The sequence below is a fragment of the Xenorhabdus aichiensis genome, from assembly GCF_028598775.1.
GTDB classification, from domain to species: Bacteria; Pseudomonadota; Gammaproteobacteria; order Enterobacterales; family Enterobacteriaceae; genus Xenorhabdus; species Xenorhabdus bovienii.
The window spans coordinates 1-93067 of the sequence record NZ_JAQRFO010000016.1 but is presented as its reverse complement, the minus strand read 5'-3'; the positions used below and the strand labels follow the sequence as shown (position 1 = coordinate 93067).

The 93067-nt window shown below is 43.6% G+C and carries 49 protein-coding genes and 4 pseudogenes; 37 read left to right on the top strand and 16 right to left on the bottom strand.

The window, feature by feature from the left end; genetic code table 11:
* Window positions 1-152: SDR family oxidoreductase (locus PSI22_RS09430; RefSeq protein ID WP_273579521.1), on the top strand; the 152-nt coding region annotated here is incomplete at its 5' end.
* Window positions 153-250: 98 nt separating this feature from the next.
* Here PSI22_RS09430 and PSI22_RS09425 read toward each other — a convergent pair.
* Window positions 251-595: a SymE family type I addiction module toxin gene (locus tag PSI22_RS09425; RefSeq protein WP_273579516.1), complete on the bottom strand. Its 345-nt coding sequence runs from the start codon at window positions 593-595 to the stop codon at window positions 251-253.
* Window positions 596-1474: 879 nt separating this feature from the next.
* On the opposite strand from PSI22_RS09425, the gene tnaA reads away from it, so the two are divergent.
* Together tnaA and PSI22_RS09415 are read left to right on the top strand one after the other, a co-directional pair.
* The gene (gene tnaA, locus PSI22_RS09420) at window positions 1475-2884 is read left to right on the top strand and encodes a tryptophanase (protein ID WP_273579515.1); all 1410 of its coding nucleotides are present in this window, start codon (window positions 1475-1477) and stop codon (window positions 2882-2884) included.
* Between the two features lie 723 nt (window positions 2885-3607).
* Window positions 3608-4240 (top strand): tyrosine-type DNA invertase, encoded by a 633-nt coding sequence (locus PSI22_RS09415; RefSeq protein ID WP_273579520.1) that lies wholly within the window; start codon window positions 3608-3610, stop codon window positions 4238-4240.
* A gap of 96 nt (window positions 4241-4336) precedes the next feature.
* On the opposite strand, the gene PSI22_RS09410 is transcribed toward PSI22_RS09415, so the two are convergent.
* The 6 genes from PSI22_RS09410 to PSI22_RS09385 form a co-directional block, all read right to left on the bottom strand.
* Window positions 4337-4912: a TerD family protein gene (locus PSI22_RS09410; protein ID WP_038186255.1), complete on the bottom strand. Its 576-nt coding sequence runs from the start codon at window positions 4910-4912 to the stop codon at window positions 4337-4339.
* A 77-nt stretch (window positions 4913-4989) separates the two neighbouring features.
* Window positions 4990-5568 (bottom strand): TerD family protein, encoded by a 579-nt coding sequence (locus PSI22_RS09405; protein ID WP_273579514.1) that lies wholly within the window; start codon window positions 5566-5568, stop codon window positions 4990-4992.
* Between the two features lie 118 nt (window positions 5569-5686).
* The gene (locus PSI22_RS09400; RefSeq protein ID WP_273579513.1) at window positions 5687-6718 is read right to left on the bottom strand and encodes a TerC/Alx family metal homeostasis membrane protein; all 1032 of its coding nucleotides are present in this window, start codon (window positions 6716-6718) and stop codon (window positions 5687-5689) included.
* 28 nt (window positions 6719-6746) lie between these two features.
* Complete coding sequence (locus PSI22_RS09395) at window positions 6747-7202, bottom strand: tellurite resistance TerB family protein (protein ID WP_273579512.1); 456 nt, start codon at window positions 7200-7202, stop codon at window positions 6747-6749.
* Window positions 7203-7233: 31 nt separating this feature from the next.
* Window positions 7234-8394: a TerD family protein gene (locus tag PSI22_RS09390; protein ID WP_273579511.1), complete on the bottom strand. Its 1161-nt coding sequence runs from the start codon at window positions 8392-8394 to the stop codon at window positions 7234-7236.
* Window positions 8394-8981 (bottom strand): TerD family protein, encoded by a 588-nt coding sequence (locus PSI22_RS09385; protein WP_273579510.1) that lies wholly within the window; start codon window positions 8979-8981, stop codon window positions 8394-8396. Before PSI22_RS09385 ends, PSI22_RS09390 begins: the two co-directional genes overlap by 1 nt.
* A 437-nt stretch (window positions 8982-9418) precedes the next feature.
* Here PSI22_RS09385 and PSI22_RS09380 point away from each other — a divergent pair, with 437 nt between their 5' ends.
* The 6 genes and pseudogenes from PSI22_RS09380 to PSI22_RS09360 all read left to right on the top strand — a co-directional run bounded on the left by PSI22_RS09380 (window position 9419) and on the right by PSI22_RS09360 (window position 13942).
* Complete coding sequence (locus PSI22_RS09380) at window positions 9419-10555, top strand: phosphoribosyltransferase domain-containing protein (RefSeq protein WP_370689017.1); 1137 nt, start codon at window positions 9419-9421, stop codon at window positions 10553-10555.
* Window positions 10548-11342 (top strand): HAD family hydrolase, encoded by a 795-nt coding sequence (locus PSI22_RS09375; RefSeq protein ID WP_273579508.1) that lies wholly within the window; start codon window positions 10548-10550, stop codon window positions 11340-11342. Before PSI22_RS09380 ends, PSI22_RS09375 begins: the two co-directional genes overlap by 8 nt.
* Window positions 11335-12118, top strand: a pseudogene (locus PSI22_RS09370) (cysteine protease StiP domain-containing protein); the annotation flags it as partial. The gene PSI22_RS09375 and the pseudogene PSI22_RS09370, both read left to right, overlap by 8 nt.
* Window positions 12119-12162: 44 nt before the next feature.
* Window positions 12163-12414 (top strand): annotated as a pseudogene (locus tag PSI22_RS21475) (RNA-binding protein); the annotation flags it as partial.
* Window positions 12414-13367, top strand: a complete 954-nt coding sequence (locus PSI22_RS09365; RefSeq protein WP_273579506.1) for an HpcH/HpaI aldolase/citrate lyase family protein — start codon at window positions 12414-12416, stop codon at window positions 13365-13367. The pseudogene PSI22_RS21475 and the gene PSI22_RS09365, both read left to right, overlap by 1 nt.
* Window positions 13368-13465: 98 nt before the next feature.
* A complete protein-coding gene (locus tag PSI22_RS09360) occupies window positions 13466-13942 on the top strand; it encodes a tellurium resistance protein TerW (RefSeq protein WP_273579505.1) in 477 nt (158 codons plus the stop codon).
* 74 nt (window positions 13943-14016) lie between these two features.
* On the opposite strand, the gene PSI22_RS09355 is transcribed toward PSI22_RS09360, so the two are convergent.
* Complete coding sequence (locus tag PSI22_RS09355) at window positions 14017-14511, bottom strand: TIGR00645 family protein (protein ID WP_012988267.1); 495 nt, start codon at window positions 14509-14511, stop codon at window positions 14017-14019.
* Window positions 14512-14765: 254 nt separating this feature from the next.
* A pseudogene (locus PSI22_RS09350) lies at window positions 14766-15134 on the bottom strand (transposase); the annotation flags it as partial.
* A 471-nt stretch (window positions 15135-15605) separates the two neighbouring features.
* Here PSI22_RS09350 and PSI22_RS21470 point away from each other — a divergent pair.
* The 19 genes from PSI22_RS21470 (at window position 15606) to tccB (ending at window position 68544) form a co-directional block, all read left to right on the top strand.
* A complete protein-coding gene (locus PSI22_RS21470) occupies window positions 15606-15800 on the top strand; it encodes a transposase (RefSeq protein WP_370689016.1) in 195 nt (64 codons plus the stop codon).
* Window positions 15801-15957: 157 nt separating this feature from the next.
* Window positions 15958-16806, top strand: coding sequence for a 3-hydroxyacyl-CoA dehydrogenase family protein (locus PSI22_RS09340; protein WP_273579503.1), 849 nt, complete (start codon window positions 15958-15960; stop codon window positions 16804-16806).
* Between the two features lie 15 nt (window positions 16807-16821).
* Window positions 16822-17880 carry an HAD-IIIC family phosphatase gene (locus tag PSI22_RS09335; RefSeq protein WP_273579502.1) on the top strand — a complete coding sequence of 353 codons (1059 nt, stop codon included), beginning with the start codon at window positions 16822-16824 and terminating at the stop codon, window positions 17878-17880.
* Between the two features lie 12 nt (window positions 17881-17892).
* On the top strand, window positions 17893-18150 hold the full coding sequence (locus PSI22_RS09330; RefSeq protein WP_038186223.1) for an acyl carrier protein: 258 nt from the start codon (window positions 17893-17895) through the stop codon (window positions 18148-18150).
* A 10-nt stretch (window positions 18151-18160) separates the two neighbouring features.
* Window positions 18161-19309: an acyl-CoA dehydrogenase family protein gene (locus tag PSI22_RS09325; protein WP_038197609.1), complete on the top strand. Its 1149-nt coding sequence runs from the start codon at window positions 18161-18163 to the stop codon at window positions 19307-19309.
* 183 nt (window positions 19310-19492) lie between these two features.
* On the top strand, window positions 19493-29752 hold the full coding sequence (locus PSI22_RS09320) for a type I polyketide synthase (RefSeq protein WP_273579501.1): 10260 nt from the start codon (window positions 19493-19495) through the stop codon (window positions 29750-29752).
* 162 nt (window positions 29753-29914) lie between these two features.
* On the top strand, window positions 29915-31300 hold the full coding sequence (locus PSI22_RS09315; protein ID WP_273579500.1) for an MATE family efflux transporter: 1386 nt from the start codon (window positions 29915-29917) through the stop codon (window positions 31298-31300).
* A 37-nt stretch (window positions 31301-31337) separates the two neighbouring features.
* Complete coding sequence (locus PSI22_RS09310) at window positions 31338-32831, top strand: serine hydrolase domain-containing protein (RefSeq protein WP_273579499.1); 1494 nt, start codon at window positions 31338-31340, stop codon at window positions 32829-32831.
* A 127-nt stretch (window positions 32832-32958) separates the two neighbouring features.
* On the top strand, window positions 32959-37425 hold the full coding sequence (locus tag PSI22_RS09305; RefSeq protein WP_273579498.1) for a non-ribosomal peptide synthetase: 4467 nt from the start codon (window positions 32959-32961) through the stop codon (window positions 37423-37425).
* Between the two features lie 17 nt (window positions 37426-37442).
* On the top strand, window positions 37443-43217 hold the full coding sequence (locus tag PSI22_RS09300) for a type I polyketide synthase (protein ID WP_273579497.1): 5775 nt from the start codon (window positions 37443-37445) through the stop codon (window positions 43215-43217).
* A 128-nt stretch (window positions 43218-43345) separates the two neighbouring features.
* Entirely contained in the window at window positions 43346-44089 is a 744-nt protein-coding gene (locus tag PSI22_RS09295; protein WP_273579496.1) for a thioesterase II family protein, read from the top strand.
* Window positions 44086-44409 carry a darcynin family protein gene (locus tag PSI22_RS09290; protein ID WP_038197619.1) on the top strand — a complete coding sequence of 108 codons (324 nt, stop codon included), beginning with the start codon at window positions 44086-44088 and terminating at the stop codon, window positions 44407-44409. The genes PSI22_RS09295 and PSI22_RS09290 overlap by 4 nt, the downstream gene beginning before the upstream one ends.
* Window positions 44410-44443: 34 nt before the next feature.
* The gene (locus tag PSI22_RS09285; RefSeq protein ID WP_273579495.1) at window positions 44444-47593 is read left to right on the top strand and encodes a non-ribosomal peptide synthetase; all 3150 of its coding nucleotides are present in this window, start codon (window positions 44444-44446) and stop codon (window positions 47591-47593) included.
* Between the two features lie 100 nt (window positions 47594-47693).
* Complete coding sequence (locus tag PSI22_RS09280) at window positions 47694-48152, top strand: GNAT family N-acetyltransferase (RefSeq protein WP_046335894.1); 459 nt, start codon at window positions 47694-47696, stop codon at window positions 48150-48152.
* A 247-nt stretch (window positions 48153-48399) separates the two neighbouring features.
* Window positions 48400-50976, top strand: a complete 2577-nt coding sequence (locus tag PSI22_RS09275) for a non-ribosomal peptide synthetase (RefSeq protein WP_273579494.1) — start codon at window positions 48400-48402, stop codon at window positions 50974-50976.
* Between the two features lie 240 nt (window positions 50977-51216).
* Window positions 51217-55680, top strand: coding sequence for a beta-ketoacyl synthase N-terminal-like domain-containing protein (locus PSI22_RS09270; RefSeq protein WP_273579493.1), 4464 nt, complete (start codon window positions 51217-51219; stop codon window positions 55678-55680).
* Window positions 55681-56439: 759 nt separating this feature from the next.
* Window positions 56440-59562 (top strand): autotransporter outer membrane beta-barrel domain-containing protein, encoded by a 3123-nt coding sequence (locus PSI22_RS09265; protein WP_273579492.1) that lies wholly within the window; start codon window positions 56440-56442, stop codon window positions 59560-59562.
* A gap of 803 nt (window positions 59563-60365) precedes the next feature.
* The gene (locus PSI22_RS09260; protein WP_273579491.1) at window positions 60366-63740 is read left to right on the top strand and encodes a Tc toxin subunit A; all 3375 of its coding nucleotides are present in this window, start codon (window positions 60366-60368) and stop codon (window positions 63738-63740) included.
* A 94-nt stretch (window positions 63741-63834) separates the two neighbouring features.
* Window positions 63835-68544 carry an insecticidal toxin complex protein TccB gene (gene tccB / locus PSI22_RS09255; protein ID WP_273579490.1) on the top strand — a complete coding sequence of 1570 codons (4710 nt, stop codon included), beginning with the start codon at window positions 63835-63837 and terminating at the stop codon, window positions 68542-68544.
* Window positions 68545-68595: 51 nt separating this feature from the next.
* Here the strand turns inward: tccB and PSI22_RS09250 are convergent, their stop codons facing one another.
* The 6 genes from PSI22_RS09250 to PSI22_RS09225 all read right to left on the bottom strand — a co-directional run bounded on the left by PSI22_RS09250 (window position 68596) and on the right by PSI22_RS09225 (window position 86613).
* Window positions 68596-71676, bottom strand: coding sequence for an RHS repeat-associated core domain-containing protein (locus PSI22_RS09250; RefSeq protein WP_273579489.1), 3081 nt, complete (start codon window positions 71674-71676; stop codon window positions 68596-68598).
* A 77-nt stretch (window positions 71677-71753) separates the two neighbouring features.
* On the bottom strand, window positions 71754-76184 hold the full coding sequence (locus PSI22_RS09245) for a SpvB/TcaC N-terminal domain-containing protein (RefSeq protein ID WP_273579488.1): 4431 nt from the start codon (window positions 76182-76184) through the stop codon (window positions 71754-71756).
* Window positions 76185-76235: 51 nt separating this feature from the next.
* Entirely contained in the window at window positions 76236-83771 is a 7536-nt protein-coding gene (locus PSI22_RS09240) for a Tc toxin subunit A-related protein (RefSeq protein WP_273579487.1), read from the bottom strand.
* 505 nt (window positions 83772-84276) lie between these two features.
* Window positions 84277-85113 carry an NADPH-dependent 7-cyano-7-deazaguanine reductase QueF gene (queF, locus tag PSI22_RS09235; protein ID WP_273579486.1) on the bottom strand — a complete coding sequence of 279 codons (837 nt, stop codon included), beginning with the start codon at window positions 85111-85113 and terminating at the stop codon, window positions 84277-84279.
* 13 nt (window positions 85114-85126) lie between these two features.
* On the bottom strand, window positions 85127-85984 hold the full coding sequence (locus tag PSI22_RS09230) for a queuosine precursor transporter (RefSeq protein ID WP_273579485.1): 858 nt from the start codon (window positions 85982-85984) through the stop codon (window positions 85127-85129).
* 17 nt (window positions 85985-86001) lie between these two features.
* Entirely contained in the window at window positions 86002-86613 is a 612-nt protein-coding gene (locus tag PSI22_RS09225) for a helix-turn-helix domain-containing protein (protein WP_273579484.1), read from the bottom strand.
* 587 nt (window positions 86614-87200) lie between these two features.
* Between PSI22_RS09225 and PSI22_RS09220 the strand changes: the two genes are divergently transcribed.
* From PSI22_RS09220 to ssb, 9 genes and pseudogenes are all read left to right on the top strand, one after another.
* Entirely contained in the window at window positions 87201-88148 is a 948-nt protein-coding gene (locus PSI22_RS09220) for a hypothetical protein (RefSeq protein ID WP_273579519.1), read from the top strand.
* A gap of 447 nt (window positions 88149-88595) precedes the next feature.
* Window positions 88596-88787 carry a hypothetical protein gene (locus PSI22_RS09215; RefSeq protein ID WP_273579483.1) on the top strand — a complete coding sequence of 64 codons (192 nt, stop codon included), beginning with the start codon at window positions 88596-88598 and terminating at the stop codon, window positions 88785-88787.
* 9 nt (window positions 88788-88796) lie between these two features.
* Entirely contained in the window at window positions 88797-89357 is a 561-nt protein-coding gene (locus PSI22_RS09210; protein ID WP_273579482.1) for a GNAT family N-acetyltransferase, read from the top strand.
* Window positions 89358-89455: 98 nt separating this feature from the next.
* On the top strand, window positions 89456-89683 hold the full coding sequence (locus PSI22_RS09205) for a hypothetical protein (protein ID WP_273579481.1): 228 nt from the start codon (window positions 89456-89458) through the stop codon (window positions 89681-89683).
* A gap of 24 nt (window positions 89684-89707) precedes the next feature.
* A pseudogene (locus tag PSI22_RS09200) lies at window positions 89708-90007 on the top strand (hypothetical protein); the annotation flags it as partial.
* Between the two features lie 54 nt (window positions 90008-90061).
* The gene (locus PSI22_RS09195) at window positions 90062-90826 is read left to right on the top strand and encodes an aminoglycoside adenylyltransferase family protein (RefSeq protein ID WP_273579480.1); all 765 of its coding nucleotides are present in this window, start codon (window positions 90062-90064) and stop codon (window positions 90824-90826) included.
* A gap of 238 nt (window positions 90827-91064) precedes the next feature.
* Window positions 91065-91541: a hypothetical protein gene (locus PSI22_RS09190; RefSeq protein WP_273579479.1), complete on the top strand. Its 477-nt coding sequence runs from the start codon at window positions 91065-91067 to the stop codon at window positions 91539-91541.
* 82 nt (window positions 91542-91623) lie between these two features.
* Complete coding sequence (locus PSI22_RS09185) at window positions 91624-91845, top strand: hypothetical protein (protein ID WP_273579478.1); 222 nt, start codon at window positions 91624-91626, stop codon at window positions 91843-91845.
* Window positions 91830-92270 carry a single-stranded DNA-binding protein gene (gene ssb, locus PSI22_RS09180; protein WP_370689015.1) on the top strand — a complete coding sequence of 147 codons (441 nt, stop codon included), beginning with the start codon at window positions 91830-91832 and terminating at the stop codon, window positions 92268-92270. The genes PSI22_RS09185 and ssb overlap by 16 nt, the downstream gene beginning before the upstream one ends.
* A gap of 49 nt (window positions 92271-92319) precedes the next feature.
* Here ssb and PSI22_RS09175 read toward each other — a convergent pair whose 3' ends face one another.
* A complete protein-coding gene (locus PSI22_RS09175; protein ID WP_273579518.1) occupies window positions 92320-93000 on the bottom strand; it encodes a DUF4276 family protein in 681 nt (226 codons plus the stop codon).
* Window positions 93001-93067: the final 67 nt, after the last annotated feature.

Sequence of the window (93067 nt, the reverse complement as noted above, 5' to 3'; positions counted from 1 at the left end):
GGGAGCCTGATCGGATTGAGCGCATCAAAGATTCTTTGCCCATGAAACGGGGCGGACAACCGGAAGAAGTCGCGCAAGCTATTGCATGGCTGCTGTCTGATGAGGCATCGTACGTGACGGGAAATTTCATCGATCTGGCGGGTGGAAAGTAGATTGCCTGAATGATTTTGAATGGTGCTGAAGCGCTGTGAGTATGAATAGCCGGAAAGAATATTAAGGATATTTCCGGCTTATTAATGGGGATGGGTTCTTAATCTAACAATTCCGTCAATTTGGGTTTAAGAATAATCTTGCCAGGTGTCACTTCAATATTGATGGGCTGCTCCACTAACTGACTGCTCGTCAGCCAATCACCAGCAATATAAAGCTCACCGTTTTCACGAATGTTGTCGATACCTTGATCTGCATGATCTTCGACTTCATGGATCAAACTGACCAGATCAACATCAGGATCAACGAGAGAGATAATTATCCCATTGGAAAATTGTGAGATATGAAATAACGCATCCGCACTAAATCCAGCATCGCTGAGTGTGCTGCCATTAAGCATTAATTCGGGAATATCAGTATGGCGAAATGAAACATGGAGGCTCATTTGTACGTTCCTTGTGTTATTTAGGCATATTGCGATACTTTATCAGTACTTCGCCGATACTGCACTGCGAATTCATACGTGTTTTCAAATTCATGCGTGTTTTGATTTGTACCGCATTTGTTGATTAATTCTCAATATCTACACACTAGCGCTTAGATGAACACTATGCTATCGATAATGTTGGTCTTTGCGAAGCAACTCGCAAAAAATTACTGGATATTTATCCATGCTGACATACTTGGCTGAGTTAAAAAATAAAAATAGAAGATAAGGCTATTAAAGGCCCAGTAGGGTGAAATTATCTAGACAATGTCTCGATAGAAATAAAAATAAATAATATAAATTTTATCATTATTTCAATTTTTTATTCTTTGGATTGTGAATTAGTCTTTTTTAAATTTTCTGACAAAATTTATTTTTTCATTTTGATTGAATGTCATGATGGCGTTTTTATTTATTACTTTTTATAAAAGGTATAATTATTATTAATACTATATTTTAAAAATAGGTTTATTTTTACCCAAAAACATTCTGATATGTCATTATTTTTAAGCGCATTATAGACAGGGGAATATCATTGTTGTATAAGTACATATTGTGTAAGTACATGTTGTATAGGTTAATTAGTTTGAGGTTAATATATGAGTTGTCAGTTGGTGTTATTTAGAGGGTCTTTTTAAGCTTATTCTAATATCCATTATCATATTTTAAATCCTTTTCCTATCTAATCAATTCTCTCTTTTTTTATAGAGATTTTCTTTAAACATTGCATTTTGATGTAACAAGGTTTCTGTCATATTTCTCCGGAAACTGTCAGGACATTGTTCACATTATGCAATATGGCCAATTATTGTCTTATTTTCGAGTAGGAAAATTAAAATGAAAAGAATTCCTGAGCCCTTCCGCATTAAAATGGTAGAAAATATCCGTATGACAACCGCCGCCGAACGTGAAGCGGCATTGGAGGAGGCTGGGTATAATCCATTCCTGCTGCCTTCAGATATGGTTTACATTGATCTGCTGACTGATTCTGGTACGGGTTCGATGAGTGATCGCCAGTGGGCAGGTATGATGATGGGGGATGAAGCTTATGCGGGTTCCCGCAACTATTATCATCTGGAGAGTAAAGTCAAAGAGTTGATTGGCTACGAATATACGATCCCCACTCATCAGGGACGCGGGGCAGAGCAGATTTTATTTCCCGCTCTGATCGCTAACAAGAAAGCCAAAGGCGGCGCTGAAAAGCCGGTATTTATTTCTAATTTCCATTTTGATACGACAGCAGCACATGTGGAATTGAATGGTGCATGTGCTGTCAATATTGTCACCCCGAAAGCGTTTGATACAACAACCTATTATGACTGGAAAGGTAATTTTGATCTTGATGCGCTCAAGAATACCATCAAGGAACATGGGGCGGATAATATTGTCGCTATCATTACTACTGTCACTTGTAATAGCACAGGAGGACAGCCGGTTTCTCTCGCTAACATGAAGGCTGTATATGATATTGCGAAACAGCATGATATCCCTGTCGTGATTGATTCAGCACGTTTTTGTGAGAACGCCTGGTTTATTAAACAGAGGGAAAAAGGTTACGAAAATAAATCCATCAAAGAGATCGTCAAGGAAATGTATCAATATGGCGATATGCTCACTATGTCAGCGAAAAAAGATCCGATGGTAAATATTGGGGGTCTTTGTTGTTTCCGTGATGATGAAGCGTTGTTTAACGAAGTACGTATTCGCTGTGTTCCTATGGAAGGGTTTGTAACCTATGGCGGGCTTGCCGGCCGTGATATGGCGGCGCTGGCGATTGGGCTTGAGGAAGGAATGGATGAAGATTTCCTATCTTACCGTATTAATCAAGTGAAGTATTTGGGTGAAAAATTACGGGAAGCCGGTATTCCTGTACAGTACCCTATTGGTGGTCATGCCGTCTTTGTTGATGCCAAATTGCTCCTGCCTCATATTCCCAGCGATCAATTCCCCGCTCATGCACTGAATAATGAATTATATCTGGAAGCAGGGATCAGAAGCGTGGAAATTGGTTCTCTATTATTGGGTCGAGATCCACAAACCGGGCAACAAAAACCCTCACCGATGGAACTCATGAGACTGGCTATTCCCCGTCGTGTTTATACCAATGATCATATGGATTATATTGTGGAAGCTTTTATCGCCTTAAAACAGCGTGCCGCAAAAATCAAGGGATTAACGTTTACTTATGAGCCGCCTGTATTGCGTCATTTCGTATCGAGATTAAAACCGATTGATAACGATAAATAATCAGAAAACGATAGCTTTATTTGCAGTATTTTATGAATTAACAGCTAAAGTATACAATAATTAAGGCAATTAACTGCCATAAAAAATCAGCCATATGTCGTGTGCACATATGGCTGTTTGGTTTCTCTTTATTTTATGTCTTGAAAATACAACTCAGAATGTTGGCTAAATGTAGTCTGCTTTTATTATGTTTTCTGCTGTAATAATATTGTCATATATATGAAATGAATTTGTAATATAAATGTAATTAAATATAGTTTCTTTAATATCATTGACCCTTCTGCTATCAACCAAAATTAAGATATTGTCGAGGGAGAAAGATGCGAAAAGAGTGATTTTATAGTCACTGAATATCACTGAATAATTTAAATTCATTGATCGTATATTTTATTTATCGCATTATTCAAGTCTGAGGAATATATCTTAGTGGTATTTTTCCTTGGAGTCTGACCATAAAAATTAAGTTAATTGTATGAGATTTAATTTTGTTATCAGTTTTTCATATGTTCTATTATGGGAATATTATTATGATTTTTAGTTTATATAAAAATAATTACTTAGCTGATTATATGTTATTGGTGGTTATATTAATAATTATATTTCATAAAGAAATTTAACAAAGAAAGTTATTATTTTAAATGATGCTATTAACTGAAAGGCGTTGTTTTATGAATACTTTAAATGATAAGAAAAATAATTAATTACCACAGAGAGTAATACATGATGCTAAAACGTAAATATTTAACCCACTCTGAAATTGAACAGCTATTAGCTGAATTGGAAAAAGGGCCAAATGCAGAGCGTAATATCTGCATGCTTTTTATGGGCTTCATCCACGGCTTTCGAGCTTCTGAGCTTTTGAGGCTTCGAATGTCTGATGTGGATCTACGTGACCGTAGTTTGAGTGTTAATCGTTTGAAAAATGGCTTTTCTACGATCCACCCCATGATTGCCAGAGAAATTCAACTAATACGTAAATGGATGACAATTCGAAAGAAATTTGAAAAATTTGGCAAGAGTGAATGGCTTTTTATTTCCCGTACCGGGGAGCCGTTATCGCGCCAGCAATTCTATAAAATTATTAGGAATACAAGTATCAAGGCAGAAATTGCGATTTGCGCGAATCCGCACATGTTGCGTCATTCGTGTGGTTATGCGTTAGCGGATAATGGCGTCGATACACGATTGATTCAAGATTATTTAGGTCATCGCAATATTCGCCATACAGTCAGATATACCGCGAGTAACGCAGGTCGCTTTGATGGAATTTGGAGAGCAAGAGGGAAGAGAAAAGGGGTTACATTTAGTACCAAACTGTTAGCTGCCGATGAATTTTCTGGCTCAGAGCTGTCCTGAAAATTGTCTTTGAATAATCATGTTTATCAGCCATAACTTGATAAAAAGCCCTGCCGATATTACCAAGCAGGGTTTTTTAATCATGGTGTAACTATATTAAATGGTTATACCGTGCTGGATAGCAAGGGCAGACAAGCCGCCGGCAAAACCCTGACCTACGGCTTTGAATTTCCATTCCGTATTGTGGCGATACAGTTCACCGAAAATCATGGCTGTTTCTGTTGAAGCATCTTCAGACAGGTCGAAACGGGCAATTTCCTGATCGTTGTCGTTGTTGACTACGCGGATAAAGCTGTTGCTTACCATCCCGAAATTCTGTTTGTTGTTGTCTGCGTCATAAATAGTGACTGCAAACACCACTTTTTTCACGTCAGCAGGCACTTTCGCCAGATCGATTTTAATCTGCTCGTCATCGCCGGCGCCTTCACCCGTACGGTTATCCCCTTGATGGCTGACTGAGCCACAAGGGCTGACTTTATTGTTGAAGAAGACAAAGTGGCCGTCTGACAGAACTTTGCCATCTTCCCCAACCATGAAAACTGAGGCATCAAGATCGAATGCCGCCCCGTCAGTGGCACGCATATCCCAGCCAAGACCCACCAGCGCAATATTCATCGCAGGGGCTTCTTTTGTCAGTGATACATTGCCGCCTTTAACCAGAGATACACCCATTTTTATTCTCCAAATAGTATTTTAAGGTATCGGGCAGGCGCGCCTGCCCGATCATGAATTAAGTGATGGTTGAATGATCAGGAAGCGTTAATGCCATACTGAGCACAAACAGATGCCAGACCACCTGCATAGCCTTGACCAACAGCACGGAATTTCCACTCTGTATTGTGGCGATACAGCTCGCCAAACAGCATGGCAGTTTCCGTTGAAGCATCTTCAGTCAGGTCGTAGCGGGCAACTTCAACCTGAGTATCATCGTTAACCAATCGGATGAAGGCACCGGAAACTTGTCCGAAGCTCTGATGACGGGTTTGTGCGTCATGGATAGTCACAACAAACACCACTTTTTCCACATCGGTCGGAACCTGATCCAGTTTGATCTTCAGTGATTCATCATCGCCATCTCCCTCACCGGTACGGTTGTCGCCAGTGTGCATGATGGAACCATCAGCAGATTTTAGGTTGTTGTAGAAAATGAAATCGGCATCACCACGTACTTTGCCGTTTGCTGATAGCAGGAATGCAGAAGCATCAAGGTCAAAATCTTGTCCATCGGTGGCACGAGCATCCCAGCCAAGACCGATCAGAACATTTTTCATCGTTGGCGCTTCTTTGCTCAGAGAAACGTTACCGCCTTTAGAAAGAGATACACCCATTATTATTTCCTCACTGATTAAGTCGCATACCCTTCGTCTTTCAATTTGCTGTTTTGTTAGCGACAACTTGAAATCTACTGGGTATATTGATTAATTGTATTAATTTTACTTACCGGATTTAGCTTTCATTTTCTTCTCTTTGGGGGAACAGCAGGCTGGCAATAATGCCGGCAGTCAGTACCCCAATCACCACGAACAAGCTGGCTGTCGCCGAAATTGAATAACCGTGGTGGAACATATGTTCAGATGCGTTCAAGCCGAGTTTGATGGCAATAAAGAACAGCAGAACGATGACCGCTTTTTCCAAGTGAACCAGATATTTTTTCAGTGCTTCAAGCACGAAGTAAAGCGTACGCAGACCCAAGATAGCAAACATCATGGCACTGTAAACGATTAAAGGCTCCCGGCTGACAGCAATAACCGCAGGTACAGAGTCAAAGGCAAACATCACATCGGACAGCTCAACCACCGCCAGACACAACATCAGTGGTGTAGCATAAAGTGCTGCTTTACCCGTACGACCCACTTTCACATCTGCGTTTTCCGGTTTGGCGAGTTCGGCATTCACTTCCTTTTGGTTCAACATGAAAGCGTGGCCGCGCAGTTTTGGCCAAATAGGGAAAAAGCGTTTCACCAGACGGTAGGCAAGGTGCTGTGAATAATCCTCGATTCCATCGCTATCATCACCGCTTTTCAGCATCATGACCGCAGTCCAGCCGACGATGATGGCAAAAACCATTTCGACCCAAGGGCCAAGCATCAGCAGGCTTGTCCCGATGGCGACAAAGATGCCACGGAAGACAATTGCACCGATAATGCCCCAGTAAAGGACACGATGGCGGTAGCGATCAGGAACGGCGAACCAAGAGAAAATCGCCATGATGACAAACAGGTTATCGACAGACAGCACTTTTTCCAGTGCATAACCGGTAACAAACAGGCTCGCGGTTTCAGCGCCGTGATGGACAAACAGGAATCCGGCGAAAACAAAGGCAATAGCGATCCAGAAGACGGACCAGAGAGCGGCGCTGCGCAGCGAAATCGGCTTATCATGACGATGCATAAAGAGGTCGATAAAGAGCGCACCAACCGACAGAATAATGAATACAGCAACGGTTTCCATCGGAAAACCTATGTGCGTGGATACCATGAAGTGAGCCTCTTAAAGTTATCTGCGATTACAGTTCGAAATCTGCGGGTGTAAAGCCCAGAGTTGTGCAAATTTCACGGGCAGCCGTTTTTTCGTTGTTATCAAAATCGCCATCACTTTTGGCGACGGCAATACCTACGCGTAAGGAAAGCTGCGCTGCTTCCGGCTGCGGTTTCAACGCCATGATGAATTTCATGGCTTCACCTTTGCCAATGTCAGCATCAAATTCATAGCTGCTGACCAGCTTGTTGAAGAATTCGATAATTTCAGTGGTATCGAAGACTTTCAGTTCAGGGGAGTTTTTGATGAACCCCACCATTTTCTGTTTTTCTTCTGAACTGGCGCCGTTGCTTGCCATAGAAATGTGTGCACACACGGCTACGGTGCCTTCCATGAACTTGCGGTTCTTGAAGCGACCCACTTGATTGGTCAGTTCTTCACGGCCTGCGCTGAAAGCCGTCTTGATTTTGTTTAAAAAGGACATAGTTCTCTCCGATTGTCTAAAATGTGAAGGATTATTTACCGCCTGCGACCCAGCGAAAGCCCCAACCGAATGCTTGGTCCATCTCCTTATGCCCGCTGAAGTACTGATTGATACGTTCTACTTTGATCGCACCGTTTTCATTAACAAGGCGGCCGATCGCGCACATACGTTTGTGGTTATTGCCTTCCGTCATGCGGGTTTCGATAGGAGCCTGGCCGCTGATATGGATTGTGACCACGCCGTCTGTATTGTCCCAACTGGGAACGCCTTCGTAGATCAAGGCATAAACCAACACTTCACTGATGTTTTTCCATTCGAGGCCATTAACGTGGAGCCATTCACCATCACTGACGGCGCCGGTTCGATCATCACCCTGCAATTTTACGTAGGGTTCCCGATGATAATCCCCAAAGCTTTTGCCTATTGCCTGAACGACATAACGTTCTCCGTCACGCAGCCGAATAAATGCGCCGAGATCCAGATCCACGCCTTTGTTTGAGCCGAATATACCCTGCAATACCCCTTTTTTTGCCGGGGAAGTAGTCTGATTCCAGTTCAAGTTGACGCGAATTTCACCGAAATTGTCACGTTTGCTCAGGCTAATCGCCGGTTTTTCTTTGGTGAGAGAAACCTTGCTCAAATTAACGCTATTTGATGCAGGAGCAGGCGGCGGCGCAGGCGTTTTGGCTGGCGCATCATCAACGATATTCACACCAAAATGCTCCGCCAGTGGTTTAAGGCCACCATTAAAACCCTGGGCAATAAAGCGGAATTTCCATTCACTGTTGCGGCGATACAACTCACCGAGGATCAGAGCGGATTCTGTCCGACCCTGAACGTCAACACTGCCTTGTAGAACCGTGCTTCCGTTTAGTTCTACCTGAATAGAAAGAGTCCGCAGGCTGGAAATGGTCTGGTTGCCGTCGCAGGTCGCCGTAAACGCCACTTTTTGGACATCTTGACGCAGGGCAGGCAAGTTAACAAAGAACGAAGTATTAACGTTGCCCCCTGCTAGACGGATGGTGTTGTCATCATTGACCGGCTGGCCGTAAAACACCATGTCGGGATCGCCCTGAACTTTGCCATCGGCATACAGGCAGAAGGCGGATACATCTACTGCCGTGCCTGAAAGGACTCTCACTGTGAGAGTCTGGTTGGATACGGGGGCATTTCCCCCCGGTGTCAGGTTCATCAGCGCACCACCGTCTCAACGATTTGGGGATACATATCGTCAATAGTACGCCCACGGCAAGCGGCACCATGTGCTGTGAAATCCCATTGACCCCCATTGCGGCGCAGGGAAGAGATGATAACGCCGGTATGGGCACCCTGCTCGTTTAGTTGGTAGCGAGCCAGCTCTTTGCCGCTTTGGTCAACGACACGGCAGAAGGCATTTTCAACATCATTGAAGGTTTGACCGCGGAAACTGTTCACGGTAAAGACGAGATATTCGATATTGGCAGGAAGATTGACCAGATCGACGCTGATGACTTCATCATCCCCGTCACCTTCACCCGTCCTGTTATCGCCACTGTGTGCCACGGAACCACATAGTGAGTCCAGTTGGCCGAACCACACCGTGTCGATAGTCTTGCCAGCGTTATCGAGCAGTATGCAGCTTGCATCCAGATCAATTTCGTCACTGCCACCGCCGAACATACGAGTCAGAAAGCCTTTGTTCTTGGATACGGGGTCCCACCCTAGGCCAAAATCAACTTTAGCCAGTGAGGAGCTCTGCTTGGTGAGCGAAACTGACTGATTTTTGCTTAACGAAACCATTAATAACACCTCTTTTTTTGTCGGTGAATCGTAGTAATTCTATTTATGAAAAAATCATAATATGACAGAAATGTGGCGAAATCCTGTCATATTATGATTCCCATAAACAGCATGTCTTGTGGTTAAGTCCATGATAGAAAACAATCTGATTTCTTTTTTTATGATTTCTTTTCCAAGACCAAAAGTCAAACAAATTTTGTGCTAAAAAATCATATTATGATTGACACGTACTTGCCCCCGGTTCTAGACTGCGGCGCATATTTCACCTGAGTTGGAAAGGATGTTGGACGTTACCATTTTGACTCGCGGCAATTTAGCAATGGTTTCCGCGTGAATGATGAAATTTGGTTTATGAACGGATTGTTATCGTCTTCCATCAGTCATCCCAGACTGGTTGAAATTTTTTAAAAGGCATCCCTATGACAGCATTTAATGATATTCAGAATGATCAAGGCCAGGTTTACAAACGGAAGTTGAACAGCGGGACGTTGACTGTGACGGTAGCCCGTGGCACAGCGTCTCTGGAAACCCTGTTTGATATTGCTGAACGCCGTAACCCCAAAAGGGCATTTTTATTTGTCAGCAAGGTATTGGGACGTCACATTCCGGTCAGTCCATCGATCATGCGCTCGGTTTATCGGCAGTTATCTGAACGGTTTCCGGCCCATCTTCCCGGCCCTGTGCTGTATATCGGTATGGCTGAAACGGCAGTTGGGCTGGCGGCAGGGGTTTTTCAACAAACCCGGGAAAAGGTTGAAGCTCCGATATTTCTGACGTCGACACGCCATCCCGTTGAGGGTGACTTGCTGTGTGAATTTAAGGAAAATCACAGTCATGCCACGGATCACCTGATTTACTGGCCGGCAGAAAACAGATTGCGTCAACGAGTGGTTGATGCTCGTACCCTTGTTCTGATCGATGATGAAGCGACCACGGGAAACACTTTCCTCAATCTACTTAATGCACTGCGTCATGCTGGCCTTAATCAGATTGAACATATCGTCACTGTGACGTTAACGGATTGGAGTGGTAAATCCGTTATAGAACGTTGTCCGCTGCCAGTTTCTACGGTTTCTCTGATCGAGGGAAACTGGCATTGGGATGCGGATATTTCCGCCCCGATCCCTGTCATGCCGCAAGTCAATGTCACGGCGCGGGGAGATGTCAGCATGATCGGTAAGCAGAGTTGGGGACGGCTCGGGTTGGATGACATTCAGTGTGATATCGGCACTGAAATTCATGCTATAGCGGGTGAAAAAGTGCTGGTGCTGGGGTCCAGTGAGTTTGTCTGGCAGCCATTCTTGCTGGCTGAACGGCTGGAGCAGGAAGGCGCACAGGTGAAGTTTGGTTCCACAACCCGCTCTCCCATTTCCTGCGGCCATGCCATTCAGTCAGTGATGTCTTTTACGGATAATTACGGCCTGGGAATACCGAATTTTCTCTACAATGTGGCGCACCAGCAATTTGATCGCATACTGCTCTGTCTTGAAACGCCTAAAACCGCCGTCGATCCGGCATTGATGGCGCAACTTGCCTGTGTTTCCCCGATTGTCGAGATCGTCTCCTATGATTAAGCCCGTTTTTTTGACTGATCTTGATGACACGCTATTTCAAACGCGTCGGAAGATAAAGCAAGCATTGGGTATTGAGTCTTGTCGTGTGGGAGCGTTGGATCGAGAACATTCTCCTTGCAGCTACATGACCAAAGAGCAGGCAATGATGATTGACTGGTTGCTGGCCTTTGCGGAGGTTATCCCCGTGACGGCCAGAAATACAGAGCAACTTAGCCGGGTACAAATCCCTTTCAATTCATGGCGGATTGTGACACATGGCGCGGTGATCTTGACGCCAGAAAGCGCGGTGGATCAGGAATGGCAGGCACATATTCTGGCAGAACTGATGCCTTATCGTGATCAATTTCGGGAACTGGAGCGCTTGAGTCATTGCGTGATCGCTTCTCATGGCATGGAAGCATGGGCGCGTATTGATTATGAATATGGCGATGTTCCCGTTTATCTGGTTATTAAGCACAGAGACTGTAATCGGCTGGAAGATCTTGATGTGCTTGCTGAAAATATAACTCAAGAAATGGCTGATAAGTTCGATTCTGGTGATTTTTATCTTCATCAAAATAGTAACAACCTGACTTTGCTGCCAAAGTGCATCGACAAGGGATTGGCAACCCGTCACCTTTTGACAAGGCTTCGTACTGAGAGAGGTGTTTTTCCTATTATTGGTCTGGGGGATAGCCTGAGTGACCACCGTTTCCTGAAACTGTGCGATTGGTTCGGTATGCCCCAGCATAGCCAGTTTGCTAACACCTTGATGACCTCTTTATTCGGAACTGTAACTAATGAATAGCTTTCCCTTTTTTTCTGGTTCATATGCGCCTGATGATGTCCAGTTTCTGCTAAAACCCGTTCAGATTGAGATGACCCCCGTTGATATCAAAGAACAGCTTATTCAGTCTGGCGCTCGTCATTATTCAGACATGCTGAGTCAGGAAACAGAGCCAACACCTTATCATCTTGATTTGTTTGGCAGGGCGCTTGAACAGGGCGCGGTTCGTTTGGCAACCGAAGTGGTGATACTCGCCAATACGTTGATATCACGCTTTGGTGATACGCCGATAGTGTTGGTGAGTCTGGTCAGGGCAGGGGTTCCTCTGGGGGTGATGTTGCACCAGACACTCAGAGAAATGGGCAAGCAATCTTATCATTATGGCATCAGTATCATACGGGATCGCGGGATCGACAGTACGGCGCTGTCGTATATTGAGCAGCGACATGGTACGGATGGGTTGGTGTTTGTGGATGGCTGGACAGGTAAAGGCGCAATTACGGCTGAGTTATCCCGTTCTCTGGCGAGTCGGCCTGGCTATGCGGGCATTCCCCGTCTGGTGGTGCTGGCCGATCCTTGTGGATGTTCATGGTTGGCGGCCAGTGACGATGATTGGCTCATTCCCTTTGGCATCATGGGAGCACCGGTATCGGGTCTGATATCACGTTCAATCTGGCGTGAAGAAGGGCTGCACGGCTGTGTGCAATGTGATCACCTGAGTGAGTTTGAATGCAGTCGTCTGCTGGTGGATACCGTTGCTGATTGTCGTGATCGCTTGGATCTGGATGCGATACCGGTGGTGGATTGGCAGCCGCAGGAAAAAATATCCTTGCTGGAATTGAGTAAAACTGTGATCTCAACTCTTGCCGAAATGTACCAGATCGACAGTATTAATCGCATTAAGCCGGGTATTGCAGAAGCAACCCGTGCGGTATTGCGGCGCGTTCCAGAACATGTACTGGTTCGATCTCAAGATGATCCTGATGTTGCCCTGCTGGTTCATTTGGCACGTCAGAAAAACGTCGTTATTACTGAAGTCGGCGACCTGATAGGACAATATCGCGCCGTGACGATCATTAAGAAGGTAGCTTGATGAAACAGATCCCTTCCCCGCATCAACTTGGTGCAACGCTGTATATCCCGGCCACTCGTCAAGGTATTGCAGAAATTGTGCTGCACAATAAAATTCCCGGTCTGCGTTCTCTGGTGATCTGCCTGGAGGATGCCGTCAGTGATCAGGATATTCCCGCCGCTATTGAAAATCTTGGCGGTGTACTGCAATCACTGGCGGAAGCTGATATATCTTCTTCCTATACAGAACGTCATCACCCTCTGATCTTTATCCGCCCCCGTAATGAAGAGATGGGACGTTATCTGGTAGACAACGTTAACCTCAGCGCCGTTGATGGGCTGGTTCTGCCGAAATTTACCCGCGCTTCATTAGCTGACTGGTGGGATATTGTGGGTTCGACCCATCTCAGCATGATGCCAACACTGGAGACCGAAGAGGTCTTTGATGCCCAGCAGATGAATCAGCTTGCGGACAGTCTCAAAGCCCATCCTTGTTATAAGCGGATTATCGCCCTGCGCATTGGCGGTAATGATCTGATGAATGTGATATCCCTGCGGCGTTCGCGTGACTTCACCTTATATGAGGGGCCGATGGGATATGTGATAAAAATGCTGGTGACTGTGTTTGCTGCGCGGGGTTTTTCCCTGACTGCCCCTGTTTGCGAGCATATCGATGATTTGCGGCTGCTTGAGAAAGAACTGGTATTGGATATTGCTCATGGTCTTGTGGGGAAAACGGCCATCCACCCGGGGCAGATTGAATATATTCAGCGGGCGTTGATGGTCAATGGGCATGATTATGCGGATGCTCTGCGTATCCTCAATTCCAGTCAGGCCGTATTCAAGTCTCAGGGGACGATGTGTGAGCCTGCTACCCATCGACGTTGGGCTGTGAATATCCTCGACCGGGCGAAATACTATGGCATTGCGCCTGAATTCAATGAAGAAACCTGTAAAACTTTTAATTTGTTTTGATATTGATTTACCTGTGGTAGGAGCTATGCTGGACGCTATGCCCATGATTAATATTAGGGATTTTTTGTTTAGTTATCCCTGACTTGGTAATTTAAACGATGTTACTTAGCCCCAAGCAATTTAGAAATTTCAGGTTGATCTTATTACTCTCGCATGAGAAACCCGTTAGCAAAGTGAGAATGATTCGAGAGCTGAATTGTTCAGAACCGACACTGACCCGCGCATTGAGGGAACTACGCGATCTCTATTGTGCTGATATCCGGTTCAGCAAAATAGGGAATACCTATCAATTGGTCGATAAAGGCACACTGACTAAAAAGGATGTACGCAGAATTGAAGAGTTGCTCATCCAAAATAATAGTCTCAAGGCTGAAGAAGCTATCAGCCATGTTTTCCTTGATAAGGAGAAGAAGAAGCCTGTTTCTCTCTCCTTGAGGATGTCCGTCATTCGAAAAATTGACGGGCTGGCCAATCGACTTGAGACAACCCGAAGTGATGTGGTCGAAATGGTGGTGGACAGGTTTATGGAGACGCTACAGAAAGAGGCCATGGACGTGAGTTCGCAGAAGAGATGAATCATCTTTATGCCAGTTGACTGTGATCAACTGGCATCAGAGGAATGAAATGAGGTATCTGATTGAAGGGGCGTTTAGTGCTTGTGGCGGGTAAGCTTATCAAGATAGCCCATCACAAATGCGGACATCACAAAAGTCAGATGGATAATGACATACCACATCAGTTTATTGTCTGGAATATTTTTGGCATCCATAAAGATACGCAGCAAGTGAATGGATGAGATAGCAACAATTGAGGCCGCTACTTTATTTTTGAGAGAAGTGGCATCCATTTTCCCCAGCCAGCTCAATTTCTCCTTGTGTTCGTAGATATCCAGAGTTGAAACAAAGTTTTCATAACCAGAAAACATGACCATCACCAGCAGCCCACCAACCAACGCCATATCAATCAGAGAAAGTAGTGTCAGGATCAGGTCGGATTCAGCAATGGAAAAGATATGCGGCAGGATATGAATAATTTCCTGAAAGAACTTAACGGCAAGGGCAAGCAGTGCCAGTGACAAACCAAAATAAACGGGGGCAAGTAGCCAGCGAGAGGCATACATTATGTTTTCGAGAAAGCGTTCCATGGTGTTTTTGTTTGTTAAAAAAGGGACGATAGTATAGATCAAGAATATGACAGCTACGAAATACATATCGCGGTTATCTGGATTCCACCTGCTGTACAGGTGGTTTTTTTATTATTTAAAGAGCTATGAAGAGAGTGCTTTACCGCGAAGAAGGGAAAGATGGCATTAGTAACCCGTAGTTACGTTACGGTTATGACCATATCCCAGGCAGTAGGGCGCTGGAAACGGTTTAGACTTTATCTGGCAATTTTCTATTTTTTCGACCTCGCAGGGAGCGTTTTGGGGAGGTAGTTATCCAGACCCAGTTTTGTCAAATCAATATCACCGATTTTTTCACGGGTAAGCAGTCCGTTTTGCCAGAAGCGCTCAAATACTCCCGTCGCCAGCCATTCCTGAAAACGACGATGAGCACTACTCGAAGAACAGATACCTGTCGCATTCAGAGCATTCCACGGACATTCCGTTCGTAACACATAAAAGATGGCATTCATGGCTGCCCAGTTATCCACTCGATGGCGATGACACCCTAAGGGATGGTGAGTTTTAGGCACGGGTAGTAAGGGTTCCATTTTTTGCCACAGTTCATCAGAAATGAGCCATTGTGTTGTTGTCTTCTTGTTCATTAATTCATCGCCATTATAAAAACATAGACCTTAATATTTATTAATAATACCTATCGGGATGGGTTTAAATGTCAACACATCTTTAGTAATCGGTGACCATTTTTTTACCTAATACGCAAATCATAAAACATATTGATATTAAAGTTGTTTTTGTAAAATTAGCGTGATAAAAATCGCATTATTATTAACGTGATGTAGCTTATAGTCGCGATAATTATTAACTTGTTTATGATTTTACATGCATTTTTATAGGCCGTTAGAACTAACAAAAGCAAGTACAGCATGGAGCTAGATCAGGTATTAAGGCCCTTACTTAAGGGCGGTAGCGTTTTTAGAGGAAAAGTTTGGAGATTGAACAGACATCCAGAAAAAGGATTGAGTGTGGGTTCGAACGTCAACAATCTCGTTCTCTAATGTAAAGCGACAGAACAAAATCTGTTCATTGATCTAGCGATTACGACTGTTTTGATAGTGAAGAAAGTACTCCACTTTCTTTTACACGCATTAAGAGGCTTCATCCATTCCATCCTTCATCTGATGTACATTCTGCTTCGTTGCCCTAATGACTCCGGTATTAACAAGCGAACTAAAACCGTTAATATAGCGATTAAAATACTTACTTTTTCCCCAATCAAAAAACTTAGCCATTGGTGCTCCTCCCCGTAGTCGCGTGACGTGATGGGAAAAGAGGTATTTTCGTCATTTATCTATGGCTTGACTGAAGTTGTCAGACTCGAATGAGTATTGGAAGAAGCAGTTAGGATACTTAATAATTTAATTTTTTCTAAATCCTGATTTAAATAATTTTAAAAGGAGATATAAATTGAAAATATCAATTATTGGTGCAGGCGTGATGGGATTAGATACTGCGATGGTATGCGCAGCCTATGATCATGATGTATTACTGATAGATAAAGATCCTCATGTATTAGAAAACATTGCATCGCGCATTTCCAGTGAATTCCGTTTATACCGTATGCTCGAACCCACATTAAAATCTGTTGACATCTCAAAGCTAAAGGAACGAATTCGTATTACTCAGTGCTATGAAGAGATAGAAGGCAGTGATTGGGTCATCGAGAATGTTAAAGAGGACTGGTCTGCTAAGCAGAGCGTTTATGAAAAATTAACCCCTTATTTAAACGCAAAAACTTATGTGGCAGCGAACACTAGCTGTATATCAATTACTAAAATCGCTGCAAGTCTTCCATTTCCTCAACAAGTTATTGGTTTGCATTTCATGAACCCAGTGCTGATAAAGAAATGTGTAGAAGTCATCAAAGGCTTCCACACATCTGAACAGACACTCGATTCTGCAAAACAGTTTTTAGCTAGCCTCAAAAAGAATGCTGTGGTGGTTGAGGATTTCCCTGGGTTTGTCTCCAACCGGCTATCTCATTTATTCATGAATGAAGCGGCTTTTCTCGTGCAGGATGGTGTAGCGACTCCCCAAGACATTGATCGAATTTTTAAAGATGGCTATGGTCATTCAATGGGGCCACTGGAAACCGCAGATTTGATCGGGCTAGACACCGTCGTTAATTCATTACATGTACTTTATGAAAGCTACCAAGATCCAAAATATCGCTGCTGCCCTCTTTTAAAGAAAATGGTTGAAGCCGGCAATCTCGGCAGAAAAAACGGTAAAGGTTTCTTCAATTACAAAAATTAGAACTGCGAGTTATTTATGGACGATTTAATAGAAAAAATAGAACTCAATAAAAAGCCAGTCAAATGTGTCATCTGGGATTTAGATAATACAATATGGACGGGTATCCTATCAGAACAAGATGATCTGAAGTTAAAAAATGGGATAGAACAGTTAATCGACCAATTAGATAAAATGGGAATTTTACAATCTATTGCGAGTAGGAATGATGCCAGCGACGCACTAGATATGTTGAAAAAATTCAATTTAGAACAGTATTTCGTTTACCCTCAAATTAACTGGGGCCCTAAATCTTCATCAATTGAAAAAATTCAGAAGAATCTGAATATTTCCGCCGATACATTTATTTTCGTTGATGATCAGATTTTAGAAAGAGATGAGGTTAATTCAAAGTTCCCTGAAGTTACCTGCATTGACGCTTTAGAATACGAATCAATATTAAGTTTACCGCGTATTGCTAATATGGAGGTATCAGACGATGCCAAATTAAGAAGGCAACGTTATCAAGACGATATACTCCGTAAAGAAGAAGAAGAGACATTTGTCGGTGCTTCTGAAGAATTTCTCAGCCAACTTGATATGAAATTCTATATTTCCAAAGCCGAGCCCGAAGATCTGCTCAGAGCAGAGGAACTCACTCAGCGTACGAATCAACTTAATTCTACCGGTATAACCTATAGCCGCGAGCAATTGAGTCAACTCATGAACTCGGAAGAATATGCGCTTTTCGTGTTTGAATTGGTCGATAAATATGGTTCTTATGGGAAAATAGGTTTGGCTTTAGTCCACTATAAAGATAATACCGACTATATCAAACTCCTGTTGATGTCTTGTAGAACACTTTCGCGAGGGGTGGGTAGTATCGCGTTAACTTTTATTATGCAACAGGCGAAAGAACGCGGCCGTAAATTGCATGCTGAGTTTAAACGGACTCCGCGCAACCGCCAGATGTTTGTCACTTACCAATTTTCAGGATTTAAAGAAATAGAGAAGCATCCTGACGATACTATTATATTTTATAATGATCTGGAGCAAGTTCCTGATTTACCACACTATGTTGATGTCATTATAAAGTAATTGGAGATAACAATGAAAGATTCAGACGTAATATCTAAAGAAATTCGTGAATTTATTGAAAATAATATGACAGTGTTTGATGATGACATTGAATTGTTAGATGACACGAATATATTTGAAAATGGTTTGGTAAACTCGCTTTTTTCCATGCGTTTACTTTGTTTTATTGAAGATAAATTTTCCATCTCAATTCCAGATGAATATATAGAACGGGAAAATTTTGTTTCTATAAATAAAATGCTGGAATTAGTTAATAAAGTAAGAGGATGAGATTTACGATATGGAATATGATATTCACCCTTTAGTCGGAATAGCCAAGAAATTTTCAGATGAAGTACTGCGACCATCAGCAGGTTTATTTGACGAGCAAGGCGAAGTACCGCGGGAAATCATGCGTGAGATGGCCGATCTGGGTTTGCTCGGTTCTATCCTCCCTAAAGAATACGGTGGACAAGGAATAGATCCTCTCTCTTATGGTTATTTAACAGAAGAGATAGGGAAAGGATGTAACTCGACTCGTGCTCTATTGACTGTTCACACCAGTCTGGTCGGCGAAACGCTGGTAAAACTGGGGACACAAGAGCAAAAAGAGAAATACTTACCCGCAATGGCAAAAGGTGAAAAAATCGCTTGTTTTGCTTTATCGGAGCCAGAAGCGGGCACAGATGCCAATGCAATTAGCACCATGTACGAACCAACTGAAAATGGGTTTGTCATTAATGGCCATAAAAAATGGATCACCTATTCAGGCGTTGCTGATTTATTCCTGGTATTTGCGAAGCACGATGAAAAAGTCAGTGCTTTTATCGTTGAGATGGGAACTCAAGGACTAACGCGTAAGCCAATGCGTGGTTTGATGGCAAGCCGGGGAGCTCATTTGTCCGAGCTGCATTTTGATAACGTAGAAGTGCCAAAGGACAGTTTGATTGGCCGTGAGGGCACGGGATTTAGCTTCGTAGCGAACGCTGCACTGTTTTATGGCCGCTATAGCATTGCCTGGGCTGGTGTGGCTATCGCGCATGCGGCGCTGGAAGAAATGGTTACTTATGCCCGAAAAAGAGAGCAATTTGGCAAAAAAATTGGCCAGCATCAATTAATTCAAGGACTGATCGCGGACTCAACAACGGCATTTTATGCAGCCAAATCGGCTTGCGAAAAAATTGGTTATCTGAGGAATCAAGGTGATCATAATTCGCTTATGGAAATTAACATAGCGAAATATTATAGCTCATCGGTTGCGATGTTGGTTGCAAATAACGCGGTTCAGGTTCTTGGCGGAAATGGAATATCTAATCGCTTCCCGGTTGAAAGATTATATCGCGAAGCAAAAGTATTAGAAATTATCGAAGGAACCAACCAAATTCAACAAATACTCATATCACAACATGCTTTGAGAAAATTTTTCCGCAAAGACTCTATCGTTGCATAGAAATAAGAGAACAGCGCGGATACTGAGAGATTCATGTACCGTTCTGTAAGAGGCTATGGGGAAGGTTCCCATGGCCTACTCACCATAAACTTCACTGTAAAATACAAGGCACTTGGTAATTACGCTATAGGGATTATTAATTTTAATATTTCGCTACTTACTGACTATAATTAAAGGTTAAATATGGGAAATAATTTTACTGGGCTTGAGGTTGCCATCATTGGAATGGCAGGTCAGTTTCCTGGTGCTGACAATATTCGTGACTATTGGGAAATGCTCCGAGATGGAAAAGAGGGTGTTAGCAGATTCACTAATGAAATACTAAAAAACAATGGCGTATCAGAAGAATATTATTTAAATAAAAATTACATTCCAGCTAAGGGCGTCATTAATAAGCCATTTCATTTTGCCGCAGATTATTTCGGTATAAATCATTCTGACGCCAAGAAAACAGATCCACAAATCCGTTTAATGATAGAGAGCTGTTGGCAAGCGCTAAAGCACGCAAATATTGATACTGAGACTTACCCCGGGCAAATTGGCGTGTATGCTGGAGCAAGTAGTCAGTGGTCATGGTTTAAAGCATTAAACACGGAATTTAATTCCTCAGCAGAGCAGTTTCACGTTGCAACGCTAAATGATCTTTCTTTTTGTACTCGGATTTCCTATCTGCTTAATTTACGTGGACCGTCTATAACGATCCAAACGGCGTGTTCTACCTCTTTAGTTGCGGTACATACAGCATGCCAGGCACTTCAAGCGGGTGAATGTGATGTTGCATTAGCTGGTGGTGTCAGCATAACCCATCCCCATAAAAGTGGTTATTTGTACCAAGAGGGCATGATTAATAGCCCGGATGGTAAAACAAGAGTATTCGATGCCAATGCATGCGGCACCGTCTTCAGCAATGGTGTGGGTGTTGTCGTGCTTAAAAGGCTGAGTGATGCCATTGAAGATAACGACAAAATTTACGCCGTTATTAAAGGCAGTGCTGTCAACAACGATGGTAGTGATAAAATAAGCTTTACTGCACCGAGCGTTTTAGGGCAACAAAATGTTATTCGATCCGCACTCGATTTTGCTGAGATTACGCCTGATCAAATAAGTTATATCGAAGCACACGGCACGGGAACTTTACTTGGCGATCCCATTGAAATTTCCGCACTTAACGCGGTCTTTAAAGATATCCAATCTTGTGCTATCGGCTCTGTAAAATCGAATGTGGGTCACTGTGATGCGGCGGCAGGGATTTTATCACTGATAAAATCAGCGCTTTGCGTTTACTTTAAAACCTTGGTGCCTTCGATTCATTTTGAAAAGGCGAATCCAAAATTAGAACTGGAAAACACGCCATTTTATGTCAACACAGAGACTAAACCTTGGCACAGCAGTGATAACGAGCTGATATGCGCCGGTGTCAGTGCATTTGGCGTCGGAGGAACCAATGCGCACGTTGTTTTGCAAGAGTTTCCAATGCGCACTGAAACGGTTTCGGTCGAGGATTTAGCATACGAAGAACTCCCCAATAGAATTGAGTTTAAACCTGCAATAGCCGCTGAAACCACAGACGTTTTACATTCAGAAGTAGAAAGTGACAGTGTGTTGGTTGAAAATGAAATTGATATTGAAGATTTACCGCAGAATTTATTAAATATTTTTCAGGAATATTTCTCCAATCAAAATATCTCACAAACTGATAACTTTTTCGATATTGGCGCAAGTTCATTAGATATTATCCAATTACACGAAAAAATTAATAACACTTATTCGGTAGATTTATCTATCAGCGATTTTTATCGTTACACCAATTGCCAGAAGATGACTGAAAAATTACTCGGTATGATCGGTAATAAGTCGGAAAGGCAGCTAAAAAAATCGAAAGTGACTAAAAAGCGCAAGGTACTGAATAACAAAAACAGGACTTATCAAGATTATCCAGAGCATGCCATCGCGGTAGTCGGTATGAGTGGGCGCTTTCCGGGAAGTAAAAATATACAAGAATATTGGAATAACCTGCTACAGGGTAAAGAAGGTATTTCCTTTTTTACTGACGATGAATTGATTGATGCCGGAATCTCTGCTCACACGTTAAAGGCGAAAAACTATATTAAGGCAAAGGGAATTGTTGCAGATTCACTGAGTTTTGATCCGACAGCGTTCGGCTATACTGCCCGTGAGTCACAATATATGGATCCTCAGTTTCGCTTGCTCCATGAAGTGACATGGCAAGTGCTGGATGATGCCGGATACGGAAACCCAAAATATCGCCCGGTTACCGGCCTGTTTGCCTCTTCAGGTTCAAATCATGCATGGTTAGATTTACTAAAAGAAGAGATACAGGACACCACCGAGCAATTTGGCGTTGCACTATTAAATGATCGCGAATTCCTCACCACGAGAATCGCCTATAAGTTAAATCTCACGGGGCCGGCTGTCACGGTTCAAAGTGCTTGTTCGAGTTCGGCACTTGCCATCACTCTTGCCTGTCAAAGTTTACAGATAAATCAATGTGATTTAGCCTTGGCTGGCGGTGTTTCTGTCGTGACACCGATAAAAAGTGGTTATACCTATGCTAAGGGCATGGTGAATAGTGCAGACGGCCATTGCCGACCCTTCACCCAAGATGCCAGTGGAACCGTTTTCAGCGATGGTATCGGCATGGTCGCGTTAAAAAGGCTGGATGATGCAATTAGAGATAATGATCATATCTATGGCGTCATTGCGGGTTATGGCGTCAATAATGATGGCCATGAAAAAGCTGGATTCACAGCACCTAACGCAGACGGCCAGGCGGCCTGTGTTAAACAATCACTAAAAATGGCAGCAATTCAGGCGAGTGACGTTGAATACCTGGAGGCACACGGTACAGCAACACGGGTTGGCGATGAAGTTGAGCTGGAAGGCATCAAAGACGCCTTAGGTGTCACGGAAATCAATGCCAGAGATTGTTTTATCGGCAGCGTGAAATCCAATATTGGTCATACGAATACGGCATCGGGTGTCGCGAGTTTTATTAAAACACTGCTCGCGTTGAAACATCAAAAGATACCGCCATTGTGTCATAGCACCGAAAACAAACATGCGTCTCTCGAAAACACGCGCTTTCGCTTAATCGATGTTGCCAGCGATTGGGTAAGCAATGGCCGTGTCAGAACAGCGGGCGTTAGCTCGTTTGGTATCGGTGGAACAAATGTTCACATCACGGTGCAGTCAATTGAAGAGCAACCCGCCAGCAGTCAGTGTCAAGCTGAACTGATTACATTGTCGAGTAAGAGCCGCGAAGGTTTGGTTAAGACCATGGCGAGACTAGGCGACTTCTTAGACGAAGAGCAGCACTCGTATTCTCTGAGTGATATTGCCTACACACTTCAGGTTGGCAGAGGTGACTATGACTACCGAACTTCACTTGTCGTAGAGGATGTCGAAGCCCTAAAAGATGCGCTGCATAGCCTCAAAGATTCGAACACATTCCCGGAAGCGCTGCCAGATCAAACATCGGGTATCGTATTCATGTTCCCCGGTCAAGGTTCTCAATATGTCAATATGGCAAAAGATTTATACCAAGAGCTAGAGATCTTTAAGACCCTCCTTGATGAATGTCACGAACGACTGAGCAGTCAATTTAGTATCGATCTCATTGGGTTACTTTATGCTGGGGACAGTGAAGAGGATTCTGAAAAACTCCAGAATACGCAGATTACCCAACCCGTTATTTTCGCCATTTCCTATTCATTAGCCAAGACTCTTGAATTATTGGGGATCGAAGCTAAGGCAATGATTGGCCACAGCATCGGTGAATATGTGGCGGCGACAATGGCCGGCGTCATGACATTAGATGAGGCGCTTAAGCTTGTTGCTACCCGCGGCATTATCATGCAGGAATGTGAGCCTGGCGTGATGCTAAGTGTTGCTGCGGGTAGAGATGATATTGAACCGTTTTTGACGGATAAAGTGGCGTTAGCGACCGTGAATTCACCGAGTTCCTGTGTCATAGCAGGTTCACAAGCTGATATTGAGAAGGTGCAACAGCGTTTAGTTGACAAAAACTTCCGTACTCGACTTTTGAAGACGTCCCATGCATTCCATACCCCAATGATGAAGCCTGGGGTGAAAAAATTCAAAGCCGCTTTGGCTGAGGTCAATTGGCAGAAACCGACTAAAGCCTATATCTCTAACGTAACGGGCCAGTGGATTACGCCAAGCCAGGCAAACTCAGTGGATTATTGGGTTGAACACTTGTGTCAGGTCGTCGAGTTTCACGCAGGCATCATGACCTGTCTGGAAAAGCCGGGGCTCAATGTATTTTTAGAAGTCGGCCCGGGAAGAACGTTATCAACGTTTGTCAAACAGATTGCGGCAAGCGATGCCAATATCTCGACATTCAATGTGATGCGACATCCTTTGGAAGCGGAAAATGATAGAAATTATTTGCTGAAATTGGTTGGGCAACTTTGGATGAGAGGCAGTTCCGTTAATTGGCCATTACTCTATCAAAACACCCATCCGAAACGGATCAGCTTACCCGGATATCAATTCGTTGGTGAAAGCATGGCGATGGGTGCCTCCGTTTTAGCTGCAAAGGGTAGTGAAAAAGCGTCAGAAACGAAAATCCAAAAGAATCAAATCTCGGAGTGGCTATATACGGAAGCATGGGAAGATATTTCCTTGCCGGATGAAGCGACCCGGTCGGATATCAGAGTCGCATTGTGTTTTGTTCCCGATAAAACGTGGTGTCAACCGCTGTGCAAGAGTCTGAAACTAGACGAAAAATCAATAAAATTTGTGCTACCCGCCGATGCTTATACATCTGCTGAGAATGTCATCACGCTTGTTCCGGGAGATAAGAGACATTTCGGCAAACTGATTGATGAATTGAAGCAAAACGCACTTTTGCCTGATTCAATTATATTTGCCTGGCCTCTGTCTGGACAGAGTGATCTAGAAACATCGTGGTTTTCTGTTATCACACTCATACAATCTTGGACAACGTCAGGAAGTATGACGGATTTCCGCTTATTGCTGGCAAACACGAGACAACCTGAACATACTATGCTCAATGGGCTTGTTAAGGTCATCACGCAAGAAGTCAGCAAATGCCACCCTCGGCTAGTCCAAATCTCTCCTTTAGAATCCATTGAAAAACAATGTGAAATACTCACTGAAGAGCTGTTAGCGACTGATGAGCGTTTTATTGTCAATAGAACGCAAACGGGTCGCTCGACGCTGGCATATCACAAACTGAAAGCCGGTTTATTAAAAGAGAACACGCTGCTCAAAAATGAAGGCGTGTATCTGATCACCGGTGGACTGGGTGATTTAGGTTTACTGTTTGCGGAATATCTGATTAAGGAATACGGTGCGAAGGTTATATTATCTGGTCGACGGGCACTTCCGGGTAAACATGAATGGAAGCACTTAGTCTCTATCGATCATCCAGAAGCGGAAATTCTGCAACGCCTTGATGAACTCTCAGAGCTAGGTAAAGGGGAGGTGGCCTACTATTCTTCAAATGTGAGTGATAAGCATGAAATGCAGGTTTTATTAGAGGCGATTGAAGAACAGTATGGTTGTTTGCACGGCATTATCTGTGCAGCCGGGGTGACCCGTGGCAACTCTTTCCAAGGGATCAACAAACTAACGCTAGAAGATTGCACCCCTCAGATTGAGACTAAAGTTGAGGCTTATAAGATTTTAGCTGAACTGACAGAAAACAAACCCTTAGATTTTTGTCTACTCTGCTCCTCAATTGCCTCAGTACTCGGAGGATTGAGCTTCTCAGCCTATAGCTCGGTCAGTTCGTTTGCCGACACTTTTGCAAAGCAACAAAATAGTCAGGGCAAGCCTTGGATCAGCGTCAACTGGGACGGGTGGGTGTTCGAACGCAATGACTCAGGAGATCCAATCGGTTCATCTCTTGACCAGCTTTTAATCGAGCCTGATGAAGGTCTGAAAATCCTGGAGTGTGCTTTACAGTCTCCTCTGAGAGGCCAGCTTATTATTTCTACAGGGGATTTAGATAAACGATTTGAGCAATGGGTTGGCGGGCATTTAAAACCGTTCAAACTCAATGAATTTAATCATTCTCAAAGAGCCGTCGTCTCAAAAGAGCAAATAGTCGGTACCATCGTCTCTGTTTGGCAGGACTTTTTAAAGGTCACAAATATTAGCCGTGACGATAACTTCTTTGAGCTGGGTGCAAACTCCCTGGATATGGTTCAGGTCAACAAGCGACTGACAGATGCTCTGGATATGGATTTTTCAGTTGTCGATATGTTTAGCTATCCGACCTCTGAATTGCTTGCTGACTTTATCGTGAACCAGTATGGGATCACCCATGATACTGGCGAGCAGGCAGAACATTCAGACACCTTAAATCAGCACCGAGACGAGTCAGCACAACTTGACCAGTCCAGTACCCCGATTGACAGACAAATTGCTATCGTAGGTTTAGCCGGCACTTTTCCGGGTGCAGAGAACATTCATGAGTTTTGGGAGAATCTGACGTTTGGCAAGGAGTCAGTCACCACTTTCAGTAAGGAAGAATTAAGTGAGGAAGGGATTGATTCAGGCTTGCTGGAAAATCCTAACTATATCCGTGCTAAAGGTGTCTTCCCAAATGCAGGTGAATTTGATGCTGAATTCTTTGGCTATACCCCTTATGAAGCCCGCCAGATGGACCCACAAGTCAGAGCTTTACATACTTGTTGCTGGCAAGCATTGCAGGATGCCAGGATAGCAACGAAAGACAACCGCGCAAAAATTGGACTGTATGCCTCAGCATCAGGAAATTTGCAATGGTTGGCACAAGCGATGGCTACAGCGGAAGGGAGTGCGGGTCAATACAGCGCGATGACCGTCGCGGACAAAGATTATATGTCAACCATCGTGTCATATAAACTGAATCTCACTGGGCCCAGCATGGTGCTTTCAACGGCATGCTCATCCTCGCTGGTGGCGGTCAATGAAGCGGTTAAGTCATTGCGCGCAGGTGAATGCGATATTGCGTTAGCTGGCGGTGTTTCTATCACTTTGCCAATCAAGGCAGGGTATGTCTTTGAAGAGGGCATGATTCATTCAAAAGATGGAAAATGTCGCGCCTTTGATATTCAGGCCAGTGGCACGGTATTTGGTGATGGCGTCGGTATCGTAGTCCTGAAACCTTTAAAACAGGCGTTAGCCGACAACGACAACATTTACGCCACGATAATCGGAACGGCGATTAATAACGATGGCGGAATGAAAGTGGGTTATACCGCACCGAGCACCAAGGGGCAGGTCGAAGTCATTCAATCCGCACTACGTGACGCGAATGTTATGGCAGAAAGCATTAATTTTGTCGAAGCACATGGTACGGGAACAACGTTAGGTGATCCCATCGAGTTTAACGCCCTGAAACAGGCTTTTTCGACAGACAAAAAGAACTATTGCAGAATCGGCAGTGTGAAGTCGAACATTGGGCACCTCAATTCCGCGGCGGGGATCGCAGGCCTGATTAAAGCCACATTGGCCGTCAAAAACAGAATTTTACCCCCTACGCTACATTATGCCCGGCCTAATAAAGAAATTGATGTCGCAAACAGCCCGTTTATCGTCAACAATCAATATACTGAACTCAACGCCACGAGAAACCCGATCCGGGCAGGTGTTAGCTCCTTTGGGATTGGCGGCACGAATGTTCACGTTGTGCTTGAAGAAGCCCAAATCAACAAAGATAAGTCATTCAATAAAAAGGTCGATAACCGACTGCCCATCGTGCTATCGGCTCCCGATGACAAATCCTTGCAATGTTACAAGCAACAACTAAAAACTTTTGTCGAGAACAACCAACAGCAAATGAGTGTGAGTGATATCGCTTACAGTCTGATGCAAAGAGAGCCTATGGCATCTCAGTTTGTGGCTTCTGTATGTGACTATGACGCATTGATCAAGGCGTTATCTTCAAGCGAGAAAGATAACGTTAAGGTGAAACTCGGTACGACGAAAAGAAAAGTCGTATTTTTGTTCCCGGGACAAGGGGCACAATACGTCACGATGGGGCATGAGCTATACCACAGCAATGGGTTGTTCAAGGAATGGTGCGATAAAGGATTTACCCTTGCTGATAAATACTGCTCAATCGATTTGAAATCTCTGTTTCATAGCCGGGATGAAGATCGCAACCTGTACAATACCGAGTTTGCTCAACCATTACTCTTTATTATCGAGTATGCGCTGGCACAGGTACTCAAATCCTACGGTGTTACACCGGACGCAATGATAGGCCATAGCCTGGGTGAATACGTTGCAGCCGCTCTGGCAGAAGTGTTCTCTTTCGAAGACGCCATCAAAATGATCTGTGCGCGTGGCAAACTCATGCAATCCACAGACGATGCGGTCATGCTTTCTGTCATGTCTTCTTCAGAGAGTGTTAAAGAAATACTGACAGGCAGCCTTGAAATTGCTCTGGATAACAGCAGTGATCTCTGTGTCGTCGCGGGTTCTGATAGTGATATATCGAGTTTTGAAAGCGATTGTGAAGCGAAGTCGATCAAGACAAAACGCCTGAGAGTCAATAAAGCCTTCCATACCCGCTATATGGAACCTGTCTTAGGCGATTATGCCGGCATTATCAGAGAAATAGCCTTTAACAAACCGCAAATTGCTTTCATTTCAAACGTGACGGGCAAATGGGCAGAGGCAGACAACGTGGTCGAATATGACTATTGGGTGAACCATATTCGCCAGCCTGTCCGCTTCAGGGAATCGATTACTGAAGTGCTAAAAGAAGGCAATTGTTTGTTTATCGAGGTTGGCCCTGGGCATGGACTTTCTACCTTGGCTGAAAACCACTCAGACTATCATGCTAATCATATCTGCATTTCCTGTTTCGATCGCAAAAATGAAGAAATCAACAAACACAGTGAACTGGTACAAAAATTAGGGAAAATGGCTCTGCTTAAAATTGATGTAAACTGGCATGCCGAAATGGCAGATTTGCAACCCAGTTTAGTTCATCTCCCGCCAACCCCCCTACGGGGCACAAAATATCCGACGGATATTAAAAGGTTACAGGCGCTATTCTCAGGTAATAAAAATCTTGGATATCAAGCCGATAAGCCCGAAGAGCAGGTTAGCCAGTCTAAAGCAGGCGGCAACCAACATCCAAAGGCAAAGCGTAGCGTGATTGATGAGTTAAGTGCGATTTGGAAACTTATCCTTGGGGTAGACACCATTAAAGAGGATGATGATTTTATTTCTATCGGCGGCTCGTCACTTTCAGCGGTACAAGTGATTGCTAAGGCAAAATCTGTCAACCTGCCGATCAACATGAGCATGTTGCTATCGGGGCAAACGCTGGCTCAGATCAGTGCATCGTTACAGAGTGACGATGAAACGACGCATAAGGGCTGGCAGTTCAATGAACATTTTTCGCCTGAAATGTACCCTGGCTCTGCCAGTTGCCTCTATTCGGCTGTCCGGGAAAAGCTGAAACATGAACATGGCCTGACCTCTGATGATGCCATCATGCAGGTTGTAGACGGAAGCCCGCTGCTCGGTATCGCGATACAACAGTTCGAAAATGAAACTAAAATCGTTAGCAAGCCTGTCAACTACGGCACCCTGTTAGGTTGGCCTTCGCTGCAAGGATGCTATTCCTTCTCTTACGATAAACAGTTTTTCGACGATTTTGAGGCGTATCGCCACTATTGCGAAAGTGAGCTAGCGCTGGGTCGTTTAGTGATTGTAACTGGTAGCGATTATTACTTACCCTTTTCACCGTCATATGGCTTACCGGAATCAGAATACATCAAGAGACCTTTGTTCGAGAATATTGAATTGGGTGACGATGACATTATCCCGCATGCTTTCGTGCTCGTTGGAAAGACACCGTCTGGATATCAGATATACGATGGCAGTTTTCAATATTTTGGTGAAATCACGGAGCAGGAATTTGAAAAAACCGTCATAGGGTTTAAAGGGCTCGACTTCATGCAGTCACATGAAGTTTATAACAAGTCTCGATCCTTCATGGTCATTACAGTGACCTGTGATGGAAAATTCCATAAAGATAATGATCTGGAAGAACAGACTTTAAATCGACTGGTAACTGATTTCCAAACAGAGCAGGTAATAGAAGGTGATGAAAGTCACTTATCTTACTACGTAGGATTAACGGCGTTAGATAAGCTCATTGAAAACCCCGGGCTGATAGCAAGTAGCTCGAATTTTGACTTAGAAGAGATTTTTTCTCGTTGGTATCAGCAGATGCTTTTATTGAGAAAATTTTTAAAAATTTCTAAGCCAGAAGTTTCAACTGAATGTGATCATGCATTTTCTATAATCAGCGAAAAATTGGAAAAATTGGTTGCCTGTTGCAAAAACAGCAGTGACGATAAAACGATAATAGACAGTCTATTATTAGTTAAATCTAATCTCAGCGACGTTATCAAAAACCTATCTTAATTAAATCACCCCATGCTAAGAACGGTCATATACCTGACCGTTCTTAGCATCTTTCAATTCGAGTTAAAACTCCACAAATATTATTTATGAATAATTTGTATACCAATACCAAAATTTAAACTGGGCTTGATTGATAACCAAGAGTGTAAAAAGGAATTGTCATTGAAAAATAACAACGAAATGGTAAATAAATCCATCTTTACCGTTTACATGAAATTATCCTTCCCGATCATATTCGGTATGTCAATTCAAGGGCTTTATGGTCTTTTTGATGCGATTTTTATTACGCGTTATATCGGCACATATGCAATGGCAGGATTCTCGATATTCTTTCCCGTCTTACTCATTATCAGCGCAATAGGCGTGATGTTTGGTACAGGTACAGCCGTCCTTGTTTCACGCCATTTAGGTGCCAATAATAATGGCGATGCTAATCAAGTCGCGATAATCAGCCTGATATCAGGGTTAGTAATATCTCTATTGTTAACTTTAGTCGGGCTGATAAATCTAGACAGTATTCTTTATGCATTAGGTGCAACCGAAGATGTTATCAGCTATGCATATGATTATGCTTATCCTCTGATACTCTGTATGCCAATTTTAATTATTACCATTATAGCGGGCGATCTACTCAGAGCCGAAGGAAAAACCAAACAAATGTTTGCGATAATGCTAACCGCATCAGTGGCAAACATTGTATTTGACGCATTATTTATCGTTGTATTTAAAATGGGAATAGGAGGCGCGGCAATAGCAACTATCGTTGCAAACCTCATCGCCTTAATATGGGCATGCCTACTATTTAGATCTCACCACACGGTGATCAACCTTTCATTGATTAGCTTTAATTTTAAAATAAATATAGTCATTTCAGTATTGATCTTGGGTATACCTACATTAATCAGCAATCTCTCTTATGGCGCAATCATATTTTTAGTGAATTTTCTTATTAAAGAAAGTGGCTTAGGTAATGCGGAAAGCTTACTCAGTGCATATGGTATTATATTTAGAATACTCAGCTTTTTAATACTACCATTAATTGCAATGATGGCAGCATTACAGACTTTATCAAGTTATAATTTTGGTGCCGGAAAGTACTTGAGATCTTTAAGTGCTTTGAAAGTTGCTTGCCTAATATCCTGTATATATTCGATTATTTTAACTCTCTCAATGTTTTTATCTTTCGACCTTGTGTTTAAAATTTTTACAGATGATCCTTCCTTGATCAAAGAAACAACAGACATTGCATCATCTATTTTCATTGGACTGGCATTTTTGGGGCTTACCCTAATCTTTATCGGCTTCTTTCAAAGCATCGGTGAAGTGAAATATGCCACATTTATCGTTCTCTCTAAGCTTTTTGTTCAGCTGGCCCTGCTTTGGTTTATATATAAAATGTTTGGTGTTGAAAATATGGCGTTATCTTTCGTTATAACAGATATTTCAGTATTTGTTCTATCCCTTATCTATCTAAGAAATAAAATAAATAAATGGCGGAGAAATACTGATATTTTTCTCGAAAATGAAAACAGAAACGTCGCATTATAATCGTATTGTCAATCTCGCTGAGAAGAGTATATATAAAATGAAATTTAAGTATCTATTTATATTTTTCAGTTTTATATTCATAAATATTTCCTATGCAGCAACTGAATCGACTGGGAATAGTGCCTTAGAAAAGCAGCTCGTTGAGTATATGAACGTTGGCAAGATCCCTGGTTTGTCAATAGTTATTTTAGACAGCAAAAAAGACGCAAAATTTATTTTCCTGGGCAAAGAAAGGATGAATGCTGATAAAAATATTGATGGAACAACTATGTTTGAATTAGCGTCAACCAGTAAGGCGTTTACTGGATTTATAGCAGCAAGGTTAATTGAGGAGGGAAAAATAAACGGTGAGACTAAGGTTTCATCAATTTTACCTGCTCTGTCATTCTACTATGATAGTAAACCGGTCGAAGTCACATTTTTGCAGTTATTACATCATACATCCGGTATTCCATTTTCAAGTATCGATTTTGTCTACGGCGGTCAAGATAATACGTCTCTGGCAGATATGCTCAATAAGATCGACAAGATTGAACTTCAGAATGTGCCTGGACATAGTCACTCCTACTCAACCATTAATTACGGCATCGCAGCCAGAATGATGGAAATCGTGACGCAAATGTCTTACCAACAGCTATTACAGACCTATGTTTTAGCGCCGTTCAACATGAACCAGACCTCTGTAGAGGCTTTTGTTGAAAACAAATCTACAGGCCATCAAATAAGTTACCTTGCACCCAGACCGTATAATGCGCCTTTTGTTGTAGCCAATGTTCCTGCCGGATATATTCAAACTAATGCGATAGATATGGAAAAGTGGCTGCGTTTTCTGAGTGGTGATGATTATCCAGCATTAGAGCGCGCTAAAAAACGGATGTTTACGCCAGATAAAGTGGTGGCGACAAACGAAGGGAATAACAGTCACTATGCCATGGGATGGTATGTTGATGGAGAGAAGATATTCCATACTGGCATGAACCCAAGCTTTTCTAGTTTTGTTGGTGTTCATGTGGGTTCCGGCGCCGCAGTTGCTGTCATGGCCAATGTAAATAGCAATGTGACTTTTGCTATTGGCGAGCAGATATTAGATCAAATTTCTTCAAATCAACAAATATTAAAATTAACTTCTCCCGATGACGTTAAGTTATTTGATTCATTTGATCGTGCTTTTTTAATCATAAGCCTGATTATTTTACCCTTTATTCTATTGATTGGTTTTAGCATTTATCGAAATATTTTTGTGAAAAAAAGAGAAAATTTTTCCAAGAAAAATCGTTTTACCCTATTTGCATTCATTATCTTTTGTATGCTTTGTACGCTACTGAGTCTCGTTTTCCCGATGGCAATATTAAATATTTCCTGGACAACGTTTGTTATTTGGATGCCAGGTAGCTTTTTATTGATGCATGTATTTTTAATTATCAGCTTACTGGCAAGTATATTTAATTGTTCAGTTGTACTCGTTCGCCGCATTCAGTTTGCTAAGGAACAATCCAGAAATAATAATTTAAAACGTTCAGACACAATCTAAAAAATCAATATGATCATATGATAAAAGCCAGGTGATATCTAAAATTTAAAAATCGGTCATTTTAAAAATAATACTTCATAAATTACATATGAAATTTTAAATTTAAACAAACAAATAGGTTATAAAAATGTCTTGCGGTAATAAATTATATAGTATGACAAGGGTTCAGCGAGGTATATGGGCTACAGAAGAAAAATACCAAGGAACGGGGATGTTCAATATTGGTGGCACCTGTAGCGTCGAAAAGAATCTGGATTTAGTTAAGTTACGCGATGCAATCATACAAGTTATTAGAGAAAACCAGTGCTTACATTTTGTTCTGAATAATGAAGTTCCCCCAAAGCTTGTGACTTCAGAACGAACCGAATTTATGATAGGAAAATTCGATTTTAGCGCGAATGACAAGCCTGATGATGCATTTGATCAGTGGCGTCATCAAGTATTGTCTGCCCAAATGAAAACGGATTCATCACTATATGACTTCTCCGTCTACAAGGTCACTGAAAGAAAATATGGGTTTTTGATTAAGTTGCATCATATTATTGCTGATGCGACAACCATGCAAAATATGATCACCCGAATTTGTGAATGCTATGAAAATAGCGTTAATAACAAAGAAGATGTAAAAATGGTCGAAGACGACCAACAGTATTTTCTGGACAGAGAAGAAAAGTACCTTTCAAGCCACTCTCATTCTAAAGATAGCGAATACTGGAAATCAGCACTTTCTAATCTGGAGGGTGGTACTCACTTTATTCTGGGAAATAAAAGTTTAGCCACCGCGGCCAAGAGGAAAGTCTATGATATTCCCAATCGAGTATCCGATCATGTGAAGGCGCTTGCCTCCCTATGCGGTTGTTCGGAAAGTTCAATATATCTTGCTACATTGTACCTGTTACTGGGAAGGTTTTCGGGGCAGGAAACGTTGACCGTTGGCATGCCTTTACATGGTAGAAAAAAGACTGACTCTCATCGAAACTCAATGACGGTATCTACAATAGCCATGCAATGTGAGGTCGATGAGGAGCAATCATTTGAGGATTTGTTACACCAAGTAAGTAAAAACACCCGAGAAGCTTACCGGCATCAGCGATTCGATTATTCAGATCTGCTTAAAACTGTCAGTAATAATAATGAAAGAAGCGAAGAGATTTTTGACGTAAGTTATAACTACTCAAATACAAAATATGAAATAACGCTGGAAAACTTACCTTTGATTGTTGAGGATATATTTCCCGGTGAACAGCAATATTCTATACAGTTTCTCGTTAAAGAGCTGTTTAATGAAAAGATCACAAAAATATATTGTGACTTCAAAACAAACGAATATTCTGAACAGCAAGTCGATTCTATCATCGACCAATTCATAGTAACCTGTGAACAGGTCTGCCAATTCCCGTCGCGTAAGCTGGTCGAATTTGATTTAGTGAATCAGGGTCAATTAAAAGAAATTGAATCGGCTAAATATAATGCTGCACGTACTCACCTGACTGTCATCGAGCTATTTAATCAAACGGCATGTATTAATCCAGAACGTGTCGCGGTAATAGAGGGTGACACTGAAGTTACTTATGCAGACTTGCAGTGTAAAGTGAATGCAATCAGTAATAAGCTTAAAGAATACGGCATTTCGACAGACTCTCGTGTCGCCGTATTATTACCCAAAAGTTCGCTTCAAATTGCAGCACTACTGGCCATTATGCATATTGGCGCGACTTATGTTCCGCTGGAACGGGATTTACCGGACGAAAGAATCGCGTACATACTCAATGATAGTCTGTGTAGTTTAGTTTTATGTCCGACAGAATGGGCATCATCTTTACCTGAGCATTTTCCTCATTATGACCTGACCTCACTACAGACGAGCTACGGGATTCACCCGGAAACGGTGCCCTGTGAATGCCAGAGTGAAACAGCGGCTTATTTGATATATACATCAGGTTCAACGGGCTTGCCGAAGGGCACCGTTATTCGTCAGGCTGAATTAGTTAATTATTGTCAGTGGGCGGCTAAGGCTTACTACCCTGAAACATCAGACGTCGCCGCTTATTACACCCCGCTGACGTTCGATCTGACGGTCACCTCTATCTTCCCACCATTGCTGGCCGGTGCAGCAATTAAAATCTATCGGGAAAGTACTAACTTTGTACTGAGTGATATTATTCATGATAACAAAGCGACAGTCATCAAATGTACGCCTTCGCATTTGCAGGCCATCAAGCATGAAAATATAGAGCAGTATTGTTCTGTGCGTCGGTTTGTTGTCGGCGGAGAAAGCTTAAAAGTGGAAGTGGCGAGCCACACTGATACGCAGTTTCATGGAAAAGTCGAAATATTAAATGAATATGGGCCTACCGAGACAGTGGTTGGTTGTATGATCCATAAATATAACCCCTGCCATGACAAGGCCATCTCTGTTCCAATTGGTATTCCGATAGACAATACTCAAATTTATATTTTAGACAAGCATGGCAGACATTGTGCGCCGTATATTAAGGGTGAGATTGTTATCGCGGGGAATGGCATATCGGCTGGATACTGGAATAAAGAAGAACTTACCAGAGAGAAATTCGTAACAGATAAGTTTCATCCTAGTCAACGGTCTTATTTATCAGGCGATCTAGCCTACCGAGATGCGACAGGAAACATCATCTATATCGGAAGAATAGATAAGCAGATAAAGATTAGAGGACATCGCATTGAGTTGGATGAAATAGAGAGTCGGTTGTTAAAGCACGAACTCGTCAAAGATGCTGTGGTTCTGGTCGATGAAATCGAAAGTGGCTCTGCGATATTGAAGGCTTTTATCGTAGCGGCTGATAAGAAAACGGCCAGCAAGCCTCTGCTTTCTGACTATTTATCATCCTACCTTCCTGCTTATATGGTTCCTCAATATTTCAAATTTATCGATGAAATACCCTTAACGTTTAATGGTAAAGTGAATACCGATATTTTATCTCAGATTAAATTTGAGGTTGAGGAAATTGATGATGAGATAGAGAACAGTGACATTGAAAACAGTGTACTCGATGAATTTAAGCATATTCTGCGTTGCGAAGAGCTAACCGTAAACAGTAATTTCTATCAATACGGCGGTGATTCGATTAAGGCTATTCAATTAGTCACGCTTTTACAAAGAAAAGGCTTAGTGGTAAAAGTGAAAGATATTTTTCAGTCACCGACACCAAGAGCATTATGCCGACTCATTAATGATAGAACCCCTGTATCTTGTGAAGAAGAAGACATTGAAGTTAATGAATTTGCTTTAACACCCATTATGAAATGGTTTGCTGGTTTAGGTTTAGATAGAAAAGATATCTACCATCAAATGTTAACTCTGAAAATATCCAGTCAACTGGATGATTCAGATCTTGAAAAAATCTTCAATAGACTCATCTTTTCTCATCCGATATTGAATACGTATTTTGATGAAAGTAGTCGTCAGTTATTGGTTAAAGACAACGGCAGCTTGGTAAAAATTAATGTGCTGGATGTGACTGGTTTCGAAGAGAAAGAGAGTATTGTACGAAATAGATTGAATGAAACAGAATGGCCTCAAACACCTTTATTTCAAGCGGTTCTGTTACGGAAAGAGGGCGAACAGGAGCTGATGGTTTTTGCCCATCATTTGGTTGTAGATGGTGTGTCATGGAGGATTTTACTTGATGATCTCAACCTATTAGCCAGCCAATGGGTTCAGGGAAAAACGCTCTCTCTGCCAAAACCAAACAACCGCTTTGCCAAGTGGGTTAATCTGGTTGAAGATCATTATCGTGATCTTGATGCTGATGAACAGTCTTACTGGCAAGCACAAAGCCGTTCGACAGCGCTTGCAGATATTGCTAAATACCCTTTAGAAAAGCCGGAAATAAAGTATTTTAATACCAATCTGACAACTAGGGATCAGGGGCAATTTTTGCAGTTATGTTCCTCAATGAAAATCAAGCCGAATGAATTATTCTTTGCAATTTTTACCTATGCGCTATTTAAACAGTTCGACAAAAATAATTTTGCGGTTGAATTAGAAGGTATTGGTCGAAGTTTACATTCCAGCGATCTCGATCTAAATAGAACGGTAGGCTGGTTTACCTCAATTTATCCTCTGGTTATTGATTGCAACAAAGATATTATCAGCCATATCAAGCAAGCTAAGGAAAGATTACGCGCAGTGAAGGATAATGGCATGGGATATCAATCTATTCGCTACAGCCCTACAGGAAGTCAATACGAATATGAACATAAGTTACCCAGATTTAATTATCTCGGGGACTTTGATCAAAGCGAGACAACCGATCTGATCCAAATAAAATCGATTCATCCCAATATCATCTCACATGAAGATAATCTATATACAGACCTGTTGGACTGTAATATCTACTGGGAAGGTTCTTGCAAAGTCAGCATGAGCTACCTGAATACGCATGTGAATGAAAGTGATATCACCAATATCACCAATACCCTGCGAGATGTGCTTGAATCTCTACTTAATCTGGAAGACCAATTATATCAGCGCGTATATACATTGACTGACTTCCCGACTATTTCATTATCATCCACAGAGCTTGAAGACTTAGTCTCTCAATTATCTATATAAAATTTGGTTATTAATTTATGACAGATTCATTTGATATTGCCATTGTTGGCATGGCTTGTAATTTTCCTGATGCAAAAACCCCCGAAGAGTTTTGGCAAAATCTGATTTCAGGCAAGGAAAGTATTAAAAAATTCACTCATGAAGAGTTAATAAAAAGCGGTTATAAAGAGGAGGAGATAAACGATCCCAACTTTGTAGGCGCTAAAGCGGTACTCGATGATTATAAGTCTTTCGATAACAATGTGTTTGGCTATCTTAAAGATGAAGTGGATAAGATGGATCCCCAGTGCCGGTTGCTGCACGAGTGCTGTTGGCACGCATTAGAGGATGCGGCCTATGCTCCGAGTCATAGCCGTGAAAGGATAGGGCTGTTTGCCGGTGCGGCATCTAACATTCCCTGGATTTCAAACTTACTTAAACAAAAGCTTACGCCTGCCGAAACGTTTGATATCGTAAACTGGAACCTGCCTGAATCAATCATTACCAGAACGGCCTACCGATTAGGCCTGAATGGCCCCGTAATGGCGATTCATACGGCATGTTCAACGTCGCTAGTTGCCATTCATACGGCATGTCAGTCTATTCTAAGTGGTGATTGTGATTTAGCGTTGGCAGGGGGGGTATCAATTACCCTGCCTCAAGAGTCTGGCTATCTGTATCAGCAGGGAATGGTTCGTTCTGCCGACGGTCATTGTCGTCCTTTTGACATCGATTCGAATGGTACGGTGGGGGGGAGCGGAGCCGGTATTCTCCTGCTAAAACCGTTAGACAGGGCTTTGGAAGACAATGATCACATACACGCGATCATAAAGGGTTCGGCAATCAATAATGATGGTCAACGCAAAGTCGGCTTCACCGCACCTAGTGTAGAAGGGCAAGCAGAAGTTATTTCGAGTGCTCAAATGCTGGCGGGAGTAGAAGCTGAAGACGTGAGCTACATTGAATGCCACGGAACAGCAACCGAAATTGGCGATCCGATTGAAGTTTCTGCCTTGTCTCGAGTGTTCCGAAATTCTGGCAATGTCTGCTGGTTGGGGGCAGTGAAAAGTAATATTGGCCATTTAGATGAGGCGGCGGGTGTTGCTGGCGTGATTAAGACGGTCATGTCATTGAAGCATAAGCAGCTAGCACCGACTCTTCACTATCACCAGCCAAACGATAAGCTTCACATAGAAGAAACGCCGTTTAAAGTCGTAGATAAACTCATGGACTGGTCTGTGCCGACTCACGAAAAGCGCATTGCCGGTGTGAGTTCTTTCGGGATTGGAGGGACTAACGCCCATATCGTGCTCGCTGAGGCTGATAAGCAAGAAGCGCTTCATGAAGATGAATACCCTAACGTCTTCTTGATATCCGCTGAGACACCTGCCGCGCTTAATCATAATCAACAAAATATCCTTACTGCGCTTCGATCCTCACAAAAACACAGATTGTGTGATATTGCCTATGTGCTACAAGAGGGGAGAACCCATCACCGTTACCGTAAGGCTTTTGTGGGTTCAAATATTCAAGAGATAGGTGAAGCACTGGAAAAGGTTACCGCGAACCCAACGAAAGCAAAAGATTCGGAACGTCATATTGTATTTATGTTGCCAGGACAAGGCGCACAATATACAAATATGGCGTTGTCATTGTATGAAAAACATGCGGCATTCCGCTCGCAAGTTGATCGCTGCTTGACGATAGCTTCAAGGTATCTTGGTGAGTCATTGAAAGAAAAATGGTTTCACAATGATAAGGTCAATTATCTCAGTGAAACGCAATATGCACAGCCGGCAATTTTCATTGTTGAATATGCACTGGCTAATTGCTTAATTGAAGCGGGTATCAAGCCCTCGGCCTTATTAGGTTATAGCTTTGGGGAGCTGGTTGCAGCCACAATTGCAGAAGTATTCACATTAGAAGATGCGCTAAAATTTGTCGTTAAACGGGGGCAGCTGATGCAGAGCCTGCCTACCGGTGCCATGCTGAGTATTCCGCTTCCGGCGTCAGAGGTATTAGCACTTTGCCCTGGCGGTATCGTTGTCGCTGTAGATAATAAAGATTCCTGCATTGTTTCATCCGATGAAAAATCAATTGAGGAATTTTCCCAGGTATTAAAGAAAAAACGTATCTTAACAACCCCGATCAAGTCTAAGCACGCAGCTCATTCTCCGGCTATGGCGGCGATAAATAAACAACTGTTGCGGGTACTTTCGGGTTTCACATTAGGTGAACCTAAAACCCCTATTATTTCATCAGTTACCGGTGAGGAACTGACTGCCGCCGAGTCAACATCAATCCAATATTGGGCTGACCAAGCAGAAAAAACAGTCTGTTTTATTCGCGGTCTGGAAAATATTCTCAATAATAAATCTTGTGTGTTTATTGAAGTCGGAGTGGGAAGAGATCTCGTTAATCTCGTCCGCCGATATGTCCCTCAAGACGCTTCACAGTCGATCATACAATTGCTGCCTGAGGATAATAAAGCGCAAACTCAGCCGTATTTATTCTGGTCTGGGTTAGGCAAAATATGGCAACAGGGAATTCAGATACAATGGCGAAAAGTTAGCGTAGCACAAGATTGCAGGCGTATATCATTACCGGGTTATGCTTTTGAAAAAAGTGTTTTCTGGCCCAAAAATGCCAATTTCTTGAGCTTATTTTCTGGCACTCAACACGTAGAGACAGATCAACTTTGTATTAAAAAGAATGACAATATGTCAGATTGGCTTTATCAAGCCGCTTGGCAGCAACATATTTTGCAACCTACAAAGCCGGTGGAATGCACAAAATCGGCGCTAATCTTCAAGCTTGGCTCTTCTAATGATCAAAGTACAACCTTTGAAAAAGCATTATTAAATCATTATCAAAAAGCGGTTCGAGTTAAGGTTGGCTCCGAATGTGAGCTAGCAATTGAATCATTAAGTACCCTTCGCTGTCTGAACTATGACGACTACAAAAATCTCTTTGAGCTGCTCAATAATAACGAAATCTCGATAGAAGAAATGGTCATCGATTGTATCAATGTTGACTTGTCTCTCAATGAGCAATTGGCTGCTGTACTCTATTTATTAAAATCACACCGCGCATTTTCCAATCACCCTGATTTAATGAATGTCACATTGCTGACTCAGAATGGCGTTGTGGTATGTAATGAACCGGACATTAATCCATTTGCTGCTGCGATGATGTCTATCAGCACGGTTATTCGACAAGAATTCCATGAGTTGTGCTGTAAGGTTATCGATGTCGGTGCGTTGAATGATTGCTCTGCTGACAAGTTGATCCGCGAAATAGCCGAGCGTGACAATAAAAATGTTGTTTACCGCAATAACCGAAGATGGGCTGAGGTGTTTTTACCTTACTCGCCGATCATGAATGATGAGACTTCTCGATTGAAAAAAGAGGGTGTGTATCTCCTGATTGGCGGACGAGGCTTTATCGGACACACTTTCGCGCAATATCTTGCCACTGAATATAATGCAAACCTCATCATTACCTCACGATCCCGGCAAAATATCGATGACAAATGGCAACAAGTGTCCAATGATGCCGCTAACTTAGAATTCGCTCAAGTCGATGCGAGTGATCGGGTCGCGATGGACGCATTTATTCAGGATACCACTGCCAAATATGGTCGCATTGATGGTGTATTTTACTTAGCGGGTTTGACCGGTGAGGCCTCTCTGAGATCAATCAATGAAACTGAGAGTGATTATATTGATAGTCATCTTACCTCTAAGCAAAAAGGAATAGAGGTTTTAGAGCAGGTATTGGAGCCCGTTAATTACGATTTTTGTTTAATCCTTTCTTCCCTGGCACCTATTTTAGGCGGCTTAGGCTTTTTTGCCTATGCAGCAGCCAGTTCTTATCTAGACGCTTTTGTATTACGGCACAATCGGCAAAATGACAAAAAATGGACATTGATTAATTGGGATGGCTGGGAGCTGGCTGAAAAAACAGAACTTAACGCGAAAATCGGTAGCAGCCTGTCACACCTTCTGGTGACTAAAGAAGAGGGGATCTCATTATTAGAAGAGGTGCTTAAGTACCAGGAAAAAGATGCGGTTGTTATTTCAACCGCAGATATCAATGCCCGAATTGCACAATGGTCAAATCCTTCTTTAAGTAAAAATGAGCAGGGGTCTGATGATAGCGGTTATTCAGCTAGACCTGATTTGGATTCTGAGTACGTCGCACCGAACAGTGAGATTGAGAAAAAACTCGTTTCAATTTGGCAAGAATTTTTAAGAATTGAATCGATAGGCATGAAGGACGATTTCTTTGATCTGGGTGGAAACTCTCTGAAGGCGATAACGCTATTATCAAGAATCCATAAAAGCTGTCAGATCGACGTGTCGTTAACGCATTTCTTTAAAAACCCGACGATTAAAGACATTGTTGCTTTAACCGATTCTCAATTTGGCAAATCGGAGTATCAGGCGATACTGCCGGCAGAAGAGCAAGAGAACTACCCCCTCTCACCAGGCCAGAGAAGACTCTATTTGCAACAAATATTGGATAAAAACTCGGTGGCCTATAATGAGACAGCCGCTTTTAGCATCTCAGGTAAATTAGACAAAGACAAATTCAACAAAACGTTACAGTCACTCGTTAAACGGCACGACTCATTGAGAACCTCATTTGTACTCATTAACGGAGAGCCAAGGCAGAAATGTCATCAAGATCTTGAGATCAATTTAGAACATATAAAGTTGAACTCATCAGGTTTGAGCAATGAGGAAATAAAAAGCAAGGTTCAAAGTCTCATTAAACCCTTTAACTTAAATGAACTTCCGTTAATGAGGCCGATCTTAATTGAGGTGAAAGAAGATCAATACATTTTCTTCTTAGATTTGCACCACATTATTTCTGATGGCCTTTCTCAGGATATTTTTGTAAGAGATTTTTTAGAGATATACCAAGATAAGCGCCTGAAACCTTTAGATGTTCAATATAAGGACTACACGGTTTGGCAACATAATATGGCGAATAGTTGTCGGATACAGAAACAGCAAGAATTCTGGATTTCAAATTTAAAGCAGGTATCAGAACTGCAATTACCGACTGATTATCCCAGAACTGACAGCCATAGCCATAAAGGTCAACGTATCTATTTCACCATTAACAAAAAATTGAGCGATAGACTGGATGAATTTGCCAATAGAGAAAATATAACGAGATTTATGCTGTTTATCTCATCATATGCTCTATTCCTTAAAGATATTTCAGGCCAAGATGCGTTTGCGGTTGGTACGCCTATATTGGGTCGTCCGCAAAGCGAGTTACAAGATATAATAGGTATGTTTGTAAACCTATTACCTATCACATTTAAACTTGACGACGATTTATCTTTTAAATGTTTTGTTAATAATGTGGCTGAAAATACCATTGCAGCATTTGAAAATTCAGATTTTCAATTTGAAGATATGGTCAAAGCGCTCAATATTAAGCCAAGGTTAAATAGAACCCCTATCTTTGATACCGTGTTTTCATATATGAATATTGGGATGGCGGACTTTACATTACCGGATGTTAAATTCAGTCGCTATGATATAAGCCAGGAAAGCTCACGATTTGACTTGGCGTTCTTTGTCAAAGAAACAGAAACAGGGTATGAGTTTAGTTTCGAATACAAAAGCGAGCTATTTAGAGATGAAAGTATTGAACGCTTCAAAGATAAATATATTGCACTGTTAGAAGGCATTGTCTCTAAACCCGATGACAGTATCAGGCTGTTATTAGGCAAAGGTGAACGGGATGAAAATAACAATTTGCAAACAGAAGAGTTGTTGGACTTTAATTTTTAATCTTATTTAGTTATCAATAAATATCGAACAGTGGCAGGTATAACTTGTCACTGATATCCTTCTAGACTGAATAATCGCTGAGCATCAATAAACAGTCAGATTTAACATCACTGTAATACAGAGTTTTTATGCCAAATCTAATTAAATTAAATAACCCTAAAAATGCAAAATTGAAATTATACCTTTTGCATCATGCTGGTGGCTCACACATGTTATATAGAGCATGGCAACGAGAATTACCAGACTGGATTGAATTTAACGCTTTAGAACTTCCTGGCAGAGGAATGAGTTTCGGGGAGCGTAGCTTGGAATCAATCGAAGACATGATTGAACTATTCCTTCCCAAGATCGAAACTGATAGGCCATTTGCATTTTTTGGCCATAGTATGGGCGCCTTGCTGGCTTATGAATTAACGCTCAGATTACAAGTGCAGTCTTTATACCCTATATGGCTTGGTCTTTCTGCTTATAAACCTCCGCATTTGAGAAATACGGAAACTGCCCGGCGCGGCACAATGACAGACCCTGAGCTTTTAGAATATTTAAAAACATTAGGGGATGTCAGTGAGTTAATCGCAAATGAGCAAGTACTGAAAATCATGCTTAATATCATTAGGAATGATTTCAAGGCCATTGAAAATTGGAAAATGAGTGAAGCTATCATCCACCCTGAAATATTAGTCAGCCTATATTCCGGCCAAGAGGACACCGCAGTCACACCTGAAATTATGAAAGATTGGGGTAGGTATATTTCAGGTCAAAGTCAGATAAACGCGTTTCAAGGAGGTCACTTTTATCTGCAAAAATACACATTGGATGTCATCAACAGCTTATCTCGTGATATCGCCAACATTATAGAGGTGCAACAATGAAATACGTCATTATCTGGACTTTAGTTTTTAACGAAAAATGGAATGCACTTAATCGTTCAGAACGTCAACAACTCCAGAACGAATCTCTGCCGGAAATACTCAGTAAATACAAAAATTCGATTAATATGCGAACCATAGACACCGAAGGATTCACGGCTGACTTTCAAGATTTTGCCATTATCGAAACGGAAAAACTGGATGACTATTACTGTATGTTACAGGACATGAGAAATACCAGAGTACTATCAGAGGGGTATTTGAAAATATCCAAAGTATTTATGGGCATAGAAAATGCTCATGAAATTTATGAATCCAATTAACTAAATTTAACGACATGATCGATTAGGTATGCCTGTGAATTACAACATTGTTGCCTTAAGCCCTTTGCAAGAAGGGATGCTATATCACTCTATTAAAGAAGAAAGCAAAAGTATTTACGTCACCAATTTCACCTTAGTCCTTAATGGCGATATTAATGATAAGCGATTAGAGAAAGCCTGGAATAAAGTGGTATCTGAGCATGATTCTCTACGTACGATATTAAGGTGGCGTGGTTTAAGCCAACCCGTACAAATTATATTTAAACATAAGTATAATCCATTATCAGTTATACATGTAAACCCAGATCTTGTTCATGATATCAATAGTTACAATGATAGAATTAAGTTTTGTGAGACTGAAATTGATTTAGAAACCAACCCAGTAAAGTTAACACTGCATAAACTAAGTGCGCATAAATCACTACTCCATCTACAGTATCATCATATATCTTTAGATGGCTGGAGCCTTGGGATCCTGATCAATCAACTTTGGAGTTATTATGATAACGAACACCTAAGTGATGAAGACTGTCACCTTAATTATGAACATTATATTCAACATTTGAATAAGGTGCGCGATTGTAAGGGTACCAAAGACTTCTGGGTTAACAAAATAGACGTTGACGCAGCAATAAGTCTGCCTTCAATCAATGACTCTGAAACGTATAGCATCAAGTGCCTGACTCACTCCCTGGATAAAATCCTTTTACAATCGGTTGATAAATTCTGCAAAAGTAATGAAGTTACGATAGCAACCGTATTTTATACGGCCTGGAGCCTGATCTTATCCAAATATAATGACTCTAACTCTGTTTGTTTTGGAACCACCGTGTCAGGAAGAGATAACTTGTTGGCCGGTATTGAAGATAGTATTGGGCTTTATATTCAAACGCCTCCACTCGTTATAGATAATCTGAATGGCTCTCTCAGTTTAAAAAATCTGGTAAAAAAACTGCATAATCAAATTCTCGAAAGAGATGGCTATACTGAGTATCCGATATCAGAAATACAACATGTTAACCAAGTCCGGCAAAATCTCTTCGATAGTATTGTCGTTATTGAAAATTATCCACTCGCCAAGCGATTAAGTGCGTTATCAACTCACGTGAGTGTCGAGTCATATGATATTTTTGAAACAACAAATTTTGACCTTACTTTGGAAATTAATTTACTTGATGATGCTCTATTAAAATTTAGCTTTAACAGTGCCAAATTTGATAAAGAGATAATGGATAAAGTTTTGATCCATTTCAGCAAGATCATTGGGGATATTGCTACACAACCCCATTTGACCTTAAGTGAATTGAATTTACTGGATGATAAAGAGTACAAGAATATTGTCTTTGATTTTAATGATAATGATATCGTTTTAGATAAACCTCTTCACTTGATAGATGCTTGGAATAAATCTGTAGAAAACTATAGTAATGAAGTCGCTATTCGTTCAGCTAATGACGTATTTACCTACAATGAACTCGATAGTGTAGTTAATAAAATTGCGCAAGGCTTAATTTCAAAAGGGATTAAGTCTAAAGATTTAGTCGCTGTTAAATGTAAGCCGAGTGCTCATACTATTGCTTTATTTATTGCCATTAATAAAATAGGTGCGGTATATGTTCCTTTGGACATATCAACCCCAGAAGAACGTGTCAGCAATATTATTACTCAAGGTGTTAAATGGTTAATTGAGGATACAGAACTCAGAAGTTTTGTTGCATTACCGACGGTAGAAGCAAAAATTCCGGAGCATGATCATCAAGAAAATGATTTGATGTACACCATATTTACTTCGGGTTCAACGGGTGAACCCAAGGGAGTCATGGTCGAGCATCAAACAGTGATGAACTATGTATACTGGGCGATAGAGAAATATCATTACGACAGTAAAAAAACAGTCTATCCTTTATTTACGAGTCTGGCATTTGATTTAACCGTGACCTCTATATGGTGTCCACTGATATCCGGCGGCACCATTGAAATTGTAGGGAAAAATTCACTGGAATCAATACAAGAGGTCAGTAAGCTGGCGGCTACGACGCATATTAAACTCACTCCCTCTCAACTCAATCTACTGAGTCAAACAACCGATTTCCGCCATAGCAATTTATCAACCTTCATAGTCGGTGGTGAGCAACTTGAAACCTCATTGTGCCGTCAGGTAGAAAATTCGTTAGTTAACCCATCTGGTATTTTTAACGAGTATGGCCCGACAGAGGCAACGGTTGGGTGCATGTATTATCAATATGATCCGCAGGCAGACAAGAAAAAGTTGTCAGTACCGATCGGCCGCCCGATTAGTAACGCGCGTATCTATGTGTTAGATCGGTTCTTACAGCCACAACCTGAGGGAGTACCCGGCGAACTTTATATCGGGGGGAAAATACTGGCACGTGGATATCTCAATAAGGATGAGCTAACCTCAGAGCGCTTTATTTCAAACCCGTTTATCCCTCATGAAAGAATGTATAAAACGGGAGATTTAGCGGTTATCAGAGCCGGAGGGATTATCGAGTATATTGGTCGCAATGATAATCAAGTTAAAGTAAGAGGCTATAGAATAGAACTAGATGAAATAGCCTCTGTCATTAGGTCGTATAAAGATTGTCATAATGCGGCAGTACTGGTGAAAGATATTCATGGCGAGAGTCAGATTGTGGCATATTATGTTGCTGACGTTAATATTCCTGAAAGCGACTTAAGAGCCTATATTAACGCCAGATTACCCGATTACATGACGCCAAACATTTTTATTAAACTGGATCGTATAGTATTAACTAGCAATGGTAAGATTGACCAACGCACCTTACCCGAAGTGACCCCAGAAAGACAGAGTAAATTTGTCTTTAATGACAAATCAGAACACAAACAAAAAGTTATTGAAGTTTTCGAGAATGTTTTAGCTGTATCTGATATAGATCAAAACCAGAGTTTCTTCGAGCTAGGGGCAAACTCAATTAAAATCCTTCGTATAGCCAATATATTAAATGAATTTTTGCCACGAAAAATTAAAATTGTAGATTTTTTTACTTATACCAATATAAATAAGCTAGTATCATATATTGAGCATAATACATCGGATGATAGTGTAATAAATATTAAGTCCGCGAATGAAACAGTTTCTAGACGCGCAAAATTAGCTAACCGTAGAAAGACTCTTATAGAGAAAGCGAGTTTAGAGCACTGACATGTTAATATTTAAAAAATGATATAGATTCTACTACATGAAAAATGTGTTAAAGTACACGATAATTTATTGTCAAAGTCATATTTAACAGGAGAAGAAAATGAGTAATAAATATTCTGGTGATATAAAATTGAGACCGATTGAGATTGACAGTGATGTACAAGCAGTAGTCGATGTTTGGTTCAATACTTCGATTGAGTGCCATGAATTTGTCTCAAAAGACTTTTGGTATTCATGTAAAAAAGATATGAAAGAAATTTATATTCCAAATTCCGAGACGGTTGTCGCGACGATAAACAAGGAAATCGTCGGTTTTATTAGTCTTCTGGATAATATTCTGGCCTCAATTTTTGTACTTCCTGAGTATCAAAACCGAGGGATCGGGTTGCAATTATTAAATCATGCATTTGAAGTCCGTAATTCTTTAACGCTTAATGTCTATGAAAAGAATACCAAAGCCAGGCAGTTTTATGAAAGTCAGGGCTTCGAAGAAAAAGAGCAGGGTATCGATGAACATACCGGTGAGCCTGAAATCACGATGGTATGGAGCCGCTCATAGGTTCCCGCTGAATTTTTCAGATGATAAAATAATTAACACTGAAATAATTTAAACATTAAAATTTAATTAATTTGGTATATGTTTCGGAAAATTATTTCCACATATACCATTACAAATTTAATCTTATTTAACAGCCAATCAAGCGCAAAATAAATAGAAATAGTCGTTCTAATACGATATTAAATACTATTTTTCTATAAACGTGTTTGCTAAAAATTAAATAGAAATAATATAGCAGAGTGTCATTATGATTAATGAAGTAGAAGAGCTAAACAAAATTCAAAAAAAGGAACATTTCTGGAGGGGGTTTATCAATAACTGTAAACACCCGGAGTTTTCTAACTACTTTACTAAAAGTAACGATAATTCAGGTGTAGATAAGATTTACCTTTCAAGTGAAATATCTAAAAACTTGTTATCGATAGCCAACGGTTCTGATAAAAGATTAAGTGCATTACTCATATCTTTAATCGGATTTATCCAATCGACAATGCTTCGTACTAATGAATCGGTCATTTTAACCACGAGCTATCATTGCGAGGACGAAAGCGCTGGCATGTTGTGTGTTCCAGTAAAGCTTATCTACGAGCAAACATTGATAGATTTAATAAAATCGACATCAAAAAGCATACAGGATGTTTTACCGTACGGGGTTAACTCTTTTACCTCTATTTTTGAAGGAGCTGTTCAGTTCACGTCAGCAGTGATACTCAAAAACTGTCAGGGTGTTAATAAAGAAATAGAGGACTTTTCCTGTTCACAGCTTATTTTTGAGCATGATGGAGAAAATATTTTTTGTGAGATTCATTCACCCTATGATGCCAACTATTATCACGAAATTATAAAGATGGTTGAGTTGTTGATTCGGCAGATACGATCTGAAAACCCGCTTTCTTCACTCAAACTATCAGAACCCTCTCACATAGACGTTGATAAAACAGCACCTGAAATAGAAAGCGGTTCTACGATCCCCGCTTTGTTTATGAAAAGAGTCAAGATGCATCCCACACGGATTGCTGTAACGGATGCGCACGCTTCTTTCAGCTATGCAGAGTTAGATGAACTGAGTAATCTTTTTGCATTTGAAATGTTAAAACAAGGCGTTGCAAAAAATGATACCGTCGGTATACATATGAAACGCTCATGTTCGGCCATTATCGTCATGCTGGCTGTTTTGAAAATTGGCGCCAAGTATTGCCCATTTGATGTAAATTGGCCGATCAAACGGAAGATCTATGTTAAAGATACGGCCGCCATTAAATATCTGGTTGTCTCTCATGACACGGCTTGCGAGCTCAGTGATTGCAGTAGCATTATTTACGGATCGGCTGACAGCACCACCAATACAAACCTAGACGCTAAATTTAACGACGCAGAGGCCGGTGATTCTGCTTACGTGATCTTCACTTCTGGCTCAACAGGCAATCCTAAGGGAGTGGAAGTTTCCCACGGAGCCGTCATCAACCTGGTGCAAGGGCTATACGAACGCGTCTATAAAAATTATCCAGGCTCTCTGAATGTATCGATGATCTCGGCATTGAGCTTTGACGCATCAGTACAACAGCTTTATCCATCGCTGTTACTGGGACATACCCTGCATATCGTGCCTGATGACATGAGGAGAGATGGGCGTAAGGTCGTTGAGTTCTGGAATAAAAATAATATTCACATTGCTGATTGTACGCCAACCCATCTCAGAATGATCCATACACAATTTAACGAGCAGGCCATTTGCTGTTCTGTGAATCACCTTATGATAGGTGGTGAATTACTGGAAAAACATAACTGGTATAACTTTGCAAAATGCTGGCAATCTGTTCCTAACGCATCTAATGCGTATGGCCCTACCGAGTGTTGTGTACAATCCACTTCGTTTGAATTTAATGACAGCCGTCAAATTCATACAACCACCATTCCCATTGGCTTTCCGATGCCAGGTGAAAAAGTCGTTTTGATTGATGATTTCTTGAGAATATTACCTGAGGGCGCTATTGGGGAAATTGCTATTGCAGGACAGGGTCTCGCTAAAGGTTATATAAATAACCCAGAATTAACCGCTCAGAAGTTTGTCTTGATTGACGGAGAAAGGTATTACAGAACAGGTGACCTGGCTCAATATGTTGGAGACGTGGGTTTAGTCTATCTCGGTCGTTTAGACAACCAAGTAAAAATTAACGGTTATCGTATTGAATTAGGTGAAATAGAAATAGCTATTCAACAAGTGATGACTGAACTCAGTAGCACAAATCAATTTGATGCAAAGCCAATCTGCGATGTCTTTGTAACCGTTAACTCTCAAGACTCAGACAATAAATTCTTAGTGGCTTACCTATATAGCAATATTGAATTTAGTAGTGATGATATTAAATCAGCCCTTGCTGAACGGCTGCCAGATTATATGGTTCCGGCCTATTTTATTCAGCTTGACGAGTTCCCGCAAAATAGCAGCGGTAAAATTGATATCGCCAGATTACCCGACCCCAGTAACTTTATCGTCAACAAGAGAGTAATTCCTTGCAGTAATGAAACAGAAGAGAAAATACTAGGGTTGTGGTCTGAAATATTAAATACAAAAAAAGAAAATATAAGCTCATGTGACAATTTCTTTGACTTGGGCGGTTCTTCGTTTAAGTTAGTTCAACTTAGTCTAAGTTTAGGTGAACGCTTTAATAAAGAAATTGAAGTTGTTGATTTATTCCAATGCACAACCATAAAACAGCAGGCAGAATTAATCGATAACAACGGAGAAAATGACAATATTGTCATTTCGGAAGATCACTCCGTTGAACAATTTGATGAAGCTTTAAAAATGTTTGGTAATTAACTTCTTTAAACATTTATTAAAAATAGAAATTTAACAACTTCGTCAACCGTTTATCAGCTTAGTATGGTTTAGGCATATAAACGGTTGTTATAGACCCAATGGATTTCAAGGTGTATCGCGGCGGCAAGGGAACGAATCCCCGGGAACATAGATAACTATGTGACTGGGGTGAGTGAGCGTAGCCAACAGAGAGACAACTTGAAAGACGAAGGGTATAGCATTAATAGAGATTAACAAATCATGAGTCAACGAGAAAATCTGAATAATAAGTCACATCAGGATCTGACAGGCCTTGAAATAGCCATTGTTGGTGTTTCATGCCGGTTTCCAAATAGCCCAACGATTGAAAGCTTTTGGAAAAACTGTCTCGAGGGCAATGATTGTACCACCCGGTTTTCCGACGAGATTCTTGCAAAAAATGGGGTTCCCAAGCAGGATTATTCCAGCAATAACTATGTCAATGCCAAGGGCGTGATCGACAAACCTATGGCATTCGACGCGGATTTTTTTAATTACAACAAACGAGAAGCCGAGTTTCTTGAGCCTCAGATACGTAAATTGCACGAATGTGGCTTTGAAGCATTAGGTTCTGCCGGCTTGGTTCCTGCGGTTTACGCCGGTAAAGTGGGTTGTTATTTAACGGCGAGTGCACAGTTGCAATGGCAGATGGCCGCTTATGAGGAATGCGAACAAGATGGTGCAAGTCTGTTTTCGGCATTTAATTTAGTTGAGAAAGATTTTGCGGCAACGCGTTTAGCCTACAAGTTAGGCTTAACCGGGCCAGCGGTTTCATTACAAACTGCGTGTTCTTCTTCATTAACCGCCATACATATGGCGGCCCGCGCCTTGTTACTCGGTGAATGTCAAATGGCTTTGGTTGCGGCTGCGGCACTGGTAACACCAAATCAACAGGGGTATTTATATCAGGATGGTATGATCACGTCGCCAGAAGGCGTTTGCCGGCCATTTGATGAAAAGGCCAACGGCACCGTGGGCGGGGAGGGGATTGGTGCGGTTGTTCTGCAACCGTTGAAACAGGCTCTTGCAGATAAGCGTCCCATACTGGCTTTGATTAAGGGTACTGCGATAAACAATGATGGCGCGAGAAAAGTCGGTTATACCGCCCCGAGTATTGAAGGGCAGGCCGATGTCATTAGCAGTGCAATTAAAATGTCTAAAATTGATCCTGAGTCGATTTCATATATTGAGGCGCATGGCACGGCAACTAAGTTAGGTGATCCGATTGAAATTTCAGCGTTAAAGAAGGCATTTCCTGGCTGTCCAGCGAAAAGCATTGCGATAGGTTCAGTAAAATCTATTGTCGGGCATTTAGATAGCGCAGCGGGTATGGCAGGTTTAATAAAAACAGCTTTAATGTTGAAAAATAAAATGTTGTGTGCAAATCAGTATTTTACCAACCCTAATCCTCAGATAAAGCTTGAGTCATCCCCCTTTTATATCAATCAAAATAGCCAGAAATGGGTGAGTCAATCAATTAGAAGAGCGGGCGTGAGTTCTTTTGGTATTGGGGGGACTAATGCCCATATCGTGCTGGAAGAATCATTATTTCAGCCTTCAGGATCGGAATCAACGGAACGTCTGACGCTCTTACCTCTATCGGCAAAAAATGAATCAAGCTTGGCGATGATGGAAAAAGCGCTGCTTGATAGGCTGGCAGATAAAAAAGACACATTGTCTGATATCGCTTATACCCTGCAAAATGGGAGAGAGTACTTTAGCCACAGGTCAGTATTAATTTGTTCAGAAAGTCAGGGATCCTACTGTGAATCTGACTTTATCCGCGGAAAAGTGGAATACACCGGCAAGAAAATCATTTTCTTATATCCGGGGCAGGGTACACAATATCAGGGTATGGCTTATGGTCTGTATCAGCATGAAAAAACATTTAAAGATAGCATCCATCAGTGCCTGCATTTGTTACCAGAAGACCAACAAAAAGAGTTAACTGACTTTTTTATCGGCGCTTCGGAACAAAATGACGCCTCTTCCGAAATCACTCAGCTCGCGATATTTGTTGTTGAGTATGCAACAACAAGGCTGCTTGAGAGTAAAGGTTTTAAACCTTATGCCTTACTCGGACATAGTTTGGGTGAGTATGTCGCAGCAACCGTATCTGGCGTATTTTCATTAGATGATGCTCTGCATTTGGTCAGCCAGAGAGCAAGGTTAATGCAAAGAATGTCACCGGGAACGATGCTCAGCGTGCCATTGGGAATAGAAAAACTGCAAGATTACTTAGATGACACACTTGAAGTCGCAGCAATCAATGGAAGAGAATCTGTCGTGGTATCAGGTGCACCCGCGGATATTGAAAGATTGGAGTCACTGCTGCAAAACGTGGGGATTATTTGCCGAAGATTAAAGACATCGCATGCTTTCCATTCCAGAACGATTGATGAGATCCAAACGGAATACGCTGAGACATTAAGTACAATCAACTTCAGTAAACCCTACATCCCCGTCCTTTCGAACTTAACCGGGACTTGGCATAGTGAAGAAGAGATTATGCAGCCTGATTACTGGCTGTCGCATCAACGGCAGAAGGTGGATTTCTTAGGATGCTTAGAAACACTGTCTGAGTCTAATGATCTCATTTTTATTGAGGTCGGCCCTGGAAACACCTTATCCAGTTTCACCCAAAAATACTTTCAAACTAAAAACGAAAATAAACCTCTTGTTGTTAACGCACTTAGGCACCCTAAGTTGCCAGAGGATGACCAAGAATATTTTTACGGTCAACTGGCAAAAATAGGCTGCGCCAGCAATGAAATATATTGGCAAAATATCAATCAGCAAAAAGGCAATCTTATTCATTTGCCTGTATATCAATTCTCACAGACAGAATACAGTAAGATAAGAGACAGGCTTATTTCAGGCCCGAATAAAAAACGTCATTCTGTCGATCCTGACCAAAGTTCTACCTATCTGCCGAGCTGGCAACGTGAAGTTAATTTTCAAACGGAAGAGGTTAAGCAAAGCCAACGCGTTTTCTTACTTTGTCCTCGAACGGCCGAACCTAATCGTTGTACATTAGCTAAAGTATTATGGCCTGATAGCGAAGTGTTTTTTATTGATGAATTAGATAAATTAGCCTCACTCAAGATGACGACTGAATGCACTTTCGTGCTTATTCCAGAGCAAAGAGAATTCAGCACCGATCCTATTGAACATTATTTGCAATGGGTGGATAGCCTTAGAACTCTATTATCTTCGATACCTTTGCAATCCATGCGATTTATTCTCTTTACACCCGAAATTGAAAATGTATTGGGATATGAACAAGCTCTACCCGCCATTTCATTATTAAAAGGCTTGGTATGGTCTATTCCTCTTGAATACCAAAAACATCAAGCGATGCAGATAGATTTCGCTATGCAGGATTTGGCTGACAATAACAAATTGAAGGCACTAATACGGACAATTGCAAGTTCGGATAAATACCGTCAGGCTGCAATACGGCACGGTCAGTTGTGGATACCGGAATTTAAACCATTACCAGTCCATCAATTAGTTCATGTTAATAAATGCCATGAATTAAATGTGGGTGGCTTAGTATTCATTAGCGGCGGGTTAGGTGGAATAGGTTTAAAGATGGCAGAATCTTTGGCCGACCAATATAAAGCACGTCTGGTTTTAGCCTCTCGCTCTGAATTTCCTGGCAGATCTGAGTGGGAAGTCATTAAAAATGACCCAACCAAAGTGGAAATGGCTGGCAAGATCGCGAGCATTGAGAGGGTAGAACAACTTGGGGGTGAAGTTCACATCCATCAAGTTGATGTTTCCTGTAAAACAGCCCTTCATGCGCTGCTCACCGCTATTGAGAGCGAATTAGGGACGTTTAGCATGGTGATTCATTCCGCAGGTTCTGATGCCGGAGCATTAATCATGCAACCCGATCTCGCTCTTCACCGCGAGATAATGGCTGCGAAAGTCACAGGTGCAGACAATCTCATCTCTTATTTTAGAGATAAGGATCTCCGTTCTATGCTGTTTTGCTCTTCTTTACTGTCATATCACGGAGCGTCAGGACAATCGGCTTATGTGGCGGCGAATGCCTATCTAGATGCGCTTACAGATAATCAGGAATCTCCTTTTAGAATCCATTCAATCGCTTGGGATCGATGGTTAGAAGTTGGGATGGCCGCTAAGAATATTCAAGATAGCAACGAAACTGTGGGTTTGACCAATCAAGAGGGTCAGGCGCTATTTCTTCAGGCAATAGCTTATTACCCTGAAAGAATGGCGGTGTCCGTGTTGCCTATAAACAAGCGATTGCAGGAAAGCGAACGTTCAAAAGTACGGATTAAAAGCGGCCCCGCAGAGAAGGTAATTTCAGAGGCTAAGACATCAGTAAAACAAACAATCTTAGAGGTATTGAAACATCAATTGGGTTTATCCGAAATTGATGAGCGTGCCAGATTCTTCGATTTAGGGGCGACATCACTCGATATAGTTCAAATCAATGAAAGACTAAAGCAAAAATTAAATGCCGATATTCCGATTGCTATGATGTTTACCTACAGCTCGGTGATTAAACTTGAAGGGGCATTGCGGCCTGTACTCAACAAAGAGGACTATTTATCGGAAGATAAAATAGACGACCTGCAATCTGGGGGAAGAAATCTGGCTAAAAATCGGATGAATAAACGACTTAAAAGACAGGTTCCATTGAAGAACGAATAAATTCAGTTGCTGTTCCTAATTGTTCGTTGCCTTGAAGTAGGCATCCTCGCCCTTTAACCGTAGTGATAAGCCCGTCAGAATGGCGGGCACGCTTCCACGTTGTAAGCCGCACACAGGCCATACTTGCGATTAAAAGCCGGCGTAACACTGCACTGGTATTGCGTTGCAACTATGGCTCCACATCATGACCCGCCCCTCTTCTCTGCTGTTTGGTCAGTTGAATCAAATGGGGGAGATACTCTCTCGCATCACCCTAATCACCCAGAACAACTTTCCTACAGAAAAGGTGACATAAGACTACTATTTGTTAATGGTAAGTTAAAATATATGTATAAAAATGGATAACAGATTGTGGCATGTTATTAAGCATCATCGGCAGTGCCGATGAAATGTATTCAAGGCAGTCAATGTCGCGGTTTTTGATCTTTATTCAGGTATTCAAATTATTTATACGGAATCTGTGAAAAGGATAGAGTCGTTGATTAAACCCATTTTATTTGGGCAATAGCGTCAATAACCCATATTCCTTTTTACCGTTTTAGCCTGCTCCTGCTTTCAGGAAACGATCCCCGCGATGGCGTTAACCCGTCAACGTTAACACAGGTTACGACCTGTACTTAGCCAGAAAATATTAGATAAAACTCCGCGGTATTGTCCGTGGTCAACCGTTTTTCCTGTGAAAAAACCGGTCGCTGGCGGCTGCCTTGTACATGGCTCATCAATGATATTTTTGCAAACTAACAATGGATGGTAACTGAGATGAATAAGCGATACAGAATATTCCAGCAGACTCCGGTTGCTGGGTGTTTGCCGGTCAAAACCCAGCCACGTGTCCTTTGCCGCGCCGTGGCCTGCTGTCTGGCTGCCGTCAGCGCCAGTGCATTTGCGGGGAGTTATAATGATCCTGGTCAGTTAAATAATCCTGCCAGCTGGCGCACCAGTGAATTCCGTGCTGACTGGGGGCTTGGCGCTATTCATGCTGAGGAGGCTTATGCCCGCGGCTACACCGGTAAGGGGATCAAACTAGGAATATTCGATCAGCCGGTTTATGCCAAGCACCCTGAATTTATGAGCCCGGATAAGGTGATCACCCTTGTCACCTCGGGGATCCGTGAATATACCGATCCCTATATTAAAGTGAAAAAAGGGGATAAATTTGATTACGATGGCACACCGACCATAGGTTCATCCGGTAAGCTGGGGGCGCACGGCACTCACGTTGGCGGTACCGCGGCCGGTATCCGGGATGGCGAGAAGATGCATGGTGTGGCCTATAATGCACAAATCATCAGTGCCGACAATGGCGATCCTGGCCCTGAAGACGGTATCGTTTTAGGTAACGATGGCGGCGTGTATCAGGCCGGCTGGAATGCGTTGATCGGGAGTGGCGCCCGTATTATTAACAACAGTTGGGCGATTGGTATTGCCAAAGAGTTTACAGTGGGAGGGTATGACCCAGCCTATCCGCACTTTACTGTAGCAGACGCCCAGAAGCAGTTTGATGAAATTAAATTGATTCTGGGGACAAAACCGGGTGGTGCGTATCAGGGCGCAATTGATGCCGCACGTGGAGGGATTGTGACGATTTTTGCTGCCGGTAACGATAGCAATCTGAATAACCCGGATGCCATGTCTGGTCTGGCTTGGTTTGTCCCGGAGATCGCACCGAACTGGCTGACGGTTGCCAGCTTGCAGCAGGATCTTAAGAGCACTAACAGCGTACCTTATTCCATCAGTTATTTTTCCTCTCGATGCGGCTATACCGCCAGTTTATGTGTCAGCGCGCCCGGCAGTCAGATTTACAGCGCAATTATCAGTGGAACTGGCATGGATAATCTGACGACAGGCTACGCTAACTACAACGGGACTTCTATGGCCGCTCCTCATGCTGCCGGTAGTATTGCCGTGTTGATGGAACGTTTCCCGTACATGACGGGTACTCAGATCGCATCCGTGCTTCGTACCACCGCCACCGACATGGGTGAACCGGGTATCGATGCGCTTTACGGCTGGGGAATGATTAATCTCGGCAAAGCGATACACGGCCCCGGTATGTTCTATACCGCAGAAGACATTCCACAGGCTTTCCGTATCCCTGATCCTGACGGTGTGGCCTATGGCAGTAGCCAGTTTATTGCGGATATTTCCGGTATTGGGACTGTACTCGATAAAGGCAAACCGACCGAGCGTATCTGCGATAGCCAGCAGTGTGCGCAGGATACGTGGAGCAATGATATCAGTGGTCACGGTGGGCTCACCAAGCAGGGGAGCGGAGCGCTTATTCTTACCGGTCAGAACACCTATTCAGGGCCAACGTTGGTCAGACAGGGGCTATTAGGTATCAGCGGTGAACTGACTTCCTCAGTCTCAGTACTGGAGAGCGGCGTTCTCGGTGGTAATGGCACTATCGGCGCACTCAGTGTGCAACGCGGTGGTACGGTTGCACCGGGTAACTCTATCGGCACTCTCAACGTGTCCCGCGACGTTGCTTTTGAACCCGGTTCTCATTACGCCGTTGAAATCGCTGCTGACGGACGCAGTGATCATATTCAGGCGGCTGGCAGTGCACAGCTTCGCGGCGGTGACGTTTCCGTTTCCCTCGAAAACAGCGCTAATCTTCTTTCCCGCGATGAGGTACGCAGTTTAATTGGTCAACAGTACCGTATCCTCAGCGCAAAACAGGGCATCAACGGCCGTTTTGATCAGGTCGCACCGAACTACTCCTTTCTTGATACCAGCCTGTCGTATCAGCCTGCTGAGGTCACGCTCCATGTCGGGCGTAATAATACCGCTTTTGCGGATGTGGCTAAAACGCCAAACGAGCGCGCTGTGGCCGCTGCGGCGGATACGCTCAGTGTTGGTAATCCGGTTTACGAGAGTATCCTGAGCTTTACTTCTGCGGATCAAGCTCGTCAGGCCTTCAGCCGGCTTGATGGGCAGGTCCATGCTGATATTGCCTCCTCGCTGGTCAATGACAGCCGTTATCTGCGTGATACTCTGAATACTCGTCTAAGCCAGACCGAAGGCCGTGCTTCATCGTCCGATATCCGCGAAGATGATAACGGTGCATGGGCGCGTCTGCTCGGTGCATGGAATCACGCCTCGGGTACGAATAACAGTACGGGTTATCAGGCTTCCACTTACGGCGTACTGCTCGGATTTGATGCGCCTACTGATGCTTACAGCCGCCTGGGTATCGCGACCGGCTACACCCGTACCTCCCTTGATGGTGGCTACGACTCCAATGCTGACAGCAATAACTATCACCTCGCCCTCTATGGTGACCGTCAGTTCGGTGATCTGGCACTGCGTGCCGGCGGTGGATACACTTGGCACCGCATTGACACCCATCGTTCCGTCAGCTACGGCAGCCAGTTTGATAGCCAGAATGCTAAATACAGTGGCCGCACGGCACAGTTGTTCGCAGAAGCTGCGTACAATCTGCCCACCGGATCGGTTAACTTTGAGCCATTCGTGAATCTCGCCTATGTCGGCTTCCGTAATGATGGCATTAACGAGAATGGTGCGGCAGCGGCGCTCCACGGTGATAAACAGCACTCCGAGGCCAAGCTCTCCACGCTGGGGCTGCGTGCGAACCACAGTTGGCAGGCAATGGGAGGAACTTCGGTTGCTCTACAGGGTGAATTAGGCTGGCAGCATCAGTATGGTGATCGTGAACGGGCTACCAGCCTGGCGTTTCGCGGCAGTGACACCAGTTTTGTGACCCGCAGTGTTCCGGTCTCTCGCGATGGCATGGTGCTGAAGGCTAACGCGGAGATGACAGCCAGTGATAACGTGTCATTGACTCTGGGTTACAGCGGATTGCTATCCAGTAGCCATCAGGATAACAGCGTTCACGCAGGCTTTAACTGGCGGTTCTGATGATGAGTGGGACAAGTTATGGGAAGACTGTGTCGATATTGATATTGTGGCCGCATCAATAGCCTGTCTGCAACTGCTCCTACTGGGATGGAACAGTCAATTAGGTTCAGTAATTTTATCTAAAGCGTTTCATATGAAACGCTTTTTTATTTGTTATTCCCGTAGGGCTTATTGTGAATGACTCAACGGTTATGGGATACGTGCCAGTTAGGGTGATGTTGGTGCCTGTTACATTCTGTAAATAATGTATTATTCTGGATGTTAAGAGAAAACTTTCTGAGTCATCTGTTTTTTGATATGAGTATAAAAAGTGTTCTTTGATTAGACTCTAATAAAATGTTAGAAGATATACAGATATTGGATTTTGATGAATCAAGTAGCTTAAATGTGCTATTTATTCAGGTTATAATAGATTTTTTAACTGCTTTTTCTCACCACTGATGTTTTATGTTGTAGATATTGCCGACATGTTGGGGATTACCCTCAGTCAGGATGAAGATATTAAAGAAATAACATTTATCAAAATATTCATTTAATGTATTAAAAATAAATTTTTTTATTTTTATTTTTATTTTGTGGGTAATTTTTTATTAATTTCATTAAATAAAGATCTTATTTATTACATAATTTTTTTATTATGCTTTAGCGTCGTGCATTAAGTGGTTTTGACAAATTCAATATCGGGTGCACCGATAAGTGTATGCAATTCAGAACACTTTTGGGCACACAACAGCAATGACTGATTTGCACTATAGGCATGACGAAACCTGTTATTCATAATAAATCTCAATTCAGGAGTTCGTATGAATCAACCCACCAGCCCCCTGATTTCCCGCACCGAAGCGATCTACAACCTGCCCGGTAAATTAACTAGCCTTGGTTATACTTCAGTATTTGATGTGGTACGCATACCGCGTGAGCGTTTTATTCGTCAACATCGTGCCGCTCTAGGGCGCAGCGCTGAAAAAATGTATGACTTGGCGGTGGGCTATGCTCATCAGGTGCGACACCACTTTCGCTACAATCCTCTTAGCCGGGCTGTTCAGGTTAGCTTGAGAAGTCCGTTCTCTGTGTCAGGTCCGGATTACTCCAATCAGTTTCTTGATGCAAACACTGGTTGGAAAGATAAAGCACCTAGTGGGTCACCAGAAGCCAACGATGCGCCGGTAGCTTATCTGACTCATATTTATCAATTGGCCCTTGAACAGGAAAAGAGTGGTGCTAGCGCCATTATGAATACGCTGGCGGAGCGCCGACCTGATATCGGGACTTTGTTGATTAATGATAAAGCAATCAATGAGGTGATACCGCAATTACAATTGGTCAATGAAATTCTGTCCAAAGCCATTCAGAAGAAACTGAGTTTGACTGATCTGGAAGCGGTAAACGCCAAACTTTCCACTACCCGTTACCCGAATAATTTGCCATATCATTATGGTCATCAGCAGATTCAGACAGCTCAGTCGGTATTGGGTACCACGTTGCAAGATATCACTTTGCCACAGACGCTGGATCTGCCGCAAAACTTCTGGGCAACAGCAGCAGGAAAATTGAGTAATGCGACTGCCGGTGCTTTGACTCGACTGCAAATCATGGCGAGTCAGCTTTCGCCAGAGCAGCAGAAAATCATTACGGAAACTGTCGGTAAGGATTTCTATCAACTAAATTATGGTGACAGTTCGCTTACCGTGAACAGTTTCAGTGACATGACCGTATTGACTGGCCGAACGAATCTGATTGTTCCTCAGGTAGAACAGATGTTGTGTTCAACCGTCGGAGATTCTACGGTTATCAAGTCTGGTAATGTGAGTGCTGGTGACATGATAGCGATACCATTTGCCTACGGCGCCCGCTTTATTCATGCTGGCAAGCCGGAGACTATTACCCTGAGTCGCAGTGGAGAAGAGGCTTATTTTGCCTTGACGGTCAACAATCTGACAAATGACAAATTGGACCGTATCAATCGTATGGTGCGTCTGCAAAAATGGTTGAATCTGCCCTATGAGGATATTGACCTGTTGGTGACTTCTGCTATGGATGCAGAAACAGTAAATACTGAGCTGTTGATGAATGACAATACGCTGCGTATGTTAGGGGTGTTCAAACATTATCAGGCGAAGTACGGTGTTACCGCCAAACAATTTGCTGGCTGGCTGCGCGTGGTGGCCCCGTTTGCCATTACACCAGCACCACCATTCTTAGATCAGGTGTTTAACTCCGTCGGCACCTTTGATACACCGTTTGTGATAGATAATCAGGATTTTGTCTATACATTGACCACCGGGGGCGATGGGGCGTGTGTTAAGCATATCAGCACGGCACTGGGCCTTAATCATCGTCAGTTCCTGTTATTGGCGGATAATATTACCCGTCAGCAGGGGAATGTCACGCTAAGTACTCTCAACTGTAATCTGTTTGTGGTATCGGCGTTTTACCGCTTGGCTAATCTGGCGCGCACATTGGGGATAAATCCAGAGGCTTTCTGTGCGTTGGCTGACCGATTAGATGCAGGCACAGGCATCGTCTGGCAGCAACTGGCAGGAAAACCGACAATCACAGCACCGAAAAAAGATTCTCCGCTGGCGGCGGATATCCTTAGCCTGTTACAAGCGTTGAGTATGCTGGCACAGTGGGGGGGGCAGCATGATTTGCCATTTAGTACTCAGCAATTGTTATTGTCAGATGAAAGGTCAGTGGCACTGCCTGAAGCGGGTAGTTATGGCACGATTTCTGATCCAGGTCAGATGGAACGTGTTTCCATTGGCTGGAAAGATCTGACCTATGACGCTAAGTCCGGTGAGTTGACTCTGACGCAGCAAATTGCATTTCGCGGAGGGAGTAAAAAGAGTGGGATTTCAGAGTTCCATTATCCTCTGTCATCAGGCTTAAGCTTAAATGGTAAAATGAGTTGGACGGGGGATGCACCAAAGGGTGTTACGCTCAATGATAATCATTATGGTACCTCTTCAGATACTCCTTTCAGTTGGCCGGATACTTGGCTATATCTCAGCACGACTAACACCTACATTCTGAATATTCCGCTTAAAGGGACTTTTAAAGATCTATCGGTGCTGAATACTTTGATCTCAAAAATCAAAATTCATACTTATGATCATACTACGATCCTTACTTTCTCCCAAGGTGCTATCCTGGTTAATAACTTTGTCTCTATCGCTCAAGGCACTGACGATCAATTGAATTTTATCCGTCAGGTGTGGCAGAACTTGGGCAGTACATTTGTGGATGCAACATTGTTATCCCGTAGTGGTGCACCATTAGTTGATACCAACGGTCATGCCATTGACTGGTTTGCTCTGCTCTCGGCAGGTAATAGCCCGCTTATCGATAAGGTTGGCCTGGTGACTGATGCTAGCACACAAAGTGCCATAGCAACGGTGGTCAATATACAAAGCTTATCTGATGAAGATAAGAGGCAGGCAGTCACTACTCTGACGAATACGTTAAATCAAGCGCAGAAAACTCAGCAAGGCGTGGCTGTCAGTCTGTTGGCGCAAACTCTGAACGTGAGTCAGTCACTGCCTGCGTTGTTGTTGCGTTGGTGTGGAAAAAATATCTATCAGTGGTTGAGTGCGACTTGGGCATTGAAGGAGACCGTTGAGACCGCAGCTGATATTCCCGCTGACTATTTGGGCCTATTGCGTGAAGTGGTACGCCGTTCCTTGTTAACCCAACAATTCACGTTGAGTCCAGCGATGGTGCAAACCTTGCTGGACTATCCCTTCTGGTTTGGCGCTTCCGCAGAAACAGTGACCGATATCAATTTGTGGATGCTCTATACCTTAAGCCGTTACAGCGATCTACTGTTCCAAGTGGGTAAAGCCGGTGGTGGGTTGGAAGATGATGTGTTGGCCTACTTACGCACAGCTAATGCTGCTGCATCGTTGAGTCAGGCTGATGCTGCACAAACGTTAGCAACTCTGTTGGGTTGGGAGGCTAATGAGTTGCAAGCCGCTTGGTCAGTATTAGGTGGAATTGCTAAAACCACTCCGCAACTGGATACGCTTCTGCGTCTGCAACAGGTACAGAACCAGACGGGCCTTGGTGTTACACAGCAACAGCAAGGCTATCTCCTGAGTCGTGGCAGTGATTATACCCTTTGGCAAAGCATCGGTCAGGCGCTGGTAGCTGGTGTATCCCATGTCAAGGGTAGTAACTGAGCATGGCAGAAGCTCACTACCTGAGTGGGTTTGATTTTTCCGGATGGCCCAATCGGGCTGTTTCTAAACCGCCACTTAAGTAAGGCAGATAATGATGTTATCGACAATGGAAAAACAACTGAATGAATCCCAGCGTGATGCGCTGGTGACCGGCTATATGAATTTTGTGGCACCTACCCTGAAAGGTGTCAATGGCCAGCCAGTGACGGTGGAAGACTTGTACGAATACTTGCTGATTGACCCGGAAGTGGCTGATGAGGTTGAGACGAGTCGGGTAGCACAAGCGATTGCCAGTATACAACAATATATGACCCGTCTGGTCAATGGCTCTGAACCGGGGCGTCAGGCGATAGAGCCTTCTACCGCTAACGAATGGCGTGACAATGATAACCAATATGCTATTTGGGCAGCCGGTGCAGAAGTACAAAATTACGCTGAAAACTACATTTCCCCCATCACCCGGCAGGAAAAAAGCCATTATTTCTCAGAGCTGGAGACGACGTTAAATCAGAACCAACTCGATCCTGACCGGGTGCAGGATGCTGCCTTGGCATACCTCAATGAGTTTGAAGCGGTGAGTAATCTGTATGTACTGAGTGGTTATATTAATCAGGATAAATTTGACCAGGCCATCTATTACTTTATCGGTCGCACTACCACTAAACCGTATCGGTACTACTGGCGTCAGATGGACTTGAGTAAAAACCGTCAGGACCATGCGGGAAACCCGGTAACGCCGAATTGTTGGAATGACTGGCAGGAAATCACCTTGCCCCTGTCGGGTGATACGGTACTGGAGCATACAGTACGTCCGGTGTTTTATAACGATCGGTTGTATGTGGCTTGGGTTGAGCGTGATCCGGCGGTACAGAAGGACACTGCCGGCAAAAATATCGGTAATACGCATGCCTACAGTATAAAGTTTGGTTATAAACGTTACGATGATACCTGGACGGCACCCAATACCACCACGTTGATGACGCAGCAAGCAGGGGAAAGCTCAGAAACTCTGCGTTCTAGTCTGCTGGTTGATGAATCGAGTATTACACTGCAGCAGGTCAACCTGCTAGCAACCACCGATTTTAGTATTGACCCGACGGACAAAACGGATAGCAATCCGTATGGTCGCCTGATGTTAGGGGTATTCGTGCGCAATTTTACGGGAAACCCATACCAGAATCGCCCTACTGTGTACGGTTACTTGTATTGTGACTCAGCCTTCAATAGCCATACTCTCAAGTCGTTAAGTAAGAACTTTTTATTTGGTACTTATCGTGATGAAGCAAATGATCAGAACTGTTTGCAATTTGCGGTGTACGATAAAAAGTATGTGATTACTAAGGTTGAACCGGGCAAGCCAACAGAAGATTCTGAAGGTACCGTTTGGGCAAATAAAATTGATGACTTGAAGCAGGGTACCACAGGCGCTTATGTATATATCGATGATGACGGCCTAACACTCCATATCCAAACCACGACCAATGGGGATTTTGTTAATCGCCATACGTTTGGGTATGCTGACAGAGAAAGCGATTCTAAGTCTGGTTATGGTTTTTCTTGGTCAGGGGATGAAGGTTTTTATCTGGATTACCATGATGGAAATTATTACACCTTTCATAATGCAATGATCGCCTATTTTCCTGCCGGATATGGTGGTGGATCTGTTCCTAATGGAACATGGGCGTTAGAGCAAAGGTGTGATGAGGGATGGGCTATTACCCCCCTGCTCCAGCCTGAGACTCTCCATACTGTTACTGTGAAGGGCGGTTATATCGCTTGGGAAGGGACAACACCTACCAGTGTTAATCTGTATATTCCAGACGGTACCGTGTTGCTAGATTGGTGTGATAAAATAAATTTTGCTATTGGTCTTAATAAGCTTGAATCTGTATTTACATCCCCAGATTGGCCAACACTAACCACTATCAAAAATTTCAGTAAAATCGCAGATAACCGCAAATTCTATCAGGAAATCAATGCTAAGAAGGCGGATGGGGCCGATCTGTCTGGCGACATTGACGAAAGTAAGAAAACTTTCCAACTTGCCAGCGGTGCGGCTTATTCTAAGACTTATACCCTGTCCGAGGCGGATTTCTCCATTGATCCGAATAAAAACTATCTACAGGTTTGTTTGAGTGTTATGTGGGATCATTATGATCGTCCGTCAGGAAAACAAAGGGGCTCTTCCAAGGTCAGTAAGTGGTTCAATGTCTATGTTGCGTTGCAGGATAGTAAGGCACCGGAAACTAGTCCGCAGTTAAAATCTCGCTACGATAGTAAACGCGGTCTGGTGCAATATCTGGATTTCAATAACAACAATCTGCCAGCTAAAACTCGCCTTAATACTACCTTTGTGCGTACCTTGATTGAGAAGGCTAATCTGGGGCTGGATATCTTGCTGGATTACACCTTGCAGGCGAATTCTTCTCTGGAGGCAGATCTGGTCACTGACGGTAAGGGTGAGCCAATGGACTTTAACGGTTCAAATGGTCTCTACTTCTGGGAGCTGTTTTTCCACCTGCCGTTCTTGGTCGCTTCACGTTTTGCCAGCGAACAGCAGCTCTCACTGGCACAGAAGTGGTTGCATTATATCTTTGATCCGGCGATGAAAAACAAACCGAACAACGCCCCGGCTTACTGGAATGTACGTCCACTGGTTGAAGGACACAGCGATCTGTCACGGCATTTGGGCGACCCTATTGATCCAGACACGCAGGCTTACGCTCATCCCGTGATATATCAGAAAGCGGTGTTTATCGCCTATGTCAGCAACCTGATTGCTCAGGGAGATATGTGGTATCGCCAGTTGACTCGTGATGGTCTGACTCAGGCTCGGGTCTATTATAATCTGGCGGCTGAATTGCTGGGGTCTCGTCCGGATGTGTCGTTGAGTAGTACCTGGACGCCTCAAACCCTTGATACCCTGGCCACCGGGCGGAAAACTGCCTTACGTGACTTCGAACATCAACTGGGTAACAGTAATACTGCCTTGCCCGCATTGCCGGGCCGCAATGTCAGTTACTTGAAACTGGCAGATAATGGTTACTTTAATGAACCGCTCAATGTTCTGATGTTGTCCCACTGGGATACGTTGGATGCACGGCTATACAATCTGCGTCATAACCTGACCGTTGATGGTAAGCCACTTTCCCTGCCGTTGTATGCTGCGCCTGCTGATCCGGTAGCGCTGCTGGCTCAGCGTGCTCAGTCCGGCACCTTGGCTAGTGGTGTCAGCGGCGCAATGCTGACGGTGCCACCGTACCGTTTCAGTGCTGTGTTGCCGCGTGCTTACAGCGCAGTGGGTACGTTGACCAGTTTTGGTCAGAACCTGCTTAGCCTGTTGGAGCGTAGCGAACGGGCCGGTCAAGAAGAGTTGGCGCAACAGCAACTGTTAGATATGTCCAGCTATGCCATCACGTTGCAACAACAGGCGCTGGATGGATTGGCGGCGGACCGTCTGGCTCTGTTGGCTAGTCAGGCTACGGCGCAACAGCGTCATGACCATTATTACACTCTGTATCAAAACAACATCTCCAGTGCGGAACAACTGGTGATGGATACCCAAACGTCAGCACAATCTCTGATTGCTTCTTCCACCGGTGTACAGACTGCCAGTGGGGCACTGAAAGTGCTCCCGAATATCTTTGGCTTAGCTGATGGCGGCATGCGTTATGAAGGGGTAACTGAAGCGGTTGCCATCGGGCTGATGACCGCCGGGCAGGCCACCAGCGTGGTAGCCGAGCGTCTGGCCACTACGGAGAACTACCGCCGCCGCCGTGAAGAGTGGCAAATCCAGTACCAGCAGGCGCAATCTGAGGTGGAGGCATTAACTAAACAACTGGATGCACTGGTGGTGCGTGAGAAGGCAGCCCAAACTTCACTGCAACAGGCGAAAGCGCAGCAGGCACAAATTCGAACCATGCTGACTTACCTGACGACTCGTTTTACCCAGGCAACGTTGTATCAGTGGCTGAGTGGTCAACTGGCCGCGCTGTACTACCAGGCGTACGACGCGGTGGTCTCCTTGTGCTTATCCGCCCAAGCTTGCTGGCAGTATGAATTGGGTGACTACGCCGCCACTTTTATCCAGACCGGTACTTGGAATGATCACTATCGCGGATTGCAAGTGGGTGAGACGCTACAACTTAACCTGCACCAGATGGAAGCGGCGTATTTAGCGCGTCATGAGCGCCGTCTTAATGTGATCCGTACTGTGTCACTCAAGACTTTGTTGGGTGACAGTGCTTTCGGTAAGCTGAAAACTGAGGGCAAAGTCGATTTTACGTTAAGTGAAAAGCTGTTTGACAACGATTATCCGGGACATTACTTGCGCCAGATTAAAACCGTGTCAGTGACACTGCCGACGTTGATCGGGCCGTATCAAAACGTGAAAGCAACGCTCACTCAGACCAGCAGCAGTACACTGTTATCAGCCGATATCAATGGGGTTAAATACCTCAATGATCCGACAGATAAAGCGGGGGATACCAGCCATATTGTCACCAATCTGCGTGCCAGCCAGCAGGTGGCGCTCTCTTCCGGCATGAATGATACCGGTAGCTTTGAGTTGCGTTTGGACGATGAGCGTTATTTGTCGTTTGAAGGCACGGGCGCGGTTTCTAAGTGGACACTTAGCTTTCCGCGTGCTGTGGATAAAAAAGTGGAAGCGAAGACTTTGGCCGCAGATCCCATGCAGGCATTGCTGTTGGCTAACCTTAACGATGTGTTGGTACAGGTACACTACACCGCTTGCGACGGTGGTGCCAGCTTTGCCAATGCTGTCGAAGCGACTTTAGCTGGTTGAGCCAATGATAGGAGCTGATCATCTGATCAGCTCTGTTTTTGTGAAACCTAATCAGGCAAATGATTCCGATTGCGTTGTATTACGAACAGGCGTTTGCGTTGTTGATCCCCAGAAATAATTTCGGAAGGCTCGGGTAAAACCACCCCATGAGATGCGGTTTGCAGCGTTCGTGACGTCCTCTCCCACAGCATGGTGTGCGGCTGCCAGAGTGCCACCCACCGCTGCACCATACCATTCGCCCGGTCCGTGTGAAGATGGTAGCAGGAATGTGGTAACGTGTCTGGCGATGTGAGATCCTAAAAAGCTTCCCACACGGCTTTCTGCAACCCTATGGATGGCTTTCTGAATAAAGAATCTGCCAGCGATCCGCCAGGGTGCGGTAAGCCCCTCGAATACAGTGTCAAACATCCGGCCCCACCTCGCTCCGTGCATGGAGCCAATAGCTGCTCTCTCACCTGTTTCTGTACTGCCTGTACGGTGGCCGCGCAGTAGGCCTCCTATTATTGAGCCCACCCAAGCCCCGAAGATTTCTGGTCCTGTTTCCGCCCCTGCTCTGAGTGTATGTAATGTTCCCTGGCCAGCAGGAACAGAAAGGCTGATGGCCATACCGGTATTATGCTCTCCAGCGATCGCCATTAGACTACCCAGAACCAGAGTTGTACCCACTGAAATAGCTCTGCCAGATGATGACGTATTAAAAAGTGAGGAGGTTATCACTGTAACCGCAACAAAGGCGCCGACTTGCGCAGCAGCAGAGCGCTTTTCAGTGAGCCAGCTCAAAATACCAGCAATCCCTTCGGTTATTTTGTTAGCAAAAAAGCCCATGGTTGCACCGATAATAAAGCCAGCTGCCGCAGAACTGGCTATAGCAACCCAGTTACCGCCAGCATAAGCTGTTACTTTTGCCAGTGCTCCGGCCAGACCAACTCCCAACACAAGAGATCGCAACCCTCGGTTCAGGCGAAGAAATGTTTCAAATGATGCACCATGGTTCAGTAAATGTTCTGTTGTTCTGCCCACCGCATATTTATACCCCTTGCGAATCAGAGAACTTGCTTGAGATAGCATGAACCCAAAAACAGGGATGCGCCCATCAGGATCAGTAAAAGCAACCGGATTATTTCTGACCATCCTATATAGATTAAGTCCGTCCACTGTCCCCGCTGGATCAGCGCTTAACCATCTCCCGGCCCATGGCTGGTAATAACGAAATCCGTAGTAATACAGCCCTGTTGTATCCCGCTCTTTACCCGAATATCGAACCGTTTTGTAATTCGCCTCAGTCTGACTTTTGGCCGCCCATACTGAGGTTCCACCGTAGGGGTAGTATTCTTCCTGGCTGATAAGATTTCCTTCACCATCAACTTCCAGACCACTGCTGCCCGTCAGGCTATCGTAGCTGTAGCGCAGTTGGTCGTTGCTGATATCGTCAGGTTTACCTCTATCCCAGTGAAGTCCCCGGACCTGTGCGCTGCCAGCTTCCCCGACGGTGATAATCTGTAGGCTTTCTTTTTCCGTATCGCCGTTTTGTATAGTACGCAGTTCCAATTCTGACAGGTAAATGACTCTTCGTGTCATCGTACTGTTGCCCGTCTGTTGTATACCTACCTTGCAGGTTCGCTCTCCATCGCTGTCGTAGCAATAGTGTTCGTCATCTGAAATAGTGTCTTCCCGCACTACTGAACTCACCTGTAGCAGTTCTCCTCGGGCATTCCAAGCCAGCTGCTGTCCTGGCAGCATCTGTAATTGATGCCCTCCGGCGTCGAAACAGTTATCCACCTGCGCAGGAATTCCCGTCAGGAGGCTCAGTACAGCCCGGTTACTACGATCAGAAACCGTTATATCGGTAGTGTAGTTATTGTTGGTTGCGGGTGCACTGTGGCGTATCTGCGTCAGATTGCCACCACGATCATAGGCGTAGGTTCGGATATACTTGGTATAGCTGTTGTTATCGGTTGGTAAGGGGATCGCTGGTGCAGGTAGCTGGCTGCTTTGTTGACCAATGTTGGTCATTTCACGCCCACTTGCGCGGATCAGCTGATACAGGCTGTCATAAGTATACGTATTCTCTGGTATTACTTTCTGGTTGCGCCAGAACCGGATGATCTCGGCGTTGTTGGTGATATTCAGCACATTTCCTACAGGGTCGTAGGTATAACGCAGATCTTGGAAGATTTTAGCGCCTAGCTTATGAATCTGCGGACGCTCGGTCTTAACCCCAATCAGGCGCTGGGTCTCCGGCTCATAGTTGTAGGTGGTTACCACACCGTTACCGTGTTCCTCGCGCAGTTTCTGACCAGCTGCTGAGGATGTCAGCGATTTGACGATCACCTGCTCGGTCTGCCCTTTCAGCGTGAGCCAACTGCTCTTCAACTGGCCTGCTATATCGTAGGTCAGACGCTGCTGGTTGCCTCTGGCGTCGGTCAGGAGCAGTGGCGCTCCCGCAGTATCGGCTGTAGTCAGGGTGGTAAATAATTCGCTGTTCAGCCGCTCCTTCCAAGCTGATTCATCTTCGTTCTGCCAGTCAGCGCTATGTTCCTCTTTGAGGTGTTGTTGGGTTACGGATAAAGGGTTTCCTGTTAATGCAACGCTGTTAGTCTGCCTGAGGCCGGAGGTATCATAGTGCCGTATACACTGACCAGCCAGGTTTTTGCTCTGCATCTCCGGGCTATTATCTGCCCAAATAAAGTATTCAGTGACACATTTTGTTTTTTCCGCTGGTTGTTCAGTGATGCTTAATGGACGCCCGGGTAACATATTGTTTTCATACTGCCAGCATCGGGTTACTTTGTTTGCATCGATAATAAATACGGGTCTTCCGGCAATATCATTCAGGAAAAAGGTTGTACCGGCATCAACACTTTCTGTTCGTAATACTCTCCCACTGAGAGATGTCAGAGTCGTCTGATTCGGATTAATAGTCGTGTCTAATTTTCGTAATTCGTACAACCTGGGATCTGTACTTGTGGACGAATGGTTGGCGGTATTAAATTCTTGACGGGTTATACGCTCATCAGTCGTATCTGGTGTGTCCGGATGGCGGTGGTATAGGATCTCTCGTACTGTCTTTCCCCGATTATCGGACACAGTAACCGAGGGGGTTCTGCTGTACAGCGTGTTTCTTGCGTTCATCGGAATAATATCTCTTTATTGGGTGTATGCCTCCGCATTGCGAGTGATGGAGGCATAGGTCTTACTCAGTGTGTTAGTTAAAAAATTGTGTCATTTTCGTCTTCACTGACAGTAAACCATGGCGTAAACAGGCTGCGCCGCAAATAACCTTTAGCGGTTTTAACCTGATACTCTTGCCCTAAAGGGTCGTAATAGTGCATATCGGCATACAAATCTTGCCGGGCGCTGTCATCGTTGACATATTGCCAGCTGTTGAGAAAGTAGGGCTGATACGTGCGTAGGGATTGCCCTTTCCCGTCGTATTCGATGCGTCCTGAGACTACCCAGCGGTTTTCTGTGTGTACGACAGCCGGTGCTTCATCATTGTTTTTGACCAAGCTACCATTTTCATTCCGCTGCCAGGCATCACCTGCTTCGTGACGTATTGCGGTCTGTAGCATTCGGCCAAATCCGTCGCTGAAAGTCAGTGTCTGACGTAGTTGCTGGGCGGGGTCGTTATCATAGCGATCCGTTGTCGTAACCAGAATATGCGGCGGTGTACACGACAGGCTTCCTGTAGAGTGAGCAGACTCGGAATGGCGTTGCAACCAGCGGTGCCACGCAAGGCGACATAGTCGTCCATCTTCCGTAATGATGCCCCTCTTTTGAAGGGAAGCCCACGAACCGATATTCTGATTCATGCTCTCTGGAGTGGGCATCCAGCTTTGCGACTCGTAAACGATATATTGTAAGACGGGGATCCCCGGAGACAGAGTAAGTGCTTCATCGATCGAGGAAGGGGTAGTGAACGATGCCTCTTTTTTGTCTGGCGGGGTATACCCTTGAAATTCACCATTTTCGGTTCCCCAGAAACGGGAACTGGTTAATCGCCCGAGTGCATCAAAGGTGGCAGACTGGTGATTATCATTAGCGTCAACGATGTGATCAGGTGTCATAAACCGGTAATCGTACTTCGCATGAGTTCGCAATCCCTCAGCATCCCGAGTTTCAGTGACGACACAGTAGTGAGAATCCCAGGTTACGGTGATTTTCCCCGTCAATAATGTCGGCTGCTGGGATAACGGCCGGTAAAAACGGGTGATATCACCATAATCGGCATAGTCCCGGTGTGCGGCCCAAACTTTAACATCATTGTCAGAAGTAAATGGGGGGTCTACTAGACAGTAGCCAGCGGAGATGAGATGTGTATGCAGTTTACTTTCACTGAACACTTCGTCAAATGCTTTCAGTGTTTGTGTATCCAGCTCCGCCATTTCTGTAAAGGTAATCAGCGGCGGAAAGGCGCGTTTTCCTTCCACTCCGGTATAGGCAATACGCTGATGCCCTAAGAATATTGAGGAGGAGCCTTCGGCAATCAAATTATCAGAACCGACAAAACTTGCCTTAGTGAAGCCGTTATCGGGAACATATGTCGTGTCATATTCCCAGCCATCACTTCGGGAACAATCCAGAAGCCCCAGAATAAACGCCTCCTCATCTTTTAGATGATGCCAGGCCTGTTGTTGGCGTGTGAGACGCAATACCTGTTGTTGATCATCATAGCTGCTGGCAAACAGCGTATCCGGCAGTGTATCGGGATAGGGGGATTGTGAGGGCCTGGGTCTTCTTGGATAAGCAATCTCTATACTGTCCGTCGGCATTCCCCAGACATCACTAGCAAGTATGATCTGCTGGTTGCATTGTGGATCCTCAGCAATTCGTTCATAGCGATAACTTCGTTTTTCAATCTCACTGACCCAGGCTGAGGGTTCGTATCCTGACAGCCCTGGTATCCTTCGCACCTGAATCCGGTGATCGGTAACAGTATAGGGTGTTACAGCCTGTGGTAAGCCATCGTCGCCATAGACCTCACTGTGAAGAAGACATCCTTTAAGAGTCCGCCGAAGCCAGTAAATCTCCTCTGTTGAGGGAGTTATCTCAACATCCCTTTGTACATCAGCACTAAAACAACTGAATTGGTTCTGGAATGTGGGATAGGCCTGAGCATCACCCTGCCAGTATTCTGTGATAAGTGATTCATCGATTTTTGCCAGGCCAGTGGCAAACCAGCTTACAGTACGCGACGGAGAAGATTCTGGCATAGTACTGCCGTTTCCCTGAGCAAATTTGTCCGTATCGGTTTGCGTCACGCGGGCAAATCCACGGAATTCCCGTTCCCGTCCGTCCCATACTCCATGAGAATAGTCCTGCACCGACGACAAGCGGTTACCGGTGATTTCATCCAGTACCTCGGAACGCCATAGCATATGAACGGGAAAAGGCAGATAACTGACAGGTGTTTGACCTTTATTCATGGCTTGCTGTTTTTCATCCAGCCAAAATTGCGATGAACTGCGGTAAAACAGCGTGGTTTCCGACCCCATATTGTTATTAAATATACTGAGTAACCAGGGTTTATTTCGTGTCAGGTCAAGGCGCCAGTGTTTTGATGCCATATGCGGTACTGTCAGGATAATACTGGAAACGCCCAGCCCCTGGGTATCCGCAATATGCAGTTGACATGTGTTGTCAAACATCACCCCTTGAGGTAGTTCGATACGAACCGGTGCTGCAAACTGATTTCCACTTTCGTTGATATACAGTTCAAAATAAGTGCTGTACATGTAAATAATATCGGTATTACCTGCTCCATCCATATCTGCGAGATAAATCCGATCTGGATTAAAGTTTTCCACTGAGGGCGTAAATCCCTTCAGAGTGACAGGTTGTCCAAACCGTCCATATCCCAGGTTAGGCCAACAGCGCACAATGGAAGCCTCAATTTCAACCAAGTGTTGCTGACCGGAGCCCAGCATATCGGCAAAGGCGACCAGTTTGCGTTTATCTGCACCGGGGATAGGTAAGGTAATGCCATCAGACTGAATGACATTTTCTGCGTGTTGCCAACCAATTTGTTGGTTGGCATACAAGCGTACGCTGTGAGGCCCAATCATAACGAGATCAGACAGTCCCGAACCTGTCAGGTCTGCCAGCTGAGAACGTGGATGAAAATACTCAACCGGCAAGGCGGAAAGAGGGATAAGAGGAGACCATTGACCATCAGGAGCCATCGTGTGATAACCATTGACGCCAGCTGAAGTCACGACCCAGTCCAGCTTTCCATCGCCGTTGATATCCATTAATGAGGCATTGTTCTGTTGAACTGGAATGCGTGGCAACGGCTTTATTTCACCGTAGGTCACTGCGTCATGCTCTTCATTATCAGTGTCACGCATGGGAGGCCGATACCACCATGCGCCGGGTGCATCTTGATAAAGGATGCCAGGTAAACTTTCACCATACAGGTCAACGAACTGATAAGGTTGCAGGCGATTGAACTTCTCCAGCTGGGGCATGGGCTGCCATGTGGGTAATGATGAAGTATCCAGCCGATGATAATCTAGTTCCAGAGGTGGCAGTGTGACAGGGGTGCCATCGTTTTCATGGGCTACATGGCGCACAGAAACCAATGTGCTACAGCTGTGGCTCAAATCATATGACAGTATCAGTCGGGAAATCAGTGCTGGTGTTTCATTCGGAATGTCTTCTCCAGCCAGTGCTTTTAGACGATGGAACATCAACACTTGGCGACATAAGCGACGGGTTCGAATCTCGAAGCCATACTCATAACGGGAAAAACAATCCGGACGGCATGTCCAGTGTCCGGAGGCAGGCATAAACTCGGGAACCGCATACAAAGAAGGAGCACGTTCTCCGTAATCCAGAACAAGATGGAATAACCATTCATTGTCACTAGGTTGGCTCGAATTCAAGGCAAAAAAAGATGTTTCTGGTCTGATGTTTCCGTAGCTAACCTTGGCCAGATAATGCTGAGCGGAAACGCCTGGATGCTGTTGTCGTTCTATTTCACTGCAATTTTCATCATTTTCTGCCTGATAATAGTAATAAATATGCTCACCAGTCGGTGTTACAGTCTCTTCCAGAAGCCATCGAGCAATCTGGTTGTCATCCTGCGGGTTAGCTATCCTTGACTGGTTGTGCTTGCCCAGAAGATGTCTTTGTCCATCTGGTGAATATATCACCCAGAACGGTTTATCTTCACCGGACTGCTGGGGCTGCCAGAGTTCCAGCCGACTGAAGCCTTCAATAATGCGAGGCTGATAACGAGTAACCGTGTACTGTTGTTTAAGGGGCGTGCCTAGTAGTTCATCGGCTATGCGTATATCCGGTTTTCCCTGCCCGTCTATGGCGATAATCAGCACTTCTCCGGTAGGGCCCAGAAACGTATCCTTACCGGTATATTTCGGTACGCCGTGAGACGTACGTAGGCTGATTGCCACAGGCTCACACTGCCAGCCCATAGCAAAAGGCCCATTTCCTGCGGCGCCATTGTAGGTAAGCTCTAGGCTTGGAGCCATGTCACGGCCTATTGAAACCGGCAATGGCAGGGATAGGGTCGCCAGCCCGTGCGAGCCACCGGCTGTCAGGGTTTCACCCATTCCCCGGATTGAGCCCCCTCCTTTAGGTAGCGACGGTGCTTCCATCGCTGCTGTCTGGGATATTTGCATTTAACTATCCTTACAGGCTCCTTTAAGGAGCCTGTTTTCACAATATTGGGATTAAGAAAGAATGGTGTAGCGGATATGCAAGATAATATCGCTGAGTGTCTGTAACATGGCTTTCTGATTGCTGGTTGCATTGGGGAAGCTCAGAACGAGAGCGCCCTTATCATCAATGGCAATGCCTTCAAACGGTAAAAACTTGCCATCATTGAAATCCAGCTGGAACTGACCGCTGTCATTCATGCCACGGGAAATTGCCAGCGCCTTGCAACCACGTGCCAGACCATTGTTCTCACCGCCATAGGTTAAAACCGCCTGAATATCCTGATAGGGGCCTAATAAAGCCGGCAATGTGATGCTGATCTGTTTGATGCGGCGCGTTTTGCCAAGCGAGGCGGGATAATCCTTAAAGATATTCAAATCCGCCAAAGAGAGGGAGGCTTGCAGGGAAGTTTGGGTATCGGCTCCTGTGCCAAATGCCAGTGTATTGAGGCCGTTACCGCTATTGCCTGAGCCTTTTTTTACCAGTTCGGTGACTTTCTCTGACAGGTTAAAGCTGTTGCTGGGTAAACCCGCATAAACGGCCGAAAGAGAAACTGTACGCTCCACTTCCAGCGCCCGCTGATCTTGTTTCAGGTGAGTCTCTTCCATCTGTGCCAGATTCAGCATTAAGGCTTCACCCGCCAGCAAACCGGCATAGGTTCCCTGCCATGCGCCCGGTTTAATAAAGTTTGTTGCGCTCTCATTGGTTTCCCAACGGTATGCCATTTCGGCCATCAGGCAGCGGGCAGCCGCCAGATCATAAAACTGGAAGTAAATGGCGGCCAGTCGGCCACGCAGCCAGTTATAGAGCGCCTGATTGCTGAACTTGCGTTGCAGGAAGGCCAGTTGTGCTTGGGTCTGTTCCTGCTGGGTTTTCAGACTGACGGTTTGCAGAACAGCGGCTTCACGGCGTATTGTCAGTGAGTTTAACTGCGCCTCAATCTGTTTCAGTTCCGCTTCGGCATTATTACGCTGGATCTCCCACTCCTGACGGCGGCGGCGATAGGACTCAGACTGGCTGATTTTATCCGCTTCGGTATTCATCACACTGGCGGAAAACTCCATCACATAACCGGTGGCTTCGGCAATAGAACCCCAACGGCTGCCCCCGACAGCAAAACCGAACATATTGGGTGCCAGATCTAAAGCCGCTCCCGCCAGTCGGGCGGCCTGAACCGCCGTTGTCATGCCGGAAGCCGCCGCCCGCAGTGACATCGCCTTCTCTTCACCCGCGTTAATATTCTCATCATGCAATTTGCTGTAACTGTCAAAGCGCGATTGCGCGCCGGCACGGGATTTTTCCAAGACGGTTTTTTCAGCATCCAGCTCTTCAATCGTCTTGTCCTGAATACGGATAGTGGTCAATATCAATTCTGCCGCCTGATTTTGCAGCAGGGCATTCAGGGCTTCGCCATCCTGTCGTTCGATAATATTCTGCAAGGTTGCACCGAACTGTATCAATTGACCGACCATACTGCGGGCACTGTCCAGCATCTGCGGGAAACGCCACAGCAGGAGGGAGACTTTCGGCAGATTACCGCCGCCCTGTGAGGTGGCCACTGCCGCACTGAGCAGTGCCTTCGGATCAGCGGGTGTGGCAAAGATCGGCAGGGAAAGGGGCTGGCCATCGATAGAGAGATTGTGGCGCAGGTTGTACAGGCGCTGCTCCAGTGTCTGCCAGTAATTCATCATCACGTCGTTAATCTGCGGCAGGAACAGACCGGTCAGGCTGTTGGCCGTCCGTGCTGCTGTCGTTTCGTTTTGCCGCAATCGGGTTATGGCCTGGGCGTACGCTTTTTGGGTGGTGATATCGGCGGCTTTATCCAGACGCGGGTTATCCCAGTTGGGACTGAGCGGCAGATAGGGTTTCTCCCCCAGCAGATGCAGGGCCTGCATATACCACATTTTGGCTTCGTTGAGCGTATCCCGCTCCAGTTGGCGATAGGCGTAATCCCCGCGGGCGAGCAGCAGATCCAGCGTGCGCATAAAGGTGGAAACCTTATAGTGCATCGGGTCGTTTTGGGCGACGGCATCAGGATCGACAGAATCCAGCGGATCACTGTTCCAACTGGTATCTTCCAGTAATGGGCGGACATTCCACTTATAAGTCTGAATTTGGCCGTGGACAATATAACCGGAGGGGCTCCAGACATATTTCAGCCAGCGGTGGGTTTCATCAAAGTTCTGTTCATGCAATAAGCGTTGAGCCACCAGCATGGGGGTATAGTAGAACAGCTCCCAGAAGTAGAGGGCGTTGGCACCGCTGAAATCCATGGGTTCGGTGTACTGGTTCAGACCCGTGACGGATTCGATAATATCCTTCGATAGAGGTTTTTCTCCAGGTCGGATGACTTCGACCGTATCCTTTGAGGGATCATAGTGAAATATGACAGATTTACCCGAACCTGCGGCATTTACCTGGTTTTTGTAGGAGATTTGTAAATGATAATCATTTTTTTCATCCCACCGATCAAGATAGGGATAGAAAATGGTGACACGGGTTGTTTTATCGCTATCTAACATCCCTTGCCAAGCCAGGAACGTATCTTGATCTTTGTAGATATAGGTATAGTAAATTTTCACCCACCGTTCATTCCCATGAACCTCAGGATTGTATTTGGGTAACTCTAGGGTGGCATAAAAACCTTTCCCTAGTTTTGGCTCCTGAATATTTTGGGTTTCCATACTGAGAATCGTATCAATTCCGGTGGTAGCGCGTTCCACCAATTGACGGGCAAATAAAGTATTAAGGCGAGTACGATAAATACCCCACTGCATATATTGGGCGCCATTGTCATTATGGTATAAGGTTAGAGCGCTATCCGTGCTAACTTTGCGAGTTACCGGAATACTGAAAATTTCCCTGCCTAGCATACGGCCATCTTCTGCAAAGGCGGTGAAAGTAACATCAATGCTGGCGGAATTATTGACAAAATTCAGTGAAGAAGCGTCAATTTCCAGTTCATTGAACTGATACAACATTTCTTTAAGACTAGGAGCAGGTTGAGAGGAAACATATTTATCTGCGGTAAAAATTTGTTCTTTGCCGCCGATTTTTACTATAACTTGAACTTTTGCCGGAGAAATTGCGGTATTTATTTCTACGGGACCTTTCACGTTAGTGGCAGTCTTATCGAAATCATACATAAAAATATAGTGTTTAAGATCATTCGGCCTGTTTTCTGGATCTACAATATAATCATCGTTGGTTGCAACATTTTTTTTCTTTAACGAACGATTCGCTTTTTCGATCCACGCCTCTATAGTAGCTGGATAATTAGTATCTCGATGGAACAATAATCTTCCTTGACTTAGTTTGCTGGCATTTCCACTATATTGATAAATTGGGTAGAATAGCAGCCCATTCTTTGAGTGATAAGAATTGAGTGTTAGGTTGGTATAAATAATAAACTTATCACCCAGTTCTCCATATTTTTTCATCAAGTTGCACTGGTGACGTTCCCGGTCTTCAAGCCCATTATGGATAATATTTAATTTCGGTGATAAGGACACTTTCAGTGTATTTGATGAGGCTTGATAACGGATAGCCGGAATACTACCACCATATACCATACTAATATAATGATTACCCCAAGCATAATTTTTTCGTCTTACTGATGAAGGGATCTCATAATGCTCGGCATAACGATTATTGACTCTTCTGGTATTATTGGTATCAAATTGATTATAGCTATTATCCCGATAAACTTTAATTTGTTCTGGGAGCATATTACGGGAAGACATATCGGAGAAGATATACAGCCCTTGCATAGTATTGTCATTCTGATAATTATCCAGACTATCTTTCTTGCGATAAAACATCACCAGCAGGGTATCTTCGCCCTGATAGCCCGCACAATAAAGCCCTGGTGCTTCATTCTTTGACAATTCCATGCCATCAACATCAAAAGTAATCGGCGTATTCCAAGAGCCATCATAACGAATATGGGCCAGTTTTAACTCATGGCGATATTCTGTTTTAGTTTGATTGGTGTTGCCATCGGGTTTGGCAATCTCTTTCTGTTCCAGCCAAATCAGATACAGGCGGGATTTATACATGACCGGCCGAATCGTGTTCTGATAAGGATTAATCGGGCAGTCAATCTTGTTCCATTCACTCCAGGCATTGGCGACAAATTTGCCATCACTGAACTTGCTGTGATCGACACTGCGCCAGTAATATTCCTCCGCCTCGGTTTCACTGCGACCGATAAAATAGGTCAGCCCCTGGTCATTATTAATATTGTCATGATAGGCACTGATCACGGTCAGATTGGCCACCTGTTCAAACGCTGTCAGGTACGACATAAACGCATCTTCGACAATATCGCTATTAAGCTGACTCTGGCTGATTTGCTGTAGCAGCGTATCCATCATTTTGGTCTGGCCGATACGCATGGTCGGATCGATATAGTTTTCCGGGTAGTAAACCAGTTGAGAAACGCCGGCCCAGGTGCTGTAACGCTTGTTATATTGATCCCAGTCGGTAAAGAACTGGCGGGTGATCACTCCAGAATTGGCATTTTCCTCTATTCCTTCCAAAGCGCGATTGACATAAAGCTGGATACTGGCCATCGCTTCGGCAACCCGGGTGGTTTTAATCGCCGCAGAAACCTGGTTATCAATCAATAAGTATTGGTAGAGATCATCACGGCTCTGAATAGCCGCATCGGCACCGGCAACTTGACTGATATAGTAGGTACTTAATGCCGCACTGCGGGCTTCATTCAGCAAGATATGCAGCGGATCCGCCTGTCGAGTATCCAATCCGGCGGTCAAGACGGCCGCCGCCGTTTCCCACTGGGCATAAGTTGGCGGTGTGGCCTGGGTGATTTTTGGAATGTAATCCAGTGCGATTAGAGCAGAAACGCCCTGTGGTGCAATGCCGAGCTGATGTGAAACACCGACCCATTGCAGAATAATATCGATGGCAATCCAGGAGGAGAAGGCATTTTCTTTGGTCACTTGCTGATGCTGTTGGGCCTGGATGCTGGCTTGGGATAGCAGGTTAACATCCAGGTTCATGGCGTTGGCCAGTTGTTCCACCGTTAAGGCTTTATTTTCAAATGCAGTCAGAACAGGGGACGCTTTTTCGCCCAGGCCGTTAACCCAATCAGCAAAACGGGTTAGCATCATCAATGAGAGGGCATCATGGGCTGGCGCGGTTCCGCTTGGGAAACCAAAAACATCCGGTTGAGTGATAAACAGGCAGAAGGCGTTTTCACTTAAACCGGTAGCGCGGTAAATCAGCGCCAGTTGTGACAGGCATTGGCAATATTGCACAACCTGTTCCTGCGTAGCGGCGGGTTTAGGTGGATTCGTGGCATGCTGTGCCTGTAACCACTGCCAGAATTTTTCTGCAGTCATTTTGCCGTCACTCGGTTTAAGCTGTTCCGCCCAGAGCAGCACGGAATGGGCAACCTTTTCCGACGGTAATTGCAGGGTGGCCGCGATATAAGGCGCCATGGCCTCCGGCAGATCAGCCGGTTCTTTATCAAAACCTTGCAGCCCGTTATAGACAGTATCCAGCAGGTTTTGGATTTCCGGGGTCAGGGTTTGATCATAGTGGGTAGCCGTCATGACAAAGAGTTGATAGACACTCCACTGCCGGACATGCAGCCATAGGATGACAGCATCGAGTTTATTAATAAGGGCTGAAAGGTTGCTGTCTTTAATGCCGGATAAACGGGTTTTCCCTTCACCGATGGCAACCAGCAGTAAATCCAGTTCGTCGATAGTTAGCTGGTGGCTGTCAGCCAATAATTTGGCCAGATAAAGGGCGGAAAGGTTGTTCAGGCTATTCGCTATCTTGCCATGGGTAGTACGATGAGCTATCTGTAACAGGCGGTAGAGAGAGATATCATCGGCATTAAACGCGCGTTTAAGCACGGCCTTGCGCCAGTCATCGGCACTGCCCGGATTTAAATCAAGCTCCTGATCATCAATAGAGAAACTTTGGCCGTTGAGCGGAGGGGTATTAAACAGGCGATCAAACTGGCTGATTTGGTTATCATTAGCACGTTGTGAAATAGACGCGTTACAGAGTATCAACGCTGTTTCAGCATCTATGCCGTAATACTGCATATAGTATTTGACATAGAAAACCTGACTGAGCACAGCGGCATCTAACGTTAAATCAGTATGAGTGCTAAGAACAATATGTTCCAACTCTTGAGCGGTAAGTTGGGTAGCCTGTGCCAGACGAATAGCTTTGTTAAGTTTAAGTAAAAATAAGCTTGGTGAATATTCTTCGATGTGATAGGAAACGGAAGATTGTTTATAATCCCAGGGTGATGATCTTACTCTGTCAATTTTGATTTTAATGAGCGACTTCAATTCATCATCTGTAAATTCGATAATAAAATTAATTTCTGTATTCGCTTTGTTAGGATAATTAGTGTCTCGATAAAATTTTCCGCTAGTATTACTGCCAACAGGATCAATTCGTAAATCAATAAAATTGTCATATACTTTCTTGAAATTCAGTTTCATTAAGAATTTATTATCGTTATCGGGATAGATATAACAATAGTTTAAATCATCCTTGTTTTTCTCATATGAGAGCGTAATTCGGCTGACTTCTAACTTTCCGTCATGATTAATTTTTTTATATATCAGAGCATTGTTATAATAATCTTGATTATTCGCCTGAGTATCACCAATAAATTCAATGATTTGTTCTTGTGTTAGCCCATAGTACTTAGCTAACGCATCGACTGAAGATAAAAATTTCGGGTCAATATCCCCAAAGTTTTCTTTAAATTTTATTTCTGCATTCTTTTCAGTAATCTCTTCCGTCAAAATATTAAATAACTCTGGCGAAATAGAGGCATTAATCCCTAACAAAGAGGCTTGGCTCATTAGTGCTGCAACCGCAGGTGCGGCCCGTAGCTGTTCAAGGTTCGGGTCCTGCAACTGAATCACTTTGCGTACATTCTCATAAGCATCGTGATAAGGGGTGGCACCTGAAGGGCGGAAGGTGGATAGCATTTCCATCACTTTTGCCTGACTATCCAGCCCGGATTTCGTTTGTATCCCCTCCATCAGCAACTCATTGGACAGTGAGAGGGTAGAAACCTCGCTATCCATATTGTGCTGACTCAGCGCCAGTGATTTCAAATCTGGGCGGCGTTTATCCAGATGATAAACCGAACTTTCTGCATGTAATTGACGCGCTTCACGATACAGTTCTGTCAGATAAGCAGCCGGAGAGAACATAGAAGAAACCGCTCCAGGAGCAACATACTGGCTGGCACGGTTGCCAAACTCGTCGTTATAGCCCCGCAATTCGGCATCAGGGGTTGTGATAGCCAGATGAACGGCATTTTGTAACTGGGGGTTGGCACGTGTCAGGATTCTGGCTTCATACAGCCGGTTATTTTTTTGCTCTTGCTGAGCGCTGTGATAGAGGTGCCGAGCCTCAGACCAAGAGAGATGTTCACTGACCTGCTGACGGAATTCTTCAAAAGAGTAATGGCAAATATCAGTCAGGCAATTAAAACCACAGTGGCTTTTTAATACTTCGGGAAATTCAGACACATGAGTATCCATATCGGTTCCTTGTAAATTGAAAAAATATTCTTGCTATCCATAGTGGGGAAATGAAACGATGTGTTTGCGATTAAAAAAGAAGTAAAAATAGATCGTTGTGGTTATTTTTAATTCAATTAAATGAAATGTTATTTTTTTGTTATTATATTTAAATGTGCTATGAATAATTATTTTTTAATGGCTAATATAAAGCAATAACAAAATTTGAAACACATCTTAATAAAAAATACTAATTAGTCGAATTCAGGGTTTTTTTTAATTAATTAGAGTTAGTATTGATAAGTTAATAGCCTGGAAATTGATCTCAATAGTCATCGCTATAGAGGTATGTCATCGGTAATTCTAGATTAAATATGATAAATAAATCGGTGCGTAATATATATAGCGTGAAAGACGGACTGGCTTATACTTCCGTGCTGTTAGTGACATTAGGCGCTGATTTTCGGTAGGGAAAACAGGAGAGAAGGATGAGGCGGTAACGTCTCACCCTATTCGATCTTCTTTTTTACTGGCGGATAAGCCGTCCTGTCAGAGGAGTATTTTCATAATTACTCCTGAAAGGGTTGATATCCAGACCGCCACGCCTTGTATAACGGGCGAATACGGTTAATTTCTCAGGCTGGCAGTAACGCATAATATCGCTATAAATACGCTCTACACATTGTTCATGAAATTCATTGTGTGTCCTGAATGATATGAGGTAGCGCAGCAGTTTCTCATGATCAATTCTTGCTCCCTCATACCGAATAATAACGCTTCCCCAGTCGGGTTGGTTTGTCACCAGGCAATTTGATTTTAAGAGATTTGAGTACAGTGTTTCAGAGACAACATCATTTCCCGCTGAGGCGGCATCTGCCAGTACCGCTGCATCGAAGTCATAACTTCCGATTTCAATATCCAGGTCATCAAGCGATTGACCAGAGAGCGGGCTGATTTCATGGCAGTATCCATTAAGGTGGGGATAGAGTTTTACATCCACTGATTGGCCGGCTGCCAGAGACAGATCTTTTTTCATGGCGTGGGCCACATCATCAATCGTTTCAAACTTAGTCTGGTTGAAACTGTTGAGGTAAAGTTTAAATGATTTGGATTCAATCAATACCGGGCTGGCCGCCGGAATGATAAATTCACCGATTGCGACTACTGGTTTCCCTTTCCCATTCAGCCATGAGAGTTCCCAGGCTGTCCAAAGGTCAAAACCCTGGAATGGCAATGAATCAGAACTGATACCGATATCATTTCGGCCGAGTGACCGTGGCAGTGTTTCAAGTAATTCTGGAGAATAACTTTGTATATAATCTGTTTTCGTTCCAAGTAGTGTCAGTGATTCTTTAATATTCATTGTTGTTTCTCTGCTATGCGTTTATATATTTTTTGAATAATGCCCGGGTACCATAAATAGGTCCGACGCCCACAATGGCGTAGGCCAGTTTGATAATAAACTGAGAAAAAATAATTGATTTAATCGTATCGGCATCAAGCGTGTTATAAAATGCGAGTGTGCAAAAAATAATACTGTCCAGCGCGGCAGCGACTGTCGTGCTGGTGATGACACGAATAAAAAGATAACGGGAGTTGGTGAGTTCTTTTATTTTACATAATAACCATGAGTTGACATTCTCAGAGACGATATAAGCGATTGAAGATGCAACGAGGACAGCAGCAATGCTGTGTACAATTTCAGTATATGCCCCTTCTAACCCCCATTCTTTAAGACCCGGAAGTGCTGCGGTGAATATGAGGCCGAGGACAAACAGGATATTGGCAATAAACGAAAAAAGGATCGCTTTTCTGGCCAGGCGAAGGCCGTAGAATTCATTTAATATGTCAACCAAGATAAATGTTAAAGGGTAAAAAAATATGGCTGATGGTATAACCATATTAATAGAGGGAATGCTTACCGGTTTTATTCCTGTAATCGTACAAAAAATATAGATAACGGCAAGAGAAAAGGCAATAACCAGATAGGCGAACCAGGAACGTTCGTGTCGATCAGTGAGATCATAGGCTGTTACCGTATCAGCGCCACCATAAATACGACGATAGACCTCTTTGAGTTCATGCCTGTTGAGATCTTCAGAAACCTGACTGCTTTCCAACTCCTGTAATGGTATGCTGATACTCTTCCCTGTAGACAGAATCATTATGTTAGCCCTGATTGCATCAGAAGAGCGACTGAAACCCAGAAGTTTATATTTTTGATTACCTGACACCGATAATGCTCCTTTTCTTACGAAATGCGTTCTTCAATTATCGTTCCAATTAATTTCTCGTTTACTGCCGGATATTTTTTTGTACAACTTGACAAATCATGGAGATAAAATCCCCTTTCAGGCGTGTATATTAATGATGGCTGATTCTTAACAGGTGTTGCATATCGCTTAATGATTAATGTATCACCGGGGAAAAATGTTTTATCAATGTCAGATTCTACCGTCAGCCCTATCAGGTTTACTCCTTCTTCGAAAGCCCATATTACCGGATATTTCATGATAAGCTGGCCAATACGGGAATCCATATTGGATAACACGTCGGACTGAGGAATAAGTGGGATAGCGGAGGGGTTTTTATTGCCCTCAACGGAAAGCATATTGTCTATTCGATCAAGTTCTTCTAAGTCACAGTGTTCAATGACATCACATCTGACACCGAAAAAATCGGCAATTCGAGTGATGGTTGAGTGTTGAACTCTGTTGATTTGGCCATCAAGAATTTTATAGAGCGTTGTTCTTGTAACACCAGAACGCATAGCAAGTGAGGATTTATTTTCACCATTTTTCCTCATCATGTACTCAATGTTACTAATAATATTAGTTTTTCTTTTTATTACTGATGTTTTCATCTCGTAAAATAATATGTGCTGTTAAGTTTTTTATTCAGACACTACCTGATTAAACAGTAACTTTCCATAATATTTTTCAATATGTCGTCTTATTAGAATAGTTATCAAATGAAATAATATTTATAAAAAACATAATAATAAGAAAATAATGTACATTTTAATGTTCTTTTTGATTACTTTTATGTTGACCTGATTGCATTATGAATGTTTAACTAATCTCAAAGCAGTTAAATGCCATAAATATTAATAATTATAAACAATTGTGAGTATGAAAATAATTTCTATATAAAATTGTCATCTAAGCCACACCAGGGTTCTTCTTTAAAAAAGGGGGATGATGTCAGGAACGATTTGTACACTGTTCCCCTTTCTAAACTTGTTTTTATATATTGATGTGATGGACGCTGCTTTTCTTGCCTTAGCCGCGACAAAATCCTTATAGAGCGTTTTTTTACATTTTGTAAAAATGAATTTTTTGCTGACTGTTATTGGCTTTTTCTGCACGGGAATGTGGTGATGAGAAAGCGGTATGCATGACTTTTGTTGTTGCCAAAGATTCTAGTTTTCATCACCAGAGGGATGTGGATATGCGGATTATTACGGTATGTTTTATTCTTTTATTTTGTGCGGGGAAAGCGCTGGCAGCCACTCCTCAAAATTATCTTTACACATCTTCCGGACAGCTTGAAGAATTACGCTCGTTGCTTGCGAGACCTGATATTAGTGGCGTACAGATTGTTTATACTTGGAAACAACTGGAAAAATCAAAAGGAGAATATGATTTTTCGGCCATAGAAAAAGATCTGTCAATACTCAACAAAATGAATAAAAAGCTCTTCATCCAGATCCAAGACCGATTTTTCGAACCAAACAACAGAAATATTCCGCTCTATTTACTGCAAGAATCTCAATATGATGGCGGTTTAATCGCGCAGTCGGACAACCCTGGTGAAGGTCAGGCGTCTGTTCAGGGCTGGGTCTCCATACAGTGGAATACAGCTTTAAGGGAACGATATCAACATCTTCTTGCGGCATTGGCAACATCATTTGATGGAAGAATCATCGGCATTAACCTCCCCGAAACTGCCATTGATATTGACATGAAAAAAGCAAATGCTGATTTTACCTGCGACAAGTATTTCTCAGCTACCATAGACAACATAATATTTGCCAGAAAAGTTTTCAAAAAATCGTATGTTGTACAGTATGTTAATTTCTGGCCCTGCGAATGGAATAATGAGCGTAGCTATATGTCTCGTCTGTTTGATATTGCACAAAAAAACAACATTGGGCTTGGAGGGCCTGATATCGTTCCTTATAAGAAAGCACAAATGAAAAACTCATATCCATTTTTCCATAGATATAAAAACAAACTAAACCTCGTTGCTATGGCAGTTCAGGAGCCCACACTAACCTATACGAATCCACAAACGAAAAAGAAATTCACTCAGCAAGAGTTTATTAAATTCGCAGAAGAATACCTGGGGGCTAATATTATTTTTTGGAGTGCCAGCTCCCCCTGGCTGAGTAAATAAATTGGATGAAGTTCTTGTTATCAAAATAAGGTTTAGTGTTTAATTTAGTACAGTAAACAGAGGATTAATGTAAATCAGCTAGTTACATGACAAGCGTAATAAAAGTGGATAATTAGTAGTGAAAGTAGGAATGTAGGCAAGAAATCAGCACTTTTTTAGTTCAATCAATACTCAAAATGTCTATTTATGGGAATGCGGTAAGAAAAGAGCGAAATATAATCGATGAACGGTCGCTTTTAGTACTAAGAGTTTCATTCTACACTGTGTATTATAGGGCTATTAACTCGGTGTTAATGAGTGCAGAATATATCGCACTATTAGTGCAGAATTGGCCGCCGCGCTACAGACGTGGCGATCAGTAATTTTCTTGCTCGTCTACCTGAACATCTATTTTATAAGTCTAATTATGGCGATATATCCTATTTCTCTGACAAAGAGGATAACTTTATGTCTGATAAAACTAAGGTAAGTACTGATATTGCCAAACTAAAATTTGATACTGTGACTTGGTCAGGTAAAAATCATAAGCTCGCAGTTTGTTACTTTTCTGATAAAGGTTTTATTATCACTTTCTCATCTCCGCTCGAATACTTGATTGAACATAATTCCAGTAACGCCCTTGAATCCCACAACAAATAGGAAAGTATTATGCATAAGAGCAGTTACATTACATCATTTAGTACCAAGCAAATGGATGTGTACTACATCAGTGAAGAAATGGCCAATGACTTTCAGAAATATTTAGTGAAAAATAAAGCTAGATTGGCACCATTTGAACCCTTAAGGACTCCTGAATATTACGAATTAGAGGAGGTGAAAAAACGTATTCAATCAGCAGTGAATGCTCAGGAGGGAAAAAAAGGGGTTTCGCTTGTATTTATTCCAAAAGGCTCATCAAATATAGTTGGGAATGTCAATTTTACTAATTTCGTCTTTGGTGTCTTTCAAGCATGCCATCTTGGTTTCTCAATCGATGTCGATTTCGAAGGCAAGGGTGTGATGCGTGAAGTTTTGATCGAATCATTAAATCATATTAGAAATAAATATCAGTTACATCGAGTAATGGCTAATCACCTCCCAACTAATAAGAGATGCGAATGTTTATTACAAAGAGTAGGTTTTATTAAAGAAGGTTATGCTAAATCTTATCTTAAGATTAACGGAGTATGGCAAGACCACGTGCTCAACTCTTTTGTATTTGAAGATTAATTATAATCAGTTTCTCTCACATGTAAAAATCATGTGAGGCCCACAAAAATATTAGTTTTCTCAACACCGTTAGTGTTCCTTACTTTTGGAGTAATGTAATGTTAAAACCACAAAGTATCATTGTGATCGATGATTTTCATAAAAGGGTTCTTTCGTACTTCAAAAATGATGATAACTGGGAAAAAATCGGTGAAATTCCGATGCGATTCAATCGTGCCGTAATTATTATGGCCAGAGTATTTCACGGCTCAACCGGAATTTTTGGTGACTCTATGGAAAATGGTAGGCTCACGCAACATTTCGAATTTTATACCAATAATAAGTAATTAATTATTAATGATATTTTATTGAAAGCGGTATTGTTATCGGCCAGTAAATTACCCCGTTGTTATACTGAAGGTGTGGTGCTGGCGAAAAAAATCGAAGCCCTGTTTCGGGTGGTGGTGCCGAGTCTCTATCTGGTGCTGGGAATGACAGAAAAAGAAGAAAAGGCAGAACGGCGGACTTTAATGCGGTAGCACCGACGCAGTGAATTGGAGGTTGTGATGTGGGTCGCCAAAAAAATGGATATTGCACTGGGTTTGAGAAAAAAATTGAGGGTATTTAGAAAGAAAGGGTATTCGGAAAATCTGGTTGACGGAGCCGCATGAGGAGATAAAATCCTCAGAAACATCATACTGGCTATATCCAAGATGGGCTGTTTAGTGACTATTCCTCCTGAAGCAGATAAAGCGCTGTTGATCGTCCAGAAGCGATTAGCGGAATCTTTGGTAGCTGTCTACCTTCATGGTTCGGCTGTGGTTGGTGGTCTTCGCCCCCGCAGTGATGTAGATCTGCTCATGGTCATTGACCAGCCGATGACGTCAGAGGTTCGGGAATATCTTGCTGCCGATTTAATGATGATATCGGGTCGGTATCCTTCTGATCCTGATGGCCGTCGCCCTGTTGAACTGATTGTTTTCTTGCGCGCCGAGCTCACTGCATCGCTTTATCCTGCCCGGAGCGAGTTCATTTACGGCGAGTGGCTGCGCCACGAATATGAGGCAGGAAAAATTCCCAAGCCTGTTTGTGATCCAGAACTTACCTTGGTGTTGGCTCAATCAAGACAGGAAGCGATACCTCTGGTTGGCCCGAACGCAAGCAGTCTTCTACCCGCTATTCCAGGATCGGACATTCGCCGGGCTATTAAAGATGTCTTGCCGGATTTAATTGATACGCTACAGGGAGATGAACACAATGTTCTGCTAACGCTGGCGCGTATGTGGCGAACACTAGTTACTGGAGAGTTTGTCTCTAAGGATGTTGCTGCCGATTGGGCGGCTGCTCGCCTTCCCGCCATACAGGCCGCAGTTTTAGCCGGTGCGAGGGAGACCTATTTGAGAGGACGTGAAGAAGATTGGCGAAATCGCCAGCAAGAACTTCAGCTCACGGTAAGTTCACTGCACGATTGTGTGCTAACGAATCTATGACACTCCCATCATGCTGCCGCGATGTCTTTACAACATAAGCCCGGCATGACCGAAATGCCCGACCCCATAGTCTGCGAGGAATGCGGCGTTCAGGGTGAATTTGTGTGGTCTGGCAAGCGGTCACCCTCTGGGTAATCCGTCGCCGTTACACCTGCCGGGCCTGCAAGACCACCCTCATGAGAATGATGAAGCAATTAAAGAATTCTCAAAGTAAGAAGAAATAGAGATGAGTATAGGAATGAGAGACCATCAATCAAATCGTGGAAAAAAGAAACTCTATCGCCGGGTAAATACGACAACACATCATGTTTTTCATCACTATGGTGGAGAATATCGATGGGAACGCGCCAACCAAAAATCAATCAGGGAGGATATGCCACACTTCCTGCCCATGAAAAGCAAGCAAAGATGGGGCTTAGATTACACGCCTCTTTTTATGTTTTTACTGAGTAAAGTCGGTGAAAAATGGGATGTGATCTACAGTGAAACCATTCAGAGATTGGACAGGGTAGATCCTATATTTTGGATGGTTACTTTACATGAGAATGACCAAAGAGATTATATCTGCTGCGGTGAATCAAGTTATTATAACGGGTTGTTCGTCGATAAATTGGGTTTTTTAAGAAAGGTGAACCCACATTTATCTGCAAATGATATTCCTATTCTGTGCCAGTGCTGTACTCATACATTTAACGGGGTTCAGATCAGCCGCTAATCCTTGTAATTTCCCCGATGAGGAAAAGAATTAAACGCAGTATTTGAAGCACGTTTTCGGCATGTTACTGCTTTCATCATGAATGAAAAAGGTAACAGTCGGTGTTGAACAAAATTCAGTTTTCTCTGCCCCGTGGAATAACATTCCTACTTATCGGCCTGTTAAGTCTGTCGTTCATTTTCCCGGCCAGGCCACGTCAGACCATCAAAATAAAGATAATTATGCGCAAAAGCTGGCCGAGATCACATCACAATGGGGCAATTCACCCGGTCACAATCACCGGATGACGTGGCAAAGACAATAGCATCAGCTCTACGGCGATCTGGGTCAGTAGGCGTTTGCGATAAGAAAACAGGCGAACTGCGGGAAAAAACCGAATGGCACCGGGTGGTGATCTTCGGTAAATTAGCGGAAATCGCTGAGGAGTATTTGCAGAAAGGGGCTCAGGTTTATATTGAAGGGCAACTGCAAACGCGTAAATGGCAGGATAATCAGGGCCAGGATCGCTATTCAACGGAAGTGGTGGTGAATGTAAATGGTTCGATGCAGATGCTGGGAAGCCGTAATGAGTCAAAGAGTATGGCACCTCAACAGGCCGGGCATAAGTCGGCACAAAAGCAGCCACCGTCTAAACCCGCTAATAACGAGAGAAAAAACACCTGTGCGCTACAACCTCTGGCTTTACCGGAAAAAGAGGATACTGATTGGGATTCGGAGATCCCGTTCTGAATGGTGTTTTCATTATTAACGCATTGCCCTGTTAAAACAGGGCTTGTTTCTATTTTTTCGGAGCAAATTTAATACATTCTATCAAACCAGTCAGCGTTTCTAACCACTGATTAAAATGTGGGCATTGAGAACGAATGGTATCTAAACCAATATCACCAGCAATCAGTGGGCCATGTAAGGTTTTATGATAATGGGGGATGATGGCTAAAATACGCTTAGATGGTGCCGTTTGCGGGCTGTTATTAATATCCTCCGGGGTATCAAATTCACTTTTGATGGCTTGCAGTGCGGCAATAGGTGCACGGTCATCAAGCCAGTCTGCAAATTTTTCGGGTTGGCAAAATAGCAGCGCTTCAAATTCATGCAATAACAGCAATAACAGATGGGGAATAAAATTGGACTGCCCGATATCATCAGCAAAAGCCTGCTCCAGCTTCACTACCCGTTCACTGGCAGCATTATTCTGTTGTTCGTTATAATCGGGGAAATCAGTAGGTAGACCATAGTAGTCGATGAGCGTGGTGACGAACGCACCAGGATCTTGTCGGCACAAGCGGGTAATTTGGTGTTTTACTTTACCGTAACTCGTGATCCCGCCTTTTTGGCTGGGACTTGTCTGAGCCAATATGGGTATCAGATAGATCTGTTGTACAAGAAAATAAGGTGTCAGCACATCCCGCACGAAAGTTTCTTCTGTCTGTCCTTCTACAAAAACATTGATGCGGATCATCGCTGTGGTCTCCCGCCGAGTAAATTTTTCTTCCATAATTCCCCGAGGCTATAGTCTTCAAGCCATT

Bases quoted from the DNA above. Each gene is read 5' to 3' on its own strand.
- PSI22_RS09275 (WP_273579494.1), top strand. From the start codon at position 48,400: ATGATTAATGAAGTAGAAGAGCTAAACAAAATTCAAAAAAAGGAACAT.
- PSI22_RS09295 (WP_273579496.1), top strand. From the start codon at position 43,346: ATGCCAAATCTAATTAAATTAAATAACCCTAAAAATGCAAAATTGAAA.
- PSI22_RS09245 (WP_273579488.1), bottom strand. From the start codon at position 76,184: ATGCAAATATCCCAGACAGCAGCGATGGAAGCACCGTCGCTACCTAAA.
- PSI22_RS09300 (WP_273579497.1), top strand. From the start codon at position 37,443: ATGACAGATTCATTTGATATTGCCATTGTTGGCATGGCTTGTAATTTT.
- PSI22_RS09375 (WP_273579508.1), top strand. From the start codon at position 10,548: ATGATTAAGCCCGTTTTTTTGACTGATCTTGATGACACGCTATTTCAA.
- PSI22_RS09330 (WP_038186223.1), top strand. From the start codon at position 17,893: ATGAAAGATTCAGACGTAATATCTAAAGAAATTCGTGAATTTATTGAA.
- PSI22_RS09305 (WP_273579498.1), top strand. From the start codon at position 32,959: ATGTCTTGCGGTAATAAATTATATAGTATGACAAGGGTTCAGCGAGGT.
- PSI22_RS09240 (WP_273579487.1), bottom strand. From the start codon at position 83,771: ATGGATACTCATGTGTCTGAATTTCCCGAAGTATTAAAAAGCCACTGT.
- PSI22_RS09335 (WP_273579502.1), top strand. From the start codon at position 16,822: ATGGACGATTTAATAGAAAAAATAGAACTCAATAAAAAGCCAGTCAAA.
- PSI22_RS09410 (WP_038186255.1), bottom strand. From the start codon at position 4,912: ATGGGTGTATCTCTGGTTAAAGGCGGCAATGTATCACTGACAAAAGAA.
- PSI22_RS09260 (WP_273579491.1), top strand. From the start codon at position 60,366: ATGAATCAACCCACCAGCCCCCTGATTTCCCGCACCGAAGCGATCTAC.
- PSI22_RS09385 (WP_273579510.1), bottom strand. From the start codon at position 8,981: ATGGTTTCGTTAAGCAAAAATCAGTCAGTTTCGCTCACCAAGCAGAGC.
- PSI22_RS09205 (WP_273579481.1), top strand. From the start codon at position 89,456: ATGTTAAAACCACAAAGTATCATTGTGATCGATGATTTTCATAAAAGG.
- PSI22_RS09185 (WP_273579478.1), top strand. From the start codon at position 91,624: ATGAAAAAGGTAACAGTCGGTGTTGAACAAAATTCAGTTTTCTCTGCC.
- PSI22_RS09415 (WP_273579520.1), top strand. From the start codon at position 3,608: ATGCTAAAACGTAAATATTTAACCCACTCTGAAATTGAACAGCTATTA.
- PSI22_RS09390 (WP_273579511.1), bottom strand. From the start codon at position 8,394: ATGAACCTGACACCGGGGGGAAATGCCCCCGTATCCAACCAGACTCTC.
- PSI22_RS09175 (WP_273579518.1), bottom strand. From the start codon at position 93,000: ATGATCCGCATCAATGTTTTTGTAGAAGGACAGACAGAAGAAACTTTC.
- PSI22_RS09265 (WP_273579492.1), top strand. From the start codon at position 56,440: ATGAATAAGCGATACAGAATATTCCAGCAGACTCCGGTTGCTGGGTGT.
- PSI22_RS09365 (WP_273579506.1), top strand. From the start codon at position 12,414: ATGAAACAGATCCCTTCCCCGCATCAACTTGGTGCAACGCTGTATATC.
- PSI22_RS09320 (WP_273579501.1), top strand. From the start codon at position 19,493: ATGGGAAATAATTTTACTGGGCTTGAGGTTGCCATCATTGGAATGGCA.
- PSI22_RS09280 (WP_046335894.1), top strand. From the start codon at position 47,694: ATGAGTAATAAATATTCTGGTGATATAAAATTGAGACCGATTGAGATT.
- PSI22_RS09355 (WP_012988267.1), bottom strand. From the start codon at position 14,511: ATGGAACGCTTTCTCGAAAACATAATGTATGCCTCTCGCTGGCTACTT.
- queF (WP_273579486.1), bottom strand. From the start codon at position 85,113: ATGAATATTAAAGAATCACTGACACTACTTGGAACGAAAACAGATTAT.
- PSI22_RS09250 (WP_273579489.1), bottom strand. From the start codon at position 71,676: ATGAACGCAAGAAACACGCTGTACAGCAGAACCCCCTCGGTTACTGTG.
- PSI22_RS09290 (WP_038197619.1), top strand. From the start codon at position 44,086: ATGAAATACGTCATTATCTGGACTTTAGTTTTTAACGAAAAATGGAAT.
- PSI22_RS09310 (WP_273579499.1), top strand. From the start codon at position 31,338: ATGAAATTTAAGTATCTATTTATATTTTTCAGTTTTATATTCATAAAT.
- PSI22_RS09425 (WP_273579516.1), bottom strand. From the start codon at position 595: ATGAGCCTCCATGTTTCATTTCGCCATACTGATATTCCCGAATTAATG.
- PSI22_RS09220 (WP_273579519.1), top strand. From the start codon at position 87,201: ATGCGGATTATTACGGTATGTTTTATTCTTTTATTTTGTGCGGGGAAA.
- tccB (WP_273579490.1), top strand. From the start codon at position 63,835: ATGTTATCGACAATGGAAAAACAACTGAATGAATCCCAGCGTGATGCG.
- PSI22_RS09395 (WP_273579512.1), bottom strand. From the start codon at position 7,202: ATGTCCTTTTTAAACAAAATCAAGACGGCTTTCAGCGCAGGCCGTGAA.
- PSI22_RS09225 (WP_273579484.1), bottom strand. From the start codon at position 86,613: ATGAAAACATCAGTAATAAAAAGAAAAACTAATATTATTAGTAACATT.
- PSI22_RS09405 (WP_273579514.1), bottom strand. From the start codon at position 5,568: ATGGGTGTATCTCTTTCTAAAGGCGGTAACGTTTCTCTGAGCAAAGAA.
- PSI22_RS09215 (WP_273579483.1), top strand. From the start codon at position 88,596: ATGTCTGATAAAACTAAGGTAAGTACTGATATTGCCAAACTAAAATTT.
- PSI22_RS09325 (WP_038197609.1), top strand. From the start codon at position 18,161: ATGGAATATGATATTCACCCTTTAGTCGGAATAGCCAAGAAATTTTCA.
- PSI22_RS09210 (WP_273579482.1), top strand. From the start codon at position 88,797: ATGCATAAGAGCAGTTACATTACATCATTTAGTACCAAGCAAATGGAT.
- PSI22_RS09270 (WP_273579493.1), top strand. From the start codon at position 51,217: ATGAGTCAACGAGAAAATCTGAATAATAAGTCACATCAGGATCTGACA.
- PSI22_RS09360 (WP_273579505.1), top strand. From the start codon at position 13,466: ATGTTACTTAGCCCCAAGCAATTTAGAAATTTCAGGTTGATCTTATTA.
- PSI22_RS09400 (WP_273579513.1), bottom strand. From the start codon at position 6,718: ATGGTATCCACGCACATAGGTTTTCCGATGGAAACCGTTGCTGTATTC.
- tnaA (WP_273579515.1), top strand. From the start codon at position 1,475: ATGAAAAGAATTCCTGAGCCCTTCCGCATTAAAATGGTAGAAAATATC.
- PSI22_RS09190 (WP_273579479.1), top strand. From the start codon at position 91,065: ATGAGAGACCATCAATCAAATCGTGGAAAAAAGAAACTCTATCGCCGG.